At 62.8% G+C, this 107,374-nt stretch carries 106 protein-coding genes and 1 pseudogene (1 of these 107 cut by a window edge); 64 read left to right on the top strand and 43 right to left on the bottom strand.

Features of this window, described 5'->3' with window-relative positions:
* Positions 1-83 precede the first annotated feature (83 nt).
* On the bottom strand, positions 84-263 hold the full coding sequence (locus SPI01S_RS22265) for a hypothetical protein (protein ID WP_157084645.1): 180 nt from the start codon (positions 261-263) through the stop codon (positions 84-86).
* Positions 264-1,061: 798 nt separating this feature from the next.
* On the opposite strand from SPI01S_RS22265, the gene SPI01S_RS10845 reads away from it, so the two are divergent.
* The 4 genes from SPI01S_RS10845 (at position 1,062) to SPI01S_RS10830 (ending at position 3,538) form a co-directional block, all read left to right on the top strand.
* Complete coding sequence (locus SPI01S_RS10845; RefSeq protein ID WP_066722016.1) at positions 1,062-1,973, top strand: hypothetical protein; 912 nt, start codon at positions 1,062-1,064, stop codon at positions 1,971-1,973.
* 45 nt (positions 1,974-2,018) lie between these two features.
* Complete coding sequence (locus SPI01S_RS10840; protein ID WP_066722015.1) at positions 2,019-2,480, top strand: hypothetical protein; 462 nt, start codon at positions 2,019-2,021, stop codon at positions 2,478-2,480.
* 180 nt (positions 2,481-2,660) lie between these two features.
* Positions 2,661-3,185 (top strand): hypothetical protein, encoded by a 525-nt coding sequence (locus SPI01S_RS10835; RefSeq protein WP_066722014.1) that lies wholly within the window; start codon positions 2,661-2,663, stop codon positions 3,183-3,185.
* Positions 3,186-3,271: 86 nt separating this feature from the next.
* Positions 3,272-3,538 carry a DUF3768 domain-containing protein gene (locus SPI01S_RS10830; protein WP_306305024.1) on the top strand — a complete coding sequence of 89 codons (267 nt, stop codon included), beginning with the start codon at positions 3,272-3,274 and terminating at the stop codon, positions 3,536-3,538.
* Between the two features lie 128 nt (positions 3,539-3,666).
* On the opposite strand, the gene SPI01S_RS10825 is transcribed toward SPI01S_RS10830, so the two are convergent.
* On the bottom strand, positions 3,667-3,942 hold the full coding sequence (locus tag SPI01S_RS10825; protein WP_066722011.1) for a hypothetical protein: 276 nt from the start codon (positions 3,940-3,942) through the stop codon (positions 3,667-3,669).
* A gap of 195 nt (positions 3,943-4,137) precedes the next feature.
* Between SPI01S_RS10825 and SPI01S_RS10820 the strand changes: the two genes are divergently transcribed.
* A complete protein-coding gene (locus SPI01S_RS10820) occupies positions 4,138-4,332 on the top strand; it encodes a hypothetical protein (protein ID WP_066722009.1) in 195 nt (64 codons plus the stop codon).
* 8 nt (positions 4,333-4,340) lie between these two features.
* Here SPI01S_RS10820 and SPI01S_RS10815 read toward each other — a convergent pair whose 3' ends face one another.
* Positions 4,341-4,799, bottom strand: coding sequence for a hypothetical protein (locus SPI01S_RS10815; protein ID WP_066722008.1), 459 nt, complete (start codon positions 4,797-4,799; stop codon positions 4,341-4,343).
* Between the two features lie 142 nt (positions 4,800-4,941).
* Here SPI01S_RS10815 and SPI01S_RS22260 point away from each other — a divergent pair, with 142 nt between their 5' ends.
* The 8 genes from SPI01S_RS22260 (at position 4,942) to SPI01S_RS10780 (ending at position 10,624) form a co-directional block, all read left to right on the top strand.
* On the top strand, positions 4,942-5,112 hold the full coding sequence (locus SPI01S_RS22260; protein WP_157084644.1) for a hypothetical protein: 171 nt from the start codon (positions 4,942-4,944) through the stop codon (positions 5,110-5,112).
* Positions 5,113-5,123: 11 nt separating this feature from the next.
* On the top strand, positions 5,124-5,459 hold the full coding sequence (locus SPI01S_RS10810) for a hypothetical protein (RefSeq protein ID WP_066722006.1): 336 nt from the start codon (positions 5,124-5,126) through the stop codon (positions 5,457-5,459).
* Positions 5,460-6,289: 830 nt separating this feature from the next.
* Positions 6,290-6,823 carry a DUF736 domain-containing protein gene (locus SPI01S_RS10805; protein WP_084253408.1) on the top strand — a complete coding sequence of 178 codons (534 nt, stop codon included), beginning with the start codon at positions 6,290-6,292 and terminating at the stop codon, positions 6,821-6,823.
* A gap of 79 nt (positions 6,824-6,902) precedes the next feature.
* Complete coding sequence (locus SPI01S_RS10800; protein ID WP_084253401.1) at positions 6,903-7,934, top strand: DUF2493 domain-containing protein; 1,032 nt, start codon at positions 6,903-6,905, stop codon at positions 7,932-7,934.
* A 592-nt stretch (positions 7,935-8,526) separates the two neighbouring features.
* The gene (locus SPI01S_RS22255; protein WP_157084643.1) at positions 8,527-8,712 is read left to right on the top strand and encodes a hypothetical protein; all 186 of its coding nucleotides are present in this window, start codon (positions 8,527-8,529) and stop codon (positions 8,710-8,712) included.
* Between the two features lie 26 nt (positions 8,713-8,738).
* A complete protein-coding gene (locus SPI01S_RS10790; RefSeq protein WP_066722000.1) occupies positions 8,739-9,230 on the top strand; it encodes a hypothetical protein in 492 nt (163 codons plus the stop codon).
* Positions 9,231-9,534: 304 nt separating this feature from the next.
* Complete coding sequence (locus SPI01S_RS10785; protein WP_066721998.1) at positions 9,535-9,810, top strand: hypothetical protein; 276 nt, start codon at positions 9,535-9,537, stop codon at positions 9,808-9,810.
* Between the two features lie 232 nt (positions 9,811-10,042).
* Positions 10,043-10,624 carry a hypothetical protein gene (locus SPI01S_RS10780; protein ID WP_066721997.1) on the top strand — a complete coding sequence of 194 codons (582 nt, stop codon included), beginning with the start codon at positions 10,043-10,045 and terminating at the stop codon, positions 10,622-10,624.
* Between the two features lie 228 nt (positions 10,625-10,852).
* On the opposite strand, the gene SPI01S_RS10775 is transcribed toward SPI01S_RS10780, so the two are convergent.
* Positions 10,853-11,077, bottom strand: coding sequence for a hypothetical protein (locus SPI01S_RS10775; RefSeq protein WP_066722041.1), 225 nt, complete (start codon positions 11,075-11,077; stop codon positions 10,853-10,855).
* Between the two features lie 575 nt (positions 11,078-11,652).
* Between SPI01S_RS10775 and SPI01S_RS21820 the strand changes: the two genes are divergently transcribed.
* The 8 genes from SPI01S_RS21820 to SPI01S_RS10730 all read left to right on the top strand — a co-directional run bounded on the left by SPI01S_RS21820 (position 11,653) and on the right by SPI01S_RS10730 (position 20,954).
* The gene (locus SPI01S_RS21820) at positions 11,653-11,898 is read left to right on the top strand and encodes a hypothetical protein (protein WP_218017598.1); all 246 of its coding nucleotides are present in this window, start codon (positions 11,653-11,655) and stop codon (positions 11,896-11,898) included.
* Positions 11,885-14,176, top strand: coding sequence for a type IV secretion system DNA-binding domain-containing protein (locus SPI01S_RS10765; RefSeq protein ID WP_066721995.1), 2,292 nt, complete (start codon positions 11,885-11,887; stop codon positions 14,174-14,176). Before SPI01S_RS21820 ends, SPI01S_RS10765 begins: the two co-directional genes overlap by 14 nt.
* Before the next feature lie 3 nt (positions 14,177-14,179).
* Positions 14,180-17,470: a MobF family relaxase gene (gene mobF, locus SPI01S_RS10760; protein ID WP_066721993.1), complete on the top strand. Its 3,291-nt coding sequence runs from the start codon at positions 14,180-14,182 to the stop codon at positions 17,468-17,470.
* Between the two features lie 29 nt (positions 17,471-17,499).
* Positions 17,500-18,690 (top strand): nuclease-related domain-containing protein, encoded by a 1,191-nt coding sequence (locus tag SPI01S_RS10755; RefSeq protein ID WP_157084642.1) that lies wholly within the window; start codon positions 17,500-17,502, stop codon positions 18,688-18,690.
* 500 nt (positions 18,691-19,190) lie between these two features.
* Positions 19,191-19,973 carry a CsgG/HfaB family protein gene (locus SPI01S_RS10745; RefSeq protein WP_245653553.1) on the top strand — a complete coding sequence of 261 codons (783 nt, stop codon included), beginning with the start codon at positions 19,191-19,193 and terminating at the stop codon, positions 19,971-19,973.
* 69 nt (positions 19,974-20,042) lie between these two features.
* A complete protein-coding gene (locus SPI01S_RS10740; protein WP_066721986.1) occupies positions 20,043-20,312 on the top strand; it encodes a hypothetical protein in 270 nt (89 codons plus the stop codon).
* A complete protein-coding gene (locus SPI01S_RS10735) occupies positions 20,302-20,508 on the top strand; it encodes a DUF5818 domain-containing protein (RefSeq protein WP_157084641.1) in 207 nt (68 codons plus the stop codon). Before SPI01S_RS10740 ends, SPI01S_RS10735 begins: the two co-directional genes overlap by 11 nt.
* Positions 20,509-20,516: 8 nt before the next feature.
* Positions 20,517-20,954: a hypothetical protein gene (locus SPI01S_RS10730; RefSeq protein WP_066721982.1), complete on the top strand. Its 438-nt coding sequence runs from the start codon at positions 20,517-20,519 to the stop codon at positions 20,952-20,954.
* Between the two features lie 425 nt (positions 20,955-21,379).
* On the opposite strand, the gene SPI01S_RS10720 is transcribed toward SPI01S_RS10730, so the two are convergent.
* The gene (locus SPI01S_RS10720) at positions 21,380-21,748 is read right to left on the bottom strand and encodes a hypothetical protein (RefSeq protein WP_066721979.1); all 369 of its coding nucleotides are present in this window, start codon (positions 21,746-21,748) and stop codon (positions 21,380-21,382) included.
* Positions 21,749-22,075: 327 nt separating this feature from the next.
* Between SPI01S_RS10720 and SPI01S_RS21815 the strand changes: the two genes are divergently transcribed.
* Positions 22,076-22,252, top strand: a complete 177-nt coding sequence (locus tag SPI01S_RS21815; RefSeq protein ID WP_084253398.1) for a DUF3606 domain-containing protein — start codon at positions 22,076-22,078, stop codon at positions 22,250-22,252.
* A gap of 62 nt (positions 22,253-22,314) precedes the next feature.
* Here the strand turns inward: SPI01S_RS21815 and SPI01S_RS10715 are convergent, their stop codons facing one another.
* From SPI01S_RS10715 to SPI01S_RS10690, 5 genes are all read right to left on the bottom strand, one after another.
* Positions 22,315-22,584 (bottom strand): hypothetical protein, encoded by a 270-nt coding sequence (locus tag SPI01S_RS10715; RefSeq protein ID WP_066721977.1) that lies wholly within the window; start codon positions 22,582-22,584, stop codon positions 22,315-22,317.
* A 14-nt stretch (positions 22,585-22,598) separates the two neighbouring features.
* Positions 22,599-22,832 (bottom strand): hypothetical protein, encoded by a 234-nt coding sequence (locus SPI01S_RS10710; RefSeq protein ID WP_066721975.1) that lies wholly within the window; start codon positions 22,830-22,832, stop codon positions 22,599-22,601.
* A gap of 308 nt (positions 22,833-23,140) precedes the next feature.
* The gene (locus SPI01S_RS10700; RefSeq protein ID WP_066721971.1) at positions 23,141-26,404 is read right to left on the bottom strand and encodes an error-prone DNA polymerase; all 3,264 of its coding nucleotides are present in this window, start codon (positions 26,402-26,404) and stop codon (positions 23,141-23,143) included.
* Positions 26,401-28,191: a Y-family DNA polymerase gene (locus SPI01S_RS10695; RefSeq protein WP_306305023.1), complete on the bottom strand. Its 1,791-nt coding sequence runs from the start codon at positions 28,189-28,191 to the stop codon at positions 26,401-26,403. The genes SPI01S_RS10700 and SPI01S_RS10695 overlap by 4 nt, the downstream gene beginning before the upstream one ends.
* The gene (locus SPI01S_RS10690; protein ID WP_174539095.1) at positions 28,106-28,867 is read right to left on the bottom strand and encodes an ImuA family protein; all 762 of its coding nucleotides are present in this window, start codon (positions 28,865-28,867) and stop codon (positions 28,106-28,108) included. Before SPI01S_RS10690 ends, SPI01S_RS10695 begins: the two co-directional genes overlap by 86 nt.
* Before the next feature lie 160 nt (positions 28,868-29,027).
* On the opposite strand from SPI01S_RS10690, the gene SPI01S_RS10685 reads away from it, so the two are divergent.
* Positions 29,028-29,657, top strand: coding sequence for an SOS response-associated peptidase family protein (locus SPI01S_RS10685; RefSeq protein ID WP_066721969.1), 630 nt, complete (start codon positions 29,028-29,030; stop codon positions 29,655-29,657).
* 493 nt (positions 29,658-30,150) lie between these two features.
* Here the strand turns inward: SPI01S_RS10685 and SPI01S_RS10680 are convergent, their stop codons facing one another.
* From SPI01S_RS10680 to copC, 8 genes are all read right to left on the bottom strand, one after another.
* Entirely contained in the window at positions 30,151-30,975 is an 825-nt protein-coding gene (locus SPI01S_RS10680; RefSeq protein WP_066721967.1) for a GIY-YIG nuclease family protein, read from the bottom strand.
* Between the two features lie 694 nt (positions 30,976-31,669).
* Positions 31,670-33,361, bottom strand: coding sequence for an ATP-binding protein (locus SPI01S_RS10675; RefSeq protein ID WP_066721965.1), 1,692 nt, complete (start codon positions 33,359-33,361; stop codon positions 31,670-31,672).
* Between the two features lie 51 nt (positions 33,362-33,412).
* Positions 33,413-34,468, bottom strand: coding sequence for a dsDNA nuclease domain-containing protein (locus SPI01S_RS21810; RefSeq protein ID WP_169804497.1), 1,056 nt, complete (start codon positions 34,466-34,468; stop codon positions 33,413-33,415).
* 144 nt (positions 34,469-34,612) lie between these two features.
* Positions 34,613-35,188, bottom strand: a complete 576-nt coding sequence (locus tag SPI01S_RS10670; protein WP_066721963.1) for a recombinase family protein — start codon at positions 35,186-35,188, stop codon at positions 34,613-34,615.
* A 301-nt stretch (positions 35,189-35,489) separates the two neighbouring features.
* Positions 35,490-35,873 (bottom strand): MerR family DNA-binding protein, encoded by a 384-nt coding sequence (locus SPI01S_RS10665; RefSeq protein WP_066721961.1) that lies wholly within the window; start codon positions 35,871-35,873, stop codon positions 35,490-35,492.
* Positions 35,870-38,344 carry a heavy metal translocating P-type ATPase gene (locus SPI01S_RS10660; RefSeq protein WP_169804496.1) on the bottom strand — a complete coding sequence of 825 codons (2,475 nt, stop codon included), beginning with the start codon at positions 38,342-38,344 and terminating at the stop codon, positions 35,870-35,872. Before SPI01S_RS10660 ends, SPI01S_RS10665 begins: the two co-directional genes overlap by 4 nt.
* Positions 38,345-38,469: 125 nt before the next feature.
* Positions 38,470-39,399, bottom strand: a complete 930-nt coding sequence (copD, locus tag SPI01S_RS10655) for a copper homeostasis membrane protein CopD (RefSeq protein WP_066721960.1) — start codon at positions 39,397-39,399, stop codon at positions 38,470-38,472.
* A gap of 1 nt (position 39,400) precedes the next feature.
* Positions 39,401-39,772, bottom strand: coding sequence for a copper homeostasis periplasmic binding protein CopC (copC, locus tag SPI01S_RS10650; RefSeq protein ID WP_066721958.1), 372 nt, complete (start codon positions 39,770-39,772; stop codon positions 39,401-39,403).
* Positions 39,773-39,896: 124 nt separating this feature from the next.
* Here copC and SPI01S_RS21805 point away from each other — a divergent pair, with 124 nt between their 5' ends.
* Genes SPI01S_RS21805 through SPI01S_RS10615 form a run of 8 tightly spaced genes read left to right on the top strand, consistent with a single transcriptional unit; the run spans position 39,897 to position 46,061 of the window.
* Entirely contained in the window at positions 39,897-40,169 is a 273-nt protein-coding gene (locus SPI01S_RS21805; protein WP_084253406.1) for a hypothetical protein, read from the top strand.
* Positions 40,166-40,606: a periplasmic heavy metal sensor gene (locus SPI01S_RS10645; protein ID WP_066721956.1), complete on the top strand. Its 441-nt coding sequence runs from the start codon at positions 40,166-40,168 to the stop codon at positions 40,604-40,606. The genes SPI01S_RS21805 and SPI01S_RS10645 overlap by 4 nt, the downstream gene beginning before the upstream one ends.
* Complete coding sequence (locus tag SPI01S_RS10640; protein ID WP_066721955.1) at positions 40,603-41,196, top strand: RNA polymerase sigma factor; 594 nt, start codon at positions 40,603-40,605, stop codon at positions 41,194-41,196. Before SPI01S_RS10645 ends, SPI01S_RS10640 begins: the two co-directional genes overlap by 4 nt.
* Positions 41,197-41,239: 43 nt before the next feature.
* Positions 41,240-43,186, top strand: coding sequence for a copper resistance system multicopper oxidase (locus SPI01S_RS10635; RefSeq protein WP_066721953.1), 1,947 nt, complete (start codon positions 41,240-41,242; stop codon positions 43,184-43,186).
* Positions 43,183-44,394: a copper resistance protein B gene (locus tag SPI01S_RS10630; protein ID WP_066721952.1), complete on the top strand. Its 1,212-nt coding sequence runs from the start codon at positions 43,183-43,185 to the stop codon at positions 44,392-44,394. Before SPI01S_RS10635 ends, SPI01S_RS10630 begins: the two co-directional genes overlap by 4 nt.
* Complete coding sequence (locus SPI01S_RS10625; protein ID WP_066721951.1) at positions 44,385-45,137, top strand: PepSY domain-containing protein; 753 nt, start codon at positions 44,385-44,387, stop codon at positions 45,135-45,137. Before SPI01S_RS10630 ends, SPI01S_RS10625 begins: the two co-directional genes overlap by 10 nt.
* A 36-nt stretch (positions 45,138-45,173) precedes the next feature.
* Positions 45,174-45,563 (top strand): DUF305 domain-containing protein, encoded by a 390-nt coding sequence (locus SPI01S_RS10620; protein ID WP_066721949.1) that lies wholly within the window; start codon positions 45,174-45,176, stop codon positions 45,561-45,563.
* A gap of 54 nt (positions 45,564-45,617) precedes the next feature.
* On the top strand, positions 45,618-46,061 hold the full coding sequence (locus SPI01S_RS10615) for a DUF411 domain-containing protein (protein ID WP_066721948.1): 444 nt from the start codon (positions 45,618-45,620) through the stop codon (positions 46,059-46,061).
* A gap of 31 nt (positions 46,062-46,092) precedes the next feature.
* Here the strand turns inward: SPI01S_RS10615 and SPI01S_RS10610 are convergent, their stop codons facing one another.
* Together SPI01S_RS10610 and SPI01S_RS10605 are read right to left on the bottom strand one after the other, a co-directional pair.
* The gene (locus tag SPI01S_RS10610; protein ID WP_066721947.1) at positions 46,093-46,302 is read right to left on the bottom strand and encodes a hypothetical protein; all 210 of its coding nucleotides are present in this window, start codon (positions 46,300-46,302) and stop codon (positions 46,093-46,095) included.
* Between the two features lie 584 nt (positions 46,303-46,886).
* Positions 46,887-47,291: a MerR family transcriptional regulator gene (locus SPI01S_RS10605; RefSeq protein ID WP_066721946.1), complete on the bottom strand. Its 405-nt coding sequence runs from the start codon at positions 47,289-47,291 to the stop codon at positions 46,887-46,889.
* A gap of 65 nt (positions 47,292-47,356) precedes the next feature.
* Here SPI01S_RS10605 and SPI01S_RS21800 point away from each other — a divergent pair, with 65 nt between their 5' ends.
* Complete coding sequence (locus SPI01S_RS21800; protein ID WP_084253396.1) at positions 47,357-48,046, top strand: cation efflux transmembrane domain-containing protein; 690 nt, start codon at positions 47,357-47,359, stop codon at positions 48,044-48,046.
* Here the strand turns inward: SPI01S_RS21800 and SPI01S_RS10600 are convergent.
* On the bottom strand, positions 47,974-49,950 hold the full coding sequence (locus SPI01S_RS10600; RefSeq protein ID WP_066721945.1) for a TonB-dependent receptor plug domain-containing protein: 1,977 nt from the start codon (positions 49,948-49,950) through the stop codon (positions 47,974-47,976). The genes SPI01S_RS21800 and SPI01S_RS10600 overlap by 73 nt on opposite strands.
* Before the next feature lie 231 nt (positions 49,951-50,181).
* Here SPI01S_RS10600 and SPI01S_RS10595 point away from each other — a divergent pair, with 231 nt between their 5' ends.
* From SPI01S_RS10595 to SPI01S_RS10580, 3 genes are all read left to right on the top strand, one after another.
* On the top strand, positions 50,182-50,760 hold the full coding sequence (locus tag SPI01S_RS10595; protein ID WP_066721943.1) for a recombinase family protein: 579 nt from the start codon (positions 50,182-50,184) through the stop codon (positions 50,758-50,760).
* 953 nt (positions 50,761-51,713) lie between these two features.
* Positions 51,714-52,394 carry an AAA family ATPase gene (locus SPI01S_RS10590; protein WP_066721942.1) on the top strand — a complete coding sequence of 227 codons (681 nt, stop codon included), beginning with the start codon at positions 51,714-51,716 and terminating at the stop codon, positions 52,392-52,394.
* 1,390 nt (positions 52,395-53,784) lie between these two features.
* Entirely contained in the window at positions 53,785-54,069 is a 285-nt protein-coding gene (locus tag SPI01S_RS10580; RefSeq protein ID WP_066721935.1) for a hypothetical protein, read from the top strand.
* Here SPI01S_RS10580 and SPI01S_RS10575 read toward each other — a convergent pair.
* The 4 genes from SPI01S_RS10575 to SPI01S_RS10560 all read right to left on the bottom strand — a co-directional run bounded on the left by SPI01S_RS10575 (position 54,066) and on the right by SPI01S_RS10560 (position 58,834).
* Positions 54,066-56,840: a conjugal transfer protein TraG N-terminal domain-containing protein gene (locus SPI01S_RS10575; RefSeq protein WP_066721933.1), complete on the bottom strand. Its 2,775-nt coding sequence runs from the start codon at positions 56,838-56,840 to the stop codon at positions 54,066-54,068. The genes SPI01S_RS10580 and SPI01S_RS10575 overlap by 4 nt on opposite strands.
* A 16-nt stretch (positions 56,841-56,856) precedes the next feature.
* Entirely contained in the window at positions 56,857-57,609 is a 753-nt protein-coding gene (locus SPI01S_RS10570; protein WP_084253393.1) for a conjugal transfer protein TraH, read from the bottom strand.
* A 71-nt stretch (positions 57,610-57,680) separates the two neighbouring features.
* The gene (locus SPI01S_RS10565; protein WP_004213255.1) at positions 57,681-58,241 is read right to left on the bottom strand and encodes a recombinase family protein; all 561 of its coding nucleotides are present in this window, start codon (positions 58,239-58,241) and stop codon (positions 57,681-57,683) included.
* A gap of 170 nt (positions 58,242-58,411) precedes the next feature.
* Positions 58,412-58,834 carry a MerR family transcriptional regulator gene (locus SPI01S_RS10560; RefSeq protein ID WP_014072603.1) on the bottom strand — a complete coding sequence of 141 codons (423 nt, stop codon included), beginning with the start codon at positions 58,832-58,834 and terminating at the stop codon, positions 58,412-58,414.
* A 76-nt stretch (positions 58,835-58,910) separates the two neighbouring features.
* On the opposite strand from SPI01S_RS10560, the gene SPI01S_RS10555 reads away from it, so the two are divergent.
* The 4 genes from SPI01S_RS10555 (at position 58,911) to SPI01S_RS10540 (ending at position 64,165) form a co-directional block, all read left to right on the top strand.
* Positions 58,911-59,306: a mercuric transporter MerT family protein gene (locus SPI01S_RS10555; RefSeq protein WP_014072602.1), complete on the top strand. Its 396-nt coding sequence runs from the start codon at positions 58,911-58,913 to the stop codon at positions 59,304-59,306.
* Between the two features lie 12 nt (positions 59,307-59,318).
* Positions 59,319-59,648: a heavy-metal-associated domain-containing protein gene (locus SPI01S_RS21780; RefSeq protein ID WP_004213249.1), complete on the top strand. Its 330-nt coding sequence runs from the start codon at positions 59,319-59,321 to the stop codon at positions 59,646-59,648.
* Positions 59,649-59,727: 79 nt separating this feature from the next.
* Entirely contained in the window at positions 59,728-61,104 is a 1,377-nt protein-coding gene (merA, locus tag SPI01S_RS10545) for a mercury(II) reductase (protein ID WP_017503488.1), read from the top strand.
* Between the two features lie 91 nt (positions 61,105-61,195).
* Positions 61,196-64,165: a Tn3 family transposase gene (locus tag SPI01S_RS10540; protein ID WP_014072601.1), complete on the top strand. Its 2,970-nt coding sequence runs from the start codon at positions 61,196-61,198 to the stop codon at positions 64,163-64,165.
* A 60-nt stretch (positions 64,166-64,225) separates the two neighbouring features.
* Here SPI01S_RS10540 and SPI01S_RS10535 read toward each other — a convergent pair.
* A pseudogene (locus SPI01S_RS10535) lies at positions 64,226-65,109 on the bottom strand (IS3 family transposase); the annotation flags it as partial.
* Between the two features lie 59 nt (positions 65,110-65,168).
* Between SPI01S_RS10535 and SPI01S_RS10525 the strand changes: the two are divergent.
* From SPI01S_RS10525 to SPI01S_RS10490, 8 genes are all read left to right on the top strand, one after another.
* The gene (locus tag SPI01S_RS10525; RefSeq protein WP_260401587.1) at positions 65,169-65,819 is read left to right on the top strand and encodes an SDR family NAD(P)-dependent oxidoreductase; all 651 of its coding nucleotides are present in this window, start codon (positions 65,169-65,171) and stop codon (positions 65,817-65,819) included.
* Between the two features lie 133 nt (positions 65,820-65,952).
* Positions 65,953-66,552: a thermonuclease family protein gene (locus SPI01S_RS10520; protein ID WP_245653551.1), complete on the top strand. Its 600-nt coding sequence runs from the start codon at positions 65,953-65,955 to the stop codon at positions 66,550-66,552.
* A gap of 204 nt (positions 66,553-66,756) precedes the next feature.
* Positions 66,757-67,038 carry a hypothetical protein gene (locus SPI01S_RS10515; protein WP_066721929.1) on the top strand — a complete coding sequence of 94 codons (282 nt, stop codon included), beginning with the start codon at positions 66,757-66,759 and terminating at the stop codon, positions 67,036-67,038.
* Between the two features lie 23 nt (positions 67,039-67,061).
* Positions 67,062-67,472 carry a hypothetical protein gene (locus tag SPI01S_RS10510; RefSeq protein ID WP_157084640.1) on the top strand — a complete coding sequence of 137 codons (411 nt, stop codon included), beginning with the start codon at positions 67,062-67,064 and terminating at the stop codon, positions 67,470-67,472.
* A gap of 270 nt (positions 67,473-67,742) precedes the next feature.
* The gene (locus tag SPI01S_RS10505; RefSeq protein ID WP_066721925.1) at positions 67,743-68,678 is read left to right on the top strand and encodes an ArdC family protein; all 936 of its coding nucleotides are present in this window, start codon (positions 67,743-67,745) and stop codon (positions 68,676-68,678) included.
* A complete protein-coding gene (locus SPI01S_RS10500; protein WP_066721923.1) occupies positions 68,675-69,328 on the top strand; it encodes a hypothetical protein in 654 nt (217 codons plus the stop codon). Before SPI01S_RS10505 ends, SPI01S_RS10500 begins: the two co-directional genes overlap by 4 nt.
* A 21-nt stretch (positions 69,329-69,349) precedes the next feature.
* The gene (locus SPI01S_RS10495) at positions 69,350-69,667 is read left to right on the top strand and encodes a DUF7673 family protein (protein WP_066721922.1); all 318 of its coding nucleotides are present in this window, start codon (positions 69,350-69,352) and stop codon (positions 69,665-69,667) included.
* Complete coding sequence (locus tag SPI01S_RS10490; RefSeq protein ID WP_066722031.1) at positions 69,664-69,867, top strand: hypothetical protein; 204 nt, start codon at positions 69,664-69,666, stop codon at positions 69,865-69,867. The genes SPI01S_RS10495 and SPI01S_RS10490 overlap by 4 nt, the downstream gene beginning before the upstream one ends.
* Positions 69,868-69,934: 67 nt before the next feature.
* Here SPI01S_RS10490 and SPI01S_RS10485 read toward each other — a convergent pair whose 3' ends face one another.
* From SPI01S_RS10485 to SPI01S_RS10460, 6 genes are all read right to left on the bottom strand, one after another.
* Positions 69,935-71,143, bottom strand: coding sequence for a (R)-mandelonitrile lyase (locus SPI01S_RS10485; RefSeq protein WP_066721920.1), 1,209 nt, complete (start codon positions 71,141-71,143; stop codon positions 69,935-69,937).
* Complete coding sequence (locus SPI01S_RS10480) at positions 71,140-71,874, bottom strand: energy transducer TonB (RefSeq protein ID WP_169804495.1); 735 nt, start codon at positions 71,872-71,874, stop codon at positions 71,140-71,142. Before SPI01S_RS10480 ends, SPI01S_RS10485 begins: the two co-directional genes overlap by 4 nt.
* Before the next feature lie 4 nt (positions 71,875-71,878).
* Entirely contained in the window at positions 71,879-72,493 is a 615-nt protein-coding gene (locus SPI01S_RS22660) for a type IV toxin-antitoxin system AbiEi family antitoxin domain-containing protein (RefSeq protein WP_066721916.1), read from the bottom strand.
* Between the two features lie 9 nt (positions 72,494-72,502).
* Entirely contained in the window at positions 72,503-74,728 is a 2,226-nt protein-coding gene (locus SPI01S_RS10470) for a TonB-dependent receptor (RefSeq protein ID WP_066721914.1), read from the bottom strand.
* A gap of 162 nt (positions 74,729-74,890) precedes the next feature.
* Complete coding sequence (locus SPI01S_RS10465; protein WP_066721912.1) at positions 74,891-75,568, bottom strand: phosphatase PAP2 family protein; 678 nt, start codon at positions 75,566-75,568, stop codon at positions 74,891-74,893.
* The gene (locus SPI01S_RS10460; protein ID WP_066721910.1) at positions 75,558-76,166 is read right to left on the bottom strand and encodes a DedA family protein; all 609 of its coding nucleotides are present in this window, start codon (positions 76,164-76,166) and stop codon (positions 75,558-75,560) included. The genes SPI01S_RS10465 and SPI01S_RS10460 overlap by 11 nt, the downstream gene beginning before the upstream one ends.
* 142 nt (positions 76,167-76,308) lie before the next feature.
* Here SPI01S_RS10460 and SPI01S_RS10455 point away from each other — a divergent pair, with 142 nt between their 5' ends.
* The 5 genes from SPI01S_RS10455 to SPI01S_RS10435 are packed head-to-tail and all read left to right on the top strand — an operon-like array spanning position 76,309 to position 83,883.
* Complete coding sequence (locus SPI01S_RS10455) at positions 76,309-77,289, top strand: efflux RND transporter periplasmic adaptor subunit (RefSeq protein ID WP_066721908.1); 981 nt, start codon at positions 76,309-76,311, stop codon at positions 77,287-77,289.
* Positions 77,289-80,471, top strand: a complete 3,183-nt coding sequence (locus tag SPI01S_RS10450) for an efflux RND transporter permease subunit (protein ID WP_066721906.1) — start codon at positions 77,289-77,291, stop codon at positions 80,469-80,471. The genes SPI01S_RS10455 and SPI01S_RS10450 overlap by 1 nt, the downstream gene beginning before the upstream one ends.
* Complete coding sequence (locus tag SPI01S_RS10445; RefSeq protein WP_066721904.1) at positions 80,468-81,853, top strand: efflux transporter outer membrane subunit; 1,386 nt, start codon at positions 80,468-80,470, stop codon at positions 81,851-81,853. Before SPI01S_RS10450 ends, SPI01S_RS10445 begins: the two co-directional genes overlap by 4 nt.
* A gap of 8 nt (positions 81,854-81,861) precedes the next feature.
* Positions 81,862-82,536 carry a response regulator transcription factor gene (locus tag SPI01S_RS10440; protein ID WP_066721902.1) on the top strand — a complete coding sequence of 225 codons (675 nt, stop codon included), beginning with the start codon at positions 81,862-81,864 and terminating at the stop codon, positions 82,534-82,536.
* On the top strand, positions 82,537-83,883 hold the full coding sequence (locus SPI01S_RS10435; RefSeq protein ID WP_066721900.1) for a sensor histidine kinase: 1,347 nt from the start codon (positions 82,537-82,539) through the stop codon (positions 83,881-83,883).
* 7 nt (positions 83,884-83,890) lie between these two features.
* Here the strand turns inward: SPI01S_RS10435 and SPI01S_RS10430 are convergent, their stop codons facing one another.
* On the bottom strand, positions 83,891-84,937 hold the full coding sequence (locus tag SPI01S_RS10430; protein ID WP_066721898.1) for a sulfite exporter TauE/SafE family protein: 1,047 nt from the start codon (positions 84,935-84,937) through the stop codon (positions 83,891-83,893).
* Positions 84,938-85,486: 549 nt separating this feature from the next.
* Here SPI01S_RS10430 and SPI01S_RS10425 point away from each other — a divergent pair.
* Both SPI01S_RS10425 and SPI01S_RS10420 read left to right on the top strand, forming a co-directional pair.
* Positions 85,487-85,678: a hypothetical protein gene (locus tag SPI01S_RS10425; RefSeq protein ID WP_066721896.1), complete on the top strand. Its 192-nt coding sequence runs from the start codon at positions 85,487-85,489 to the stop codon at positions 85,676-85,678.
* Entirely contained in the window at positions 85,650-87,557 is a 1,908-nt protein-coding gene (locus SPI01S_RS10420; protein ID WP_245653550.1) for a ParB/RepB/Spo0J family partition protein, read from the top strand. Before SPI01S_RS10425 ends, SPI01S_RS10420 begins: the two co-directional genes overlap by 29 nt.
* A 592-nt stretch (positions 87,558-88,149) precedes the next feature.
* Here the strand turns inward: SPI01S_RS10420 and SPI01S_RS10415 are convergent.
* Both SPI01S_RS10415 and SPI01S_RS10410 read right to left on the bottom strand, forming a co-directional pair.
* Positions 88,150-88,629 (bottom strand): hypothetical protein, encoded by a 480-nt coding sequence (locus SPI01S_RS10415; protein WP_066721893.1) that lies wholly within the window; start codon positions 88,627-88,629, stop codon positions 88,150-88,152.
* A 73-nt stretch (positions 88,630-88,702) separates the two neighbouring features.
* On the bottom strand, positions 88,703-88,966 hold the full coding sequence (locus SPI01S_RS10410; protein ID WP_066721892.1) for a helix-turn-helix domain-containing protein: 264 nt from the start codon (positions 88,964-88,966) through the stop codon (positions 88,703-88,705).
* A 222-nt stretch (positions 88,967-89,188) separates the two neighbouring features.
* Between SPI01S_RS10410 and SPI01S_RS10405 the strand changes: the two genes are divergently transcribed.
* The 5 genes from SPI01S_RS10405 to SPI01S_RS10385 all read left to right on the top strand — a co-directional run bounded on the left by SPI01S_RS10405 (position 89,189) and on the right by SPI01S_RS10385 (position 92,653).
* Positions 89,189-89,599, top strand: coding sequence for a hypothetical protein (locus SPI01S_RS10405; RefSeq protein WP_157084639.1), 411 nt, complete (start codon positions 89,189-89,191; stop codon positions 89,597-89,599).
* 301 nt (positions 89,600-89,900) lie between these two features.
* Positions 89,901-90,287, top strand: coding sequence for a DUF3768 domain-containing protein (locus SPI01S_RS10400; RefSeq protein WP_066721888.1), 387 nt, complete (start codon positions 89,901-89,903; stop codon positions 90,285-90,287).
* A 126-nt stretch (positions 90,288-90,413) separates the two neighbouring features.
* Positions 90,414-90,671: a hypothetical protein gene (locus SPI01S_RS10395; protein ID WP_066721886.1), complete on the top strand. Its 258-nt coding sequence runs from the start codon at positions 90,414-90,416 to the stop codon at positions 90,669-90,671.
* A gap of 2 nt (positions 90,672-90,673) precedes the next feature.
* Positions 90,674-91,963: a Fic/DOC family protein gene (locus SPI01S_RS10390; RefSeq protein ID WP_066721884.1), complete on the top strand. Its 1,290-nt coding sequence runs from the start codon at positions 90,674-90,676 to the stop codon at positions 91,961-91,963.
* 21 nt (positions 91,964-91,984) lie between these two features.
* Positions 91,985-92,653 (top strand): SOS response-associated peptidase family protein, encoded by a 669-nt coding sequence (locus SPI01S_RS10385; protein WP_084253389.1) that lies wholly within the window; start codon positions 91,985-91,987, stop codon positions 92,651-92,653.
* Position 92,654: 1 nt separating this feature from the next.
* Here the strand turns inward: SPI01S_RS10385 and SPI01S_RS10380 are convergent, their stop codons facing one another.
* The 3 genes from SPI01S_RS10380 to SPI01S_RS10370 all read right to left on the bottom strand — a co-directional run bounded on the left by SPI01S_RS10380 (position 92,655) and on the right by SPI01S_RS10370 (position 95,076).
* On the bottom strand, positions 92,655-93,917 hold the full coding sequence (locus SPI01S_RS10380; protein ID WP_174539093.1) for a Y-family DNA polymerase: 1,263 nt from the start codon (positions 93,915-93,917) through the stop codon (positions 92,655-92,657).
* A gap of 3 nt (positions 93,918-93,920) precedes the next feature.
* Entirely contained in the window at positions 93,921-94,352 is a 432-nt protein-coding gene (locus tag SPI01S_RS10375) for a LexA family protein (RefSeq protein WP_066721881.1), read from the bottom strand.
* Positions 94,353-94,485: 133 nt separating this feature from the next.
* Complete coding sequence (locus SPI01S_RS10370; RefSeq protein ID WP_066721879.1) at positions 94,486-95,076, bottom strand: recombinase family protein; 591 nt, start codon at positions 95,074-95,076, stop codon at positions 94,486-94,488.
* A 340-nt stretch (positions 95,077-95,416) separates the two neighbouring features.
* On the opposite strand from SPI01S_RS10370, the gene SPI01S_RS21775 reads away from it, so the two are divergent.
* From SPI01S_RS21775 to SPI01S_RS10355, 4 genes are all read left to right on the top strand, one after another.
* The gene (locus SPI01S_RS21775; RefSeq protein ID WP_084253388.1) at positions 95,417-95,710 is read left to right on the top strand and encodes an AbrB/MazE/SpoVT family DNA-binding domain-containing protein; all 294 of its coding nucleotides are present in this window, start codon (positions 95,417-95,419) and stop codon (positions 95,708-95,710) included.
* Entirely contained in the window at positions 95,707-96,093 is a 387-nt protein-coding gene (locus SPI01S_RS21770; RefSeq protein WP_084253387.1) for a type II toxin-antitoxin system VapC family toxin, read from the top strand. Before SPI01S_RS21775 ends, SPI01S_RS21770 begins: the two co-directional genes overlap by 4 nt.
* Before the next feature lie 99 nt (positions 96,094-96,192).
* On the top strand, positions 96,193-97,146 hold the full coding sequence (locus SPI01S_RS10360; protein ID WP_066721875.1) for an aminotransferase: 954 nt from the start codon (positions 96,193-96,195) through the stop codon (positions 97,144-97,146).
* A 3-nt stretch (positions 97,147-97,149) separates the two neighbouring features.
* Entirely contained in the window at positions 97,150-100,788 is a 3,639-nt protein-coding gene (locus tag SPI01S_RS10355) for a DEAD/DEAH box helicase (RefSeq protein ID WP_066721872.1), read from the top strand.
* Positions 100,789-101,087: 299 nt separating this feature from the next.
* On the opposite strand, the gene SPI01S_RS22250 is transcribed toward SPI01S_RS10355, so the two are convergent.
* Positions 101,088-101,357, bottom strand: coding sequence for a hypothetical protein (locus tag SPI01S_RS22250; RefSeq protein ID WP_157084638.1), 270 nt, complete (start codon positions 101,355-101,357; stop codon positions 101,088-101,090).
* Complete coding sequence (locus SPI01S_RS10350; protein ID WP_066721870.1) at positions 101,357-102,046, bottom strand: AAA family ATPase; 690 nt, start codon at positions 102,044-102,046, stop codon at positions 101,357-101,359. The genes SPI01S_RS22250 and SPI01S_RS10350 overlap by 1 nt, the downstream gene beginning before the upstream one ends.
* A 235-nt stretch (positions 102,047-102,281) precedes the next feature.
* Between SPI01S_RS10350 and SPI01S_RS22835 the strand changes: the two genes are divergently transcribed.
* Positions 102,282-102,632: a hypothetical protein gene (locus SPI01S_RS22835; protein WP_157084637.1), complete on the top strand. Its 351-nt coding sequence runs from the start codon at positions 102,282-102,284 to the stop codon at positions 102,630-102,632.
* Between the two features lie 328 nt (positions 102,633-102,960).
* Here the strand turns inward: SPI01S_RS22835 and SPI01S_RS22240 are convergent, their stop codons facing one another.
* The 3 genes from SPI01S_RS22240 to SPI01S_RS10335 all read right to left on the bottom strand — a co-directional run.
* On the bottom strand, positions 102,961-103,248 hold the full coding sequence (locus SPI01S_RS22240; protein WP_157084636.1) for a hypothetical protein: 288 nt from the start codon (positions 103,246-103,248) through the stop codon (positions 102,961-102,963).
* A 792-nt stretch (positions 103,249-104,040) separates the two neighbouring features.
* Positions 104,041-106,815 carry a conjugal transfer protein TraG N-terminal domain-containing protein gene (locus tag SPI01S_RS10340; RefSeq protein ID WP_066721866.1) on the bottom strand — a complete coding sequence of 925 codons (2,775 nt, stop codon included), beginning with the start codon at positions 106,813-106,815 and terminating at the stop codon, positions 104,041-104,043.
* A gap of 16 nt (positions 106,816-106,831) precedes the next feature.
* A protein-coding gene (locus SPI01S_RS10335) for a conjugal transfer protein TraH (RefSeq protein ID WP_066721865.1) crosses the window boundary here: on the bottom strand, positions 106,832-107,374 show its final stretch. The gene runs 840 nt beyond the window's last position; the window shows 543 of its 1,383 coding nt (coding positions 841-1,383); the start codon falls outside the window, past its right edge; it ends in the stop codon at positions 106,832-106,834.

Raw genomic sequence — 107,374 nt, 5'->3', positions numbered from 1 at the left:
CGAGCAAACGCCGCTAGGATTGCGAGCGCCTACAGCTAGGGCTGACTGTCGTCGTGTTCCGAGACGGGGGGTGGGCAACCCCATCAGGCAAGCAAATTGCTGTGGAAGACCTGCGAGCACACCTTCGATCCAAGGACATTACGGACGTCCTCGCGACAGTAACCGGAGAACAGCTTGAGAAGCTCGACCAAGCCGCCGCGGTCCTCCCGATCGCCGCAATATGCGAGCGAGCCCAAAACTCGCCGCTGCAGAAGCGCGTGCATGTTCGCACCTGGCTATCTCGCGGTCTATCCGCTGGGCAAAACGCCGGCGCCGGCCATATCCGCTGGGGCAAGATCGCGCAGGGGCTCAAGGCCTCTCTGGGGGAGTTCACAGCCGTCGACCGGGGGAGTTTGAGCCGAGGATGCCATGAGATCCATGTGGTGCTCGCTGACGGCTCCATCGCGGATGGTTTTGTAGATGCCGGCGGACAATCACTTAGTCCAAAAATTCAAATACCTAACAGGTCAAAGCTGAGATACGAGATGACTAAGGCTCTCCGGATGTTCTGTGGTGGGACACGCCTTGGATCGGTTGGATTAAATTAGGGTGCTATATGAATTCCACCATTGTCATGTTGCAATCTAACCCGATGGCAGTGACCGCGATCGTGTCGTTTGCGGTGGTCGTAATCACTCGACGCGTCTGGGCAGGACTACTGGTTGGCTTAATCTCAATGATTATTCTGGTCAGTGCAAACGGCCATCTGAGGGACGCGACCTTCCCTATCGCAGGGATGGCTGCTGCGACAATGACTGCCTACGCTTGGCGCCAGCGAACCATTCAAGCGCGATAAGGGCGAGCTCGAAGTTATAGCATGGCTTAGGAGAACGTAATGAACGCTCAGTCAAAGGTCGAGGCGTAAGCGCTACCTGAGGGTCCGGATCACTCCAAATAGTTCGACCTTCGCACGCAAGTAACGGCCAGCACTGGGATATGCTGGCGAAATTGCTCAACCAGCAAAGAAGAGAAAAGAGGGGGGGGTGGGGCAGGCATGTTGCCGTGCAAGCTGGAGCCTCCTCATGATCTCGAACCGTCGTCCGACCGTGCTAGCCTATGGTGTCGGCGTGGACAGCACCGCGATGCTGGTCGAACTTGTCTCGCGCGGCGAGAAGCCCGACCTGGTGCTCACAGCGGACACTCGCGTCGAAAAGCCGCTGACCTACGCTTATCTCGACATGATCAAGCCGTGGATGGAGGCACACGGGATCCACTTCGAGCTGGTCACCTACGAGACCAAGCGGTTCAAGCATTGGCCGCCCTATCGCGGCCTGGCCGAGATGGCGCTGACCAACGGGACGCTGCCAAGCAAAAGCCTCGGCGGATCCAGCTGCAGCCTGAAGTACAAGAAGGCACCGCAAGACGCATACCTCCGCACCTGGCAGCCTGCAGTCGATACATGGGCGCGCGGCGAGAAGGTGGTGCGTCTCATCGGCCTCGATGCAGGCAAGCAGGACAGTCGCCGCTATGCGCATGCAGCGGGGATCGAGGATCCTCTATACGAGTATCAATACCCTCTCCGCGTTTGGGGTTGGGATCGAGCCCGCTGCATCGAGCGCATTCGGGAGGCGGGATTGCCCGTGCCACCGAAGTCATCATGCTTTTTCTGCATCGGGATGACCCCGGAAGAGGTGCGCGAGCTGCCGCGCTGGTGCTTGCGCACCATCGTACTGGTGGAAGCGCGCGCTGCACCACGACTTCACACAGCGGAAGGCCTCTGGCGGCGCGGCACAAAGATGCGCCCCGGATCGATGACCGCCTTTATCCGGCACGAAGGGCTGCTGCCGGGATACGAGATCGACGCGATCGTTCGCGACGCGCCGACCGAACTGATCAAGTTCCAGGACGGCGCTGCACAGCTGCCGCTCGCCCAGCGGCCAACACTCACCGATTGGCTGACCAGGTTCAATGCCGGCGCGAAGCGCGCCGCGTGACGCCGCCATCACAAGTACATCCGTCCCGATCGCGCAGGAGCTTCCATGAGCCGCTATAAGCTGATCCCGAGAGCAGACCGTCCCGACATCGATCACGCTGTGGTCGGTTGGGATCGTCCGCTCGAGACGTTCTTCGCCCAGGTCTTCACCAAGGCGTCGCCGGAGGAAGGCGCGATCGTGTGGGTCGGTACGGACTATCGAGAGATCCGGACACCGGAGGCTGCAATCGCCGCCATCAACCAATATGCCATCGTGCCGGAAGACATCAGGGCCAAACTGCTGAGCGATTTCGCAGACAAGCCGGCACGTCATCCGGACCCGAGCCTCACGGAGATCAGAGTCCGTGTGCAAAACGTAGAGGATGTTGATCCAGATTTAGTCGGGCGGGAGGGAAGCCTTGTTCGCTCACACCTCAGTGGCTACATCGTAAAGCTGGACCCCATCAGTGGTGAAGCAGCCCCGCGGAGCGAGTTTTTCGCCGCGAAATCCCTGGCTAGGCTCCGCTGACCATACAAGATTAGCAGGCAGACCCTCACCGTGGCCCCCCCGCGTGAGCATCGCTCTCCTGCTAAAGGACCCCGCTTCGCCACCCCCCCCTTTCGGCGGAGCGGGGTCCGCCTTTTGAGCCGTGCGACCAGAGAGGAGGGGAAGGAGGAGATCGGATCTTGGTGATCCGGGAGAACTCCGATGCCTCACATCATCGATATCGGCGGCACGCCGGCAAACGAGAACTGCGCCCAGCTCGGCCAGACCGAGGACTTCGAGCGCCTCAACCGCCTCGAAGTCGCGGCCTACAAAGCGGCCCTGATCGGCCGTTTCGGGCCGCCTCCGGAGGGTTGCGAGCTCGTCGAGCTGCGCAATCCGCATGACTTCGGACGCTATTTCACCCTCGGCATTCGCATCGCGGACGAGGACGCGGCGATCGCCGCGGCGGCAAGCTATATCGAGCAGGTGGAGAACGGCCTCGGTACTTGGCTTGAGGCGGGCTTCACAGCCCCGGTCAGCTACGACGACGCCGGCAACGCGGTGCAGGTGCGGGAGCTGAGCGATGTCATCGTGTCGGCCCTTCTGATCACGCGGCCGACCACCGACGGGGTGTTCGCTATTCCAGAGAACGCCGTCGTCTACCAGAACCTGGTGGACGCCTATCCTGCGGTAGCGGCGATCGCCGCGTCCCAGCTCGCCTTCGCATGCGAAGGGGCTGCGCAATGACGGTCGAACCAATCTCTCGAACCGAGCGCATCGCTCAGTTGAATGATCGGTGCCGCCAAGGTCTGGATCGAACAGCGCGTCATCACATGACACGGACCCTACGAGCCACGCTGGAGGAGCCGGGTCCGGTGCATGGCCTGGTCGCGACCTCTCGGCTCATGACGGCTATCCGGGAGTACCATTTTACGCCCGATGATCCTGAACGCGATTTCGGTGCCTTCGATTTCGACGGCCATCGCGTGTGCTTCAAGATCGACTATTACGAGCCCTCGATGCAGCTCGGCGCCGAGGATCCGAGCGACGCCTCGGCGACGATCCGCGTCATGACGGTCATGCTGACCAGCGACTATTGAGCGCCTTCTGGCCTTCGCCGACGCCGGTCAGGCGCCACATCAGCTGACCAAAGCCGCGCGCATGCACAAGTCGAAACGCAGACGAAACGATAATGGAAATTATGTAAAATCAGACATTTAGCGCGGCGTTATGGACATTGGCCGAACACGTAACAGCCGACGAAGATCGCGTTCACCGGGGCGCTGACCAGGCAGACAATGCTGATCCCGGTGACTGCGCATGCCACGCTCGGTCGGGTGAACGACCAGGTTGACCAGTTGGCGACCGCAAACCAGCCCAGAACTAGCGCCATGAAGCCGATGAAGTTGAGCTGCGCGCCGAGGATCTGCGCCGCGACCAGCAGCAGCGCATAGCTCGAGACAATCAGAAACGGTGTGATCCATCCCAGCATGCCCAGCAGCATATTGTGAGCCGGTACTGCGCGCCAGCCTAACGGCTCAACGCTCTGAACGGAAACGGGGCTACGAACCGGCAGTGTCCGCAGCCCCGCATTCCAAGGAGATCACTTGCGTAGAGACTGATCCAAACGCTCACCACTAGGATCAGGATCCAGTGCCTACCACGCTCTTCCTTTCCACTCCATTGACGGAAACCGCGTATGTGCAGCCACAATCTCTCGCCGCTCCGCGGCAAGCTCGCCTCCCCCGAAAACGCCTACGCTGTCGCCGTGCAGCTCCGCGCCGCGAGCGGCACCGAGCAGTTCGTCGTCTCCACCGGCAACCCGATGCAGCCATTCCGCGTCAGCGACGAGCCTCCGATCGGCCAGGAGCGGTTCCTCGCGCTCGTCGCTTGAGGAACCACTCAGCGGAAAGCGTCCACCTTCATCAGCTCAGCGGCCGTCGGGCTCTCCACCGTATCGGCATCGGTGAAATACCGCACCTGCACGTGCTTCGATGCCGCCTTCGCCATGCTGCCGCGAGCATACAGGATCGCCTTGAGCCAGCTCAGATCTACCACCGCCTGCGAAAGGTGCAGGTCGCACACCAGATGCCAGATCCGCTTCTGGAACGGCCCTCCATCCTTCAGGATGTCCTCGATCGCGAGATAGCCGGCGCGGAACCGCAACCCCTTGCGGTGATCAATCTCCAGATCGGCGATACCTTCGAGCAGCTGCGCGACCGAGTAATAGGCCGCCGCGAGATCGATTCCGATCGACGCGCCCGCGAGCATCCGACGCGAGTGGCTTAGCTTCGTATCTTCGAACGCATCGCGGAGCGCGATATCATAGTCGAAGTCACGCAGAGCATCGTTGACGTCCATGGGTACTCTCCTTTGCAGGTGCGCCGTATAGAACATATTAGGAACACAGGCCAGCATTATTTGCTGTTGCTTGCGCAGGAGCTTGCAACGCTCGCAGGTACAACCGATGCTTGTTTACCGACTTCTTGAATAGGATTGCTGCATGAACCCCGTTGACGATGCTGAGCGCCTTGCACTCTGTCTGCCTGAAAGGATCGCGGCACTCTCCGACGAGGAGCTGCGGCAAGAATATCTGAGCAACACTGCTGAAGCTGGCGATCCGCTCCAGGATGCACTGGCGGCGGAGCTGGAAATTCGGAACATCGACCTCTGAAAGGGCCGGATATGTCTCGACGTCTGAACGATACGGAGGTTGAGTGGCTCGCCATGACAGCGCGCGCGATGAAGGCGATCCGCAATGTGGCCGGGAGCGGCGGAGCCGGCCTGTCGCAGGAAGTCGCACAGACGATCCGCCTAATCGCCAATGACCTGCATAATGTGAGCGCTATGGGCCTCGGGGATCGGACCTTCGAGATCCTGCACCCCCCCGAGCGGTTGGCGGAACTCAAGACGCTCCTCGACCAGCTGGAAGAACAGTTCATCCGGACAATGGTGCGCCCGCGCAGCACGATGCGGCGGCCCAGCATGATCAGTCGCTTGCGTGCCTCGCTGTCGCGCTGAAGCAGGAAGAGATTCTGGCGATTGCCGGCGTGAGAATTGGCCTTTGGCCAATGCTTTTGTTCGTTTGGCCGGCACCGGTGCCCTATCTCCGCGCCTGAGGGCGCTCCGACCGAGCCCGCGAGCGGTCTCGGCCCTGTCGGGTAACGACCACCTATCGTGGCATCCGCGGAGATCACACTCCCCTGCCCCGCACCAGGTCGCCCGCTGACCATGCATCCCTAGCAGCCTTCGGCTGTCGAATGACGCGCATCGGCGCGTCATGGGCTGCTTGTGAGCCCATGATCTCATCGCACCCTTCGCCGCCTCTCAGTGTCTCGGCGTTGCAGCCCTGCCCGCCGCGGTCGGGGGCAAGCAGGTATCGGCCTACGGCCGATGCTTTTGTTTGTTTGAAGCCCCCTCAACAGAAATACCGGGCCGCTTCTGAATTGGCCTGCGGCCAATGCTTTTTGTTTGTTGGCCCTACGGTTTCCAACACGCAAGCGCGTCGGAGCCTCCGTCATTTATTTTGCCCGCGCCGAACAGGCCTGCCCCTTGAGCCCCTGCGAGGACGGCTCCGGGTGCGATGAGATCAAGGGCGGGCTGCGCTCAACGCAGCAATAGAGACAGAATTGGCCGCATGAGCGGCCAATGCGTTATTTGCTTTTTTCTTTGCGCCCCTAGTCGGGGCTTTTTCTTTGCTCGGACTCACCAGGTACGATGAGTTTCTGTCAAGAAATCAATGCGCTTCAATACTTAGAGGGGAGGGAGTAAAAGAAAGATGCCGGAAGGGAAAGGGGAGAGGCCCCGCCCAGGCACAGGGGGAGAAGCCCCCGACTATAGGAGTAATGATCATGAACATCGGTCAGTTCAAGCGCGCCCAGAACGGTGATCTTCTTGGTTCGATCGCTTCGGTTACTATCGATCTCCCGCGCCTCGGCCTCCGCCCCGTTCGCAGCGAAAATGATCGTGCGCCCGCTTTCGAGATCATGGCCCTGAACGTCGGCAACCGCTGGGTTGTCGTGGGTGCCCTGTGGGAGCAGGTGAGCAATACCAGCGGCGAAACCTTCTATCAGGGCAAGCTCGAGGACCCGAGCTTCAAGAACCCGCTGCCCATCCTCCTTTTCGGTGACGATATCGACGGCTTCCGCGTCGTGTGGAACCGCGAAGAGCGCGGCAACCGCGACATGGACGGCAACCGCCGCCGCCGCAATCGGTCGGACGAAACCACCGAGGAAGCAGGCGAGCCCGCGATCCCGCCGCTGTCCGATATGGCTGGCGAGGAAGCCGCCCCCCGTCGCCAGCGCAGTCCGCGCGGCCAGCGTAGCGACACTTTCGAGGGCAACGCGACCGAAACCGGCAAGTTGATCGACGCCGCCGCCGAATAACCAACCGTCAGACGGGCGGGGAGAGCGCAGCAACGCTCCCCCGACCCTGATCGCAACCGACTGCCAAGGATTGCATGCCATGACGAAGGAAACGACTTCCGCCCGCCTTACCAGCTTTGCCCAGCTTGGCGAAGCGCTCCGCACCGAACGGGAACAGGCCATTGCCGCCGCGTTCGCCGAAGAAACCGCCGCCCCTCAATTTGTCGAAGCGTTCGGCGACGTCGGTGCGCTTTCCATCGTGGAAGCTGGCGCGCCCGTGCAAGAGCTGGACATGCCCGAGCCTGCCGAGGCGCAGCACGATTGCCATGCAATCATGGTCACCCTTTTCGACCTGTTCCGCGATACCCGCCTAGAGACGAGCGCGCAGGCGATTGCGTGGGGTTTCGTGAACAGCTTCCACTTTGAGGCCGCCAAGCTGGCCCGGGAGGAAGACGCCCTTTCGCTCGAACTCGGCGAATTGATCCGGCACCCGGACCCGTCCGAAATCTATGCGGCCGAGTTGGAGGAACTGCAGCTCCGAACCCAAACGAAGATGGAGCAGCGAGCCGCAATCGAGTGCATGCGCGACTATGCCGCCGAATGCTACCGCAGCGAGACAGGCCGCCCGTGGAGCAGCGCGCGCGGAACTCGCGTTTCCAGCGCTACCACCGCAAGCCAGATCGCCGCCGCCGACTTCCTCAAGGCCCGCGCAACCGCCCTTCGCGAACAGCGCGCGCCGAGCGGCCCGCTTGTCGTCTTTTCGGGCGGGCAGGAATGGCACGACGATAAACAAATCTGGACCCGGCTCGACCAGATCAAGGAGCGCGTGCCCAACATGACGCTTTGCACCACCGCCCAGCGCAAGGGAGCCGACGCGATCGCCACGGCATGGGCCGCAAGCCGCAAGGTTCCGGTTGTGGCGTTCGCGCCGAATACCGCGCGCCATGGCAACCGCGCGGGCTTTGTCCGCAACGACCAGCTGGCAGGTCTCCGCGCCGTTGAGGCAATCGTCTGTGAAGGTTCGGGCATTCAGGCAAACTTGCTCGACAGCCTGAAAAAGGCTGGCGTCCCCACCCACGCGTTCCGCCATTCCAGTCAGGCCCCCGCCCCGCAGCGTAGCATGTGGGGATGAGGCAAAGGGCGGCGCCCCTCGCGCCGCCCTCCCCCGTTTCCTTGGCAGGAAAGAGACTGGCCAGCCCCGGGGCGATCCCTCCCCGGCGCTGGCCCTTTGTCGTGCTTTCGGGAGTGGGGGAAACCCTACAGGTTCCCCCCACGCCAGGTCGCCGCGCGCGCCACCACCAGCCTCGCCCCCGCCGGGGCTCGCTGGCGGCGTCGCGCGCGGCGACCTTCCCCCCTCCGGTAAGGGGCTGCCGCAGACTTACATCATAGATCAACCGCGCATTCCGTAGCGGCCCACCCGGCAATTCTTGCCGCCTTTTGCGACGAACCGGGAAATCCTTGCCGCCCCACCCGGCTCGCTCGCAACGCGGCCAAGCCCTTCGGCTTGGGCGCGCTGGCTACGCCTCGCCGGCGGCCACGCTTCGCGAGCCCGATCGGCCTGCGGCCGAGAGTGGAGAGGGAGAGAAAAGGGCGGTTTCAACCGCGTGAAAGGCAGCATCATGCTCCTCTCAACCTGCATCGCTATCGTCGCCTCGGATTATGCTCGGATCGTCCGATATGCGGAGCGGCGATCGCGCTTCCTCGACGCTTTGGATTGGTCGCAAATGACCCCGGAGTTCTGCCGTCGAACCTCGATGGCGGACGAATGGGTAAACGACGAGACCGTCGAGGCGTGGCTCTACCTCCAGCACCTCGATTCCCGCCTCGCGCGCGAGGGCGACGGCCCGATCGAGATGTTCGCCCGCTTCGTCATCCCGCCGCATCTCCTGCTCGCCGCCGTGCCTGCCTGACCTAACCACGTAGGGAGGATTCCACCATGAAAATCACGATCAAGAAGCTGCGCCACTGTGCTTCGCTGTCGCAGGAAACACATGCCTTCACCGCAATCATTTGCGTAGACGGCGTAGCGGCGTTCGAAGCCAGCAATGCGGGCTGCGGCGGCCCGGATAAGTACCACGAATTGCGCGGCTACTCAGGGCCGAGCACCGCCGAAATCGATGCGTGGCTCGCAGCGAATGCCCCACCCTCGAAAGGGGAAGGCGACGAGCTTCAGAACTGCCTCGAATTCGTCGTATGCGATCTGATCAATGCCGAGCTGGCACGCAAGCGGCTCGACCACCTGCTGAAGGCTAAGGTGATCGTACTCGACACGGACGAGGGCGCACCGGTGCTGTTCGCCTACAAGCTCAAACCCACTGCTGAAGCGCTGGCCGCGATCCGAGGCAGGATCGCCAGCGGCCAGATCCGCGGCGAGCTGGTTAACGGCGCAGATGCGCCCGTCATTGCCCGCGCCCTGGCGCTGGTATGATCCGGCTCGCTCGCGTCGGTACGGCCCCTTCGGGCCTCCCCTAGCTACGCATTGCCGCGGATAGGCGTGAACCGGGGCATCGAGCCCCGGCCCACGCCATGGGGGCGCGTGGGGATCTCTTTCTCAAAGATGTCCCAGTGTGTTGGGCGCGGCGACGAGCCTCAAGGACGGCGGGGCCCCACCATTTTCCCTGCGGGAAAATCGTTGCCCCCACCGCCGCTTACGCGGTCGCTGCGCGATCCTTGACCCTCGCCGCCGCACCCAACGCGAGGGACCGTCTTTTCGACGATCTAGGAGGATCATCATGGAGGTTCTGTTGTTTCGTGCTCTGAAGAGCGCTAATATCGAAGAGGAAACTGCCGCCAAAGTGGTGGAAGCGCTCGAGGAGCACATCGACGTGGCTATCGGTCAGGCAAACAAGGCGCTGGAAGCGAAGCTCGACGGCATCAAGATGAGCGTCGACGCGGTGAAGGCTGGCAACGAGCAGATGCGCGTGTGGATGGTTATCATCACGAGCATTCTTGCAATCATCGCGCTGCTTGGCAGCGTCGCGAGCGTGGTGGTGCAGGTGCTGAAGTAACATCGGGGGAGCGCTCTGCTCCTCCTTTTTCAGGGCTGCGAGGGCAACCTCGTGGCCCTTTTTCATGCCTGCTGCCCAACCGCCCAGGCCGGCTCGCTCGGCCTCTGGCGTCGGCCCTGGCGGGCCTTGCGAGGCACTACGCATCGCCGGCTGAACCGCGACGATCAGGGGCGTCCATGAGCGCAAGAGAGGAGGGGGAGAGAAAAGGGCGGTTCAACCTAAGGAGGTGGCGATGTCCATCAGGTTCCGCGTCGACGACGGCTTCAATCCCCTCACCATCACGCCCGCGATCATCAACCCAGATCAGCTGGTCGAACTCTGCCGATTGCTTAAGCGAGAGAGCGTCCGTCTCGATATGCAGCTCCTTATCCCGGAGCACGGCACAATCGTTGATCGTAGCTTCTCTTTCAGTGCCCGCGTCTGCCCCCTTGCCCTCGCCTCCGTCTCGGCCTGCTTCGACCACTATCCCGGCGTGATCTCGGTGCTTGAAGAGGCGCAATTTCGCGGCCGCAGGATCCGCCTTTGGCGCTCCGACGACCGCGACATCTGGCTCGGCCTGTCGTCCGATCCCGACGCCGCGCCAGCGCTGGAGGTATCGAGCGAGAACGGCTCCGCTATCCTAGAAATGCTCGGGCTCGACGGTTCCGAGACAATCGGAGCGATCCCACTCGACGAGCTTCGCCGTCGCCTTTCCGACCCATGCATTCACCGCCGCATATCGAGTGAGCCGGGACTTCAGACCTACCTGCCCCACCTGAACGAAATGGCCCGGGTGAGACCGCTCGACGGGTCTCCGCATCTGGCTTGGGCCTGATCCTTCTACCTACCGAGAATCGGCAATGGGAAGCGCTGGCCTGACGGCCACGCTTCCCATTTTTTTGCCTGATACCGTTGAGCCGGCGATGCCACGCCCCTGGCCTGCTCGCTCGACTTCCGGCATCGCGCCCAGGCGCTCGCCGTCGCCTCACATCGCCGGACAGGCAAACGGCCGCACGCGCTTTTCCTCGCGTGCGGCCGTCGCATTGCTTGGACCTCGAAGAGACTAGGCTGAAGCCTCCAGCCTCTTCTCCACGGTGTCCAAGCCCAGCTTCTTCACCGCCTTCATCAGGCCTTCGAGACGGTCGATCGGCATCCGCAGCAAACCGGCCTTCTCGATCGCTGCGATCGCTGCCTCCCGCTGCTTTGCCTGAAGCGCCTTTCGGCGCTCAGCCAGCTTGCGTTCGTCGGCCTCGATCGCGGCCTGTTCAGCATCCAGTGATTTCGCCATTTCCATGCCTTTTCGGTCAGGCTGATCGGGCTCTGAACAGGCCCATCTTACCCCTTCCCGGATCGGCGGAAAAGACCCCCTACCCCCCTACAGGATCGACACCAATGCAGACCAGTTTGCAGCGGGCCGTGACCCCGCGCGAAGCGCTTTCCAACAACCAGTTTCGCCGTCCGGCGAGCCGGTGCCCCGCGGAATCCGCGACGGATTCCCATCGATCTGAATCGATCAGCAGCAGGATCAACTCCACCCATGATATGGGACTACAGAGAGCACACCGTACGCACCAAGGTGCCAAGGTTATCCTTTAGTCTCAATGGGTTAGCGAGCATAAACCGTGTATGCGGGGCGCATACAAAAGCGCAGCGGGGCGCATACACGTATATTATCCAGTCTTTACAGCACCTTAGGTGTATTCGCCCCGCATACACCTCCCGGCACGCTGCCGGGTTTAACGTTGCAACCGCACCTCGTAGCAAGTATGAGGGCATCTATTCCGCAGTGCCCATCAGCCTCCTTTGCCCGGAGGCTGATCAATGAAGTCAAAGCCAAGCACGACCCGCTTAAGTGCGGATCAAGTGGCTCAGGTCGAAGCCATTGCGCAACGTCTAGGTTGCTCAACCGGCGAAGTCATTCGGCGCGCCGTCGATCAGTTCCTGCGCGGTCAAAAACTCATATCCGATAGCGACGCGCGGTTGCGCCGGGTTTGCGAGTACGCGCAGCTCGCTCTCGACGTGATGATCCAGGAAGACCTTCCTGAGCGCCGCGATGGTATTCTCCTCGAAGTAAACAACCGGATGGAGCGCTATCATGGCGCGCGCTGACATCCGCAGTGACGGCCGTCCAGTCACCGTTCAGCACCACTCCGCACGCGGCGAAGTGAAGCGCAATTCGGGCAACTTCACGCGCGGCAGCCAGCTCCTCAGCCACGAGGTTCTGATGTGGCTGTCGGGCGCGAAAATGCCCGTTCTGATGTGGCTGGTGATCTTCGCTCTGGCGTACACGATCGTGCTGTCGATCACGCTGGACGAGAACAACATCCAGCTCATCTGCATGCGCATTCTGTCGGCGCTTTGGGGCTGGGTCTCGCTTGACCCGATGAAGCAGGTGAACCTCCTCCTGCCCGACGGCTCCGTGCGCCAAACCTACATGGGGTACGTGCCGTATGTGCCAGAGGTCGCTCTCGCGTGGCACAAGGCAGTCCGCGGCCTGATTGGCTGCCTCTTCATCGCCAGCTTCATCACCGTGCCCACAGCTGTCTGGTACGTCGATTTCTCCCGTCGTCGCGGCAAGAACATCCTTGAGGAGCGGCACGAGCGTGGCGCAATGCTGGTGACCCGGGAAGTGCTCTATGCCGAGATCGTTCAGCACAACCAGGTCGAGTTCGAGAAGGAGGCTGCCAACCTCTTCCCCGGCCACACGCCGCAGCAGGTTCTTCGCATGCCGTTCGGGGCTCGGAAGGCCGCTGGTATCCACCACCCCTACACCCTTGCCGGCATCCCCTATCCGCACCGCCTAGAGCAGTCTCACACGATGCTGATCGGCACCACTGGTGCTGGTAAAACGACGGCGCTGCGCAAGCTGATCAAACAGATGCAGGAGCGCCAGGACAACGCGGTCGTGTTCGATCTGACCGGTGCCTATGTCGAGGCATTCTACGATCCCGAACGCGACACGATCCTGAACCCGCTGGACGCCCGCTGCCCTGCCTGGTCGATCTTCAACGACTGCGTGACCTACTCGGAATTTACCGCCGCTGCGGCCGCGCTGATCCCGTCCGACGGCGGCTCGGCGGAGCCCTTTTGGGCCATGGCCGCGCGCACCCTTTTTATCGAAATGTGCATGAAGCTGATCGAGAAGAAGCAGACCAGCAACCGTGCGCTCGCTGAGAACCTGATGACGGCCGATCTGAAGGCGGTCCACAAGTACCTGGCCAAGACGATCGCGGACCCACTGACGGCACCGGAAGCCGCCCGAATGGCAGAGTCCATCCGCGCGGTTTTCAACACCAATGCGCAGGTGCTCCGCTTCCTCCCTGACGACGGCGAACCGTTTTCGATCAAGGACTGGATCACGCGGGACAAAAAGCCGGGTTCGATCCTCTTTATCACCTCGAATTACACCGATCTCGAGATGAACCGCGCGCTGCTCACGCTGTGGAGCAACCTCGCCATTTACGCCCTGATGGAGATGCCGCGCACGCGGTCGCTCCGCACCTGGTTCATGTTCGACGAGCTCGGCGCTTTGCACCGTCTGCCGGCAATCGAAAGCGGCCTGCAAACCGCCAGAAATTTCGGCGGCGCGATGATCCTCGGCCTGCACTCCTTCGACAAGCTGGTGCATGTCTACGGCGAGGAAAATGCCCGCAACCTTTCCTCCCTCGCCCGCACCAAACTGATCCTCGCCGCGGCGGACCTGGAGACCGCCGAACAGTGCAGCCGCTACATCGGCAGCCGCGAGGTTCGGCAGATGGATGAAGCCTATAGCTACGGCTACAACAACACCCGCGATGCCTCGACGCTCACGCCACGTAAGCAGGTCGAGCCGCTCGTCATTCCTGACGACATCACAAACCTCCCCTCGATGCACGGCTTCGTCAAATTCCCTGACGGATTTCCTGCCGCGCGCATCCAGCTGCAGTGGGAGAATTACCCCACCATCGCACCCGGCTTCGTGAAGCGTCCGCCGGCGTCGCCGGCGGCTAGTGTTCGCGGAAAGAGTGGTGGAGGTGCAGACGGAGAAGTGGCGGGCGGTAGGGACGGCTCGCCCGAACTGGTGGAGGAGGTAGGGACTTCCCCCAGCGCTGCAGCCGCACTTGCCGCAGGGATCCTCGCGCAACCCTCAGAGGCGTCCGAGGAGGAGGCACAAATCCATCGCGAGGCGCAGGATCGGATGGATCCGTCAGCGCCTCGGCCCGACGCTGAAAAGGGCGATGACGACACCAACGCCGAAATTACCCGGCAAGGCGATGCTGAACGCGGAGCGGCCTCCCTCAGCCAACGCGACGATCTCGCTGCCCCGCCCGCAGCAGAGGTAGAAGATCAGACGTCCATCGAGCTGCGCCAGGACTTCGGTCCGAGCGATGACGGGATGGGGATGTAGGTCATGCACTCCATTGCCTCAATCGGGTCAGCAGGGGGCGCCGCTGACTATTACGGCAAGGACGATTTCGCCTCGGCGGACTACTACGCCGGGGAGAATGCGGCCGACTATAGCGAGTGGGGCGGCGCCTCGGCCGAGGAGGCCGGCGTCTCCGGCGAGGTCACCAGATCGGACCTGGGCAAGATCCTGAACGGCCAGCTCGCATCCGGGGAGAAGGTCGCCGACTATCAGGGGCGACGTCCCGGCTATGACTTGACCTTCTCAGCGCCAAAGTCCGTATCGATCATGGCCCTGGTTGCCGGCGACAAGCGGATCCTCGGCGAGGACGGCGCACACACGAAAGCGGTGCGCGCCACGATGGCGTGGGTTGAGAAGAACCTTGCCGAAACCCGGAAGGATATCGACGGCAAGAAGGTGCCGGTGAAGACCGGCAACCTGGTCTACGCGCTCGTCCAGCACGACACATCTCGCGCGCTCGATCCGCAGCTCCACATCCACGCGCTTGTTGCGAATCTGACCAAGGGTCCTGACGGAAAGTGGCAGGCGCTGCACGCCGACAAGATCTGGTCCAACAACACCGTGATCGGCTCGATCTATCATGCCTTCCTGCGCGCCGAGATGGAGAAGCTTGGCTATCAGATCGAGACCAAGGGGAAGCACGGCACCTTTGAGGTTGTCGGGGTGCCCAAAGACGTGATGGAGGTGAACAGCCAGCGTCGCGCAGAGATCCTGAAGGTTGCCGACGAGCTGGGCATCAAGAGCACTCAGGGCATCCGTGCCATCACCGCTCGCACCCGCGATCCTAAGCTGTCTCTTGAGGATCGCGACAAGATGATCGCGGATTGGCGGGAGAAAGCTGCCACCTACGGGTTCGACGGCAAGGAGCTGATCGCAGCCGCGCTGCGAGCCTCGGCCGCACCGGAGAACGCAAGCACGCTGCGGCGAGGCTATGCCTTCATGGCCGAGGTTGTGCGCGGAGCTCGGGAGTTTGTCAGCAACCTCACCCGCACGCCCGATCCGCTCGTCGACAAAGGTGTCGCCCGCTTCGCCTCCTCGCCGGAGGCGGCGCGGGCGCAGTTCGCCGTTGCCTCAGCGATCAGGATACACGCGCAGCGTGAGGCAGCCTTCGACGTCAACCGACTGTCCAAGACGGCGCTCGATCTCGGGCTGAAGGGCGTGACCATCCAGCACGTCACTGAGCGGATCGAGAAGCTGGTCGAGCAAGGTCGCATTCTACCTGGCGTCACGCGCGAGGGAGAGACGAGCTGGACGATGGTGACCACCCGAGAGGCGATGCAAGCCGAACAGCACATCCTGGACCGCATCGAAGCCACAAAGGGGCAGGCAACGCCGATCCTGAGCGCAGATCTTGCCCCTGATCGCGTACAGGCTGCGTCCAAGCACGAACTGAACCCAGGGCAGCTCGCCGCTGCCACCCTGATCGTCTCCAGCGCTGACAAGATCGTGGCGATCCAGGGGGTCGCCGGCTCCGGCAAGTCTACCATGCTGCAGGGTGTCGCACAGACCTTAGAGGGCGTCGCGCGCGTCGCGGAGAGCGGGGGCAAGCGGCTGCATGGCCTGGCCTTCCAGAACAAAATGGTCGGCGACCTAAAGGAAGGGGCTGGCATCGACGCGCAGACGATCGCGTCCTTCATTTGGCAGAACGAGCGGTTCCTCACCGACAGGACCAGTCCCGCCGCGATCGAGAAACAGGCCGAGATGAAGAACACCATCCTCGCCGTCGACGAGGCGTCGATGGTCTCGACCGACGACATGGTGAAGCTGATCAACATCGCGGAGGCGCTCGGCGCCGACAAGCTCGTCCTGGTCGGCGACCGCAAGCAGCTCGGGTCGATCGATTGGGGCAAGGCATTTTCGGTCGCGCAAGCCGGCGGGATCACCATCACCTGGATGAAGGAGAACCTTCGGCAGCAGACCGATCAGCTAAAGACCGTGGCGGCTTTGGCAGAAACGGGGAAGGCAAGCACTGCCTTGCGGGTATTGGGCGACAAGGTTGTGACCGACGCCAGCCCAGCAAACAATGCGGCTGAGCGCTGGCTCGCGCTTTCCCCGGAGGAGAGGGCGGCAACCGCCGTTTTCGCATCGGGGCGCGAGGCTCGCGCGACGATCAACAATCGGATTCAGGAGGGCCTAGCCGCCGAGGGCGTCATCAAAGGCGAAGGCCTGTCGCTGCAGGTGCGGGAGAAGGTGAACCTCACCCGAGAGGAGAAGCGCTACGCTCACACCTACGAGAAGGGGCAGGTCATCGACGTCACTGGCGCCATCAAGGAGCTGGGGATCGAAAGAGGCACCTTCACGGTCACTGGCGTCACCTCGAGGGGGAAGGTCGAGCTGGAGCACAACGGTCGCCGGCTGAAGATCGACCCGCAGAAGATAGACCCGACGATCAAGAGGGAGCGGATCGAGGTCTCGGTCCTGAAGACCATCAAGATCCACGAAGGCGATACCGTTCGCTGGACGGAAGCCGATAAAAAGCGGGGTCTGGAGAAGTCAGCGACTGCCCGCGTGGTGTCGATCGACGGCAAGGGTGTTACGGTCGAGACGGCCAGCAAGCAGGTGCTGACACTCAAGCACGGCGATGCGATGCTCACGCGCCTCGACCTCGGCTACTCGCTGAACATGCACATGGCGCAGGGCGTGACGGCCGACAAGGGCATCTTGGCGCTCTCGAGCCGTGAGACCAACCTCACGAACCAGCAGCTCTTCTATGTCGGCGTGAGCCGCGTCCGCTACGATCTGACGGTTGTCGTCGACAACAAGCAGAAGGTCGAACGCCAGCTGGACCGAAACACCGGCATGAAGACCTCATCGCTGGAAACCTTGGGCAAGCTGAACGTGGATGGGCCGAACAGCAGCATCAACACGCCAGGAGGGCCCCTCCAGCCAGGTCAGGGGCTTGGTGGCAACACGCCGCCGCTGAGCGGAAGGGTAGAGAACCGCGATCTCAGTTCCCTGCCCCCCCTCCCCCGCTCCGATGAGGGCGCAGAGCCAAGGCGATCGCCGGAGACTGGGGCGGGCGCCGGTGCAGAAGGCGGCCGCCGTGGCGGCTCCGAGCAAGCCGCAGGCCCCTCTATGCGCTTCAGCCTTAGCGATGCTGGCGGAGGCTCGCTGCCGCCCATGCCCCGGTTCGATGAGAAGGATGCGGCACGCTACGCCAAAGGCGGCGACGACATGGGGCTCAGCAAGAAGACCGACGACATGGGGCTTGGGGACGCGGGCAAGGGCGCGAAGGGGCCGCCGGTGCCGGAGAAGAACCTCGGTCTGGAACTCTAACAACTCGCGATACGAATAGGGGGAACAGGGTGATTTCCAAGGTATCTACACGAGCTGACGAGCTGCTGGAGGCCAATGAACTGATTGCTCGCGCCATGGCGCGCGGTCCATCAGATCGTCTCCGCAAGAAGATGCTCGCGCACAGGCGCGGCATCATCGGCGAGAAGGAAACGGCGCACATTCTTGATCGCCTCTTCTTCGATTCAAAAGATCATGTGGTTGTCCACGACCTGCGCATTCCCGATGGGATCGGAAGCTTTGCTCAGTTCGATCACGTCATCCTGTCACGGTTGTCGCGTAAGGCCTCTGTGGTTGAGGTGAAGAACTATTCAGGGCGCATGTCGCGCAACAAACACGACGAATGGGTTGTCTGGTATGAGGGCCGCCGCAGGCCGGTTCAGATCCCCAACCCCGTTGCCCAAGCGCGCCGGCAGCGCGATGTGTTGCGTGCCTGGCTGAAAGCGCACGATCACGACAAAGCTTTCAGCGAAGTCGGCACCTTCGTCGTCATCCCCGCGGATGGGCAGATCGATCGCACAAAGATCACTGAGGCGCTTCCGGTCTACAAAATCGACAACTTCCATCGGGCCTGGGTGGAGTTTGCCGGCGTCAGCCCGATCGGCAAGCTCTTCTCGAGCGGTGTACCCAGCGGCACCCTTGCAGCCATCGGCGCGCAGCTCGCGGCCGCGCACGTCTCGGACGAGCAGACCATGGCGCAGCGCCTCGGCATAGAAGCGCGATCCTATGCCCAGAGGAACGATGGCGCTGCCGAGCATGTGGATGAACCTGCCGACGAGGAGCAGCTGGCGGCTGAAGCAGCAGAAGACGCCTTGGACCCCGATCCATCCTCATTGGTGAGAGAGGAAGAGGGGGAGGAAGAGGTTGTGGTCACGTCGGCCGAGGCGGAAGAGGCTGATGCTCCATCCCCGCCCCTACCCGAACAGGCGGACGAGGAAGCGGTGCCAGTGGCCAAGCGCAAAGCGTCGCCGGCAGTAGTGATTTCGCCGGGGATCGCAGAGCGGGAGCTGCCCGATGGTCGGATCGCCTTCCTCGCTGCCCGTGACAACGAAGCTGCGAAGGCGCGCCTGAGTGCGGCCTGCCACGGGCGCGCGAGGTGGCAGCCCCTCTTCCAAAACTGGATCTGCAACGACGATGCAGCGGCGCTGGAGATCCGCACGATCGTCGCAAAAGAGCCGAACAGTGTCGAAGGAGAAATGTGATGGCGAGAGCACAATTTTCGACAGCGAAATCAATGCAGCCAAGCTCGATGGATTGCCCACGGTACAAGCGGCTTACTCGTGACGTCCGAAAGGTGTGCAGTCAGGTTGGCATCGACTTGCCACCTGAGTCCCGCGACCAGCTGATCGGTACCCTTTACGCAGAAGGCTACATCGGCGGCAGAGACACCCGTAGGGAGATCCGTCCCACGCTCGCGGAGCTCGCCGGTGCTGGCCCGATCGCCGCTGGCGACCTGGACCCATATCTATTGGTCGTTCTCTGTGAGGCAGTGCTTCTGCCTCTGCTTTGGTTAGCCGCTGCGCCAGCGGGCGCGTCGCTCCGTGACCCGGCAATCGCGATCGTCGTGGCAGGCGCGATAACCACGCCCTTTCTCATAGTCCGTCTCCGCCAGATCTGGAGCCGCTGACGCCGATCCGTGTCGATGAAATGCAAACACCACAGGAGGAACAATATGCGTAAGGTTCTACTGACTGCGGCCGCGTTGGCGCTCTCGATCAGCACCGCAAATGCTCAGAAGATGGGCAAGGGCGGCACCGGGGTCGATGAGACTTCCGAGGTGCCCAAGTGCGTTCAACCCTTCGGCACGATGGCGATCGTCGAGAAACGCAGCGCAGCGTCGCCGACGGACGGCCTCCCTCCTCAGATCGCGGCTATGATGCGAATGGCAGAGGCCCAGCAAAACGGCGGCCAGGCCCGAGTTGACCCGATCCCGCTCCTCAAGCTGCTCGCCGCCAACTCGAACTGCTTCCTGATCGTGGATCGCGGCGATGGCTTCGACGCTCTGCAGCGGGAGCGCGAGATGGCTGGCTCGACCACTGCCGGCGCAAAGACGAACACGCTCCGCGCGGCCGACTATCTGCTCACCGCAACCGTGGTCTACTCGGACGGCGATGCGGGCGGCTATGGCGGCGGCGCCGGCGGGATGTTCGGCGGCGGTTTAGGCTTCAAGAGCAAGAAGCTGGAAGCCCAGGTGATGCTGGCGCTCGTGGAAGTCTCCACCGGCATTCAGCGCGCGATCGCCAGCGGCCAGGTCCGCAAGAAGGATCTCTCGATCATCGGCGGCGGGGTGCTCCTGAATGCCGGCATCGGCGCTCTCGGCGGCGGCTACACTAGCACCGACATGGGGAAGATCACCTCGCTGGCGCTACTCGACGCCTATCGCAAGCTGACCACCGACGCGAAGGTCCGCCTTGCTCCGCCGGCGGCCGCCGCAGCGCCGACCCCGGCGCCTGCTGGCGCCAGCGCGACGCCAGGGCAGCAATGAGGAGAGGGGGAGAGGAAGGGCGAGAGTGTCAGGTCGGCGCCCTCCCCTTCCTTCCTCAAGAGGTGCGCGATGAAGCTGCAGGCAGATCTCTTCTCGGAAAACGAGCCATCGATTGATCCCGAGGATCTCGAGGCGCAATATGTCGAGATCGCTCCAGAGCCGCTGGCGGTGCCCTGTGGATGGCGGGACAGGACCAACAGTCCGTGCCGTCGCCTCGGGCACAAGCCGGTGATGATGGACGGATTGCAGGCGGTGTGCAGGGGGCGCCGGCTCGTCCACTGTGCGCCCGAGTGCTTCAGCGTGTTCAACAAACCCGTGGAGATTGACGATGGCGTCTGATCCCCCGATGCGGCTCTCCGGCAAGATGATGACGACATCTAGGGGGCGCATGATCTGCGACGATGGCGGCATGCGCTGGCGCCTGACCGGAGAAGCTCTTTCAGAATGCGACGACGCCGAGGAGGTCACGATCGAAGGTGTCCGACGCGGCCTTTCCGTGATCGACGTCTACTACGTCGGAAGGGCCGGCGCATGAACGCTCCTATGCAGATCCAGGCAGCGCACTGCCCCTATTGCAAGAACATCCTGTTCCAGAACCTGAAGCGGCATAAGGTTCGAGGCTGCCTCACCTGCAAGCGGCCGATCGTGATCGCGCGCAGTCCTGTCGGGCGCCCGCGGCTCTACCGGATCTACAGCGTCCTGGACGTCGGTATGATGCTCTATGCACTCCTCACCATTGCACTGATCGCGTTCTTTCTGATGACCGGCCACGGCGTCACGGGCTTCGTCAAAGCCTTCAGCATCGCCCTTTTCATCGTCGGATCGGTCCTCTGTGTGGATGGCGTGCTCGCCCTTCGAACAGCGCGGGACAAGACCTGGAACAGGCAAAGGCGCGGAGTAGCAGCAAGGACGATCGGGGCCGGCAAGATAGCAACCGGTATCCTTGCCTTTTTCATGGTACTCGTAGGCGTCACGCTCTGAAAATTTGTAATGTATTGTCGCAAGCCGTTGATCATCGGAAGCGAGATGGTATTCACGCCGCACGACCCAAACTTCGTAGGCGCTCCGTGGTGGAGCGCCATTTTTTTGCATAGGTTATTCGGCTCCGTTTCGCTTGTAATAGATGAAGGTTATCGCTTCTATTCGCAACGATCGGCTCTTCTTCACGTTCTAGACGCCCAGATGGGGAGCGGTATGAGCGAGAGTCCGACCTATTGTCTCGAAAGAGCCCGCGAGCACCGTGAAGCCGCAGAAGCGACGCCGTTGATCAATGTGCGGCGAAAGCACAGCGAGAGCGCAGAGATGTGGGAGAAGATGGCAGCGCGAAACTCCGTCCTCAGCCGCTATGTCGAAACGCCCTCGGAAGACGGCTCAGCGGAGTAGGTGACGCATTCCAGCGCGCCGGCTTAGCTCTGGTCGGCGGCCTGTGCCTCGATCTCGGCCAGCTCGGCACGATACTTGTCGATCGATTTGGCGAGGAAACTCGGGCCGTCGGGCGAGGAGCGTCCGTCCCGGAGCCGGCGGGCCCAGCGGTTCACGAACGTCTCAACGCTTTGCATCGCGGCCTCGGTATCTTCCGGCGTCCTGATGTGGGTGTCGTTCTCGAGCATCGTGGCGATGCCAAGGGACAAGGTGTCGATCACGTCGTCTGCCGTCACCACACCCTCAGCGGACATGGCTCGGAAGCTCTCCATGATTGCTGGCACAACGTGGCTGGCGATCGCGAGCTTGTCGGCGTCCGAAACGGTGAAGTCGGGGGTGGGCGAAGCTGCCAATGATCCTCTCCACAACAGAAAGCCGCTTTCCAGAAAAGACAACGCTAGCGCGATGCCTGCAACGGACAATGTGAGCAACTAGTGGGCGGCACAACGGTTCAGCCCGCATGACGAAGAAGCCCAATAAGAAAGCCCGCTCCGCGAAAGCGAAGTCCAAACGACCCTCGAAAGGATTTTTCAGGAGGAACCGCGGCCTGATTGCAGGTGCGGCGGTTGTGCTGGCCCTCGTTGGGGCTGCGTACCTCCAAACGCGGAAGCAGGCCGATGAGCCGGAAGGCCCTTCAGCCAAATAATCAAAGGCTTGGCATCGCTCCAGGAGGTGAAGGCATGGCAGACGATAAGACGCAGGTTGGTGGTCAAGATCGCCAGCGGATTTCGCTGAGCGAGGAATATGAGGTCCGAGACTGGATGGAGTCCTTCGGTGTGTCGAAGGAGAAGCTGGTCGAGGCAGTGAACGCCGTAGGCGATCGTGCCGATGACGTTCGCGAGTATCTGAAGCGCTAACCCGACGAGTGGTACGCAGCGCGCCGAGCAGAGCTGAGGCTCGCTCGGCGCATTTCCGCGCATCAGCGAGCGGCGCCTCCCGCGCGAGGAGAAGGCACATACGGGTAGGCCAAGCGCACCACCTCTGCGGCTTTCTCAATCGCCTCCACTTCCCCAGGCTTACCCTTCGGCTCGATCCGCCAATTAGACCTGGGAGCATCGATGATCGGCAGAGCGGTCACCGGTCCAATCAGCTTCAGCCAGTGCGCTTCATCTTCACCCGCCGCGCCGGCTAGAAGGTGCGCAAGCAAGTTGCGGATATCGTCGGTCGTTGTGGGCTTCGTCTCCGGCATCGTGCCAACCCTTCCTAGCGCTTCAACACCGAAATGGGAGAAATGGTAGCATGCCCGCGGCGCCGGCATGTACTGCAACGCAAGCGGATCACGGCTTGCTGGACGCTGCTGTCCCTGCCGAACCGCGAGAGGATCTTGTCGGCCGGCACGTTGATCGTGCGTCCGCATTCGCAGACGATCCGCATGTCGGCGCGCTCGACAGCCCACTCGCCCAGGGTCTTGTACGGGCCTTCGACCTTAGCCGGCATGTCGCGCTCTATCGAAGATCATGCGGCGTCACCTCCTCGTAGCAGCCGGCGCGCCGCAGCTGCCGCACGATCCCGTTGAACGCAGCAGTCACCCCTTGGGATCGCCCGATCTCATTCTCTTGGCCCGCAGCGTCCCAATAGCAGGTGAGCGGCCACTTCTCCGGGCAGTGGGGCAGCAGGCAGCGCAGCGCCAAGCGAATCTCGGGCAGATCGACACGGGATTGCGCGCACCTGGTCACCCCGCTTCTCAGAATATGCACCGAGAGCGCGATAACGACGCGCTGGTGCCTCGGCAATTTGGCCATGGCTCAATGGAAGTCGTGCGACTTGAACCGCACGACGTCCTCCGGATCCATGCCGTCGGCGTGCGGCGGCCAGTACTGGTTGCGCGCCTCGGGCTTCCAGGCTTCGTCGCCGCGATCAGGCGAGCCTGCATGCCGCGCCCCGTCGCCGCGGCCAGTCTTGTGCGGGAACGACATTTCACCCACCCGATGCAGCAGATCACCGTGGTCGATGATGCGGTCGCAGATGACGTGGATGACCTCGCCCTCCTTCTGCACCCGCCCCTTCAGGCCCACCATCGACGCTGACATGATGGTCCGGCGCTGCGCCTCGAAACGGTCGGGCCAGAGGATCCCATTGGCGATTCCGGTCTCGTCCTCGATCGTGATGAACAAGACCCCCTTAGCCGAACCCGGCTTCTGGCGGACCAGGACGATGCCGGCGACCTCGACGTGTCGGCCGTCGCGGATGTTCGCGAGATCGGCGCATTTGGTAACGCCCCGCCGCCGCAAATCGTCTCGAATGAAGGACAGCGGATGTGCGCGGAGAGACAGCTGCAGCGAGCGGTAATCCTCGATCACCTCGCGCCCATCGGTAAGCGGCCGCAGCGCTACCTCCGGCTCCATCCCTTCCGCGCTGAAGCGCTCGGCCGCGCGGTCGGCGGCGGCGAAGAGCGGGAGCGGCGCTTCGCCGAGCCCCCTTACCTTCCAGAGCCCTTGCCGGCGATCGGCACCGAAGCTGTGGAAGGCGTCGCCGTCAGCAAGCTTCTCGATCGACGCGCGCGGAACGCCCGATCGACGCCAGACCTCCTCAACGGAGGTGAAGGGCGCGGTGCCCCGCGCCGCCGCGATCTTGGCGCCGTCAGCATTGGACAGCCCGCGGATCTGCCGCAGCCCAAGCCGCACGGCCAGGTAGCGGCCGCCAGTCTTCTCGAGTGTGCAGTCCCACCGGCTCGCGTTGATGCAAGGCGGCCGAACCTCGACGCCGTGCTCGCGCGCGTCGCGGACGATCTGCGCCGGCGCGTAGAACCCCATGGGCTGCGCGTTCATCAGCGCCGCGCAGAACACATCCGGGTGGTGGTGCTTCATCCAGCACGAGGCGTAGGAGATCTTCGCAAAGGAGGCGGCGTGGCTCTCGGGAAAGCCGTAGGAGCCAAAGCCCTCGAGCTGGCGGAAGGTGCGCTCGGCAAACTCGCGCGGGTAGCCACGCTCGACCATCCCCTCGATCAGCTTCTCGCTGAAATGGGAGACGCCGCCCGTGAACTTGAAGGTGGCCATCGCGCGGCGGAGCTGGTCGGCCTCGGCCGCGGTGAAGCCGGCGCCGACGATCGCCACCCGCATCGCCTGTTCCTGGAACAACGGCACGCCAAGCGTCTTCTCGAGCACCGCGCGCAGCTCAGGGCGTGGGTACTCGGGCTTCTCCAGCCCTTCGCGCCGGCGCAGATAGGGATGCACCATGTCGCCCTGGATCGGGCCTGGCCGCACAATCGCGACCTGAATAACCAGATCGTAGAAGCGCTGCGGCTTCATGCGTGGGAGCATCGACATCTGCGCGCGGGATTCGATCTGGAAGGTGCCGAGGGTGTCGGCCTTCTGGATCATGCCGAAAACCGCAGGATCATCGTCCTGCAGATCCTTCATTTCGACATGCAAACCCTTCTCCGCCTCGAGCAGGTTGAAGGCGCGGTTCATGCAGCCGAGCATGCCCAACCCCAGGATGTCGACCTTCATGAATTTGAGCGAGTCGATGTCGTCCTTGTCCCACTCGATGATCTGGCGATCCTCCATCGCCGCGGGTTCGATGGGCACCAGATCGTCGAGGCGATCATGGGTGAGGACGAAGCCCCCCGGGTGCTGGCTCATGTGCCGGGGCACCCCAATCAGCTTGCGGGCAAGCTCGAGCGTCAGCCGCAGCCGGCGATCGCCAATATCGAGGTTCAGCTCCTCGACCTGCTTGTCCCCTACCCCTTCGGCCGACCAGCCCCAGACCAGGCCAGCGAGCGAGGAGGTCAGATCCTCGGGCAGGCCCAGCGCCTTGCCGACGTCACGCACCGCGCCGCGCGCGCGGTAGCGCGTCACGACGGCGGTCAGCGCCGAGCGATCGCGCCCATAGGTCTCGTAGATCCACTGGATGATCTCTTCGCGGCGCTCATGCTCGAAGTCGACGTCGATATCCGGCGGCTCGCGGCGCTCGCCGGAGACGAAGCGCTCGAACAGCAGCTCGTGCTTGATCGGATCGATCGAGGTGACGCCGAGAACGAAGCATACGCAGGAGTTGGCCGCCGAGCCTCGGCCCTGGCAGAGGATCCCGCGCCGGCGGGCCTCCCGCACGATTGCGTAGACGGTGAGGAAGTAGGGCGCATAGCCAAGCTCCTCGATCAGCTTCAGCTCGTGCGCGATCTGGTTCATGTAGGCAGCCGGCACGTCGCCGTCGAACATCTGGTTCACGGCTTCGGTCGCCAGCTGTTGGAGCGCCTCCTGTGCCGTCAGCCCGTCGATCAGCCGCTCATGCGGGTATTGGTAGGCCAGCTCGCCCAGGTCGAAGGTGCAGGCGTTGGCGATGTCGACACTCGCCTGCAGCGCATCGGGATAAGCGCGGAAGCGCCGGATCATCTCGTCGGGTGACTTGAGCGCGCGATCGGCATTCACCTCGCGGCGATAGCCGAGCTCGTCCACCGTGCATTTCTCGCGCACAGCCGTCACCACGTCCTGCAACAGGCGGGCATCGGGGGCATGGTAGAGCACGTCGCCGGTCACCACCGCGCGAACTCCGGCACCGCCCGCCTGCCTCGCCAGCGCGTCGATCCGCACGGCGTCCCCGGGGCGACGGCGCTGGAACAGCGCCATGTAGCCGCGGCGGCCGTAGACCTTCTTCAGATCGCGGAGGGCGGCCAGGTTCTCCTCGTCGGCCTCATGGGGCAGCAGGATGGCGATGACGCCCTTCGACCAGGGTTCCAGATCGTGCCAGTGGAGCAGGCATCCCCCCTTCCCTGCCCGTTTCTTGCCGACGGTCAGCAGCCGCGTGATCCGGGACCAAGCAGGGCGGTCGGTCGGGTAGAGCAGCAGCCGGCGGCCGCAGGACAGATCCACGCGCGTGCCCGCGATCGAGCGAACCCCCGTCGCCTTCTGTGCTTCCCATGCTCGCACGACGCCGGCAACGGTGCCTATGTCGCTTATGCCGATCGCCGGGTAGCCGAGCAGCGCCGCGGCGGCGAACAGCTCGTCAGGGCTCGAGGCACCGCGCAGCAGCGAGAAATGGGTGAGCACCTGCAGCTCAACATAGCGGCTCATCCGAACACACCATGGATCCACCAGGAAAGATCTCCGGTGTTGTCCTGAAAGCCGTCGCCGCGGCGAAACACCCAGTAGCGGCCGCCCTCCTCGTCCTCGACCCGGTAGTAGTCGCGGATCGCCCAGGTCTCGGCATCGCGTCGCCACCACTCGCCGTGGACGCGCTCAGGTCCGTCGCCACCGACGATCGTGTAGCGCTTGCCGCGCCACTCGAACCGGCGCGGAGGTTGGTCAGGCAGCAGCGCGAGAACATTGAAGAGCGGCTCGGGCCGCGCGAACAGCCGGATCGGGCGCTGCCAACCCGGCCACTCTCCGGGTTGCTCATTGGGATCGACCTGCGCGATGGCGCGCTCGGGCACATGGCTCTCGACAGGCGCGATGCGGAAAACGGCGCTGGGGCCGATCCTGCCTGCGATGACGTCGACGAGGCGCGACGGATCGCGGACCATCGTGTCGCCGGCGAGCACCGCGCCCAGGTCCACGGCATCGAGTGGCTCGGTATGCGGGGCAACGAGCCAGAACTGCTCGAGCCCCATTCCAGGGTCGATGCGATCGATGCGGAGCTTCAGCAGGCGCAGGAGGTGCGACACCTCTCGCGTCGGCCGAGATGTGCCGATCGCCACCACCTGCTCGCCGCCGTCGACGCGCAGACCCGTCAATCGAAGTGATCGAGCGCCGAGACCCCTCTCCTGCAGCACTTGGGCCAGGTCGCCCAGCAGATCGCCCATGACCTGCTCGATCGCCTCTGCGGTGCCGATCGGCTCCAGCAGCCGACGCTCGACGAACGGCACCTCCGCATCCTCTCGCGGCGTAATGGGCTCGGCTACCGCGCCCAACGCCTGATCGAGGCGCTCGATCGCCGGCAGACCAAGGCGTCGGGCGAGCGGGCCGCGCGCGACAGGCAAGAGATCCGCAATGCGCTCGAACCCAAACTTCCGAGCTGCAGCTTGTGCAGTCGCGGATAGGCGAAGGGCGGCGATCGGCAGCGGTGCGAGCGCGTCGGCCGTCCTGCCCGACTCGACGCGGATCAGATCATCTCGGCCATAACGGGCGAGAGCATGTGCCGCGCCGGGAGTATCGGCGACGGCGACGCGCGCGGTGAGGCCAGCGCGCCGGCAGAACTGCCGGAGCCGCCTACAGAAACGCTCCTCGCCGCCATGCAGGTGTTCGCAGCCGGTCAGGTCGATCCAAAGCCCGTCGTTCGGCGTCACCGCGGCCGTGGGCGACCAGCGGCGCACGGCCAGCAGGGCTAGGCGATCGAGAAGCGCAGCATCCGCCTCGGGCTCTGCGGGACGGAAGTCCAGGTCCGACACCAGGGCGCGGGCGTGCGTGGCGGCCATGCCGGGGCGGATGCCGAGCGCTTGCGCACCGAGGCACGCGGCCACGACTTCCTCGCGGCGGCCCACCTTCCCCACCAGCGCCAGCGGCGCCTCTGATGTGGTTTCAATATGAAAACGCGATGCTTCCGCAGTGCTTACGCCGTGAATTGCCTTGTATGGATTGCTGGCGGGCTCCGAGCGTCGGCCGAGTTCGCGCATCGGCGGCTTCGCGTGCGAAGGCAGCGCCGCGATCTGCGCCTCGACGTCGGCGCGTGGATCCGCACCTTGCCGCGCCCAGCGGGCACCAGGTCGCCAGCCTCCATTCCTCGGCACCGAGCAAGCGCCGGGATCATCGTCCACGGGGAGCTGAAGCGCGGGCCGCTCAGGCGGCCGCGCTGCGGGCCGTTCCAACCGTCTCAGCCGCTCGATGGCCAAGTTCGGCAGGAACAGCGAGACGACCCGTCTCATCGCTACCCTCCACAATCAGGGAGAAGGATGCCCCACCACGCTGGCGCGCCAGCTCAACCGACCATCGCGGCCGCCCCACGCCGGCAACACTCAGCCGCTCGGACGGCGCAGCGCCGATCCGCCACCGCGTCCATGCGGCCGATGGCTCGCCCAGCGGATCCTGTTCGCGCCCGCGACGGCGCCGCAGCAGCAGCACTGGCATGTCTGCCTCGGCGGCCACCAGCTGCAGGCGCCGCGTGGCGACCATCGAAACCCGGGTTGCCTCAGCGACGACCACAGACGGCGTGCCGTCGCGAACCGCATCCTCGATGACGGCCAGGAGCGCGGCATCGTCGCGGGGCTGCGCGTAGATCACGCTGGAGGATGGTAGACCAGCTTGAGCCAGGCCTGGCGCGTACAGGTCGCTGCGGCAGCTCGCCCACAGAACCGGTGCATTCGCTTCTGCGGCTTCGCGCGCGGCGATACCGGCTAGGAAGAGCGTCGTGGCGGCATCGTCGACCATGGCGACGCTGCGCGCCGATGCCTCATGAAGCGCGCCGGCGCGAAGCCCCCCTGCCCCGAGACGGCTGTCGATTGCGTCCACACCAAAGGGCAGCACCCGGTAGTCGGTCGCGGGCGTCGCGATCGTGCGGAGGTGCGCTATGCTGGGCGCGAGGGACTCGAGGGCGGCAGTCATCGTGTTCTAAGACTCTACTCGTTCCCTTTATGTTCCCTTAAGAGGCTCGATCGGTCAAGACGGGGCAACCACGGACCTGTGGATTGACGGAACGGACGTGGAACAGCCCGCGGCCTTCGAGGTTCGTTGCAGATAAGGATCCGGATGCTAGCTTGCCCCCATGTGCAATAGAGCGCGCTATAGCGGTGAACCCGAAACGCTGTTTGGATCTGCGGCCGAGCTGTTTGAAGAGCGGCCTCGAGACAACCGGTTCAACCCGGTCGAGCTGCGGCCGAAGTCGCGGAACTATGTCATCCGCGAGCAGGACGGAAAGCGGGCATGGGACGTGATGACCTGGGACGTCCTCGGTGGGCAAGCCGCTTACCCGATGACGAACGTGAGGAACCTCAAGCTCCCGCAGTGGCGCCGGCTCGCTGAGAAGCCGGAGAACCGGTGCATCATCCCCCTGACCGAGTTCGCTGAGTTCACCCCAGAGAAACACGATCTGGGTGACGGCAAGCCGCCGCTGAAGGGCGAGATGTGGTTCAGCGTCATCGATCAGCCGACCTTCGCCGTCGCGGGATTCTGGCAGCGAACCGCCGAAGGTCCGGGGTTCACAATGGTGACGTGTGACGCGAATGAGTTGGTTGAGCCCATCCATCCCAAGGCTATGATCACGATCCTAGAGCCTGACGAAATCGACATCTGGCTTACCGGCACATACGCCGAGATCGTGGCGCTGCAGCGTCCTTACGACGCTGCCAAGATGACCGTCAGAGGACCCGCATTCCCCACTCGAGGACGCGGATAGTGGCGGGCATCGCAGGGGCCGGGGGACGGCGGCTCGTCGAGGCCATATGACGGGGGTTCAGACGATAACCTGCGTTATTGAACTCGCAACCGATTCAACCTATTGTTGATCATGCGAATGCCAGTGCGGAAACACACTTGGTAGATAAAGAGGCCCCGGGGTTGCCGCCCCGGGGCCTCAATCGTTTGGGGGGGCGGTTGCCGCCACCCCCCCGCCCGTGTGCTACTTCTGGCGCGCTACCTCGATGACCTTCAAAAGAAGGGTACCGAAGGCAAACAACACAAGAAGCAAGGTGCACAGGTCTGCGAATGCCATTGTGCTCGTACTCCTGATAAGGGGCGACGGGATGCCGCCCCCACGCCGGATATATGCCAAAGGCGACGATTTGTTACCGCCGTCAGTGGCCACCACCGGCAACCGGCGCGATCGACAGGCGCACCGCACTCAGATCAAAAAGGCTCGTCCAATCCTCTGCGAGACCGCCAGGATGAACTCAATTGCCATTCAGACCCATTTCGCGCGTCTGAAGCTTGGCCTTCCAAAGCCCCTCGACGCCTATAACCTCCTCCGGTGAAGCGGCCGACCCACAGACCTCCAGGATAGAGACCTGATAATCGGACCTATCGCGGCTCTTAAGTACGACATTGCCGCCGTGACCATCGCGCGCGTAGGCGAGCCATCGGCCCAGGAAGCCGTCTTCACCATAAGCTGAGCCGACATACTGCTCCTTCGTGTCAGGGCACGTGAGGAGATAAACACCCTTCGCGGCTCGCAACGCCGTGAGCCAAGATGGGGGAAGCGCCCCCAACCCCGAAAGCCTGGCGATAAAGCGCGTGTAACCAGGGAATTCCTCTTCCTTGAAAACGCGAGTGATTTCGACAATCGGCTTGGGCTGATCGGCAGCCTTCTGAGCCCAGGTGCGTGTCCCCGGCCCCCAATCAATGAAGATGCGGCCGACATCCGCCTCTGAGGCTTTGAACAATTCCGAACGGTAGAGGTCTGAACCCGCGACGTCGTGCAGCTTGAATGGGTCTACGGCGCCAATCGGGCACTCACCGATTCTCTCTACCTCGTACAGGCCGACGAAGAGATTTGACTGCGCCGGAGTCACCACAAAAGCAGCCCAGAAGGGAGAGGCTAGTCGCGATCGGTTCTGGCTAGTTTGGATGTTCTGGTATGCCACAAAGCTGGCATGGTCATCTCGCCACAAGGAGTAGAGGGTACGACCTTTAACAGCGCCGTTCTGGTGCCGAAGCAACCGGACTTGGCGCGGGTCTATACGATAGCTCTCAAGAACGGCGTTAAACGTCAGACTCATACCGATGACAATAGGGCGATCAAGGGACGGTCGTCGACCCGCCTTTCAGAAACATTATGCCGGTCTCGCGGGAGATCCGGTTCATCCACGCTGCCGGTAGGAACTAACGCTCCAACCTGGCCCAGAGCCGGCGGTGCCAAGGCTGACCGAGCCCTAGGCCTCGCATCGCGGCAGGAACAACATCATTGAGAAGCCGGTCTTGATTGTTTTGAGCGTGTTCTAGTTGTTCATCATGCGTGTCGAAGCAACTAGGAGGATTTAAGTAGTCAACATCACGAAAATATAGGTGCAAGAGGTGGGCGACTTCACTTGGTAACGCCAGCTCGCCAAGGTCGGCGTATCGCCTTAACGTTCGGACGGCCTCTACCGACTTCTCGCTGGCCTGACGCATAAACTCTTCTGGAAACGATCTGTGAAGGTTCACTCGGTCCCATTCAAGATCCGTATGTCGCTTCAAATCGTGAATAGCCTCGATTACAGCGGAGCAACCGTCAAATTGGCGCTGCCACCATCTTTCTCGGTAGAACCGCCGAAGGGTGAGCCACATCGTGGTAAGGCTCGCAAAAGCGCCACCCGCAACTGCGACGAAAAGGGATTCATACCACGTCATCGGGACCCGTCGTTCGCCCGCGCATCCCCATTTCACCAACACGTCGGAATTTAATGACTCCGGTACCGCTCAGGACAAAGTTTCTCATGAGCGGAGTGCAGCCAAAAAGGGAGCCATGGACGCATTCACCGCGGCGAACTGGTCCGCTTGCAAAACAGAGTATTTTTCGTCGAACTCTATGACTGATCCCACCTTCACTGCACGTCCATGCATGGACACCGTTCCGAGAATGAGCTGCGAATTTGGAGGAGGCTGCTCAATCAAAAGGTCAATCATATTAGCTACATTTTTTTCGTCCTGGTCTTGCTGGTTCGGACTGTCCACAACCATCGGGGCGAAAAGGGCAGACGAGTGTTCCTGAACCGTGTGCAAAACAGCAAGGTAGTAGGCCAGGATGGCACATGGAAGATCGCTGCCCGTTTCATTGATCTTAGCCGGAAGGCGCAGCATGTCTTCATCACTGAAGTCGACATTTAGCATGATAAGAAATGTAAGCATTTTGCCGCGGAAGAATGTTTCTATTTTTGCACGGCGTTCCTTATCCTTCAATTCTTTAATGCGCTTAGCTATATCCTTCATTGCGACCGCCAAGGCGCCGATCTTTGTTTCAAGGTCGAAGATCTGTTTTTCGAACATTTCCGAGGCTATACCGCGTCCTCGATTCTCGATGACTTCGGCTAAGCTCACCTGGCTTCGTTTTGCGTTGATGGCTTCATCGATCTCGCGCAGAGCCTGATCGGCAGCCCTCAGCTCTCCTTCTGCTCTCCCCGCCTGATCGATCAACTCGATGACGCGGTTACGAGCAGAGGAAATGAACTCGAAGCAGGCTTCTCGATCTTCTACAATGCCAAATTGGTTGGCGAAGTCGTTAGTGTGCTCTGTGCCACACGTTGGGCAGAATAATGACATCGGAAGGTCCGTGGCGAACTGCGCATCCCTTTCGAGTTCGCGAATTGTGCCCTTAACGACCTGGACCTGCTGCTCGACGAGCATTCTCTCGTCCTGGAGCTCGGCAAGCTTCTTCGCACGGCCTTGGCGGATTTGCCTTAGAACTTGTAGGCGGAGCAGCAGCTTTTCGATGGCGACCTCGTGGCCCTGGATCGACAGTTCGAGGCCATCGAAGCTTACCTCGAGTCTGAATCGCTCGACTGCTTTACGCACTACCGTTCGATCAGCTTCAAGCACCTTCTGGTCTGCTCGAAGACGTCGCTTTTCGGCCTCAAGTTGCCAGTACTCGTTCGGAAGGATGCCCGTATGGAATTCGAGCAGCGGCTTACGGAAGTTGGGGTACTGCGTAAGGTTTGCGAATGACGCGAACGGCTTGTTCCAACCGTGATCCTGATCGATATAGAACGGGAGGAAGGCGTATGCAGGTGGTGGGATCTCAGGGGTGCCGCCGCGGTTGTTGAGTACGATGCCGAAATCGATCAACTTTGCGATGTACGGGGCAAGCTCCTTTGTGATCTGAGATGTTACGATCAGTGGCGACCCAGCGGCGTCGAATATGCCTATCGTATTTTGGTCCCGAACAGCGGCATATGGGACCCCATCAACCGAAAAGCGAAGGCACGCCTTAACGTTAGCGGATACCCACTTTGTGTGAAGCTTCTCCGGTTCCGCGCCCAGCGCCCAGTAGATGCTCTTTATGACTGAGGATTTACCGACGTCATTCTCGCCCTTGATCACTGTCAGTGTTTGGTGGAAACGTATTTGCCGCGCGCTCCGTTCTTTCAGCGACAACAATTCCAAGCTTTCGAAGCTCAGTCGTTTCATCATTATGCTTTCTTAGGTTTCTGACCAGGAGTGCGTAGCGCTCGTGTCCATCGCTCATCGTTCGAACTCGTATAAGATCACCGCATGCACAAAGTCCTCCGTAGCGTTTTCTCGCCATTCGGTAACAAGGCTGCGCACGACAGGAGTTGCGCGGGAGAGAACATCCTCATAGCTCGATGCACCCTCAGTAAGTTCATTGACGAGAGATCGAACACGTTTGGAAAATGCAATCGTTGCTGCATTTGGCCTGGACCTCAGCTGAACCTCATAATCTTGCCAAGCTTTCCTGATCCGATGCCTTTGATCAAAGGGCAGACTAAGTTCCGATGAAACGTTGCTCCATTCGGGCCGCCGAATGTGATCGGACTTCAAGTCAACGAGCCATGTTAGCATCTGGTCGCGGGTTATAAATTTAGAGGCTTTGAGGTCCTTAAAATCACCTAGGTCGGTAAGTCTCCGTGCTCGCTTACGACAGTGGTCGTTTAGCAAAAGTGCAAACGGGCGCGGAGGCACCTCTGGGCCGACCTCGTCCTGCAAGAACTCCGATATTTTTCCATGAATCGTCGAGTCAAAGCTTGTTAGGGTCAAATCCGAGTAAACGAAATAAAATAGCGATATGTGTGACAAAGGGTCAAAAGTTGCCGCCTCCGCCTTCAATGCTTTCAAAAATGATTCCAGCTTCGTCGAGTTCACCTTGGAGAAGGACGCTTCACCGTGGGTTTCAGTAGCAATGGAGAGGGGCTGGTTGCTTACAAGGGAAAGCTTCGTTACTGCAGTGCCAAACCGCCCGACATTATCAAACATTCGGCCAGCAAAGGACGGCTTGAAGCCGTCTTTAGCTTTGTCGCGTCGACTGAGTTCAGCGAGTGTCCAGTTGCCTTTATCCTTTGTCTTAACCTGGTAGAAGGTTGCAGAAGTAGGATTGTTGGCGTCGTCTAGGGCGACAATGTCGTCGTGAAATTCAAAGGCAACCGCGTAGTTTTCGCCCTTGCTGTGGAGCTCGAGTAGGCGAGCAAGCCCCCATGCGGTCTGGTAGTCGAAGCGGTCGTAGGCCGTTCGCCCGCCGTCCTCGCGCTCGGGAACGGTCAGTAGGTCCTTTATAAGCGACAAGGTACCCTCCCCCCGAATGGCGTCCCTAGATATGGCAGGGTACACCGTTTCATTCGCCTTTCAATCGCTGCGTGCCTTTGGCGGATCGGCACCACCGTCATGCTGACGGTCCGTTGACCTAAAGGTGGCGCCTATATGGTCGCGCTATTTGTCGTCCGCCGATGGCGCCCGCCCGCTAGCAGGGAAGTGCCGATAGAAGGTGGACACGGATACGCCGATCGCCTCTGCGACCTCCTGCGGCCGATCGCCAGCGGCAAGAAGCTTGAGCGCCATGTCCCTCTTGCGAGGCGTCAGCACGGATTTTCGCCCACCACCCCCGCCGACCTTTCGGCGCGCTGCTAGTCCCGCCATGGTCCGCTCCCGGATCAATTCACGCTCCATTTCTGCAATTGACCCTAGAATGTGAAAGAGCAGGCGACCTGTATGCGTGGCGGTGTCAATTCCGTCTGTGAGGGAGCGCAATTCGACCCCACGCGCGGACAAGTCCGCCGCCAAATCCACCAAGCCCTTCATGTTACGGCCGAGGCGGTCGAGCTTCCAGATCACCAATGTATCGCCCTTGCGGGCGATCCCGAGCGCTTCAGCCAGGCCTGGCCGGTTGATGCTGGCTCCACTTACCTTATCGGTGGAGATGTGCTCGCACCCGGCGGCGTTTAGGGCGTCGAGTTGCAAAGCCAGGTCCTGATCCGGGGTAGACACCCGAGCATAGCCGATGAGCATGGCGCTCCCTTCTCACAACTCCGTCAAAAATGCATCTTTTGAGAAATGGATATCGGGAACGAGTTTTGAGAATCTGACAACGACGGTTTTCCGGGGTTCGCATATTGTAGATATCAGCGCTAATTGGCACGGTCTGTCAGCGATAAATGGCACGTTGCGGAGCGGTGCGGGATTCTCGGAATCGATCGAGTTTCGGGAAAGCCAATCCTTTCCCAAAACCGGCATCTCACAGAATTTGAGAATCTCTGTACGACGATACAAACGGCGACTAGGACGTTGGCAAGTGCCCCGTCCGATCAAGCTATTCAGCAAGACTTTCGATAATCGGGCACTGCGGTCGATCATCGCCGTGGCAGCGCTCAACCAAGTCAACCAGTGCCGATTGCATAGCCTTCAACGCGCGTGCCTTGCGGCCTAGCTCAGCCGCGCGAGCTTTCGCCAGCGCCTTCACCTCGGCACTTGACCGATCCCGATCCGACCACAAGCTGAGTAGCGTGCGAATCTCCTCGATTGGAAACCCCAGGTCTCTCGCATTGGCGATGAACCGCAGCCGGTGAACGTCCGCGTCCGCGTAATCACGGTAGCTCCCGCGCCGGAGCGGCGCGGGCACGAGGTCGATCTTCTCATAGTGGCGGATCATGCGTTGCGAGACGCCGCTGGCCTCCGACGCCGCTCCGATGTTCATAATTTCACCGCGTTCAGACGCAGCGCGTTGAGGACTACGGTGAAAGAGGAGAGCGCCATCGCCGCGCCGGCCAGCATCGGCGACAGAAGGATGCCGGCAACAGGGTAGAGGACGCCTGCCGCGACGGGGACGCCGACCCCGTTGAACAGGAACGAGAAGAACAGGTTCTGCCGAATATTCCGCATCGTCGCACGGGCGAGCTTGCGGGCACGCACAATCGCCGAGAGATCGCCTCGTGTAAGTGTCATGCCCGCGCTTTCGATCGCTACGTCCGTCCCTGTCCCCATTGCGAGGCCGACGTCGGCAGCAGCAAGCGCAGGTGCGTCGTTGATGCCATCCCCGGCCATCGCGACCTTGGCGCCACCCGCTTTCAACTCGCCGATGATACGCGCCTTGTCTTCCGGCCGCAGATCGGCGCGTACATCGTCCAGACCGCCCACGGCGCGCGCAACCGCATCGGCAGTCCCGCGATTGTCACCCGTCAACATGATAACCCGCAAACCCTCCTTGCGGAGGGCCGCAATAGCGTCGCCCGCCGAAGGGCGCACCGGGTCAGCAACCGCGAGCAAGCCCGCGAGCGCCCCGTCGATGGCGATCAGGATGACGCCGGCCCCTTCGCTTCGATGACGATCGGCTGAAGCGTCGAGTGGCTTGGGATCGGCGCCGACCCTGTTCATTTGTGCGGCATTGCCGATCACCACCGACCGACCGCCCACTGTGGCACTGACACCCATGCCAGTCTGCGAGGCGAAGTCCTCGACCGTGCCGAGTTGAAGTCCGCGTTCCTTGGCAGCGACGACGATCGCATGAGCGAGCGGGTGTTCGGACTGACCTTCGACCGCGGCGGCAAGAGCGAGCATGTCGTTCTCCCCGGTCGTGCCGGTTGCCTCGATCGCGATCAGCGACGGCTTGCCTTCCGTCAGCGTGCCTGTCTTGTCGATGACCAGCGTATCAACCTTATCGAGGGCCTGTAGGCTCTCGGCGTTCTTGACCAGAACGCCGGCCTGCGCACCGCGCCCGGTGCCGACCATGATGGACATGGGCGTAGCAAGCCCAAGCGCACATGGGCAGGCGATTACCAGCACGGCGATAGCATTGAGGAGGGCATGACCCATACGTGGCTCGGGGCCGACCAGCGACCACACGACGAAGGTTGCGACCGAGATCAGTACGACCAAGGGTACGAACCAGCCTGACACGCGGTCGGCAACCGCTTGGATCGGGGCACGGCTGCGCTGCGCTTCCGCAACCATGCGGACGATGCGCGCGAGCATCGTGTCAGAACCGACGGCGCGGGCCTCCATGACCAGGCTACCCGTGCCGTTCACCGTTCCCCCGGTAACCCCAGCACTCACTTCTTTGAGGACGGGAGCCGGCTCGCCGGTGAGCATGGATTCATCGACTGAGGAGCGACCTTCGACCACTACACCGTCGACCGGGATCGCTTCGCCAGGGCGAACTCGCAGCCGGTCTCCGGTCGCCACGTCGGCAAGGCCGACTTCTTCCTCCGAGCCGTCAGACCGCAACCGTCGTGCTGTCTTGGGAGCAAGGTCCATGAGGGCGCGGATCGCGCGCCCCGTCGCCGCTCGGGCGCGCAATTCGAGCACCTGTCCGAGCAGCACCAGCGTCACCACAACGCCGGCAGCTTCGTAATAGACCGGGACCATGCCCCCGTGCATCCGGAACGTTGCAGGGAAGATGCCGGGCGCGAGTGTCGCGACCAGACTGTAGAGGAATGCCGCACCCACTCCGATCGCGATCAGCGTAAACATATTTAGATGGCGGGTACGAAGCGACGTCCACCCCCGCTCGAAGAACGGCCATCCCGCCCACAGCACGATGGGCGCAGTAAGTACGAGCTGGACCCAAGGCGAAGCGGTAGGGCTGACGACGTGAATCCCCGACATCTCGGCGAACATCGAGACAATAAGCAACGGGATGGTGAGCGCGCCCGCCACCCATAGGCGGCGAGTAAAATCGACCAGTTCAGGGTTGGGGCCGTCGTCGAGAGACGGTTCTTCCGGTTCGAGGGCCATGCCGCAGAGCGGGCACGTGCCCGGCCCTTCTTGGCGGATTTCCGGGTGCATGGGACACGTCCACATCGCTCCGGGCGTCGCTTTTGGCTTGGGCTTGGGCTTGTCGCCGAGATAGGCGTCAGGGTCGGCGACGAACTTGGTCCGGCACCCGGCGCTGCAAAAATGATAATTGTGCCCGGCATGCTCGGCATGGTGGGCTGTCTTCGCCGGATCGACCGTCATGCCGCATACCGGGTCGGTCACTGTGACCGAGGGTTCGCCGCCCGCTTTCCCCGAACAACAACCTTCTTTGGCCGTTTGCGGGACAGCCGGCGGTCCGGAGGACGAGCAGCAGGAAGCACTAGCTTCGCGCCCGATCGTAGCCGGTTTGCCGTCTTGCTTGCCCGAGCCGCCGCAGCCTCCGGCAGAATGGGCGTGGGAATGAGGGTCGTTCATACAAGAAACTCCTTCGACCCAAGAGCATGTAGGGTCTGACACCGTGTCAGGGTCAAGCCCCATTCCGACGCCGCACGGTACGCAATGGTTCTACGTCGCCGAGCCCGATTGCCCTCACACTATCGCTACATGGCCGATGCAGGGGGTTCGAGCGTTCCGAGCCAACTGACCAACGCCAGAATCGTGACTACGCACACAGTCTCCATGGCAAGGCTCTTCCGTAAGGTCCGCAGCGTCCCCCTATGATCGCCTGCGGCGACCGAGCGTTCGAATGCGGGCGTGAGGCGAAAACGGTTGAGCGAAGCAAGTCCGAGCATCGCGCCGAACAACGCGAGCTTGGCGATTAAAAGCCGACCATAGGTTGTCGCACCGAGACTTGGCAGGTTGCCGAGGCCGACCAACAGCCACGAATTGATGAGGCCGGTGACAACGATCGTACCGACGACCACCGTGCCGACCAGACCGAACTCGTGCAGAGCCCGATGCGTCAGCGTGAGGTGAGCGGCATCAATGCGCCGCGCCGGTCGCATGACCAGCAGCCCAAGCCCGAGCAGCGCCCCCATCCAAGCACCAGCGCTCAGGAGATGGAGGATATCGGCTACCAGATGCACCCACCCGGTCGAGCCTTCGTCCATCGCCCCGTGCCCTGTCCAGGCGAGCGTTGCGAGGGCGACGCCGGAAGAGATGGCGACCACGCCGAGGGGCACCGTGCGCCACGCTGCTATGAGGGCCGCGATCGACGCCACCACCAGCGCGATCATGCGTATTTTCCATGCCGTGCCCGTTGCGGAGTCAGAGAGCAGCATTCCGACCGCTTCCTGATCGATCGGCCATGGGGGTGTGCCTGCCATCGCAGCGGCGAGCAGCGCGATAGCTATGCCTGAGAGTAGAAGGGCCAGAAGCCCGGTCCCGAGCAGCCAAGGGCGGAAGGCAAGCGCGTTGCCGCGCTCACCGACCTTCAACCCGTAGAGGCCGAATGCCGAGAGGCCGAACAGCCCGCTCAGCGTCACGTAAAGCGCGAAGCGAACCGCAATCAGCGGCCAGTCGGCTTCCACCTCACTTCACCGCGAAGGCGTAGTTTCCGGTGATGCGATGTGTGTCGGTCGAGACCACATGCCAGGCAAGCTTATAGCTACCCGCGCCGAGCGGCGACTTGGGCGTGACGACGAGGGTGCGACCGTCTGAGCCGACAGTTGTAGTCCCGACGACTTTCATTGGCGCGTGCGTCATGCCGCCATGCCCGGTCATCATCAGATCCGCACCGGAAAACTTGGGCATCAGCTTCTCGCTGAAGCGGAGTGTGACATTCGCGGGCTTCGCGACCATCGCATTCGGTGCCGGCGATGCGGATACGAGTTTGGGATGGGCCTGGGCGGCTCCGGCAAAGCCGAGAAGAACGATAGCAGTAGGAAGAAAGACGCGACGCATGGGGGGATACTCCGATCAGGTTGGTTCCTGTTCTACGCGGCCCGGCCGCACGCCCCTCATGTCGGAAGTCGAGGGGTGACGGGCATTGCTGCGTAACAGGTGGTAGAGGCGCGGAGTGGACAGCATGGACGACCTAGACAGAGCATTGGCGAGGCTGGCGGGCGCACCCGTTCCGGCATCGCTGGACGGTATCGAAGCGCGGGTGCTCGCACGCATCGGCGCGCGGCCCGTCGCACGATTGACCGGATTGGGTGTCGGGGGCGTGATGGTCGCAGCGCTCGCTATTGGCATGGTTGGCGCGGAACTTCCGGGGACTGCCAGTCCTGCGGTGTCGCTTTTGCCGCTTGGGGGCGCATCGCCACTGGCGCCATCGGCCTTGCTGATTGGCGAGCCATGACGTCGACCAAGCGTCTTATCATCTGCGTTGTACTGGCCTTCCTCGCGGCTATCGCAGGCGTGTTTCTTGCGCGCGTTTTGCTGCCCCAACCCAAGCAACCAGGCACTGCCTTGCACGAGGTCCTGCATCATAAGCTCGCGCTCGATGCCAATCAGCAGGCACGGTTGAAGAGCCTAGAGGACCGGTTTGCGGTGCAACGCCGCGCACTGGAATTGGAAATGCGTGCAGACAATGCGCGGCTAGCCGAGGCGATTGAGAGCGAGCATGGCAACGGCCCCAAAGTGGCCGCTGCGGTCGATCAGAGTCATGCTGCAATGGGAGAATTACAGAAGGCAACGCTGGCGCATATCTTCGCCATGCGGCAGCTTTTGCGCCCGGATCAGACCCCACAATTCGATGCTGCGGTGGTGAAGGCGCTCACCGACGGACAGGGGTGAGCCTCGATTGGACCACCCTGTCGGACGGCGAACTGGCAACGCTCAGCATCGCCGGCCGACAGGCGGCATTCGCCGAAATTATGCGCCGCTATCGTCAGCCAATATTCCGGCTTGCGCGCGCCTTTGTCGGCGAGGCCGACGAAGCGCTCGACTTGGTTCAAGAGACGTTTGTCGCGGCGCATCAGGCGATGCCGCGCTACGATACGCAACGGGCGATGAAAGCATGGCTTTCTACGATCGCCGTCAACAAGTGCCGGGATTGGGCAAGGAAGCGCGCCGTTCGTCGGTTCTTCTCCTTTGCCGCACCCCTGGACGAACAGGCCGAGACGATTGCGGACGATCAGGTATCGATCGATGACGCAGCAGCCGATCGGCAGGAACTCGTTAAAGTAACGCGTGCCATCGCAACCTTGCCGATGAACCTTAGGGAGCCGTTGGTGCTCCGCACGATCGAGGGTTTGAGCCAGGCGGAAACAGCCGAGGTATTGGGGATCAGCCATAAGGCGGTCGAAACTAGGCTATATCGGGCTCGCGCGCGGCTCGCCGAAAAATTGGAAGAGAGTCGAGGGGTAGGCGCACGGGACGCGTAAGAGGTGAGACGGGCCGGCAGCGGCTCAATCCCAAGGAGCTACCATGTCGCGCGTTCTAGACCGCCGCCAACTGCTGCGCGGTGCAACTCTTGCAGGAAGCGGCGTCGCGCTGTCGGCATATATGCCGGCATGGGCGCAGCCCGTTTCCGCCGGTATCGTGAAGCCCCTGCCTACCGTCTCGGGCGATGAAATTCGGCTCCGGGTCGCACACCAGATGATGATGATCGACGGACGGCAGAGCCACGCCATTGGCATCAATGGCACTGTGCCCGCGCCGCTGATCCGATTGCGGGAAGGTCAGACCGTACGGCTGCATGTCGAGAACGGACTCGATGAGCAGACCTCGTTGCACTGGCACGGCCTGATCGTGCCGTTCCAGATGGACGGCGTGCCGGGCGTTGCCTTCCCCGGCATCGAGAAGCGCACGACCTTCACCTACGAGTTCCCGATCGTGCAGGCTGGCACCTATTGGTATCACAGCCATTCCGGCTTGCAGGAGCAGATGGGGCTTTACGGCCCGATTGTGATCGACCCCAAGGGCGTCGATCCGATCCAGTCGGATCGCGAGCACGTTATCGTGCTGTCCGACCATAGCCAGCTCCACCCGCATCGCATCTTCATGAAGCTCAAGAAGCAGTCGGGCTATTTCAATCGGCAACAGCAGACGCTCGCGGGCTTGCTCAAGGGCGAGGACCAGCCGCTCAAGGAGCGCCTCGATTGGGGCAAGATGCGGATGGACCCGACCGACGTCGCCGACGTGACGGGTTCAAACTACACCTATCTCGTCAACGGCCACGGGCCGCAGGACAATTGGACGGGGCTGTTCAGACCGGGCGAGCGGGTGCGGCTGCGTGTCATCAACGCGTCCGCGATGACGACCTTCAACGTCCGGATTCCGGGTTTGAAGCTGAGCGTCGTCCAGGCGGACGGCCTCAACGTCCGTCCGGTTGAGGTCGATGAGTTCCAGATCGGCGTGGCCGAGACCTACGATGTTATCGTTACTCCAACGGACGAGCGCGCCTACACGTTGGTCGGCGAGAGCGTCGACAGGTCCGGCATGGCGCGCGCGACGCTCGCACCACGCGAAGGCATGGCTGCGGAAGTCCCGCCACTCCGTAAACGTCCCGTTGCGACCATGAAAGACATGGGGATGGACATGAACATGGACATGTCGAGCGGCGGTTCGATGCAGGGCATGGACCATAGTGCCATGCCTGGGATGGATCATGGATCGATGGCCACGGCTGAAAAGCCCGCCGCTGCGATGGACCACTCGCAGATGGGCCACGGTGCTGCCGGTGCCGGTGCGGGCGGAATGGCCGGCATGACCGGTATGGATCATGGCGCGATGCAGTCGGGTGCTACGATGCCAGGCATGGCAGGCGCGCCGGACGCCGCAGGCAGTATGGCGATGGGCGGCATGGCAGGCATGGACATGAACATGCGCGACTTCTCGAAAGCGCCGGGCGTGAAGAAGGGGCCGGGTGTCCAGACCATCTCGCCGATGCCGATGGATCGTACCGGCGACCCCGGTCAGGGTCTGGAGAATGTCGGGCATCGTGTGCTGAATTACCGCGATCTGGTCGCGGTCGATCGCAATCCCGATCTGCGCTCGCCGGCGCGCGAGGTGCAGATCCACCTTACCGGCAACATGGAACGCTACATGTGGGCGCTCGACGGTGAAAAGCTGTCCGAGGTGAAGGCACCGATCCCGTTCCTTGCCGGCGAACGCGTCCGCGTCACGCTGGTCAACGACACAATGATGGGCCACCCTATCCACTTGCACGGCCACTTTTTCGAGTTGGTGACGGGCCACGGCGCGTACAGCCCGAGAAAGCATACTGTGATGGTCCAACCGGGGGGCAAGGTCAGTTGGGACGTGACCGCCAACGAGGGCGACTGGGCATTCCACTGCCACATGCTCTACCACATGCACGCGGGCATGATGCAGGTCGTCCAGGTTCGTTCGGCGAAGGGAGAAGCGGCATGAAGGCGCTGCTTCTCGCCGGGATCGGCGCGCTGGTCGCCACGGCACCTGCCATGGCACAGACGATGGACCATTCGATGATGCCGGGCATGAGTATGCCTGGCATGAAGATGCCGGCAAAAAAACCGGTCACGAAATCGAGGCCGACACCCAAGAAGGCTCCTGCCAAAAAAACCGTGACTAGGAAGGTGCCGGCAAAGCGTTCCTCCCGGCCTCCTGCCGATCCGCATGCCGGACACATGATGCCCGGCATGGACATGAGCGGTGCGAACGCGGCCAATCCGCACGCCGGCCACGACATGTCCCAAATGTCAGGCATGAACCCTGCTCCGGCTACTGCGACAGGCGAGCACACCGGCCATGATATGTCGGCGATGCCCGGCATGGAGATGGCATCGGGCCAGCCCATGCAGCATGACATGTCTTCAATGCCGGGAACGGCGACCGTGCCTGTCGGTACAGACCTGAAGCCGGGCAACGCTCCCGCGCCTGCCCCATCTCCGGTGCTGGCGGCGTCGCGCTATTATGGCGAGGCGACCATGACCGATGCCAATCGCGATCTGCGCCGTGAGCATGGCGGAATGACCTACTACCAGGTCCTGTTTAATCTTGCCGAGTATCAGGCACGCAAAGGCGGGGATGGCTATCGGTGGGATGGCGAGGCTTGGATTGGAGGCGACATCAATCGCCTCACCTTGAAGAGCGAGGGCGAAGGCACGTTCGGCAAACCGCTCGAAGCAGCCGAGGTACAAGCGCTCTATAGCCGCGCGCTTGATCCCTACTGGAACCTCCAAGCCGGCGTCCGCTATGACTTCAAGCCAAACCCGTCGCGCACCTATGCGACGATCGGGGTAGAAGGGCTTGCACCCTATTGGTTTGACGTAGAGGGGGCACTGTTCCTTTCCGATAAGGGCAATGTGCTTGGCCGAGCCGAGGCATGGTACGATGAGCGAGTGACGCAATTCTTCGTCCTTCAGCCCCGCGTGGAAGCCAACTTCGCGGCCCAGGACGTGCAACAGGATGGCATCGGATCGGGGCTTACGGACCTCGAACTAGGGCTTCGGCTGCGCTACGAAAAATCCCGCGAGTTCGCCCCCTACATCGGTGTGTCATGGGAACGGCAATTCGGCGACACGGCACGCTTCACGAGAGCACGCGGTGATGACACAGGCGGCTTCAGCTTCGTTGCGGGCGTGAGGACCTGGTTCTGAGGAGCGGCAGGCTCCGCCTTCATGTCGCTGCCAGCAAGCTCCATCGCTGGCTGGCGCTGATTATCGGGGTGCAGCTACTGCTCTGGTTCTGCAGCGGCTTGTTGATGAGTATCCTGCCGATCGAGCGGGTACGAGGAGAACATCTCGTTGCACGCGAAAGCACGGCGACGATCGGTCCGGCTCAGGAGTTCGCTTCCCCGGCATCGGTGTTGGGCGCTGCTCCCAGCCCGGTGCGCGAACTCCGCTATACGACCTTGCTCGGAAAACCCGTCGCTGAGTTGACGATGGCTAACGGCACGGTCCGGATGCACGACGCCCGGACCGGTTTGCCGATGCCGCGCATCGATGCGCCCTTTGCGCTGAGAGTTGCACGCGCAGCATATCGTGGCCCCAGTGTGTCTGTTGCATCCGTCGTGCTTGCTCGAAGAGCGAGCACCGAGTTTCATGGCAAGCTGCCGGTCTGGCGCGTGGAGTTCAAAGACGCCGAGGCGACCCGCGTGTTCGTATCACCGGAGAACGGCAGGATCGTCGGGGTCCGAACCGGCACGTGGCGGCTCTATGATTTTTTCTGGGGTCTCCACATCATGGACTGGAAAAACCATGAGAACTTCAACACCCCTTGGATGATGGCGTTCGCAGCCGGGGGGTTAGCTCTTGCCGTTGCAGGGGTGGTGCTACTCTACATGCGCTGGCCGCGACGCAGGCGAAGAAAAGTCCAAGGGGTGCGCGACGTGGCCGCGTAACTCTCTCTAGTGGGGGATTACCTCGGGAGAACGACCATGAAGACCATTACCACGATCAGCATTTTAGCTGCGGCGCTCGCCGCAAGTCCGCTCGCTGCACAGAGCAGCATGGCCGGTATGGATCATAGCCAGATGCAGGGTATGGACCATTCCAAGATGATGAATGATCCGGGCAATCCTTATGCCGCCTCCGAGATGGACATGCATCAGAAGATGATGGCTGCGAAGCAGGGAGACGCATCGGAGATGTGGACCCGCAAGATGATCGAACATCATCGCGGGGCCGTCACGATGTCGCGCGTGGCACTTCGGGACGCGAAGGATGCCGATACGAAGCGCATGGCACAAATGACCATCACGAAGCAGGAAAAGGACATTGCCGAGCTTCAGGGCTGGCTAAAGTCTCACGGCAAGCGCGCCCAGTAAGGCCGTTGGCAGAACCCCGCCCCTTGGGCGGGGCTTCACCACAGGAGTTTAGCGATGAGATTTTCGATCCGGAGCGCGATCATTGCCGCAGCGATGATGACCCCGGCTGTCGCCGTAGCGGCGAACAGCATCGCGATGCATCGCGATCCAGGTTGCGGCTGTTGCGAGCAGTGGGCGAAGCGGGTCCGTCAGCAGTTCGGCCGCAACGTGCAGATCATTGATGACGCCCGCCGCGATGTGCTTCAGCGCAAGATGGGCGTCCCCGTTGACCTCAGTTCATGTCACACTGCGATCATCGACGGCATGGCGTTCGAGGGCCACGTTCCGATCGCCGACATGAAGCGGGCACTCGCGCAGCATCCTAAAGGCGTGAGCGGGCTTGCCGTGGCGGGTATGCCGATGGGGTCACCCGGCATGGAAGTGCCGGGCATGAAAGCCCAGCCCTACGAGGTGATCGCGTTCGGACCAACCGGACGCAAGGTGTTCGCCCGTCATTAAAAGAGGGAGGCGCGAACGCCTCCCTCCCCAATTACTTCTTCGGCATGCCGGACATGTCGTGGCCGGCATGGTCTCCATGCTTGCCGCTTTTCATGTCGGCGCAGCAGTCGCCTTTCCCATCCTTGCAGCAGTCAGCACCTTCTTTGCAGCATACCATGTCGGCACAGCAGGAGCCGCCCGCGAACGCGGCGGTGGGAAGGGCAAGCGCCAATGCGGCACCGATCAGCTTGAGCTTGGTCATTAGAATCTCCGTCGATTGAATGTGTGAACTATCGGAAACGTCACACGGTTCGCGGAGGAGGCGTCGGTAGCGGCACGGACCAACCGTCCATGCTAGAGGCGCGTGATGCCCAATGTGCGATTGGCAGCATGGGGCCGAGGTCAACGGGCGCAAGGGCGTGACCGGGGACAGCCACGCAGGGCGTTGCACAGGCGGCCTGGGGGATCATTTTCTTGGGCGTTGGCGAGCCCTTCACGTCCCCGCAGTCGGTCATCGCTGACGCGATCGGCGTGGCTTGAGCAGCGGCCTCGCAAAACGGCCCAAGGCGCATGAGCAACAGACCCGCAAGCACGGTGAGACCCGCAATACGGAGTAGTTGCGAAAAAAGGCGCGAGGCGTATTCCACACTTCTCATCGGCACGTATCAGCTCGATTGTCAATCGGCGCTACCGGCATCTGGCGGCAGGCGCGTCAACTCGTGACCGATACTAGGCGCGCACGGATCGGGGAGAGTACGTCTGCCCCCCGCCTTCCCGCAAACGAACGAGAAACGTGAAACGCTAAGCCATCTCGAAACCCGTCCGGCAGAGAAGTTAGGGAAGATCCTAACCGTCCACAGATGGTCCTAAAGCTTCAATGATCCGGCATTCGGCAATGGTACCGCCATCGCATGAATCGATCACCGCCTTCAGTTCGCGACGGAGGGCACCCAGGTCAGCAAGCTTTCGATCAACCTCGCGCAAATGCTCGTTGGCAATGCGGTCGATGCCGGCGCAGTCACAGCTACGGTCGTCGGATAGACCTAGTAGCGCCCGCACCTGATCGAGCGAAAAGCCCAGATCGCGGGCGCGGCGGATGAACGACAGGCGACCTAGCTCCGCCTGCCCATAATCGCGGTAATTACCCGCCGTGCGTGGCGGTTTCGGCAACAGACCGATGCGCTCGTAATAGCGCACTGTCTCAACCTTCGTGTTCGTCGCCTTGCTCAGATCACCGATTGTCAGCGCCATGCCTTGACCCTGTAGCTACTACAGACCCTACATAGGGCGTCATCAAACATTTGTGAGGTGACGGCATGGCAGGAGGTTGTTGCGGCGGTTGCGCCGCCCCCGCCGCGAAGAATGAGGATCGGGCGTGGCGGCGAGCGCTTTGGATCGCGCTGGCGATCAACGCCGGCATGTTCGGCGTCGAGATCGCAGCCGGCGTTTCGGCGCAGTCGGCATCCCTCAAGGCCGATGCGCTCGACTTCCTTGGTGACACTGCAAACTATGCGATCAGCCTTGGCGTAGCCGGCTTTGCGCTCCGTTGGCGCGCGCGCGCCGCTCTGGTGAAAGGCGGTTCGCTGATCCTGCTTAGCGCGTGGGTAATCGGTAGCACCGTCTGGATGGCAACGAGAGGCACGCTCCCGGCCGCTGAAACGATGGGTGTTGTGGGCGGACTGGCGCTCACCGCAAACCTGATATGCGCCGTCATTCTCTGGCGTCATCGACATGGCGAAGCCAATCGGCGGTCTGTCTGGATATGTTCGCGCAACGACGCGATCGGCAACATCGCGGTCGTGGCGGCCGCGTTTGGAGTATTCGGCACGGGCACCGGCTGGCCGGATATCGCGGTTGCCGTGATCCTCGCGGGGCTTGGGCTGTCGGGAGGCTGGCAGATCATACGTCAGGCCCGCGCGGAATTGCACGAGGGTCAATCGGCACCAGCGCTGAACCGGAAGCGCACGCCCCCGTTGATCGTGCGGCCTTCCAGCGAAGCCCATTGATCCACAGTCCACGCGCCATCCGGCGCGCGGGATGGCAGCAGCAGCGGGTTATAGCGGGTCTGGCGGACGTTCAGCAGGTTCTCCGCGTTGACGAACAGGCTGACCGATCCCAGCACAAGCTCCCCCATCGCGCCCAGCTCGACATAAGGCCGGCTCCGCGATCGGTAGGGGTTGTCCTCCAAACCCTGCCGGCCCGTGTAATAGGCTTCCAGACCGAGCCGACCCCGGCCGCGCTTTTCCCAAACAGCCGTCAGGCCAGCGGTATCACGCGGGGTCAGTGGCACAGCGCGGCGTCCTAAGGCGTCCGGGTTCGGCTCCGTCGCATCGGTGTGGACGTAGCTGCCCGTGAAAGTGATCGCCTTTAAATGATAGCGCAGCAGCAGTTCGGCTCCCCGCGTGCGGGTTACGCCATCGGCGTTGGCAAGCGCGACCCGATCAGCGGCAATATCGCGAAGTTGCACGGCATGGTCGATGTTCGAGCCGAACAGCGTCAGGCTCGCCTCAACAGGGCCTCGCGCATAGCCGAAGTCGATCGACGCGCTGTCCGCCGTCTCGGCACGAAGCCCACGCAGCGGATCAAGCCGAGACAGTCCGGCCGCCTCGATTTCCTCAACGAACGGCGTGGGCGCGTAGAAGCCCCGGCCGAGTGACGCCCGCACCGTCCACGGTCCCGGCTTGAACAGCATCGACACACGCGGGCTTAGCCGGGAGCCATATTCGCTATGATCGTCCCAGCGCGCGCTTCCCGCAAGCGTCAGGTCCGGCAACAGCTTTTGCTCCAGTTGCGCGAACAGCGCCGGCACCCGGTAGGTGTAGTCAAACGCGGGAAAGGTGCGAGAGCGGTAGGTGTCCACCTGATAGGCTGCACCGGCAAGCCATGTGGTCGCACCCGTACCGCCGCCTAGCGATGTTTCGGTCAACAGCGTGCGGTGACGATCATTCTCCACGACGTTGCCGAAACGGTGAAGATGCGACTGGGTGACGCCCGACGCGCGGAGGTACAGCGTGCCCAGCCCCTCAATCGGGGTTTGAGCGTTTAACCCGGCATCGAGGCGACGGCTGCGCTGATTCTGAGGAAATGCCGTGTCATCGGGCACTACCCGCCCCGGCAGTGTTCCGCCGTTGCGCTGTTCGGTCATCGCGCCGACCGTCAGGAACGCTTTGGCCCCGTTCGCACCATCCCAGAACAGCCGGGGGCGAACGGTCCAGCGACGATAGCCGGGTATGTTCGCCCAGCCGTCACCATCCACGTCCTGCCGGTCCTGCCGGCTGAAACCACCCGTAAGCGAGTAGCTCAGATCGTCGGTGAGCGGCGCTGAATTGTAGGCGGTCACGTCCTGTCCGCCCCGGCTTGTCGCGTTCAACAGGAGTTCGCCCTGTTGTTCAGTTGCGGGCCGACGCGACACGAGGTTGATGACGCCGCCGAGCGCCGAGGGGCCATAGAGCGCCGACGCCGCACCCTTGATGATTTCGACCTGTCCAAGATCGGTAGGCGTAATTTGCAGCAGGCCGATCGAGGGCGTCTGTCCGCCATAGAGTGGCAGGCCGTCAGCAAGGATTTGCGTGTAGCGACCCTTGAGCCCCTGCACGCGGACGTTGGATGCGCCGGTAGCCGGTGACGTTACCTGTACCCGCACACCCGGCGTCTCGTTTACCAGCATGGCGATGTTGCCGGGCGACATGAGGATTTTTTCCTCGATTTCCTCCCGGTCCAGCGCCTCGACACGAATTGGTTCGTCCTGCACGCGGCGACCCGTCCGCGTCGCCTGCACAACGATATCCTCACCCTCCTCTGGTTCCTCACTGGCAGGGTGATCTTGTGCGAAGGCGGGCATAGCAGCGAACAAGGATGCCGCGATCGTAAAGGCTGTTGACGCGACAAGCCTGCGGGCATGTATCTTCATTGCAACTGCTATTCCCGAACTGCGCACCGCCTATGGATGCGTTCGGGTCATTCCATAAGGTCTGTAGCAGCTACAGGGTCAAGCGTATTTGCTCATTCCCGAAAAGGAACGTCTGGCGGGAATCTCGCCGCCTCGATCGCGCTGACGGACGCCTGTGGGTTTCGCTTTCCCAAAATCTGTTCCCGATTTAAGATTCTCGAAATTGCCAATTTCGATGGGAAAACGGGAAAGATGCTGATTGGCTATGCGCGCGTTTCAACGGCCGATCAGGACTTGGCGCTGCAAACCGACGCCCTGAACAAAGCCGGGTGCGAAAAGCTGTTCACCGATAAGGCGAGTGGTGCGAAAGCTGATCGGCCGGGGCTGATGGAAGCCCTGCGCTTCGCGCGTGCCGGCGATTGCATCGTAGTCTGGAAACTCGACCGCCTCGGCCGCTCGATCCAGGGCCTTATTACGCTGGCTGCGGACCTGTCGGCACGGAAGATCGACTTTCGATCACTCACAGACGGTTTCGACACGTCCACGGCCTCGGGACGGCTACTGTTCCATATTCTCGCCTCCGTAGCCGAAATGGAGCGCGAGTTGATAAAGGAGCGGACGATCGCCGGTTTGGCTGCGGCTCGGAAGAAGGGTGGTATCGGTAGTGGCCGGAAATCGGCGCTGACGCCGGACAAGGTAGATACGGCACGCAAGCTCCTGGCGGCGGGAGACAAGCCCGCCAAGGTCGCGAAGGTGCTACAAGTCGGCCTCTCAACCTTTTACCGTCATTTTCCTGCGAGTGAGAGGGCAGACGAAGCGGATGTAGGGTGACATTTACCCCTGACAGAACCGTGCCAATTAGCGCTGATATCTACACGCATATGTGGCGCTCGCGTTAGGTCTTTTTGCTCACCACACGTTCCTTTTCGAGAATGGCAGCTGTCGCCACCTGCCTCTCGAAACTTGCGTCCCCTTCCCCGCCGTCTTTCTCCCATTCGCAATCTCATGCCGGGGGCCTTTGAGAAACCCGCGCGGTCTCTCTGGACGATCGTCCTGTGCAATCGAGCGGGCAGCTACCTCGCCTTAGTTCGTAGACTATCCCAACTAGCAGGGGATCGCGGATTCCACCGGGCACAGCCAGCGCTCGTCGCTTCAATCGCGCGATCGCCGGCTGTACCCAGTCGCACTGAATCCGCCGCCAGCCCGGCTAAGCGCGACGATGTGTTCATGGGGTGGGCGCTAAGTCCCGGTTCGCCTTACGCACATGTTCACCGGGTGAACATGTGCGACATGCTCACATGTGGATGGGACTCCATTTTTCGGCTAACGGCCCGAGCTCGCTGCTAGGTGCCCAGCGGCACAGGCCCGCCAGGCCAACATTTGCTGTGTCACCTGCTACGAGTAAGGGACAGCCGATATGTGGGACGCGGACAGGCGAGGATGAGGCACATGTGCACTCTGCACACATGTTCACTCTGCGCACATGTTCACGCGTCCTGCTACTGCCGATTCAAACTGATGCCCTATGCAGAGGTTTAACCCTCGCACCTAAGTGAGCATGTGCACACGGGATGCAGGAGCGTGAGTGCACCAGTGATCATGCACACGTTGTGCGCAAGTGAGCATGTGAGCAAAGGCCACTCCGTGAACATGTGATCATGTTCCACACGTGACGCACGTCCGCCGTGTGGCACGTGCCCACTTGTCGCGCATGTGAACCGCGGCTACAACGATCACATGTTCCGCAAGTGCACGGTTCAAAACTACGTTCGTTGGAGTGGCAAATGCCCGTGATCACGATGCTATCCCCCAAGGGTGGGGTGGGGAAAACAACAACCGCGTTGATCCTAGCCGCCGAATTGGCGTCAAGCGGCCGCAGTGTTGTGATGATCGACGCTGACCCGAACTTCCCTCTGGCGAGGTGGGCAGGGAAAGAGGGCAGGCCCAGCAATATCGAGGTGATTCCGGAAGTGGATGAGGACGAAATCATCGGGACGATCGACGAGGCACGTAAACGTGCCGACTACGTGATCGTAGACCTGGAAGGGAAAGCAAGCGCGCGCGCCACGAACGCCCTCATGATGTCGAACCTAGCACTTATTCCCATTCAAGGCTCTGAGCTGGACGCTGTAGAGGCGGCGCGCGCCTTCAAAGTTGTACGAAATGCCGGCACCGCTAGGGAGCGCGCGCTTCCCTTCGCCGCTGTCCTCACCCGCGCGCCTGCATCGAAGCGCCTGTGGCCGCGCGACCTAAAAGCTGTCGTCGCCAACCTAAAGGAAGCTGGCATACCGATGATTCCAACCGCTCTTGCGGAGCGCGGTGCCTTTCGCGGTCTCTTCAGCATGGGTGGCACACTCGCGGAAATGACGTCGGCTGATGTTGGTTCACTGGAGAGTGCGCGTGAGAACGCTACCGCTTTTGCTGACGATGTGATCACTCTGCTTAAGGAAGGCGTGCAGGCATGACGGAGAAGCCAGGAGGAACCTCCCGGCGGAGCATCCCAAGCTTCGCCGACGACCTGGACCCTCCGATGCCAACCCCTCAGCAGCTCGCAGCGGCAAAATCAGCAGGGGAGGGGCTTGGCTTCAGGTCTGAAAAGGCGGCAGAGACGACCCGCCGAGCTCCCCGAACGAGGCAAGCTACGTTCACTGACGCGGTTCATGTGCGGGCACGGCCTGAGGATCGGCAGCGTTTCGAGGATTTCGCGTACCGTCATCGGCTATCGAAGGGCGATGCGATGACACGGCTGCTCGACTTCGCTGAGGCGGAAGAGCGGCGGCAAGCGAATGCGCCTAAGTAACGCTAGACACCGTCAGACGAAGCGGTCAGCGAGCATGATCTAGAGAGCAAATCCTTCGTTCTGAAAAAGATCTCTGCATGCACGGCGGCGGCGGGCATTGGCTATCCGCTGCCGCCGGTGCTCCCGGGCATCATGAATCATGTGGCAGCGCTGGCAAAGCGCAGCCAGGTTGGACAGTTTGTTATTGGTCGGGTCGTGATCGAGGTGTGCACAAGCTAAAACCACGCGGGTGCGCTCACACTTGGGAAGCTCTATTGCCTCAGGGGCCGCGATCGGGCGCCCCGAACCGCTGCGCCACACAAGAGCCCGCTCGTCATACCAGCGCCCGTCTCCGAGATGGGACACACAGGCAAGGTGAGGGCGCAAGCAGTGCTCGCAGCGCGAACGGGCTCGGCCGAATCTGACCAGCTTAGAGAGTTCGGGCCAATCAATGGGATACAGCCAGCGGTTTTCGGGTCGGATCGGCATCGCAATTCTATGAATCCAACCGAGCCGAATTCCAAGCATTTTGTACCGCGGCTGTTCTATACCTGATCACTCCATGTTCGTTGTTTTCACCTGAAAATGTAAAGGAAGGGTGAGCTGGATCTCTCGAGAGATGGGTTCAGCCGGGACCATCCACCCGCAGCGAGCGCACGGTTCTCCGTGACGGAGATCGAGATGGTTGCCCCAAGGCTGCTCAGGAGAACACTTGCCGCGGATTTGCGAAAACGACATGACTTAGCTCCGGGCTACGAACAGCACCGCAGCGATCGCAATGCAGCTGATAGACAGCCAAATCATGATTTGACCATAAATGTGCAGGACGAGCTTCACCCAGGGGTGTCGCTTTCGAAGCACTCCGGCAGAAGCTACGGCCACGAAAAACGTGATGCACCCAGGCAGGTACAACGACGACGATCGGCCGAGCAGGTGGTCCGCTATGGGCAAAAGCCCTAGGCAAATTACAAGAAACCACGAGAAGCCGGCGATGGCACTGTGGACCAGAGACCCGGGATGTGAAGACGTCGTGGTAGAGAAATGGACCATTGTCAGAGCCGCCTAAGAACCGGTTTATGATCCGCACGTTGCGTTTTCGGAAGCTTCATGAGAAATGGAATCCGGAGACGAAAATGCGCATTGATCCAAAGCAGCCAATCCATTGGAATCCGGATCCTTCCGCTGGCGGCCTGCCATTCTGGCAAGCCGACATCAACGGGTGGATGCGGGAGGATAAGAGCAGATCCGAACCGCCGACAAAGCAGGTGGGCTGGCGCACCTTCTGCTTGGTGGCGATTCCAGTGGTAATTCTCCTGTTGACCATCGGCATCCTCGGGGCCCTCCCACTGCTTCAGAATTAGTCCGTAGGCCGCCCGTTCGGGCGTCCGCTGGCGATATCCTCCTTCGCGGCTAATGCACGGCGGTGCTTCTCTCCAAGCAGACGGGCGCCCTCGTCCACGATTGCCGTATTTGGCTGTCCTACGGACGGGGACGAGACCGGAGCTGCGCCCCCGACACCGCCGCCATGGTAAAGTTTAGAGATGTCGCCGGCGTTGCCCGGTGTTGGAAGATCAATACCCTTTAGGGCGGGGTCATTCAGGGCCGATTGAAGTTCAGACTCAACCCGGTTGCTTCGAGAGGAAAGGAACTCTTGAACAACCGCGTTTCGCGCCTGCTCCTGAGCTGCACTGAGGTTTGTTGCATGAAGCGCCGGCAGGATGTTCGTTCCCGCGAGGTGAGCTTCTTTCTGGCTATAGAATTCCTGCAACTCGTTCGACAGGTTCTGGGACATGGCAAATCCGTGGGATTGCGCGTAGCTGACGTTTTGCTCGAGAGATCGACCAAGCTCCCGGTAGTGCCGAGCGGACTCAGAATATGCCTGAATTTTGCTAAGGGACTCTTCGATAGCTTTGGTTCGAGCATCAGACCTAGAGGATTGGGCAAACTGGCCCTGACGACTGTAAGTCCCGTCGGTCACACCAGAAGCGCCGGTGACTGACTGCTCGTCGGTGATGCTGTTGCCGATCGATGTGGTTTTATCATTGGAGTCATACGTACCGGAGGTATCCGTTTTCCCCTTCGCCGTAACGCGACTGCGATTCCAACCAACATCTCCAGTGACGCCTGCGCCAAGCTTACCGCTCAGTCCGGTGCCGCCACCTGCGCCAAGCGACGCGTCGGCGCTAACGTTGGCTCGAACGCCTCCAGAGATTTGGTCAGCGTCTGTGCGACTATCAGTCTGGTCCTTACCCCGGCGCCCGCCGGCAGAAACGGAGGCCTTGTCGTCCACCGTTTGACGGTCAGCCAGGTTATGTTGAGCCCGAAGATCGTTACTTGTTCCGCTGGTCACGCCTGATGCTGAATCAAAGCCGACGGTATTGGTTAGTGTGGTGCTGGAGCTGTTCCGGAGCGCGTGTAGATGAGACACTTCATCACGCTTAGCCTGCTCAAACCCGTCGGCAATGCGATAGGATGTCGCCGCCTGACGCGATTGAGTGGCGGTCGAGGCGATGGTCTCTTGAGGGGCAAAAGGCAGCCTGCTGATGGACGGAGTAGCGTCTATCACCTGGTTCCCGTCAGCGAAGGTCGTGAAGCCAACACCGCTGGTCCCCCTGACCGATTGGGAAAAAGCGCCCGTGCTATAGGTCTGCGCGTCAGACCACTGGTTGCTCTGACGCATGTTTGAAGTCGAGTTGGCGTAGCTGACGTTGCCGTAGGCGTAATTGCCTGTGGTCTGCTCGAGGGCGGATGCCTCGGCCGCGTTCTGCGCCGGCGCGAGCATGGATGTAGCCTGCGTCGAGACGCTCATGGCACCCTTGGCGAGCGCACCAGCCATGAACGGCACGCTCATCACCAGGAACCCGGCGATCGTCGCGGTCTCAGCGTTCACCGCGCCGATCCCGGCGAAGGTGCTCAGCGTGACGCCGCCCTCTGCGACGCCCTGGGCAGCGTACTCGCCCTTGGTCATGCAAATCATGTGGAGGATGACGTAGAGCGGCCCCCAGGATGCCAGATAGAAGAAGCCTGTCGCGTAGCCGCGGAGCGACCCGACACCGGTTTGGGGCAACAGAAAGAGCGGGAAGATCACCGGGAACATGGCGTAAAACACCACTGTCAGCACGATATTCAGGATCGGAACCCAGCTCATCGCCTGATAGGCGATCGAGTTGTACGTGTTACGGGCCTGGATGTCCGCGCGTGTCGTCGCGAAGGTGTCGATCGCAGCTGATCCAGTGCCACCGGCCATCGCATCGCGTGCTTGCATGAAGGCGTTGATGGCCGTCATCTGCCGCATCGTGCCGGTATAGTCCGAGCTGGCGTTCGTAAAGGCCGTGTTGGTGATCGGCACGTCCTCCTTAAGCTTCTGAGCTGCGAGCGCGGTCGAGAGGCGAGGGTAGGCTTCCTTGCCCCAAAGGCCTGCGTGCGCCTCGATAAGCGGCTGCCACCGGGCGCTAAGCATCTCATATGCCTGCTGGCAGGTGACGATCGCCGAATCTACGCCACCGCCGCTGGGGTCGCGCTCAAGCCAGGATTGGCCGCGCGCCTCCGAACCCGGGCCGAGATCCGCCCAAAGGTCCTTTGAGTTGGCAAGGTCAGTGAGCGATTTGTGATGCAGCATGATGTCGCCGAAGACGCACTGCTTAAAGTGCTGCTGCAGGTTGGTCGCGAACTCAGCATCGCGGATCTGGAAATTGCGCGTCGCATCGAACAGCCGCGCGCCATAAATCATGCCGTTGGTGGAATAGTTTAGCTGGGACGGCATCGTGAACACCGTCTCGGCCGTCCGCGTGAGATAGTCGCCCACCTGACTTGTGAAGCTGGCCATCACGCCGAGCCCGAGCGGCACGTTGGCAACCGTTGCCGGCGCGAGGGAGGGGTTGATCCGGTCCGTAACCTTAATTTGGACGGTCGGCACCATGAGGCAGAGGTAGATGCCTGTGGCGGTCAGGAACCAGTTGAGCCATGCCCGAACGTTCATCGAGAAGGCGACAGCCATGAGCGAGTAGATCAGGCCGATCACCATCACGACCTTGATCAGCGACTTGTAACCGCCACCGCCGGTCCAAGCCGCTACCGCATTGAAGACGTTGACGATGTACTCGCCGCCGCCGATCGTGAACACCTCGAGCATGGCGTGCCTTCCGATCCTATTTGAGGCCCTGGGCGTTGAGGCCGCGCGAGAAGTTGAGCGCGGCGGCCATGCCCGGGGAAAGCGTGTTCTGAAGAGTGGACTCGAGCATCACGGAGCGGTTGATGATCATCTCGGTCATCTGCACCGTGTCCTTGATCTTGAACTCGCGCTGCTCGTACTTCGCCCGAGCTTCACGAAGCTGCTGTCGCCAGGTTTCCGCCGTGGATTGATCCGCCGGTTGGAAATAGACCTGCGCCTGCGTCACGCGATCCAGCATATTATCGATCATGGCGGAGAGGAGGCTCACCGCGACGATCTCAGCCAGGGCATCTTCGGAGGACGGGTCGAGCCTGGCATGGGCGAAGGCTTGGACAGCAAGGATCTTGTAGAGGGGCAGGGGCGACATGTTGAGGAGCTGGATCTCCGCGGTGTCGAGCGCCTGATCCGAGCGGATCTTGGTGTTCATCGAGGCAATCATATTCCTCACGCGCTGCCGCAGCGCATCCGACTTCGGTAGATTCAGCTCCGCTTGGGTTGGGTTGAGGCACTTATCCTCGGTGTCACACGCTAGAACGTAGACCTTCGGCCCGCCCCCATCGGTGCCGTCGAGCAAGGCGGTCACCACGGCGTCCTCACCGGGGCCGAAGTAGCTGATCGCAGGTTTGCCGGTGCCCGTAGCCGCCGTGTTGACTACGATCGTCCCCACAACGGTCATCAGATATTCGGAGAACTTCTGATCGTAGCCACCGAACTTGTTCGAACGCTTGATCGCTTCCCAGGCGTCACCTCAAGCTTTGTACGCTGAACAACGATTTTCCGGACATAATGTGAACATTGGTGTCAGGCAGCGGCGCGAAGGTACTGGTAGAGGGTTTCGCGGCTGATGCCCATGTCGCGCGCGATGGTCGCCTTGCGTTCACCGGCGGCAACGCGGCGGTGCAGATCGGCAATCATCTCATCCGAGAGCGACCGTTTCCGCCCCCGATAGGCGCCGCGCTGCCGAGCGATCGCAATGCCTTCGCGTTGCCGTTCGCGGATCAGGGCGCGCTCGAACTCAGCAAACGCACCCATGACCGAGAGCATCAGATTGGCCATCGGGGAGTCCTCCCCCGAGAAGGACAGGCTTTCCTTCTCAAACTCGATCCGGATACCTCGCTTGGTGAGGCCCTGGACCAGCTTGCGCAGGTCATCCAGATTGCGGGCCAACCGATCCATGCTGTGGACGACGACGGTATCGCCTTCGCGGGCGAAAGTGAGCAGAGCCTCAAGCTGGGGGCGGTTGACGTCCTTGCCCGATGCCTTGTCGGTGAAGGTCCGATCGAGCGACTGACCTTCCAATTGGCGATCCACATTCTGATCGAACGTGCTGACCCGGACATAGCCGATCCGTTGCCCCTTCACTGCGCACTCTCTCCATCAAAATGTCAGGTTGAAATCTATGATACGCAACGACATTCGTCAACAAATTCCGTTTAGTACCCTAATCTGACAGAAACCGCGGTAGCGCCCTGACGTCCGGTTAGGCTATACTCCAAGCTGACATCACAAAATCAAATCCCTCAAAGATGGCGTCAATTGCCTTGATGGGGTAAAAACTGGAGTGCTTCCAGGATGGGACATTCGGCAACGTCATCTCCAGTGCATCTGGCTAACGTGGTCGCCAGCGTCACCTCTATCTTCTGCAAATCTGCAATGCGGCGGCGGACATCTTCAAGGTGGAGTTCGGTTCTCGCCATAACCTCCGCGCAGGTTTGTGCACCGGTATCGGTGAGCGACAACAATGACCGTATCTCATCCATTGCATAGCCAAGGTCGCGCGCGCGCAGGATGAACTGCAACCTTTGCACCAGTTCCGGCGAATAGACGCGGTAGCCGTTGGAACTGCGAGGCGGCCCCGGCAGCAATCCCACCTTCTCGTAATAGCGGATGGTTTCGAGATTGCAGCCTGTTTTCCGGGCAAGCTGGGCACGCAAGATGCCGACCTGTTGCTCCATGAAAATACCTCTTGAGTCTGTAGTGGCTACAGAGCCTACACTGCGAATCACTCAGTTGGAACAAGGGATTCAAGCCATGGTCTCAACGCCGGAAGCGGGACAGCCAGCCCTCACCGAAAACCACGAGCCGAAGCAGGCAAACTGGGTTGCGGCGGGCGCATTGATCGGCGCGGGGCTCGCCTCGGCTTGCTGCGTCGTCCCGCTACTGTTGGTTATGCTCGGAATTTCCGGCGCGTGGATCGCCAACCTGACGGCGCTCGAACCTTACAAGCCCTATGTCGCAGGCGTAACGCTCGCGCTGCTCGGCTACGGCTTCTGGCATGTCTATTTCAAGCCGAAACCGCCCTGTGAAGACGGTTCCTACTGCGCTCGTCCACAATCGGCTTGGACCACCAAGGCGGTGCTGTGGCTGGGCCTTGCCGTCGCCATCCTGGCGCTCACCATCGACTGGTGGGCACCCTGGTTCTATTGAAAGGAAATACCCATGAAAAAGACAGTATGTATCGCTATGGCCGTGCTGGCTATGGCTGGCGGCGGGGTCGCCTATGCAGTTAGTGGCACGGCGCAAGATCGCCCCGCGGCTACCGCAACCGCTCAGAAGCAAACCACCTTTGCCATAGAGAACATGACCTGCGCCACCTGCCCGATCACCGTGAAGAAGGCGATGGAAGGCGTCGCCGGGGTAACGGCGGTCACGGTCGATTTCGCAGCCAAGACCGCGCGCGCAACCTATAACCCGCGCCGCACCAATGCTGCTGCGATTGCCGCTGCATCAACCAACGCGGGTTATCCGGCGCGCGCTATTCAAAACTGAGCGGGGCGCCGCCAGCGCCTCAAGAAAGCGATAAGCAATGAACGACTGTTGCAACCGCCCCGGGCAGGAAGGATTTGACGTGGCCGTCATCGGCGCGGGTTCTGCCGGGTACTCCGCCGCGATCGCCGCTGCCGATCTGGGCGCGAAAGTGGCGCTCGTCGGTCACGGCACGATTGGCGGCACCTGTGTCAATGTTGGCTGCGTTCCTTCCAAGACGCTGATCCGCGCCGCCGAAGCGGTGCATGGTGGGCTTGCCGCCGCGCGCTTTCCCGGCCTTGGGGGCGCTGTCCAGATGGATGACTGGTCCGTATTGGCGGCGTCGAAGGACGATCTTGTCACGACGCTGCGCCAAAAAAAATATGTCGATCTGCTGCCCGCCTATGACGGTGTGAGCTATATCGAGGGCAAGGCACGCTTTGCCGATGGTGCGCTGATTGTCGGCGATGCGCCCATGAAGGTCGGCAAGGTCATATTGGCGATGGGTGCGCACGCCGCCGTGCCGCCGATTCCGGGGATGGACAGCGTGCCCTACCTAACCAGCACATCGGCGCTGGCGCTGGATCGCTTGCCCAAATCGCTGCTGGTGATCGGTGGCGGGGTGATCGGGGTAGAACTGGGACAGATGTTTTCGCGTCTGGGCGTTGATGTCACCATCTGCTGCCGAAGCCGCCTGCTCCCCGAAATGGACCCGGAAGTGAGTGCCGCGCTGAAAAACTATTTGGAAGCCGAGGGCGTGCGGGTTTGCGCAGGTGTCGGCTATCAGCGTATCGCCCAAACACAGAGCGGGGTCGAATTGACCTGCGAGGGGCATTGTGACACCGTCGCGGCGGAACAGGTGCTCATCGCCACCGGACGCCGACCCAATAGCGACGGGCTTGGGCTGGAGGAGCGCGGCATAGTGCTTGCCCGTAATGGTGGAATCGTCGTCGATGACCACCTCGAAACGTCGGTTCCAGGCATTTACGCGGCGGGCGATGTAACGGGACGGGACCAGTTCGTCTACATGGCCGCCTATGGCGCAAAACTGGCCGCGCGCAACGCGGTGACGGGCAACCAATACCGCTACGACAATTCCTCCATGCCATCCGTCGTCTTCACCGACCCGCAAGTCGCCAGCGCCGGCCTCACTGAAACGACAGCACGGGCGCAAGGCCTGGACATCAAGGTTTCGCTGCTCCCGCTCGATGCTGTGCCAAGGGCACTGGCAGCACGCGATACGCGGGGTCTCATCAAACTGATTGCCGACAAGGCGAACGACCGTTTGCTGGGCGGCCAGATCATGGCACCCGAAGGCGCGGATTCGATCCAGACACTGGTGCTGGCGATCAAACACGGCATGACCACCCTGGAATTGGGTGCAACGATATTTCCTTACCTGACCACTGTGGAAGGCCTCAAACTGGCGGCCCAAACGTTTGATAAGGATGTCGCCAAACTGTCTTGCTGCGCCGGGTGATTGCTCGGGGATCAACCGGCAACGAATGGCCTCCCTCCAGTGCAAGCCGCTTTGGTGTCAATTTTGTTATTCGCCTCAGCGGGAGAGCAAAATGGCACGACGCCGACTTCTGACCGGAGACGAGCGCCGGCGCCTGTTCGATCCTCCTGTCCAAGAAACCGCGATCATTGGGCATTATACCCTTTCTGCGGAAGATGTTGAATTGGTTGGGCGCCGCTATGGTCCAGCAAATCGCCTCGGTCTGGCTGCACAAATCGCTTTGATGCGACATCCCGGCTTTGGTCTGCAACCCGAGATCGGGCTTCCCGACGTCATTCTTCAGTACCTCGCGGCACAGTTATTCGTCGATCCTTCCTCCTTCTCTGCATATGGTCAGCGCGCGCAAACCCGTACCGATCATGCCGATCTCGTGGCGCGTTATCTTGGCATACGCCCGTTTCGACGCGGCGACCTGGCACTTGCCCTGAATCTTGCCGCGCAAGCCGCCGAGTATACAGACAGAGGTGAACCGATTGTTCGCGCCCTCATGGTTGGCCTGAAGGGTGAGCGGTTCATTCTTCCGTCAGGCGACACACTGGAACGCGCCGGTCTTGCTGGCCGGGCACGCGCACGCAAAGCTGCCGCAGCCGCAATCGTCGAAGGCCTCAGCTCTGCTGAACTGACACGGCTAGACGAACTCGTAATCAACAACCCGGATTTCGGCATGACACCGCTGGCGTGGTTGCGTAATTTCGAAGAAGCCCCGACTGCGGCCAATATCAATGGCTTGCTTGAGCGCCTGCGCTATGTTCGCGGCATAGGTATCCACCCGGTAGTTGGGGGCGCCATTCCGGAATTCCGCTTTGCCCAATTTGTCCGCGAGGGCGGCGTGGCACCGGCATTCCTGCTTTCGGATTACAGCGTCAATCGCAGGCGGGCGACGTTGACGGCCGCAGTGATCGACCTTGAGGCCAGACTTGCCGATGCCGCGATCCAAATGTTTGACCGACTTATCGGCGGCATGTTCACGCGCGCGCGGCGTGGGCGCGAGCGTCGCTACCAAGATAGTATTCAGTCGGTGGGGCAACTCATGCGGCTGTTTGGCGCCACGATTACAGCACTTGATGAGGCTGTCCAGAATGGCGGCGATCCGCTCGAATTGATTGACGAAGCGGTGGGCTGGCACCGGCTTGTTGCGGCAAAGGCCCAAGTAGATGCCCTTGCTGATCTTGCCGGCGAGGACGCACTGGTAACGGCAACCGAGCGTTACGCCACGCTACGGCGTTTCAGCCCGGCATTTCTGGACGCCTTCACCTTCAAGGCGTCTGGAACAGGGACGGCACTGATCAAAGCCATCGATGTCATTCGCGATGCGAACACACGAAAGTCGCGCGACCTTCCCGATGGCGTTCCACTGCCATTCCCCAATCGGCAGTGGAAGCGTCTCATCACCGAAAGCGGCCGTATCGACCGCCGACGTTATGAAATTGCGATCATGGCAACCTTGCGTGATCGTTTGCGCGCCGGTGATGTATGGATCGAGGGAACCCGCAACTATCAGCGCTTCGATGCCTATTTGCTGGGTCGGCGCGACGCCGCCAAAGTGGCGGATGTGCTTCCGTTCGATTCAAATGCTGCATCCTACCTCGCTGACCGGGCACGAAATCTTGACTGGCGGCTGCGCCGATTTGCCAAGCAGTTGAAAACAAACAAGCTTGAGGGAGTGTCGCTCGAACGAGACCGGCTCAAGCTTCAGCAAATGCCGCCTGTCACCCCACCGGAAGCTGAAGCCCTCGATCGCAAGCTCGATACCCTGCTTCCCCGCGTGCGCATCACCGAGCTGCTGCTTGAAGTCGCCGAACGCACTGGTTTTTTGAACGCATTCCGTGACCTGCGCTCAGGCAAGGAGCACGACAACCCCAGCACGGTACTCGCCGCAATTCTGGCTGATGGCACCAACCTCGGGCTGGAGCGGATGGCCAATGCCAGCGAAGGCGTCAGCTATGCCCAACTCGCATGGACGCACAACTGGTATCTTTCACCCGAGAACTATCAGGCCGCGCTGGCCATGATCATCTCAGCCCATCACGAATTACCCTTCGCGCGGCATTGGGGCGCTGGCACCAGTTCGTCGTCCGATGGCCAGTTCTTCCGGTCGGGGCGGAGCCGTTCAGGGGCGGCGGACGTCAATGCCAAATATGGCGCCGAACCTGGCGTGAAAATCTATTCTCACCTTTCCGATCACTTCGCATCATTCGGATCACGGATCATGTCCGCGACGGCAGGTGAAGCGCCTTACGTGCTCGACGGGCTTGTCCTGGGCGCCGGCAACCTTCCGTTGCATGAGCACTATACCGATACCGGCGGCGCCACCGATCATGTTTTCGCACTCTGCCACCTACTCGGGTTCCGCTTCGCGCCCCGGCTGCGCGATATTGGCGACCGCAAGCTGGGTTCGATCGCTGCGCCATCGACATACAAGGGCATCGAAAATCTGATGGGCCGCACCATCAAAACGGCAGCGATCGAGGCCGATTGGGATGACATCGTCAGGATTGTCGCCTCAATCAAGGATGGCACGGTGGCGCCGTCAGTAATCTTGCGAAAACTTGCCGCCTACAAACGCCAGAACAGGCTGGATTTTGCATTGGCTGAACTGGGCCGTATCGAGCGCACTTTGTTCACGCTCGATTGGCTTGAACAACCGGAACTGCGACGTGCCTGTCAGGCCGGTCTCAACAAAGGCGAGGCGAGGCACACGCTTGCCGCCGCCATCTATACCAACCGGCAGGGTCGGTTCACCGATCGCTCGCTGGAAAATCAGGAATTTCGCGCATCTGGGCTGAACCTGCTGATTGCGGCGATTTCCTACTGGAACACGGTCTATCTCGACCGGGCCGCCCAGCACCTCAACGCTGTCGGCACGACGTTCGATGCGGCACTGCTTGCGCACCTTTCTCCGATGGGCTGGGCGCACATCAGTCTGACCGGCGATTACCTCTGGGAGCAGGCCAGGCGACTTCCAGCAGGTGAATTCCACCCACTCAACGAGCCAATGGCGCGGTTGAAGCGTGTAGCGTAGCCCATGTTCCGCTTATGTCCGAGAAATCGTTGTCTGGCGAACAAACCTTGAGGTGACGCCATATTGGCTGCCGCGGTCCGAATGATGAATGAGCCCTTGGGGCGGACGCCGCAGGACGAGGGCCTTGCGCAGCGCCGCCAGCGCGAGATCGCGGTGCAGCCGGTCGCCGACAGCCCAGCCGACGACGCGACGGGAGAACAGGTCGATGACCACGGCCAGATAGAGCCACCCCTCTCTGGTCCAGACATACGAGATGTCGACGCCCCACTTCTGGTTGGGCGCGGTCACGGTGAAATCCTGGTCGATGATGTTCGGCGCGATCGGCCAGGCGTGTTCGCTGTCGGTCGTCCGTTTGAACCGGCGCTTCTGCCGGGCGCGCAGGCCGTTCTCGCGCATCAGCCGCGCCGTGCGACGCCGCCCGATGGCAAAGCCATCATCCTGCAACTCGCGCGTCATGCGTGGACTGCCGTACGTGCCGTTCGACAGCGCGAACCCCGAGCGGACATGCGCCAGCATCACCATGTCGTCGCGCTGGCGCCGACTGGCCGGGCGATCCTTCCAGGCGAAATAGCCGCTCTGGCTGACGCCGAGTACCTGGCAGAGGCGGTGGACCGGGAAATCCTTTCTCGCCCGATCGATGAGCGTGAACTTCATCGACTTCCCTCCCGGGCGAAAAAAGCGGTCGCCCGCTTCAGTATGTCACGCTCCTGCCGGAGGATCTCGTTCTCCCGCCGAAGCCGCTTCAACTCGGCAGCCATATCTGCCTGCGGCGCTTGACCGGGTGCCTCCACCAAACGATCCCGGCTGCGGCCGATCCAGCGCACCAGCGTCGATAGCCCGACACCCAGATCCTCCGCTATCTCCCGTTGCGTGCGTCCACTGGTCGCCACCAGTCGGACCGCTTCCTCCTCGAATTCCTTCGTGAAACGTCGCTGCTTCGTCATCGAGTTCGCCTTTCACCTCAAGGGAACTCTCCACTTTTCCGGGGCAAGTCCACGACAACTTGCGGGAGCTACAGACCGAAATTGACGAGCGGTTCAATGTGCCGTGCGAGATTATAGTGGCTGATCAACGTGAAATCGAGGGCAGGGAGAAAATCGCGGCTAAGGTTGCAGAATTGCAAGTAACAGCCGCTTTGTTGGTTGCCGGAATGACGAGCGTTGGTTCATTTGATGCAGGCCGTGCCGACACTTATGCCGAGGTAATTGAAACAAACATACTCGGTTTCACGGATTTGCTGGCTCGCCTGATTGCGATTTTCAGGGAGCAGCCGTTTGAATCCTCAGTAATCGCCGTGTCGAGCCTGGCGGGCGAAACATCCGTGCCCTTCCAAGCGGTCTACGGCGCGTCGAAAGCCTATGTGAGCACCCTCATGCGAGCGCTTTCCGTGGAGCTTGCCGGGACGGGAGTGAGTGTTGGGTCTTTTGCACCCGGTGGAATCGACACAGACATGGCTGCCCTCAGCGATTTGAAGTGGGGGAGGTTGGGTTTGATGGACGTTGACCGGTGCGCGGCCCATGCAGTCCACGTTCTGGTTTATCGGCAATCCTTCGCCATACCGGGGATGGGCAACCAGCTCACATATTTGGCGAGCAGGGTTCTACCTCGATCGTTGGTCAATCGGATTGCCGCCCTCCCATATCGGCGCCCGTAGGGCGGCACCACATAAAAGGGGCAGGAAAGCCTGCGAATAGCATCTGCTGGCATCGTACCGGATTTGTTCGCCCTTAGCGTGCAGATACGTCACTTTCGTGTAGTCACCCCCTCTTGCGCGAGATCCGTTCGCTATGAAGCTGTTTCCGGGAGCGACGCGGTTCCAGCGATGGACGATGGGCGCGACGTTCCTGATCGTCGCGAGCTACGCAATTTCACAGAACAAGCAGTCGTTGATCGACGTCTCGAAAACGCGGCTTTCATCGACGACGCCGAGAATCATCGATGGGGATACCGTCGATTTTGCCAACGGGCGGGTGCGTGTCGTCGGGATCGACGCGCCCGACGATGACTTGCCACAGCTCAAAGCCATGTCGACAGACGTGTTGCGGGGGTTGGCGACGCGAGACGGAGGGATGGATTGTTCCGTGTCGATGTTCGACTACGCGCTTCGTCGAGAGAACCAGTGCCGGACCGATCCGAAGAGTTACGGACGCTTGAATCTAGCATGTCGCTTTCCCGCGAATAAAGCGAGTGTCGGAGCTACAATGGTCGCTCAGGGCTATGCCGTCGATTACCGGGTGTTTTCAGGTGGAGCCTATGTCGATTTGATGCAGAAAGCCGCAGCGAGAAGGGCAGGACTTTGGGGCGTCGACTATGAGGCGATGCGTCAACTTGCTGTTCGCAGGGCACAGGTGCCGCAGGGATGCAACGTAGGGACGATCAAGCAGTAAGCCGGGCCTGCCTTCGGCCCGTGCTCTACTCCGCGGCGCGCTGCGCCGCTTCACGGAACCCCGTCACCGGGTTTCCGCCCATGCGGGTGACGATCGAACTAGGCCACAGCGGGCCGCCCTCCCGGGCGGGCGTAGCTTGTGCGGGAAACCGCTCCAATGCTTGAGCGCGGTTCTCCCGCCGCTGTCCTGATCGGCCGTTGGGGCATGGCACTGTCCCTCGTCACCGGCGCCGTCCTGACCGGTCGCGTCATACGCAATTTCCCCTACCTGCTCCCCAACCGCCTCCCCGGCCTGATTCTCTACGAGCTGGGGCCGGCGCTGATCCTCGCGCTCGGAATCGGGGCCGCCATCGCCATTACCGACACCGGCAGACCGCGCCCCAGCATCCCGGCGCGGCTCGCGCTGTTCGCGCTCGCCGCGTTGATCGCGGGTGCCGTCACCCTCGCCGTCGAGTTCGACGCGAGCCTTCGGGGGCGGTGGCTGTGACCGAGGGCAGTCAGGTGTGCCACGTGGCACAGCCTGACCTAGCCTTAGCGCGGACGCTGGCGGCGAACGCGCGCGGGTTCCTTCGGGCCACGCCGGAGGACGCCTATCATGACCGACTGCAGGACCGATACCATCGCCTCGCCATCGCGCTGGAGCTGGCGCTGAAAAGCTATCTCGCCTCCCGCGGCTACTCCGACGCCGCCAACCGCCGCATCGGTCATGACCTGCGCCGCGCCGCTGACACCGCGCGGGCCGAAGGGCTCGCGCTACAGACTGCAATCGAGCGGCTGATCGACGACGCGCATCCGTTCTTCATGGAAGGCGGGTTCCACCGCCAGCACCGCACCGATTGGAGCCGGGACCGCGCCGATCGTGCTGCGATCGAGCTGGAAGCACTGGTTGCTAACATTGCCGCGCCGATCGGCGCGAGGTGACTTCGCGGCGACCCAGAGCCGTCCCCCGGACGCCCCCGGTCGCGGGGAACACCAAGGGCGGCTGCCCTTTCGTTCCCGAACAACAATCGACCGCCCGTGTAATCCGCCAAGCGTGGCGCCCGACGCCCTGCAGGGCGCCGGCCACGCTAGGGCGGCTCGCCCGCGCCAGCGGCAGATTCTCGCTCTCCCTCCCCATCCCGTTCCTCGCCGGAAAGGCAGAGCCGGTTGCTGTTGCGACCGGCTTTCAGCCTCAAAGGAAAGGAAAATCTCATGGGACGGATCACCGAAAACCGCGCCGACATCTATCAGGAAATTACCGATCAGATGATTGCCATGATCGAGGCGGGCACCCGGCCTTGGTCGAAATCGTGGAACAGCAGCACCGCGCCGAACATCCCGCTTCGCTCGACGGGCGTTCCTTATCGCGGCATCAACGTCCTGTCGCTTTGGGTTGCGGCGATGACGAAGGGCTATGCCTCCCCGCATTGGCTGACCTTCAAGCAGGCGCTCGCGCTCGGCGGTTGCGTCCGCAAGGGCGAGAAGGGATCAACCGTCGTCTATGCCAACAAGATCGAGGTGGACGCCGACAGCAAATCACAGGGGGGCGGAGAGCGGGGCGAGGACGGCAAGCGTCAGGTGGCGTTCCTCAAGCGTTACACCGTCTTCAATGCCGAGCAGATCGACGGCATCGAGGCGAAATATCCGGCTCCCGCGCCGATCATCACCGCGACCAATCCCGACCAGCGCGACGCCGAACTGGACGCGCTCTTTGCCCGCGTGCCCGTCACGCTCAAGCATTTCGGTTCGCAGCCCTACTATCAGCCGAGCGGCGATCATGTCGTCATGCCGGAGTTTACCGACTTCCACACCAGCGACGATTATTATTCGACCCTAGCGCACGAGCTTTGCCACGCGACGGGACACGTCGACCGCCTAGCCCGTCCCTCCCTAATTTCCACGAAGCGCGAGGACTACGCCCGCGAGGAACTTGTCGCCGAGCTTGGGGCCGCGTTCGTCAGCGCCACCATCGGCATCAAGCTCCACGACCGCGAGGACCATGCCGCCTATCTGGCAAATTGGCTTCAAGCCCTCCGCAACGACAAGCGGTGCATCTTCACCGCCGCACGGCTCGCACAGGATGCCTCCGATTGGCTGTTGAGCCGCATGGCCGTCGAGACGGCGGCCGAGCTGGAGGAAGCGGCGTGACCGCGCCCCACGACCCCGGCCCAGGGGAGGGCCGGGGCGTGGCGGCGCGACTGGTCTATGACCCGAGCGTCGCCACCGTGAGCGAGGAGGAGTTTAACGAGCTGATCGCGATCATGCGCGACGGCCCGACCGCGAAGCCGCTGACCGCTGAGGCGCAATGGCGGCGCGACTATCACAAGGCGATGTTCAACCGCCGCCTCGTCGGCGTGCAGCCCGACCTGTTCGGCGGGAAGCCGGTGACGCACATGCACAAGGCCGCGCCCGGGCCAGTCATCGACTGGAAGCCTGAGCCGGTGGAAGAAAAGCTGGCCCGGATCGCGCGCGACCGCAACGCGACGTTCGGGATCGGCCGACGCGGCTTGAGCGAGGACGAAAAGGCGGCGCTGATCCGATCGGCCGCGAACTGGCTGCGCGTCGGGCAGCGCGTCCGCATCGCCGGATCGTCCGTGTCCTACGATGGCCGCTTTGAGCGCCGCGTCGGGCGCAGGGGCGTCGTGTGGCGCTTGTGCAGCCCTGTTTTTGCCGACCACCTTTATGTCTATCTCGATCCGATCGGCGCGGAGCGGGTCGAAAAGACGCCGATGGTGGAGCTGCGCGACGTCGAGCCGATCGACGACGCGCTGTTAGTCCCCGTCCCCTTCCCCGCGTGATCGCCAGCAGGAACTAACACCATGAACCCTCCCCAACGCCGCCCCGCGATCCGCGCCGTCAGCTTCGAGGAAGTCGGCGAGGCGATCGCCCGCCTGATCGCCGTCGCCGGGTCCGACACCGGCCAAGCCTCACGTGCGGCCGACTTCCTGTTGGCATGGTGGGACGGGGGCGAATGGGGCCACTTCCCCATCCTTCACCTCTCCAATTGCGATGCCGTCATTTCCGAGGATATGCTGATCGTCATGGCCTATCTGGCGGCCAAGCCGACCGTCTATGCCGATGCGTGGGGCTACCGCGACGCGATGGCAGCGCTGGTCGAGCAATGGCGGCCCGCATGACCCCGCTGCGCCACGCCATCGATATTAGGACCGGCGAGCCGATCGACCCCGACACGCGGCGCGCGCGGCTTCTCGCCGCGCGCCGTAAGCCGATCGGGAGCATCCCCCGGCTCGGCATTCTCTCCGGCCATTGGGATGGCGGGAACGTCGTCGGCGCGTTTCGGGGCGGACGCGGCAGCTTCTTCGCCGACCAACCTTGAGCCGCGCGCCGCTCCCCCGCTGAGCTGGCGCGGGGCGCCGTTAGCGTGAGGATGGGAGCGGTGCGCCTTACGGGTCAGTCGATCCACCTGCAGGAAGGACTGACGGGGACTGCCGGTAAACGTCATCGGTCACAGGCTCCAGCCAGCTCACGCCGTTGCCGCCTTCCGTCTCGCTGACAGCCACGTGCGTCATCGCCTTCGTCGGCGCGGCGCCATGCCAGTGCTTGACGCCAGGGCCAATCCACACGGTATCGCCCGGCCGGATCGCGCGCACGCCCTCACCGTCCGCCTGAACCCGACCCTCACCGGCGGTCACGACGAGGAGTTGGCCGAGCGGATGCCTATGCCAGTTGGTGCGCCCGCCGGGCCGGAACGTGACAGTGGCGCCGCCCACTCGCGCCGCTCCCGTCCCCTTGAACGGCGACGTGACGGAGACCGAGCCCATGAAGTTCTTTGCTGGCCCGGGCGTCGGGTTCGCCCCCGGCGGCACAACGCGGACCTTTGGTGCGCCAGCTCCGTCACCCGGTTGGGCGGTGTTCGCTAGGATGCCGATGGCGGCGCTTGCCTTGGGCCAACCGGCGTAAAAGGCGAGATGCGTGAACGCTTCGCTGATTTGCGGCTGCGTCAGGCCATTCTCGAGCGCTCGCTTGATGTGGAAGCCGAGCTGCTCGTCATCGCCGCCGGCAGCCAGCGCAGCAATTGTAACCAGGCTGCGGTCGCGCTGGTTGAGATCGGTGCGTCGCCACAGGTCGTTGAAGATTAGGCCGTTCGTCAATTCGGCGAACTTCGGCGCGATTGGCGCGACGTCCCGTCGGACCGTGGCGGCGCGTTCGCCGTCCGAAGCTGGCAGCGGCGCAGTTGTCGGCACCACCGCCTTCAGCGTAGCCGGATCGATCTTGCGGTCGGTGAAAACCTTGTCGACCTCGGTCAACGCCGACACCGCGTTCGGCCAGCCTGTGTAGAGAGCGAGATGCGTCACCACGCCGGCGACCTCGGTCGGTTTAAGACCGTTGGTCAGGCCGCGGTTGAGGTGCCCGCCGAGCTGTGCGGTCTTGCCGGTCGCGATCAGGACCGAGAGCGTGACGATACTGCGGTCGCGCGGCGACAGACCCGGCCGCAACCAAACGTCGCCGAACAGCACGTCGTCGGTGTAGCGCGTCAGGACGGGTGCGATCTTCTGCATCGCCTCGGGCGCGACCGACCGGCGCTCCTGCGCCTCCGTCACACCCGGCGTTGCCAGCGCCAGCGCGGCCGCCGCGGTCGCTCCATGCTTCATGGTTTCGTTTCCCTAAGCTCGAAAGGAATCCGCACCAGCCCGCGGACCTGGCTCGGTCGACCATCGATCACGGTCGGCGTCCATCGCCAACGTCGCACCGCGCTAAGTGCTGCCTTGTCGAGCCGCTCGAAGCCGCTGCTGTCTGAAATCGATATGGTCCCGACGCGCCCGTCTTCGTCGACGACGACCATCAGGACGACAGTTCCCACTTCGCGGCGACGTCGAGACTCCGCTGGATACCGTGGCGGCTCTGCCGACAGCAAACGGGTGTTGAGGTTTACGAGCGTGTCCGCCGCCCGTGGCGGCGCGGGTTTTGCTTCCCCGACCTTGGCAGGCGCTGGCGGGATCGGCTCGGGCTTGGTGATTGTCTGGATGGTGACGGCGGCCGTCGGGATTGCGATGATTGGCGGAGGAGCGACGACCCGCTTCGGCTCAGCGGGTCGCACGACCACCTTCTCCGTCGGCAGCACGACCGGCGCCGGCGGGGGCGGATCAAGCGGGAGAAGATTGACGACCAAGGGTGGCGCCGGGAGCTGTCGCACAATTCCGACGTCCAAATAGTCGAGCGCGAAGAAGCCTCCGACGTGGATCGCCACGATGAGGCCAAGTGAGAACCAGCGCGGCCGCCGGCTCGGTTGATACCGGGCCGGCGGCTGGCCGTCGCCCAACCCCGAGGAAGACAAGGATTTCTCTCTTGGGGCTTCGCCACGGGCGTATTCTAGGACCTTCATGCCTTCACCCACGCACGGTCTCGGGGGCGGCTTGATAAACGCCAATCCGGACGCGCACGAGCAGCCCTCGCTTGAACATGATGCTGACGACCTGGCGCGACACCCCGAAGCCGGCGAGATCGCGCGACGTGGTATTCCCCCGCTCCCGCACGAATTCGAGCGCCTTCCCCTGCAAAGTGCTGGTGAGTGGCGGATAGGCAGAGCGGACGGGCTGAGCCACGACGTTGATGACGGGCGAAATGGCGATCGACAGTTCGTCGCATGTCTCCCCCAAGCCGGCGAGCCTCGCCAAAGTCGCGTGGCCGAGCTGGACGCCATCCTTGGCGAGGCGGCGCGCGCACGCCTGCACGATCGGCTGCCAATCCCCTTTGATCGTCACCGCCAGGTCGGGATTGGCGCGCTGGAAACCGGCGAGTGCGCCGAGCAGGCATAGCTCCTGCCTTGTCGCGTAGGTGCTTGAGACCGGAGCCGGGCTAAATCCGCGCGCCGATCCTGCCGTTCGGAGACGGCCGAACAGTGCGTGCAGATCGCCGGCTGCAACGACAGGATCGGCCCCCCGAAGGAGGCCGATCACAAGGCGTTCGCGCGAGGCGAGCCGGTTGAGCCGGAATACACGCATCGCGAGCGTTCAGAAGCGCGCATTGACCCCGACGCGGAAGGCCGTCGGCGACCCTGGCGTGATGTTGGTATTGCTGTTGGAATACAGGAAATACCGCTCGTTGAAGATGTTCTCGACGTTGAGCTGAAGGTCGAGCTGGGGCGACAGCCGATAGTAGATCGCTCCGTCGACCCGCGTGTAGCCGGGCATCGAGACAAGATTGTCGGTCGCCGCGAAGCGCCGACCTTGCCGGATCACGCCGACCGCGGCGCCGAGCGCTTCCGTCGGGTCGAACCGCGTCCAGAGCGCCGCGGCGTGCTTCGGCACATTGGCGACCCGATTGCCGCGCAGCACCGTTCCCGACTGTGAATCAAGGAACTTGGCGTCGGAGTAGGTGTAGGAGCCGATCACGCTGAGCTGGTCGGTAATCTCCCCCTGCGCGCTCAGCTCGACGCCCTTGGTCCGCTGGCGGCCGATCGGGATCGTCGGCGAACTTGGATTGTTCGGATCGCTCAACGCCAGCACATTACTGCGATCGAGCTGGAACACCGCGCCCGCGACGTTGAAGGTGGGGAGAATGTCCCACTTCGCGCCGATCTCGTAATTCTCATACTTCTCGGGCGCGAGGCTTTGGTTGGTCAGGTTGAGGCCGGCGAGCTGGTCGCCGCCGCGCGGCAGGTAGGTCCGTGAATAGGCGGCGTAGATCGACGCCTGCTCGATCGGCTTGAAGATCAGGCCGGCACGAGGGGACCACAAATTGTTGGTCACATCGAAACCGCGCTGCTGGTTGACCGGGAAACCCACGGTCCGCTGGTCGCGAACGTGCGTATCGAAATGCTCGTAGCGGATGCCGACCACGACATCGAACACCGGCGACAGCGCAATCTGGTCCTGAATGTAGCCGGCCGCGACCTTAGCGACGCTGTGGTTGTCGCCGCTGCTCGCGATCGGCCGCCACAGCACGTCGGGACGACGGATGCGCGGCGCCCCGATCGTCGCGAAGATGGTCTGGACCCCTTGCGCATTGGTCGCAGTCGGGAAGAAACCTTCGAGGCGGAGATTGTCCGTCTCCTGACGGCCGAACTCGGCGCCGATCAGCAGCGTGTGTTCGATCGCGCCCGTGGTGAAGGTCGCGTTGAAGTCGGTCTGATTGAACAGGTTCTGACGCTGCGTCGCGTTGTCGTAAGCCTGAATCGCGACGATCGTGCCGGGAGCATAGGTGCCCGCCGGGAGTCCGGCGGGGTTGACCTGGGCAGCGGTGTTCACGGCGCCGGGGAAGACGTTGCGGTAGAACTTGTCATATTCCGCGTAGCGCGTGCGGTTGCGGATCACCACGTCATCGCTGAAACGATGCTCGACGAAAAGGGTGCCGGCGTCGGTGTCGGTCCACGTCGGGCTGTTGTCGGGATCGCCGAAGAACTCGCCGCGCCGCGTGCGCAGCGGCTGACCCAGGTAGGAGGAGACGCCGCGGTCGGCGACGCGATCGTCCTCGAAATGCTCGTAGCCGACAGAAATCGTCGTGTCGGGGCCGAGCGCCAGCGTGGCGGTGGGATTGAGGCCCCAGCGCTCGTAGTCGACGCCATCGCGGTAGCTGCCGCTGTTCTGATAGACGCCGGTCAGGCGCAGCGACAGCATCTCGCTCACCGGCGCGCCGACGTCGACCTGCCCGCGATAATGGTCGAAGCTGCCCGCTTCGAGACGACCGCCGATGTGCTGGCGACCATCGGCGACCTTCGTGACGCGGTTGATGAGGCCGCCGATGCCGCCGCGGCCGAAGATCATCGCGTTCGGCCCCTTGAAGACCTCAAGGCGCTCGATGTTGTAGAGATCGCGGTAGGTCTGAACATCGTCGCGGATGCCGTCGACGAAGAAATCGCCGGTGGTCGAATTGCCGCGGAACGACAGGGTTTCGCGGTTGCCCTCCCCTTGCGACGAGAAGACGCCGGGCACGTAGCGGATCGCGTCGCCGATGCTGTTCGCGGCCTGGTCGAGGATTTGCTTGACGGGAACGACGGTGACGCTCTGCGGAACATCGATGAGCGGTGTGTCGGTGCGCGTGGCGCTGATGCTGCGCGACACCTTATAGGACGTCTCGGCTTCCTGTTCGTCGATCGCCGTGTCGGTGACGGTCACGGTCCCGAGTTCGGCCGGCTTGGTCTGTGCTTGCGCCTGCGCCCAGGCCGGCGAAGCGGCGGCGATCAGCATCGCGGTCGACAGGGCGGCCAGCGAAGTGCGTGCCAGTGTAACGGTGTTCATGATCCCCCAACTGTAGCTAATGCGAACGATTTGCAGGTGGGGGCTTGTCTTTTCAGAGGGGGCTGAGCAACCAGATTGAGGTTACATTGGGGCTTTGTATCCTCCCGGTAATCTTACCCCAATGTGATCGGCGGGGCAGATTGGCTCGTCTACGTGCTTCGGTCAGGTTCTGCGGCGTCCGACAAGGGCGCTGCCTAGCGCGCCGCATAGCAGCGCCCATGCCCCGCCGATCGCCCAGCCGGCGAGGACGTCGGTTGGATAATGGACGCCCAGGTAGATGCGCGAGAACCCGATCAGGATGACGAGCAGACTGGCGGTCGCCATGAGATAGGCCCGACCCGGCCGGCTCGGCGCCGCCCGTGCTGCGATCATCGCAATGGAGAGATAGACGACGGCCGAGTTCGCCGCGTGGCCGCTTGGGAAGCTCGCGCTGGCGACTTCCGTCCAGTGCGGCACGACGTCGGGACGGACCCGACCGAACCAAGGCTTCACGAGCGACGCCAAGGAGGTGCCGACCGCGGCCTGCACGATCAGGAACGCAGCGAGCCGCCCGGAGCGGACGACCGCGAGATAGCCCCCTACGACAAGCACGACCAGCGTGAGCGTCGCACGGTCGCCCAGCGCGGTCGCATCCAGCATGATCGCGCGCAGGGCGGGCAAGCCGCCCAGGTGCTGACGAACCCACAGCAGCGCGCCGCGATCGAAGGCGAGCGTCTCGCCTTCCGCGATCTCGCTTCCGAGCTTGGCAATCAGGAACGCCAACGCCGCAGCCAGCGCCAGTCCGCCGGCGATCAGCGTCTCGGGGCGGCGAGTGAGCCCGCGCGCGCGCTCACTCGCCACGATGCGTTTTCCGCCAGGTCGCGACCCGCCACGCATACCAGACGGCAATCGCCACGATAATCGCCAGCGAGAACGGGCCGATCACGCGCGACACCGCGTCATGGCGCGCGCCGAGGCTTGCTCCCGCTCCAGCGAGGAGCGCCGTCCAGCCGAGAGTTCCGGCAAGGGACCAGGCGAAGAACCGCGGAAACGGCATGGCAAGCAGCCCGGCCGGGACGGAGACGATGGAGCGGACGGTAGGCACCATCCGCCCGAAGCAAACGAAAAGCGAGCCGCCCCGCGAGAATAGATGTCGGCCGCGATCGACATCCGACCAGTCGAGCGTCAACCATCGGCCATGTCGATCGATGAAGCCGTGAAGCCGATCAACGCCCACTCTGCGCGCTACCGCATACCAGAACACGTTGCCGGCCATTGCGCCCGCGGTGCCGGCCGCAATGACCCCGGCGAGCGACAGCGAACCACGCCCGGCCTGCATCCCTGCGAGCGGCATGATGACTTCCGAAGGTATCGGTGGGAACACCGTCTCGGCGAGCATCAGGAGCGCGATGCCTACATAGCCCAGACCATCCATGAGCTGCTGAATCCAATTCGCCATGATCGGCCGCTAACGGCTCGCGCTGGATCGAGGATGGCGCCTGGATTGCAAACTCCCAATCCGCGTCGCTTGCAGCCGCGATGTTGGAGTTTCGTATAGAACCCGAAAGCATCGGCCAACCGCGCGCGCCTAGACTGCCCCGATGCGCCCTCCCCTGATCCTGCTCCTCCCCGTCATCCTCGCAGCGTGCGGCGGCGAACCGTCGAAGCCCGCTGCGCCTCCATCGCACGCCGAGACCATCGCGCACGAAACCGAGTTGCTGAAGCTCACGTTGACGCCGCAAGCGCAACAGCGGCTCGGGATCGGCCTTGCCCGAGTCGGTGACGGCTCAGCCAGCGCGCAGCGCCAGGTCGCCGGCGAGATCGTCGTGCCGCCGACCAGCGCCAACGGCGTGCCGGTCAACTCGCTCACCAACCTGCAACAGGTCGGCGCCCAACAGGCCGCCGCCGACGCGGAGCTGGCGCGGGCGACCGCGCAAGCCCGGCTTGCCCGCATCGCGCTCAACCGGGCGGAGAGCCTGGTGCGTGAGGAGGCCGGCAGCGTGCGCGCGCGGGACGAGGCCGCCGCGGCGCTGGCGGCGGCACAGGCCGCGCTCGGCGCCGCGCGCCAGCAACGGCAGTTGCTGGGTCCGTCGGTCTCGTCGCTGGGTTCGCAGGCGACGCTTTGGGTGCGAGCCGCAGTCTTCGGGAGCGACGTCGGTAACGTCCGGCGCGACGGCGCCGCCACCATCACGATGCTCGGCGCTGGCGGCGCGCCACGCCTTGCCCGCCCCGTGCAGGCTCCGCCATCGGCGAACAGCGCCGCCGGCACGGTCGACCTGTATTATGCGATCGACAATCGCGACCGGGCGTTCCGGGTCGGGCAAAGGGTGTCGGTCGGGTTGCCGATCGCCGGGCAGACCGAGGGGTTGTCGGTGCCCTCCACGGCGATCCTTCGCGACATCTACGGTGGCGAATGGATCTATCAGAAGACCGCTAAGGACACTTTCGTCCGCCAGCGCGTCGAAGTCGCGTCCGAGTCAGGTGGACGCGCATTGCTCGCGCGGGGCCTGTCGTCGGGGGCGGAAGTCGTCACCACCGGCGCGGCCGAGCTGTTCGGGACCGAGTTCGGGGCGGCACACTGATGCTCGCCCGGCTCGTCCACTTCGCGCTCGCGCAGCGCGTCCTCGTTCTCGCGTTGGCGGCGCTGCTCGTCGTTCTGGGCGTCCGCGCCGGTCGCGACATCCCGCTCGACGTGTTCCCCGAGTTCGCCCCGCCGATGGTCGAGATTCAGACCGAGGCGCCGGGCTTGTCCACCGAGGAGGTGGAGAGCCTGGTGACGGTGCCGATCGAGACCGCGGTCAACGGCGTGCCCGGCTTGATGACGCTGCGGTCCAAGTCGGTGCTGGGGCTCTCGTCGGTCCAGATCCTCTTCGAGCGCGGGTCGGACGTGCTGCGCGCGCGCCAGATGGTCGGCGAGCGCATCGCCCAGGTGCAACCGCGCCTGCCGATCGCCGCGCGCCAGCCGGTGCTGATGCCGCCGCTCTCGTCGACAAGCCGCGCGATGAAGATCGGGCTATCGTCGGCAAAACTCGATCAGATGCAGCTTTCCGAGCTGGTGCGCTGGACGATCCGGCCGCGGCTGATGGCGGTGCAGGGCGTCGCCAACGTCGCAGTGTGGGGGCAACGCGACCGTCAGCTCCAAGTGCTGGTCGACCCCGACCGGCTGCGCGCCGCGGGCGTGACGCTGGCGGAGGTGCGCGCAGCGGCAGGAGACGCGGTGCTGGTCGGCGGTGGCGGCTTCGTCGATACCCCCAATCAGCGGTTGGCGGTGCAGCAGGCCGGGACGGTGCAGACCGCCGCCGACCTCGCCCAAGCGATCGTCAAGCAGGCGGGCGAGGCCCCGGTGCGGATCGGCGACGTCGCTCGCGTCGTCGACGGCTTCAATGCGCCGATCGGCAACGCCATCATCGACGACGGCCCGGGCATCATGCTGATCGTCGAGAAGCAGCCGACCGCCAACACGCTGGAGCTGACCCGCGCCGTCGAGTCCGCGCTTGGCGAGCTGAAGCCAGGCTTGCGGGACGTGAAGGTCGACACAACCATCTTCCGCCCCGCGACCTTCATCGAGCGATCGATCGACAACCTGACCCGGGCGCTGTTGATCGGCTGCGCGCTGGTGGCGATCGTGCTGTTCCTGTTCACCCGCGATTGGCGGCAAGCGACAATCAGCCTCGTCGCCATTCCGCTGTCGCTGCTCGGCGCCGGCCTGGTGCTGCTCTGGTCGGGCGCCACGATCAACGTGATGGTGATCGCGGGCCTCGTCATCGCGCTCGGCGAAGTGGTCGACGACGCGATCATTGACGTCGAGAACATCGCGCGGCGTCTCCGGTTGAACCGCGAGCTGGCGGAACCCCGGCCCGCCTTCGAGGTGGTGCTTGCCGCCTCGCTGGAGGTGCGCTCGGCGGTAGTGTTCGCCTCGCTGATCGTGATGCTTGTGTTCCTACCGATCTTTTTCCTGGGCGGGCTCGCAGGCACCTTCTTCCAGCCGCTAGCGGTCGCTTACGTCCTCGCCATCGGCACGTCGCTGCTCGTGGCGCTGACGGTGACGCCGGCGATGTGCCTGTTGCTCCTTCCGAACGCACCCCTCACCACCGAGCGCGACACCCGCTTCGTCGCCGGGCTGAAGCGCCGCTACGTCGGCTTCCTGCCCCGTGTCGTCGGTCGACCGACGCTGGCGGTCGGCATCGTTGCCGGCGGACTGCTGCTGGCGGGCGTCGGCTATGCGACCTTCAAGGACCAGTTCCTCCCCGACTTCCGCGAAACCGACTTCCTGATGCACTTCGTCGAGAAGCCCGGCACGTCGATCGAGGCAATGGACCGGATCACCATTCGCGCGTCGAAGGAGCTGCGCGCGATTCCAGGCGTCCGTAACTTCGGCGCGCATATCGGCCGCGCCGAAGCGGCCGACGAGGTGGTCGGACCCAACTTCACCGAGCTGTGGATCAGCCTCGACGAGAGCGTCGACTACGATGCGTCGGTCAAGCGGATCAAGGAAGTGGTCGAGGGGTATCCCGGCCTCTACCGCGACGTGCTGACCTATCTGCGCGAGCGCATCAAGGAGGTGCTGACCGGCGCCGGCGCCACCATCGTCGTTCGCATTTATGGCCCCGACCAAGACGAGCTGCGCGCGGCCGGCGCCAGGGTTCGCGACGCGCTTGGCGGCGTTCAGGGTCTCTCGGACCTGAAGCTGGAGAGCCAGGTGCTTGTGCCGCAGATCAGGGTCAGGCCGCGCCCTGACGAGTTGGCGCGGCTTGGCCTCACCGCCGGCGAGGTCCGCCGCCAGGCGCAGACTCTCGTCGCGCAACAGAAGGTCGGCGAGATCTATCGCGAGCAGAGGGCGTTCGACGTCGCGGTGTGGGGCGAACCCGCCGTCCGCAACAACATCCACGCGCTGCGCGATTTGATGATCCAGGCTCCGACCGCCGGAAGCATGGCACCCGGCGCAGGCAGCGCGCTTCCCGCTACCGGGGGAGCTTCAAGCGGCAGCGCCGCAGGATTGGGAGCGCCGGTACGGCTCGGCGACATCGCCGATATCGAGATCGTCCCCGCTCCCAATGAGGTGAAACGGGAGAACGGCCAGCGCCGTTTGGACGTGACGATGAACGTCGCCGGCGCCGACCTCGGCACGGTCGCGCGCAGCGTCGAGGCCGCGGTGGCGAAGGTGCCCTTCGCCACCGGCTACCATCCGCACGTGCTGGGGGAATATGCCGCTTTGAAGGAATCGCGCCAGCGGCTTTGGACGACGGGGGCGCTCTGCCTCGTCGGCATCCTGCTGCTGGTCTGGATCGAGTTCCGCTCGCGCCGGATCACGGCACTGGTGGGCGTTAGCCTTCCCTTTGCGCTGGTCGGCGGCGTCGTTGCGGTCGCGCTTACCGGAGGGGTGCTGTCGCTCGGCTCGCTGGTCGGCTTCGTCACCGTCATCGGCATCGCCGCGCGCAACGGCATCATGCTCCTGTCGCACTACCAGCATCTTGAACGGCACGAGGGCATGGTGTTCGGCCGCGAGCTGGTGATGCGCGGCGCCGAGGAGCGATTGGTGCCGATTCTAATGACCGCAGCCTGCGCCGGCCTCGCGCTGGTCCCGCTGATCGTCGCCGGCAACGCTCCGGGCCACGAGATCGAACATCCGATGGCGATCGTGATCCTTGGCGGCCTCATTTCGTCGACCGCACTCAATCTGCTGCTGCTGCCCGCACTCTACGCGCGCTACGGCGAGGAGCGGCCCGCCCCGCCCGCCCCGGCCCACCGGGAGGCGCTGGCATGAGCGTCCTCTTCCGGGGTGCCGCGCCGGCGCTCGCCCTTTTCGCTTCCGCGTGCATGAGCGTGCCCAAGCCGCCAGCCACCGTCGCGCCGGCGAGCGCCGCCGGGGCGTTCGCATCTCTGCCCGTCGCCTCGATCGCGCCGGTCCCGGACGATTGGTGGCGGCTCTACGACGATCCCGCGCTCGACGAGCTGGTGCGGGCCGCGCTTGCCGCCAACGCGGACCTGCGCGTCGCCTATGCCAATCTCGACGGCGCGCGGGCCGCACTCCGCCAGGCGCAGGCGGCGCGGCTGCCGCAGACCACCATCGAGAGTTCGCTTGGCGTCGACAATCCCGCCGCGCAGCCGAGCGCGTCGGGCAACGTGCCCACCACCGACTACGACGTGGCGGCGACCGCGAGCTGGGACGTCGACCTGTTCGGGCGGCTGCGTTCCGCCGCGACCGCCGCCCGCGCCGACGCCGAGGCGCAGACCGCGGTGCTGGATGGCCTTCGCGTCGCGGTCGTTGCCGACACGGTGCTGGCCTATATCGATTTGTGCGGCTCCACCCGTGCGATTGCCGTCGCGCGCGAGGTCGCGACGGTGCAGGACCGCTCAGTTGCGCTGGTGCGTGAGCAGCTCCGCGCCGGCGAGGTGTCGCCGCTAGAGGTGTCGCAGGTCGCGACGATCGCCGCGTCGACCCGCGCGGCCATCGCGCCGTTCGAGGCGCAGCGGGCCAACGCTCTCTACCGGCTCGCGACGTTACAGGGGCGGCCGCCGGCCGAAGCGCGGTCCTATGCCTTCGCCTGCGCGGCGCCGCCGCGGCTGCGCGCTGCCGCGCCGGTTGGCGACGGGACTGCCCTGCTCCTTCGCCGTCCCGACGTCCGCGAGGCCGAACGCCGGCTCGCCGCGGCCGCCGCACGGATCGGCGTCGCGCGCGCCGACCTCTACCCCCGCGTCAATCTCGGCGGGGCGATCGGGTTGTTGTCTGGTGGCTTCAAGGCAGTCGCCTCGCCGCTTGTCACCTGGGCGTTCCCCAACCAGGCGCCCGCGCGTGCGCGGCTCGAACAGGCACGAGCGACGGAACGCGCCGCGCTCGCCGGATGGGACGTAGCTGTGCTACGATCCCTGCGCGAAGTGGAAACGGCGCTCGCCGCCTATGACGCGGAGACGCGGCGCAACCGCGAGCTGGGCTTGGCCTCCACGGAGGCCCAAGCCTACGTCCGCAGAGCGGGCGCGCGGGTGCGCCTCGGCGACGCGCCGGGGCTGCTTCAGCTCGATGCGCAACGCTCGCTCGCCGCCGCCACGCTCCAGAAGGTCCAATCCGACCTTCTGGTATCGCAAAGCGAGGTGGCGCTGTTCCGGGCGCTGGGCGGCGGTTGGCGCACAGCGGAGCCGGCGAGATAGGGTGTGAGATGCGTATATTGATCGTGGAGGATGACGCCGAAACCAGGGCCTTTGTCGCGCAGGGGCTCGGGCAGGCCGGCCATCAGGTCGCGACGAGCTTGGACGGCCGCGACGGGCTGTTCCAGGCAACCGGCGGTGAGTTCGAGGCGATCGTGGTCGATCGGATGCTTCCGGGGCTAGACGGGCTGGCGTTGGTCAAGGCACTGCGTGCCGCGGGCGACACCACGCCGGTTCTCATGCTGACCGCGGTCGGTGGGATCGCCGATCGGGTCGAGGGCCTGGAGAACGGCGCCGACGACTATCTCGTCAAGCCGTTCGCCTTCTCCGAGCTGGCCGCCCGCCTCAACGCGCTTGCCCGCCGCCCCGCGCCGCGGAATGAGCCGCACCAGCTTAAGGTCGCCGACATCGTTCTCGACCTCGATCGCCGCTCCGTCGAGCGGGGCGGCCAGCGCGTCCACCTTCAGCCGCGCGAGTTCGCGCTGCTCGCCGAGCTGATGCGCAATCCGCGCCGTGTGATGACCCGCACCATGCTCCTCGAGCGGGTCTGGGATTTCGATTTCGATCCCAAGACCAACATCGTCGAGACGCACCTGAGCCGGCTACGCTCGAAGCTCAACGCCGGATTCGACGAGGATGCGATCGAGACCGTGCGCGGCGCCGGCTACATGATCCGCGGCGAGTAGATGCTACGTCGGCTGTGGCGTTCGACCTTCGGCGTCGTCGCGCTGGTCGCGATCGGCTTCGCGGCCGCGACACTCGCGATCGGCGCCATCGCCTATATCGTGACCCACGAGGCGTTGGAAAAGCAGCTCGATCACCGCGTTTCCGTCGAAACGGACGCCCTGCTGCAAGAGGTGAAAGAGGGCGGTATCGCGAGCGTGGCGGAATCAATCCGCTTGCGAGAGGCAACCCGAACGACGTCGAGCCTCGATTATCTCTTGGTCGACAAAGCCGGTCGCTCGATCGCCGCAACCGTCACGCCCCTTGTGCCCGTAAGGGCGGGCTATGAGGAGTTCTTCCGCTTCCGGCGTGACGGCTATACCGGCATCGGGCAATCGCTGACCACGGCGCTTCCTGGCGGAATGCTGGTCGTCATCGCCGATCGCCGCGACCTGAAAGAGATCGACCGCACCCTCGAAATCCTGTTCGCCGGCGCGCTCGGTGCAATGCTGGCGCTCGGTGTGGGGGCCGCGGCACTGATCGGATGGCTGACCCGGCGCCGCCTTGCACGGATCGACGCCACCGCCAAGGCGATCATCGCCGGCGACCTGGCGCAGCGCGTCGCCCGCGACGGGTCGGAAAGCGAGTTCGACCAGCTTGCCGCGACGCTCAACCAGATGCTCGACCGCATGGCCGCGCTGATGGACAATCTGCGGCAGGTATCCAGCGACGTGGCCCACGACCTGCGCACGCCGCTCACGCGCCTCTGCAACCAGCTCGAACGCGCCTCCACGGGCCAGGACGATGACGAGCGCGTCGACGCTATCCATGCTGCCCGCGATCAGGCCAACGAGCTGCTGGAGATCTTCGCCGCGCTTCTTCGTATCGCCGAGGTCGAGGGGCTGGCCGAGCGCCGCGCGCTCGCTCCAGTCGATCTATCCGCGCTTCTCGACGAGATGGTTGACACCTACCGCCCCGACTTCGAGGCGGCCGACCGCCGCTTGGTCGCGGCTATATCGACCGGGTTGCAGGTTCGCGGCGATCGGCGCCTCCTGGCGCAGGCCGTTTCCAACCTGCTCGAAAACGCGCTGCGTCATACCCCCGCCGGCACGACGGCCACCTTGTCGGCCAGCGGCAGCGGAGAGGCGATCGACGTCGAGCTGGCTGACGATGGTCCTGGCGTTCCCTCCCATGAGGCCGATCGGCTCTTTCAACGCTTCGCCCGTGCCGAGGCGTCACGGACAACCGCTGGACACGGGCTGGGGTTGGCGCTCGTCCGCGCAGTCGCGGTCGGTCATGGCGGCGACGCCATCCTCTCGCGTTCGACGGGGGGCTTTGCCGTCAGTCTCCGCTTGACCCGGTCACACTGATCGGGGGTCAATCCGCGTCTGCCCGCGGCAGGTTGAACTCATAGACACGGCCATCCCGCCGGAACTCGATTTCCCACTGACGGCCTGCCAGGCTCAGCGCCTTCTCTACGGACACGATGCTTCCTTGCCCGACCTTCCGGGCGATTTCCGCGCGGGTTTCAGCCGGTATTTCGGTCAGCCGCGACGGCACCTCGATCACAGGCCCTTCGATCGTATCGATTTCCACCGTGAGCTGTCGCCCGCGCGCGCGCGTCGTCAGCTCGACTTCACGGGGCGCGACGCTGACCGCCGCGCCGAGCCTGTTCTGCGCAATGACCTGCGCCGAGCTGGTCGTGGTCATCGTCACGCCGGCAATCGCCATCGCGGCCAATCCGATCCTTCGGAAGAACACCTCGTTGAGCCGGCGCAACGTGAATGGGGTAATGACGGAGGCCCCGATCGCCCCAATCGCGACGACCGCTCCGGCGAACAAAGCCCGCTCGGTCAGAAGGCCGAAACTGGCGTAGAGCACCAGCTTGATCAAATGCAAAAGCACTTCGTTCGCCGCACGCGTCGCGACGATTTCCTCCTTGTCCATTTCAAGCCGGTAGTAGAAGCGGTTGAACAACAGTCCCACAGCTCCGGTGAAGCCGGACAGGACACCCGCAGCGGCTCCCACCATAAGCAGTTGGCGCGGACGACTCTCGACGGGCAATGGTGCCGGGCGCGCGATCGTCTTGCGGAATACCGCTGGCAGGTTCCCCATCAGGAACAGTCCGATCAGGACTTGAATGTAGATCGGTGGGAAGAAGGTCAGCAGCCAGGCGCCGACGAATACCGCGGGAACCGCCGCCGGAACGAACCAGCGAACGACATCCCACCGAATGCGCTTCCTCAGCACGATCAGGCGCGATGCCGAACTCGTCGCGGTTCCGATCGACAGTGCAGCGGGCGCGGACGCGGCCGGGAGCAACAGCACCAGAACCGGCATCAGGAGCAGCCCCGCACCACCTCCCGCGACACTACTCAGGAGGAATGCGGCAATGCTGCCGAGCAGGAGAAAGGCGAGAAGCATCGGTGTATGCTCTTTTCCCGAACAGATCACCCAGGCTGCGGGTGCAACATCGTTGCCTCCATCTCGGCGCTGACGCGCCTCATGTCCAATTACGATTTCCCAAGGTTGATCCATTCGAGGGAGAGCCGGGCGCGACCCTGCCGGGCACGGCTCTATCGGCGTTGGCGCGCCGACCAAGCCACCGTGCCGGCGTCTCGGCCCTATCGGGTCACGATCCTCGCGTGAGGTGTGCCACGTGGCACACCTATAGCCGCGCCGAATGGCGCGGCGTCGCTCCGTAGTGCGGCGCGGCCCTCCCCTGGAGGCCCGCTTGCCAAGGGGAACGCCAAGGGCTGCTGCCCTTTCGTTCCCGAAGGAAAATAGACGGCCCCGTGTGGTCCGCCAAGCGCGGCACCCGACGCCCTAAGGGGCGTCGGCCGCGCTAGGGCGGCCTGCCCGCGCCAAGGCCATCGATTTTCCTCCTCCCTCCCCATCCCGCTCCTCGCCGGAGAGGCAGACCCGGTTGCTGCGGCAACCGGCTTTCAGCCGCAGGAAGAAGGAGGAAAGAGAATGGCTTACACCCGATACAAGGGCGATCCCTACTGGAAACGGGCCAAGGTGGACGGCACCAGCGCGGACGGCACCCCCTACCGCCGTGGCGAGCGCGTGTTCTTCTACCCGCGTTCCGGCGCGACCTACGCGGGCGACGGCGCGGCGCGCGCATCGGCCGAGTTTGACGAACTCGCGAGCCTCGAAGGCTGACCCCTCCCCCATCGACAACATTACATATCGAAGGAGTATCATCATGGGTATCATCACCGTTAAGCTGTCGCAGCTTCGCCTTTCCCCGCTCAATCAGCGGCGCGTGAAGCCTTCCGCCGTCGAGAGCATGGCCGACGACATTGCCGCGCACGGCCTGTTGCAGAACCTTGTCGCCTACGAGGACGAGGGCCTGTTCTATGTGTTCGCCGGAGGGCGGCGCTATCGCGGCCTAAAAGAACTGGCGAAGCGCAAGCAGATCAAAAACAGCGATGCGTTTCCCGTCGAGGTCCGCACCAAGGAAGAGGCCATCGAACTATCGCTGGCGGAGAACTTCCAGCGCGAGGATATGCACCCGGCAGACAGCATCCGCGCCTTTGCGGCGCTTCGCGACACCGGCATGGACGCCGAGGAAATCGCGGCCCGGTTCGGTCAGGCGGTCAGCTTCGTCTATAAGATGCTTCGCCTTTCCGCGCTGGCACCGGCGCTGATCGACCTGATCGCCAAGGATCAGTTGTCGCTTGAGGCCGCGCGCGCGCTCACCCTCACCGACGATCACGACCAACAGGTGAAGGTCTGCAAGGCCGCGAACGGCCACGCCCACACCATCCGGCGGATGCTCACGACCGAGAAGGTGGATACCACCAGCGGCGCGTTCATCTTCGTCGGGCGCGATGCCTATGAGGCGAAGGGGGGGACGATCACGGTGGACCTGTTCAGCCAAGGGGCCGAGGGCTTTGCCGACCAGCCCGAGCTTGTGCAGGAACTGGCAGAGGACAAGCTGGACGCCATCGCCGACGAATATCGCGCGATCGGTTGGCATGAGGTTCGCGCCACGCTGGACCGACCCTACGACCTTTACATGAAAGGCAGCTTGTATCCGGCCACCCGCGAGCCGTTCGAGGACGAGGCAGCACGGATCGAGGCGATTGACGCCGCTATCGAGCGGATCGCCGAGGCAGAGGGCGAGGACAGCGTGGCGCTCGCGCCGTTGTCCGACGAGCGCGACGCGATCACCGAGGGGTTGCGGGGGTTCAACGCCGAGCAGGTCGCAGTCGGGGGCGTGGCGCTATGGGTTTCGCATGACGGATCGCTCGGCAAGAGCTTCTATCGCGCGAAGGCCGAGCCGAAGCCCAAGACAGGGAGTGGCGAGCCGCAACCGCTCTACAGCAACAGCCTTGTCGCTGACCTGTCGCGGATCAAGACCCGCATCGTGCAGGAGGCGGTCGCGGCCGACCCTGCGCTGGCGCTGGACGTGCTGCTGGACAGCCTCGCGGGGCAGCTACTCCACGGCGCGCACAGCTATCAGATGGCGATCGACGTGCAGGGCAAGACCATCGCGACCGATGTTGCCGACGACCTTATGGCGACCAGCGACGTGCGGGAGGTCGAAGAGACGATGGCCGACCGCTTCGCATCGATCCCCGCCGAGGACCGGTTCGAGGTCATTCGCGCTATGAGCCACGACGACAAGATGGCGCTACTCGCCGGGTTGGTGGCGATGACGGTGGACGGCACCTTGTTCGCGGGCGGTGCCCCCGGTGCGCGTCACCATCACTTCGAGCAGGTGGCCCGGGCGACCGGCGTGGACATTGCGACCCGCTGGCAGGCCCCCATCGCCCTGTTCGACAAGATGCGCCGTGCGGCCCTGATCGATCTACTCCGCGCCGAGTGCGGCGATGCCAGCGCCGACAACTGCGCGACCATCAAGAAGAAGGCGGACTTGGCGGTCAACGTGTCGGGACGGCTCGCTTCGCATTGGCTTCCCGCGCCCATGCAGATCGGGGCGTTCGACCAGCCCGAGCGCGACGAGCGGGACGGTCCCGAAGCCGATGCCTTCGATGGTGAGGGCGAGGATATGGAGGCCGACGAAATGGCGTGAACGGATGCGGGGGGCGGTGATAATCGCCCCCCTTCCCCCGACCGACCCGCCCACCAGCAGCCCCGTCGCCGGCGCGACAGCCATGCCCCGCATGGCCATCGCGCCCGCTGCCCTTTCAGGCCCGCGCGCGCCGCCCGCCCCCAAGGGACAGGCGGCGCTGAGGCGACTTCACGACAATGTGATGAGAGAAGCGCACGAGAATATCGCGCGAAGCGAGCAGCCTGCGCTACAATGGCCTCGATCGGCAGCGGAAGGATGTAGCAGCTCCCCCGCAATCTCGCTGGTCAAAGGAGGTGACGCACATTGACGATTTATGAAACAGCAATGGTTGTGATCGCGGGCTTTTCGCTCGTAGTCGCGATCGTAAAGTTGGGCCGCCACAAGTAGCCTGACGGGGGGCGGGGGCCTAGCAGGGTTCCCGTCCCTTTCCTTTCAGGATGGCCCATAAAGTTTGAGCCCGCCAAGTAGCAGCTCGGCGGGCTCAGGTAGGTTCCGCAATCGACAATCACGAAACAGCAGGGCCTATATACGCCTTCGAGCCTTAACATCCAATAGCCAGGTTGCGACCCATCCTGAAAATCCGGCGGCGGATCTAGCCCGCTAGAGCTGCCGCAAGTGTGCCACGTGGCACACCCCCTCTCGATATCACCGGGGTGTCAAGCGGCGCCAGCAGATCGCCGATTGCGCGCCGTCGATAGGCGTTCAGCCAGCGCCGGCGCCGATGCTCGGCCGCGTCATGGATCATATGGCACCGCTGGCAGAGCGCGGCCAGGTTGCGCGGCGCGTTGTCGGTCGGGTCATGGTTCAGGTGCGCGCACGCGATATAGACCCGCGTGACACGAACGATCGCCGCCACCCCGTCGCCGGGCACGCGCACCCGGCGACCGCGGCCGTCACGCCACTGGCGGCGATCGGCGTCCCACCAGCGGCCATCGCCCAAGTGGAACACCCGCCGACCGTGCGGACGCCGGCAATGCTCGCACCGCCCCTTGGCGCGGCCGAAGCGGATCAGCTTCGACAGTTCCGGCCAGTCGATCGGGTAGAGCCAGCGATGTTCGGCCATGATCGGCATGACGATTCTATGAGTCAGCCGAGGCGAGAACGAAAGCAGAAAATCTCGCTGAAATGCGCGATGCCACACGCCGTCAGTCAGTCACAACTTCCGCATCGTCGTCGGGCGTTGTGGGATCGAGTAGGAGCAAATGGGGGCTGATCTTCAACCCCTTCGCAATGCGCTCGATATTGTCGATCGCGACATTGCGCTCTCCGCGCTCAATCCCGCCGAAATAAGTGCGATCCATCTCGATATCATAGGCGAAGTCCTGTTGGCTGACGCCAAGAGACTTCCGGTATCGGCGGATATTGGCGGCGACGATAGCGCGTAAGCATCCGGGATGGGTGCGTTTCACCCTTCATTGTTCGCCTGTATGATGGTTATAAGGCGACGGGTTTTAAGTATCATTCTACTAGCCGATGTTAATGTGAGGAAACCGCGAAGCCCGGGAAGCGCGCATGAACAGCCATTTGCCGGTTGGCCGACCGACCGGGTATCTTGAAGCTCTTCCCAGAGAGCAGATTTGGATCGCGACCGCGGCCGTCGCTCCGGCGCGGGGCCTGCGCAAGGGCCGGACGTGAAAGACTTGGCCTCAATACGGCGACGTGCCCTCGCCCTCATGCGCGAGGCCATCGCCATGCTCGACGAAGCCGGCGAAGACCGTGCTGCAATCCATCTGCAGGCGGCGATCGATACCGCCGAACGGAAAGCACCGCTCAAACCGGGTGAGGAAATTGCGGACGAGACTTCCGCCGTGCCCCCGCGCACTGATTTGCCCGCCGATCCGGCGCTTGTGCGCGCGATGGGCGGCGCGCTTGCGGTGATCGCCTCGGTGATGGCGCGACAGGGCGATGTGTCGCTCGATGAGATCGCCAACCTGTTGGGAATATATGCCGCCGCGACACATGAGACGTCGGCTAACGAAGGGCTGATTATCGCGTGCTGGGGAGCGATCCTCCGCGATGTGGCGGAAGCACAGCGTCCATAGCTCAACCGGTCGGGCAATGGCCGCGCCGCAGGCGCGATGCCCGTGAGCGGCCTCGCTCCGCTCAGGCGAAACCTCGGCCGAGGGGAACGCCAAGGGCGCTGCCCTTTCGTTCCCGAACGACAATCAGCCGCCCGTGTAATCCGCCAAGCGCGGCACCCGCCGCCGAAGGCGACGGCCACGCTAGGCGGCTCGCCCGCGCCAGCGGCAGATTCTCGCTCCCCCTCCCCATCCCGTCCTCGCCGGACAGGCAGGGCCGTGAGGCCGAGCGGCCTTGCGGCCATGCCAGAAGGAGTTTCCAGCCATGCGCAGCCCCGAACATCTCGACGCCATCCGTCGCCTGAATGACGCGGCCCGGAGCAATCCGGGAACCGCCTCCATCGCCAATGTCACGCGGGGGTTTCAGTCCCTTCCCGATGCCGACCGTTTCGCCGCGCTGGCGGCCGTTGTCGGCTTCTCGCAGTTCGATGGGGCCAACGACCCCTATGGTGAACATGATTTCGGGGCGGTCTATCGGCTCGCGATAGGCAAGTGGACGCAGGAGCGGCCGAGCGAGGAAAAGGCCATTACCCAAACGGTTTTCTGGAAAGTGGATTATTACGACAACACGCTCACCTATGGCAGTGAAGTGCCGTGGGACGAGCGGCAGACCAAGCGTGTGCTGACGGTCATGCTGGCGAACGAGTATTGATCGCCCCCGCCCGTCGATCCGCGTTCAGCCGAGCGCGGATCACGACGCGCATCCGCCTCGCTCACACGTGATTTGTTGAGGAATCGCCTTGGAAGGCGTAGGGTTAAGAGCAGAAAGGATGATGCGATGGCCCAGATCGATCTTGAGACGCTGCGCGAGCGCATCCGCCAGATGGATTTCGCGCGCGGCACCCCCGAGCAGATCGCGCTTTGGCGCGAGGACGTGGCGGAGTCGCGCGCCAATCTCGTCATCGAGGACATGACGCCGACCATCGATGAAGACGCGATGTTCGCGATGATGCTCGACGAGGGCGTTCCGCCCGCGCTCATGCCCTCGATTATCCTCAGTCTCTATCAGCCCGGAACACGCCAGATCGCCGCCTGACCTTGGCGAGCGATCCCTACACGTATCCCGGCACCGAGACGCTTCGGAACCGGCTCGGAATCACCGACGACAAGACGCTTACAGAGGCCGAACGAAGACTGACGCAGGCGCGCGGCGCGGAGGCCGCGCGCCTGACCTTTCCAGCCACCGCCGACGGCTATCGGGCGCTCCATAAGCACCTGTTCCAGGACCTCTATGATTGGGCGGGCCAGGACCGCACCGTCAACATCGCCAAGGGCGGATCGAGCTTCGCGGCTGTCCCCTATCTGGCGCGCGAACTCGACAAGCGGTTCGCCGAGGTAGGAGCGCAGGGCGGCTTCCGGGGATTTCCTCGCGACGAGTTTTTCGATCGGCTCGGCAACCACATCAACGAGATCAACGCCATTCATCCCTTCCGCGAAGGGAATGGGCGCACCATGCGCCACCATGCCGCCCAGCTCGCCCGCGAAGCCGGCCACCCGATCCGGATTGCCGCGATCGACAAGGATCGCTGGATGGAGGCGTCCCGCCACGGCTTTCTGACCGGCGATCATCGCGGCATGGCCGCAGTCTTTTCCGCAGCGGCGATCAAGCGCGACCTCGCGCCCGAGGCGCGCATCGGCCCCGCAGGGATCGCCATGCTTCCCAAGCGTGCCCCGCCCGAGGGGCAACGCTACCGGGTGACGCTGACCAAGGCGCGCGAGGAACTGGAACGCTATCTGCCGGCCGCCCGCCAACAGGCGGCCGACCGGCTGCGCGGGCTGATTAAGGAGGGTGCCCCCTCCCCCGTCATCGCCAACGCGCGCACCGAACTCGCCTATGTCCGCCACGCCAAGGGACCGATCTACCAATCGCACCTTCTCACCTATTTAGGCGTCCGTCAGGTCGATGCCGTCGTGTCGCCCCAGCAGACGCCGTTGGAGCGCGTGCGCGAGATCGGCGCGGCGCTTGGCGTCCAGATCAACAACCAGCAGCCGGCGCAGCTCCAGCGCGCCGTGCGGTCGCTGGAGCGGCCGATCCTGCCCCCCGGCCATTCGCCGGGGCAGGAGCGGCTTGCCGAGCTGTTCCTGAAGAACACGCCGGAGAAGAACCAAGCCGATCCGCGCCTCGCGCCCGCCCAGGCGATCGTTGACGCGGCCATGAAGACCGCGCGCGATCGGGGCGAGAGCGCGCGCATGGTCGGGACCATCGGGGAGTCGACGCGCCAGCTCGTCGCGGATCGGATCAAGGCAGGCGGATCGCTGGACGGCGAAATCGGCCGCGCGACCTCGGCGCAAGCGCCGGCGCCGCGCGATAAGGACCGGAGCCGCTGACGGCGTTGGGAGGACGGGGAAATGTGCAATCGGTATCGACTATCGGCCAAGCAGGCGGCCGTCATGCGGGCGTGCGGGTTCGAGCCGCCCTATCCCGAGGATGAGACCTACCCGGTGCCGCGTGAGATCTTCCCTACCGGGAAGAGGACAGCGCGACACGGCCTGGTCGTGCGGCGATCGTCGCAGGGCAACCGGCCACTGGAGCCGGTCGCGATGGAATGGGGCTTCCCGACCCAGGTGCCGAGCAAGCGCGACCCGGCCGTGAAGCTGGACAAGTATGTCACCAACGCCCGCAACCTCGCTTCCTCGATGTGGAAGCCGTCGCTCGCCAACCCGGAGCGGCGCTGCCTTGTCCCCTTCACCCACTTCGCCGAGCCCCACCCTGAGGGCGGCACCGGCGATGATGGCAAGCCCCGGCAGATATGGTTCTCGATCCCTGATGAGCCGATCGCGTTCTTCGCCGGCCTATGGCGGCCGACTGCGCGTGGCGAAGCCTACGCCTTCGCCACGACTTCGCCGAACGCGATCGTCTCGCCTTGGCATCCCAAAGCAATGCCGGCGATCCTCCACCCACACGACTTCACCACTTGGCTCGACGGCTCGCATGACGAGGCGCTGGCGCTGGTCAAACCCTATGATGGGGCGATGACAGAGCAGGTAGCGACGCCGGCCGACGAGCTGGCGATCTAACCTATCGCGCGACCGGAATCTCCGCGATCCGCGTGGTCCATGCCGGGCTTTTATGCGACCGTTTGGTGTCGAACGACCGTAACCCACATCCTTGCGCGGCTAAGACGACGGTGTTGCGGCCAAATCGGCTGTTGAGGCCGTCCATTGCCGCCAGAAGTGCTGGTGCCTTGGGATCGGCCGTCGCGAACAGGTCCGCTTGCCCTTCCCCTTCCGGCACCAGGTCCTCCAGCAGCACGCCGCATTTGGTATAGACGCCCCCCGGCTCGAACATGGCGTCCATCATCTTTCCCGCGATCCCGACGATGACGCGGGGATCGTTCGTCGGGGGAGAGAGACGCGCCGATCGCGATGCCGAGGGCGGGTTCGGGCGATAGCGCGAGCCATGCGCGAAGGCGATCAGCCGGCTTGCCGCCAGCCCTTGCGCGCGTAACTTCTCGGCCGCGCGCGCCGCGCGCCTCGCCATCGCCTCGCGCAGCTCAATGGGATCGGAGACAGGTGTGCCGAACTGGCGCGTCACCGCCGTCGCCTTGAGCGGTTCGGGCGCTACCTTGAAGTCGTCGCACTCGATCCCGCCCAGCTCGCGCACGAGCCGTTCCAGCACCACCGTCCCCACGTCGCGCGCGACCGTCGGAGGCAGCGCAGCCAGGTCCGCAGTCGTCTTTACGCCGAGGGGCCGGAGTCGCGCTTCCAGCGCACCCCCGATGCCCCACACTTCCCCGATCGGCCATTGATCGAACAGACGCCGGCGCAGCTCGACGTCGTGGAGGTCGACCACCCCGCCCCACACCTTTTCGGTGGCCTTCGCCAAGGCGTTCGCAACCTTGGACAGCGTGCGCGTCGGACCCAGGCCGATCCGGGTCGGCAGCCCGACTGATTGAGCAATGTCCTCGCGGACCGCGTGCGCGGTCGCGACGTCGCCGAGACCGGTGGGAAGCACCGGCAGACGGAAGAAACTCTCGTCAATCGAGTAGATTTCGACCGTCTCGGAATGGTCGGCGATCACCGCATTGAAGCGGCGGTTCAGGTCAGCATACAGCTCATAGTTGCTCGATCGGAGCTGGATACCGTGCCGCTTGATGCGGTCGCGTATCTTGAAGACCGGCTCGCCCATGCGAACGTGCAGCGCCTTCGCCTCTTCGGAGCGGGCGACCGCACAGCCGTCATTGTTCGACAGGACGATGACCGGCACGCCTCGCAGGCTCGGATCGAACAGGCGTTCGGCCGAGACATAGAAATTGGCGATGTCGACGATCGCCCAGGACACCGCCTAGCGCCGATAATCGCGCACGCCGGTCCGAACGACGCCCCAAATCTCGACGCCATCGGCGGAGGTGGCTTCGTAGCATTGCTGGCTATTGCGCGCTTCGAGGAAGGCGGCGCCCCGGCGCCGGACGAGCTGGCGGCAGACGAAGCCGCCATCGACGATCGCGATCACGATATGCCCTTCTGCAGGGCGCGTGTCGCGATCGACCACCACCACGTCGTTGTCGTAGATGCCCGCTTCGATCATGCTGTTGCCGCTGATCCGAAACACGAACGACGCGGCTCGATCGAGACGCAGCAGCTCGATCAGGCTGATCGCGTCGTCTTCCCAATCTTGGGCCGGGCTTGGAAAGCCGGCGCCGGCCGCGCCGACGATGCGAAGGACAGTTCCCCGTGGCACCTCGGCGACCGGGACCGGCTGCATCAGAGGCAGCATGTTGATTCCCTTCGCTCCCTTGTAACTCGCGAGAGAACGAAATGGGAACAGGGCATGTGATCGGTTCGACGCATTAGATGTCGCGTCCGAAGCGGAGACATTCGATTGGCGCTTCAAGGAAAGGGCCAGACGTTCAAGCGGACGCTCCTTCCCCTTCCGCGCTGATCGCATCCTGCACCGGCGCCGGAAAGTGCCGATAGAGTGTGGGGACTGAAACGCCGATCGCCGGCGCCACTTCGCGGACCGTCATACCGCCCGCGAGCAGCTTGCGGGCCGCCTCGATCCGCTTGGGCGTCATTACCGTCTTTCGGCCGCCTACCCTGCCCTCGCGCTTCGCCACCATTAGGGCGGCAGTCGTGCGCTCGCGAATGAGATCGCGTTCCATTTCCGCCAGCGCAGCGAGGATGCGGAAGACGAACTTGCCCGCGGTCCCCGATGTGTCGATCCCGTCAGTTATCGAGCGCAGGCCGATGTTGCGGGCTTCCAGCTCGGTCGCGAGATCGATCAGGCCTTTGGACGTCCGGCCGAGCCGATCCAGCTTCCAGATCACCAGCACGTCACCGGCGCGAGCGTGCGACAGAGCTTCAGCCAGGCCGGCGCGGTTCGCCTTGGCGCCGCTCGCCTTGTCGGTGAAGGACCGCTCGCAGCCCACCTCGCGCAGCGCGTCGAGCTGAGGCGTCAAATCCTGTTCGGGCGTCGACACCCGCGCGTAACCGATCAGCATGAACCGTTCTCAAAACTCACCTTCCACGCCTATCACGAGCCACCCCAATCGAGAAAGTGTTTTGATACGCGCCACGCGCCTGCTACACGTTCTCACATGGTCGCGCTTCATAATCGATCGTTTGTGAGAGCCAGTGACTCCCGGTGACCGTCACATCTGGGTGGTACCAATGTGACATGTTCACTAGTCGTACTAAGCTGCCAAAAACGGCGTTGTCAGTCAGGGTATACCCAGATGGACGACTATGTGCCGTGCCACCAGCGCTCGTGACGTACGCCGGTCTTGTGCCATTTGCCGCCAAATGGCATAAAGGTCGGAAGGGCATCGGAAGGATAGGACAGTGGCGTCACGAAGCATAGATGTTAAGGTGGCTGGAAATGGTCGCATGATCCTTCCTGCATCAGTTCGGAAGGCGATGGGGTTGCACGGCGACGCAAAAGTCATCCTTACGATTGAAGACGATCAAGTCCGCCTGACACCGATCGGTCATGGTGTATCACGCGCGAAAGCGCTCTATCGCGAACATGCCAAGCATCTGCGTACGACCGACGACTTCCTTAGCGACCGGAAGGCAGAAGCTGCAGCTGATCTCGGCGATGCGGCCGCCGGCGAACAGGAACGACACGTACAATGACCTCCGCTGTGCTCGATGCATCCGCAGTGCTGGCCCTAGTTCGCGATGAAGCCGGTGCCGACATGGTCGCTCCGCATATCGGCCGTGCCGCAATCTCGGCGGTCAACCTCCAGGAGGTCATTAAGGAGCTGCTGCTCAGCGGCCTCGATGAGGCGACTACCCGCGAGCTGCTTGACGAGCTTCGCCTGGACGTGCGCGCCCACGATACCGAAGCGGCCTACGCCGCTGCTGCTCTGCATTCTCAGACGCGCCAATATGGCCGTGGGTTAGGTGATCGATCGTGTCTTGCACTTGCTGCGCAGCTTGGCGTGCCTGCCCTGACAGCTGATCGTGAGTGGAAGAACGTGAAGGTCGACAACCTCAAGCTTGAGCATATACGATAGTCAAATTCATCGGCGCTTTTGCATAGCGCCGGTGAGTCTACTGGCACCGGTGCCGATGCGGGCGCTACAAAGATCGTGATGATCCGCTAGGCTATAGACGTGCATACTGAACCGCCCCCTACCTCCGCCCTTCAGGCATGGCTTGATGCCCATGGCACGGTCGAGGATCGCTATGGGCATCTGCTTCTTGAGCAGGTTCAACCGATCGACCAGTCGCTGATCGATGCGCTGCGCCCTTATTTCGAATCCGCACATCTCGACGCGCGTGAGCATTTTCATAACCAGGTTGGGATTGACCTTCATCCAGACGCCGGCGCACCCGGGGAACACGCCTGCTATCCTGATTGCCTCCCCTCGGTAGCCCGCCGCGGCCTCTTTGGCGAAGTAATCGCTGGGCTCGTCACCCAAGCGTATGCCGATGAGCTCGTGGGCGAACATCCTTGGTCGGTCCCAATTTTCCTCTTTCGCTTCCACTCAGATGTCGAAAGCTACTTGTGGGACCTCCGCTACGACCCGACGCGCAAGCGGCAAGTGTTCGGTCGGTTCGGGTCTGACTTCGTTGGCATCCGACTTGATGCAAGCGGACGCGTGGTGCGCGTGATTGTCGGCGAAGCGAAATGGCGGACGTCGTTGACGGACTCGGCCGTCGCAGCGCTACTTCACGGCGACAAGGACGTCACTTGCCCTACGTCAGGCAAGAAGATTCACAACGGAAAGGGCATCTGGTTTGAGGTCAACCGCGACAGCGTCGTGCCCAAGGGCCTCCGACAGCTACAGCGCCTTCTTGAGCTACGTGACCCGGTCAACCATGCGAACGCGATTGCGTCGATGGACGCGGCGATCACCGCCGCAACGCCTACGCTCGCGCGCACCAACCTCGTCCTCATCGCCGGCAACGGCGCCAAGACACGCAAGAAGCTCAGTGTGCTGGTGCCCTGGGAGCAGGCGCCTAGCGAATATAAGTCTGCGCATGACCTGCAGGTTGTTGAGCTCATTCTCGATGGCGGCGAGGCCCTGATCGACGGGCTCTACTCCTCACTTTGGAAGGCCTAAGCGATGGCGAATGAAGATCGCCGTGAGGTAGCTGAGCAGGTTCGCGACCGCCTCGCAATTGAGAACGAGCTGTCCCGGCCTCAGGCACGTGCCTTCGTACGATGCCTTCAAGCGACCTGGCAGGTCCCAACGATCCAATGGATGACAGAGGAGTCGGATCGCCAACTAAGCGATGCGCGTCGCCTGCTGCATGCCGCACACATCTTCCGCACCCTTGATGGTCCGACGTCACCTGGCGCGATCGACTGCTACCGCCGTACCGGGGAGCTGCTCGAATGGCTTGCACGCGCTGACGATGGGCTCCGAGCGATTGTGCCGATTGAGCTGCTGGCGGCCGGCGCGTACCAGCTAGGCGGCCTGCCGGCGATGGCGAGCGGGTTGCTCGCGCAGGTTACTTCAGATCAGAATGGCGTACGCCTCCTAGCGGCGTTCCTGCGGGCAGACTTCGACGATGTCATGTCGCAGGTTACCGACTTTTGGCACGATCACGCTCATTTGACTGGCGCTGATCAAGGCACACTGCTCGCCTCTGCCCTCTCGGAGCCTGAGGAAGAAGACGGCGACCGGGTCACATGGTATTTCACAATCGAGCTCGTCCGTTGCGTTGGGCTTGTTGCCGACTGCCTCCGACGTGGCGACGACGGCCGTCTCGAGCGGGCGCTTGCCAAGCTGCATGCGCTTGACGAGATGGCGGCACGCACCTTCAGCGACGACGCTTCGCTTGTCCTCTCGCTTATCCGCGACGTGGCTGATCGATACGCTGCCTCTTCGATCTACAATCCCCTCCGCGCCCTAGCCTCCTTGCGTCCCGAACGCCTAGGTATGCTCAGCGCTTATGCGCGTGACCAGTTTAGTCGCGGGCGAGGCATATTGTGGACTTCGCAAATGCATGGCTTGGAGCGTTTGCTGAAGGATGACTCCTTCGCGCTCTGCACGCCTACGGGCTCTGGCAAGACGCTAGTTGCCAATCTAGCGATCGTCAAAGAGCTGCTGCTGCGGGCAGAGCCTTCGCTGATCGGTCCGCTCGCGCTTTACATCGTGCCCTCGCGAGCGCTCGCCAACGAGGTCGAGGCGAAACTCACATCCGAACTCGGCCGTGAATGCCTGATTACCGGGCTGTACGGTGGCGCGGACTGGGGCGTTACCGATGCGTGGCTGACTACAGAGCGACCCGTTGTGCTGATCGCGACCGTCGAGAAGGCCGAGGCATTGATGCGCTATCTCGGCTCTCTCTTACTAGCGCGCCTCAAACTTCTGATCATCGACGAAGCCCATCAGGTCGTCCCCGACGCCGACGAGACGACCCGCCTCAGCTTCGCCGAACATAGCAACCGATCGATCCGACTTGAGGCAATGGTGGCGCGGATCATCGCCATGCGGCCCGATCTTATTCGGATCGCTCTCACAGCTGTAGCCGGTGGCGCTGCTCAACCCGTTGCCAGGTGGATCGAAGGGCGAGCCGGCGCTCAGGCGGTTGGTGTTCGGTACCGCAGTACTCGGCAGGTGATCGGCGTCCTTGAGACCGCACCAAATCGATCCGGCCGCGTGCTGCTCGACCTGATGAACGGTCGTCCGCTTTATCTGCGCGGACAAGATGAGCCGGTTTATCTCCCCCTTCGCGTTGCTCCTATGCCGCAGCTGCCATCAGCGTGGCGCAATAGCTTGAATCGCTTCAACACCTTGAGCGTCCTTTGGACCGCTCTGCACCTGGTCGAGGAAGATCAGCGCATTCTCATCTCGGTTGCGCAGGAACCCGAGCAGACGATGCGCTGGTACAAGGAAGCGCTGGGAGTTGTCGCTTGGCAGGCGATCCTCCGATTTCAGCCACCCGAAGGCCCACAACGGGCCCGGTACGATGAGGCATGCGCCGCGTGCGTCGATTATTGCGGAAGCGACAGCTTCGAGCTGTTCCTGCTGCAAAGGGGGATAGCTACTAGCCACGGCCAGATGCCACAGCGGCTCCGCCGTTTGATGGTGGAGATGATCGATCGACGCATCTGCTCTATTACGGTAGCGACTGCCACGCTGACCGAAGGCGTCAACCTCCCTTTCGATCTCATCTTCTTGACCTCCCTAAAGCGACGTTCGTGGGATCCGGTGGCCGAGCAGCCTATCATCGCGCCACTTGCGACGGCCGAGTTTCGCAATTTGGCGGGACGGGCGGGACGCCCTGGTGCCTCAAGAGGGATCGAAGGGCTGACGCTCGTCGCGCTCCCAAGCCAGATATCCACCACTGCCGCTGCCGGACAACGGACCCAACGTCGCCAGCAGGCTGAGCTGACCGCCGATTACGAACGGTTGCGCGACGCCCTCGTGATCGAGGAGCGCGACGCCGACGAGGTGCCGTCTCCGTTGGTGATGTTGCTGAACATGATCTGGGATCGCGCCTATCGCGTGCTCGGCGTCTCTCCAGAAAACTTCCTAACCTGGCTCGAGGCAACCGCTCCGGTAGCGGTAAGCGAAGCCGCTGGCACGGGAGCGACGGATCCACTGGCACGCCTTGCAGACGCTATGGATGAACTCGACGGTCTTGCCTTGGCCATAGTCGAGCAATTTCAGCAGTCCGGCGACGTCGACATGCCTCGGGCAGTCGTTGAGGCCCATCTCGTCAGCGTGTGGCAGCGGACCTTCAGCGCTGCAGCGACCGCACAAGAAGCATGGCTCGAGCAGGCGTTCGTGCGACGGGGCGCGGGGATCGTGACCCACCTATACCCTGATCGCGCAGAGCGCTCCCGTCTTTACCAGTTTGGCTTTACGCCCGTGATTGGGCGTCGGTTCGCCGCGATCGCATCCGCGATCCAGGCTGAGATCGCGGGGGCGGTCGACTATGGCGTCCTTAGCCCGGCGAAGCGCCTCGACGTGTTTAAGCGGATCGGCGGGTTGCTCGAAGGCGATCGGGGTTTTGGCTTTCGCGTACGACGCACCGACACCGACGAGCGCCTGCTCGAGCGCTGGAACGATGTTCTCGGCTGGTGGATGAACGAGCCTGAAGTCGCCCAGCCGGCGCCTGACCAGTTACGTACCTGGCAGCGTTTCGTAGCGGACAATCTTGAGTATCGGCTCGGGATGGCCCTTGGCGCGGTTGTGGCACAGGCTTGGTCGAGCGGGTCAGTGGACGCACTGACCGCTCCCACCTTGAGCGACTGGAAGGAAACGACTGGCCTGCCATGGTTTGGCTTCTGGGCGCGTGAACTGCTGCGTTGGGGCACACATGATCCCTTTGTCGCCTTCTCTCTCTCGCAGGGACTAGCAAAGACTCGGGAGGAGGCGGCCAACCGGAGGCCCGAATTCGATCGATGGCTTCGTTCCATGAATCCGTCGCCGGAACCTGACGACCATATCGACCCGCAGCGCTTCCTTGATTGGCAGGCGACACTTGCCCGCGCCGCGACAGAGCAGAGCGCCGCTGCCCGGTTCAACGCGGAGCTGACCGGGACCAACGGCCAGCGAGGGCGCTATGCTGTTCACCCAATCATTCGGGACGGGGCTGTAGCTTGGATCGACGCAGCCGGCTTCGAACTCGCCGTTACCCGGGCCAATTCCGTTGCACCCAAGCTAAGTCGCAAAGCCCGTAGCAGCGATTACATGCTCGAGACGATCGGACAATCGCCCAGCGTCGTCCGATCCTTCCGCCCAAGCTAGGGTCGTCGGCTGCCCGATGAGCATTGGCATCCTTTCTCACAACTCTGTGTAGAACGCACTTTTTGAGAACGCCAAATCGAGAGCGGTTTCGACAATCCGGCGCTGGCGGTACCGCGGGCTTCTCACGCGTCGAGACCGCCCTCCCCTCCCCGGGTCAGCAAGCGTTCGTTTTTGAGAAGGCCCCCTTGTCCGCTCATGCGCTAGGAGACGTCGTTTGGAAGTCGCGCGTCGCGCCTCGCAGCTGCCGCCCTCTGTCAGATGTCGGGACGCTTCGTAGCCGCTAAATCAGCCAGACTGCCTCACTTACCGGCTTCAAAGCGGTCCATCAGGATCTCCAGAAACGCGCCGTAGGTGTACCGGTCCTTCTTCGCCATGGCTTTGAACCGGTCCAGAACATCCGCCGGAGCGCGAATGTTGATTTGGGACTCGTCGGCACGCTCTCGGCTAGGAAAGCCAGAATGCCTGTCCACAGCCACCTGCGCCTGTTCATGTTCAGGTGCTGGTTGGCGGGGTTTAGGCGCGAAGTCCGACAACGCTCCAAAGTCGAGGGTGCTACGACGGTCAGACATTAGGCGACCTCTCTGGCAGCGTCGGCGTTCTGGCGTAGGGTGCGGATGACCTCCTCAGCGAAATCTCGCGCGTTTCCTACGGCTGCCTCAAGGTTGTTGACCTCTCGCGGATTCAGGGATCGAACACCCCCGCCTACTGCGAAGATCGCGGAAAAGGCATCTCGTTCGTTGATCTCAGTGTTGAAGATCTGAAGGCTTTCATTAGCACGAAATTGTGTCGCAATAAGGCGTGCCGTCCTGGACTTCGCTACCACCTTGGTTTGAGTGAACAATACACTGAACGGGATCGTTCGACGTACTGCTTTCATGTCCCGATATATTTCCTGAGCTACGTCGATTGCGGCGAGCGCATCTTGCTGTTGCTCTTTCATCGGAATGATAACGAGATCGGACTGGCTGATCGCATAGCTGCTTAGACGCGAAGCGGTGCCCTCGAGATCGACGATCACAAAAGGATCTGCCGTCGCTGCAGATTCGATCTCGTCCAGGATCGTCTTCTCAGATTGATTTGTAACCACTGTGAGACGGTCAGGCTTGTTCGGTAGCCGCGACCATGTCGATATTGGGTGGCGCGGGTCGGCATCGATGATGGTGACAGGAGCGCCTTCCGCTAGCTCGCACGCCAGGAGCAGCGCAGCTGTGGTTTTCCCGGACCCGCCTTTAGAGTTCGCGAAGGTGATCGTTGGCATCTCAGGACCCCGAAGGTTTTAGACTACATTTTTCTAGCGTTTGCTAGCAGAGGCTACGCTATGACAGCCTGGCCGTCGATATACAAGGCTAGGGTCGCCTAGGATAGCATAGGGAAGGTTACAATAGCATAGGGAAGGGTAGGATAACATAGGGAAGGGCAGGATAGCATAGGGAAGGGTAGGATAGCATAGGGAGGGGTAGGATAGCATATGGTGCGCTAGGATAGCATATCCAATGCTACCGGCCTATATCTGGAGGTGGCGCCTGCTAGCAAAAGGTAGCAAGGATTTGAGGAGCGTCAAAGAGATCCCGCATTGCCTTCTGGCGGCGCCGATTGAGCCACCTCTGCCGGCGATGCTCGGCTGCATCATGAATCATATGGCACCGTTGGCAAAGCGCGGCCAAGTTCGATGGATCGCTGTTCCATGGCTTATGGTCGAGGTGCGCGCACGCGAGCACCACCTTCGTGTGGAGAACGGCCGCGCTTTCACCTGCCAACGTAATGCGACGACCGAGCCCATCACGCCAAAACCCATCGCCGGCATCGAACCAGCGTCCGTCGCCCAGATGGCGAACGATTTCTAAATGAGGCCTCCTGCAGCGATCGCAACGGCCGCGAGCTCGTTCGAACCTGACGAAGCGCGATATCTCCCGCCAATCGATAGGGTAGAGCCAGCGGTTCTGCGGTGCGATTGGCATCCCGATCCTATGAATCGGAAGCGACGAAAACCCAAGAACTAAGTTCGCTTTCTGTTCCCGGCTGAGCACGGGCAGCGCGAAGAACGCTAGCGCAACGATCGTTGAACGGCATCCGCAGCCAACCGGCGGCAGCGCTCAATTCCCCAACCTTCTTCTGAGGCAGCTACCATCGACCGACGCTTCTCAACGGCTGACGCCACGGAGAGCCAGGTGTTCAATCTGAAGACGGCGAATGGCTGCGATTCAGACGAGCCGGCGTGAGCCCTAATAAATGATCGACCCTATCGGAGAAGCTGGCGAGGTGAACGGCCATTACCTTAGAATACTCCGATGATTCCACACCGGTCTTATCGGAGGAGTATACCTTGACCCAGCACGCTTGGTGCTCGCCGACGACCTGGGCAGATGTCACGAGGTCGTCTAAAGTTTCCAGCGGCGCTGATCTGCCGAATGAAGAAGCGGGTGTAACTTGCAACGACAAGGCTAGCAGCAGGATCGACATACGCGCCTCCTTCCCCGACAAACCGTTAACCGAGAAGGGCGCTCTGTCCAATCACGTCGTCGAGGCTGTGAGCCTCAGCCTTGGGTTCGCATGGTGCTGATGCCGTGGGGGGGCAGGAGCTATCCAGCCAGAGCGCGGGCAGGGAGCGCCACTGCGCAGCGGAAGTTGACAACCTATGGGCGTTCTATCGAGCAATGGTCCGTGCGGGCGAGGTGGACGACCATCAGACGCCCCAGCAAATCACAGCTGCGATGAGAAGGACGGTGAGAGAAAGCCAGATCATAACCTGACTGTAAATATGAAGAACCAACCTCAGCCAAGGTTGGCGACGGCGGAGGAACGCGCACGATATCAGCGAAGTTACAAGAGCAATCACCCCATTTACGTAAATCAAGCTCGTGAAGCCGACGGTTGGCTCAATCAGTGGAGCGAGAGCCAGTGCGCTGACGACGACCCATGAGGCGAATAGGGACAAATCGCTTGCCCGATTCCGAGCGCAAACGTGATTCGAACGTTGGGCCTCCTGTGTTGTCATCAGCGGCATCCTGTGCGAAGACCATGGCGGAGACCCGCCATGCGCATCGATCCTCGACAGCCAATCATTTGGAACTCTGACTCATCACGACATGGCCCGCCGTTTTGGCAAATGGATTCGGCCGGTTGGATGAGAGAGGAAGAGACGCGCTCGAACACTCGCCAGGTAAGCGCTAAAACTTTCCTGCTCATCGCCATCCCGGTCATCTCTGCCCTCCTTCTAATCGGTGTCTTTGGGGCACTCAGCGTCCTGACGCGCTAATCCGGTTTCGGCCTTGGGAGAGGCGCCTCAAGCTTGGCTCGAGAGTCCTGCTTCCGATCGTCTTGCTCGCTGAGGAGGTAATTGGACGCGGACGAGATCGCGTCTTCCTGACCCGACCTGTCAGGGGCGGGTACGGAGACTGGCCTTGCGGATCCTGTGCCACCGCCATGGTACATCTTTGCTACGTCCTCAGCAGTACCCACCCCCGGTATTGCTTGTGCTTTTAGGGCCGGATCGTTGAGGGCGGACTGTATGTCGGCTTCGACCGCTTCGCTCCGGGAGGACATAAACTTCTGGATGACGGCGTTTCGCGCCTGCTCCTGCGCGGGCGAAAGGTTAGTAGCGTATAGGGGCGGTATAACGCCGGTGGCGGCGTTGTTCGCGACTTCTTTGTCGTAGAAGGTCTGCAGCTCGTTGCTAAGGTTCTGGGACATCGCAAAGCCATGACTCTGTGCGTAATTTACATTCTGCTCGAGTGAATGGCCCAGCTCGCGGTAGTGTCTAGCCATTTCCGAATAAGACTTGATGCGGCTCAATGACTCTTCAATAGCCCTGGTGCGCGTGTCGCTTTGGGTGGAGCGAGCGAAACTACCGTTCTCGTAGTACGTGCCATCGTTTACGGACTGGCCGCCGCTAGCCGTAACGTCGGTGCTGATACTAGACGTAGCCGAATGCGATCTATCACGCGAGGCGTACCGGCTCTGGTTTTCAGCTGTGGTGTCCGCTTTCGTGAGGCTACGGTTCCAGCCCAGATCACCAGTCACCCCGGCGTTAATGTCGGCACCAGTGCCGCCGCCTCCGATCCCCAGAGATCCTTTAGCGCCGACCGTACCTCGCACGCCTCCGGAAAATTGGTCCGCATAGTTGGTCGTCTTGCCCACTTCGGCCTGATTGCGGTTTCCAGAGGAGATTCCGTCGCGGTCTTCAACGGAAGCTCTATCAGAGATAGCCCGCTGGGTGCGGAGTTCGTCACTTGCCCCACCTCGAGCCCCAGCACCCGATGTGAAACCACTCGCATTCTCGGTCGACAGTGTGTGTCCGTTTCGCAAGGCATTCAGGTGTGACGTCTCCTCGCGGACAACCTGTTCCGCGCCCTCCGCAATTCGGAAAGATGTTGCTGCCTGCCGCGATTGGGTGGCAGTCGACGCGAGGGTTTCTTGCGGGGCAAAAGGCAGCCTGCTGATGGACGGAGTGGCATCAATCACTCGGTGGCCGTCGGCCGTAGAGGTAAAACCGACCCCCCCTTCGCCCCGATAGGCCTGTGAGAACGCTCCGGTGCTGAAGGTAGGGGCGTCGGACCACTGATTGCTCTGGCGCATGTTCGAGGTCGAATTCGCGTAGCTGACGTTGCCGTAGGCGTAATTGCCCGTGGTCTGCTCGAGGGCAGATGCTTCAGCTGCGTTCTGAGCCGGGGCGAGCATGGACGTCGCCTGCGTCGAGACACTCATGGCACCCTTGGCGAGGGCACCCGCCATGAACGGCACGCTCATCACCAGGAAGCCGGCGATCGTCGCCGTCTCCGCATTAACCGCGCCAATCCCGGCGAAGGTGCTCAGCGTCACGCCGCCGTCTGCCACGCCTTGGGCGGCATACTCGCCCTTGGTCATGCAGATCATGTGGAGGATAACGTAGAGCGGGCCCCAGGACGCCAGATAGAAGAAGCCGGTTGCATAACCGCGGAGAGATCCCACGCCGGTCTGCGGCAGCAGGAACAGCGGGAAGATGACCGGGAACATGGCATAGAACACGACGGTCAACACGATATTGAGGATCGGCACCCAGCTCATCGCTTGGTAGGCGATCGAGTTATAGGTGTTCCGGGCCTGAATGTCCGCGCGGGTGGTAGCGAATGTGTCGATCGCCGCCGAGCCCGATCCACCCGCCATCGCGTCGCGCGCCTGCATGAACGCGTTGATTGCCGTCATCTGCCGCATCGTGCCCGTGTAGTCGGAGCTGGCGCTGGTGAAGGCCGTGTTGGTGATGGGCACGTCCTCCTTAAGCTTCTGGGCTGCGAGGGCGGTGGAGAGGCGAGGGTAGGCTTCCTTCCCCCAAAGGCCGGCGTGCGCCTCGATAAGCGGCTGCCACCGTGCGCTCAGCATCTCATATGCCTGCTGGCAGGTGACGATGGCCGAATCTACGCCGCCGCCGCTGGGATCGCGCTCAAGCCAAGACTGGCCGCGCGCCTCCGAACCCGGGCCGAGATCCGCCCACAGGTCCTTCGAGTTAGCCAGGTCAGTGAGCGATTTGTGATGCAGCATGATGTCGCCGAATACGCACTGTTTGAAGTGCTGCTGCAGGTTGGTCGCGAACTCGGCGTCGCGGATCTGGAAATTGCGCGTCGCATCGAACAGGCGTGCGCCATAGATCATGCCGTTTGTCGCGTAATTGAGCTGGGACGGCATCGTGAACACGGTCTCGGCCGTGCGGGTGAGGTAGTCGCCGACCTGGCTCGTGAAGCTGGCCATCACGCCGAGCCCCAGGGGCACGTTGGCGACCGTTGCCGGCGCGAGAGACGGGTTGATCCGATCGGTCACCTTGATCTGGACGGTAGGCACCATGAGGCAGAGGTAGATGCCGGTGGCGGTTAGGAACCAGTTGAGCCAGGCACGCACATTCATCGAAAAGGCGACGGCCATGAGCGAGTAGATCAGGCCGATCACCATCACGACCTTGATCAGCGACTTATAGCCGCCCCCGCCGGTCCAAGCCGCTACCGCATTGAAGACGTTGACGATGTACTCGCCGCCGCCGATCGTGAACACCTCGAGCATGGCGTGCCTTCCGATCCTATTTGAGGCCCTGGGCGTTGAGGCCGCGCGAGAAGTTGAGCGCGGCGGCCATGCCCGGCGAAAGCGTGTTCTGAAGGGTGGACTCGAGCATTACGGAGCGGTTGATGATCATCTCGGTCATCTGAACCGTATCCTTGATCTTGTACTCGCGCTGCTCGTACTTGCCGCGCGCCTCGCGGAGCTGCTGGCGCCAGGTCTCAGCCGTCGCCTGATCTGCAGGCTGGAAATACACCTGCGCCTGCGTGACCCGATCCAGCATGTTGTCGATCATGGCCGAGAGGAGGCTCACCGCCACTATCTCGGCCAAGGCATCCTCGGAGGACGGATCAAGCCTGGCATGCGCGAAGGCTTGCACGGCGAGGATCTTGTAGAGGGGCAGGGGAGACATGTTGAGGAGCTGGATCTCGGCCGTATCGAGCGCCTGATCCGACCGGATTTTGGTGTTCATGGACGCGATCATGTCTTTCACGCGCTGACGTAGCGCGGACGCCTTCGGAATGGTGAGGTTCTGCTCGGTCGGCTTGAGGCACTTCACGTCCTC

The organism is Sphingomonas pituitosa NBRC 102491 (assembly GCF_001598435.1).
Classification (GTDB): domain Bacteria; phylum Pseudomonadota; class Alphaproteobacteria; order Sphingomonadales; family Sphingomonadaceae; genus Sphingomonas; species Sphingomonas pituitosa.
This window is presented reverse-complemented; position numbering and strand designations above follow the sequence as displayed.

Coding starts and splice junctions, on each gene's coding strand:
- SPI01S_RS22660 (WP_066721916.1), bottom strand. CDS start 72,493: ATGCGTGTATTCCGGCTCAACCGGCTCGCCTCGCGCGAACGCCTTGTG.
- SPI01S_RS10370 (WP_066721879.1), bottom strand. CDS start 95,076: ATGCTGATCGGTTACGCGCGGGTGTCGACGCCCGAACAGGATTTGACG.
- SPI01S_RS10540 (WP_014072601.1), top strand. CDS start 61,196: ATGGCACGACGCCGACTTCTGACCGGAGACGAGCGCCGGCGCCTGTTC.
- SPI01S_RS10590 (WP_066721942.1), top strand. CDS start 51,714: ATGCCCGTGATCACGATGCTATCCCCCAAGGGTGGGGTGGGGAAAACA.
- mobF (WP_066721993.1), top strand. CDS start 14,180: ATGCACTCCATTGCCTCAATCGGGTCAGCAGGGGGCGCCGCTGACTAT.
- SPI01S_RS10620 (WP_066721949.1), top strand. CDS start 45,174: ATGAAGACCATTACCACGATCAGCATTTTAGCTGCGGCGCTCGCCGCA.
- SPI01S_RS10385 (WP_084253389.1), top strand. CDS start 91,985: ATGTGCAATCGGTATCGACTATCGGCCAAGCAGGCGGCCGTCATGCGG.
- SPI01S_RS10775 (WP_066722041.1), bottom strand. CDS start 11,077: ATGGCGAAATCACTGGATGCTGAACAGGCCGCGATCGAGGCCGACGAA.
- SPI01S_RS10690 (WP_174539095.1), bottom strand. CDS start 28,867: ATGACTGCCGCCCTCGAGTCCCTCGCGCCCAGCATAGCGCACCTCCGC.
- SPI01S_RS10830 (WP_306305024.1), top strand. CDS start 3,272: ATGACACGGACCCTACGAGCCACGCTGGAGGAGCCGGGTCCGGTGCAT.
- SPI01S_RS10710 (WP_066721975.1), bottom strand. CDS start 22,832: ATGCCGGCTAAGGTCGAAGGCCCGTACAAGACCCTGGGCGAGTGGGCT.
- SPI01S_RS10845 (WP_066722016.1), top strand. CDS start 1,062: ATGATCTCGAACCGTCGTCCGACCGTGCTAGCCTATGGTGTCGGCGTG.
- SPI01S_RS10735 (WP_157084641.1), top strand. CDS start 20,302: ATGGCGTCTGATCCCCCGATGCGGCTCTCCGGCAAGATGATGACGACA.
- SPI01S_RS10555 (WP_014072602.1), top strand. CDS start 58,911: ATGGTCTCAACGCCGGAAGCGGGACAGCCAGCCCTCACCGAAAACCAC.
- SPI01S_RS10815 (WP_066722008.1), bottom strand. CDS start 4,799: ATGGACGTCAACGATGCTCTGCGTGACTTCGACTATGATATCGCGCTC.
- SPI01S_RS10580 (WP_066721935.1), top strand. CDS start 53,785: ATGATCCGCACGTTGCGTTTTCGGAAGCTTCATGAGAAATGGAATCCG.
- SPI01S_RS22240 (WP_157084636.1), bottom strand. CDS start 103,248: ATGTCGATCCTGCTGCTAGCCTTGTCGTTGCAAGTTACACCCGCTTCT.
- SPI01S_RS10395 (WP_066721886.1), top strand. CDS start 90,414: ATGGCCCAGATCGATCTTGAGACGCTGCGCGAGCGCATCCGCCAGATG.
- SPI01S_RS10490 (WP_066722031.1), top strand. CDS start 69,664: ATGACCCCGCTGCGCCACGCCATCGATATTAGGACCGGCGAGCCGATC.
- SPI01S_RS10440 (WP_066721902.1), top strand. CDS start 81,862: ATGCGTATATTGATCGTGGAGGATGACGCCGAAACCAGGGCCTTTGTC.
- SPI01S_RS10805 (WP_084253408.1), top strand. CDS start 6,290: ATGAACATCGGTCAGTTCAAGCGCGCCCAGAACGGTGATCTTCTTGGT.
- SPI01S_RS10645 (WP_066721956.1), top strand. CDS start 40,166: ATGACGTCGACCAAGCGTCTTATCATCTGCGTTGTACTGGCCTTCCTC.
- SPI01S_RS10415 (WP_066721893.1), bottom strand. CDS start 88,629: ATGCCGATCATGGCCGAACATCGCTGGCTCTACCCGATCGACTGGCCG.
- SPI01S_RS10400 (WP_066721888.1), top strand. CDS start 89,901: ATGCGCAGCCCCGAACATCTCGACGCCATCCGTCGCCTGAATGACGCG.
- SPI01S_RS10520 (WP_245653551.1), top strand. CDS start 65,953: ATGAAGCTGTTTCCGGGAGCGACGCGGTTCCAGCGATGGACGATGGGC.
- SPI01S_RS10790 (WP_066722000.1), top strand. CDS start 8,739: ATGAAAATCACGATCAAGAAGCTGCGCCACTGTGCTTCGCTGTCGCAG.
- SPI01S_RS10480 (WP_169804495.1), bottom strand. CDS start 71,874: ATGAAGGTCCTAGAATACGCCCGTGGCGAAGCCCCAAGAGAGAAATCC.
- SPI01S_RS10665 (WP_066721961.1), bottom strand. CDS start 35,873: ATGAACATCGGAGCGGCGTCGGAGGCCAGCGGCGTCTCGCAACGCATG.
- SPI01S_RS10485 (WP_066721920.1), bottom strand. CDS start 71,143: ATGAAGCATGGAGCGACCGCGGCGGCCGCGCTGGCGCTGGCAACGCCG.
- SPI01S_RS10375 (WP_066721881.1), bottom strand. CDS start 94,352: ATGCTGCCTCTGATGCAGCCGGTCCCGGTCGCCGAGGTGCCACGGGGA.
- SPI01S_RS10355 (WP_066721872.1), top strand. CDS start 97,150: ATGGCGAATGAAGATCGCCGTGAGGTAGCTGAGCAGGTTCGCGACCGC.
- SPI01S_RS10495 (WP_066721922.1), top strand. CDS start 69,350: ATGAACCCTCCCCAACGCCGCCCCGCGATCCGCGCCGTCAGCTTCGAG.
- SPI01S_RS10610 (WP_066721947.1), bottom strand. CDS start 46,302: ATGACCAAGCTCAAGCTGATCGGTGCCGCATTGGCGCTTGCCCTTCCC.
- SPI01S_RS22265 (WP_157084645.1), bottom strand. CDS start 263: ATGCACGCGCTTCTGCAGCGGCGAGTTTTGGGCTCGCTCGCATATTGC.
- SPI01S_RS22260 (WP_157084644.1), top strand. CDS start 4,942: ATGAACCCCGTTGACGATGCTGAGCGCCTTGCACTCTGTCTGCCTGAA.
- SPI01S_RS10840 (WP_066722015.1), top strand. CDS start 2,019: ATGAGCCGCTATAAGCTGATCCCGAGAGCAGACCGTCCCGACATCGAT.
- SPI01S_RS10560 (WP_014072603.1), bottom strand. CDS start 58,834: ATGGAGCAACAGGTCGGCATCTTGCGTGCCCAGCTTGCCCGGAAAACA.
- copC (WP_066721958.1), bottom strand. CDS start 39,772: ATGCGTCGCGTCTTTCTTCCTACTGCTATCGTTCTTCTCGGCTTTGCC.
- SPI01S_RS21805 (WP_084253406.1), top strand. CDS start 39,897: ATGGACGACCTAGACAGAGCATTGGCGAGGCTGGCGGGCGCACCCGTT.
- SPI01S_RS10820 (WP_066722009.1), top strand. CDS start 4,138: ATGTGCAGCCACAATCTCTCGCCGCTCCGCGGCAAGCTCGCCTCCCCC.
- SPI01S_RS10780 (WP_066721997.1), top strand. CDS start 10,043: ATGTCCATCAGGTTCCGCGTCGACGACGGCTTCAATCCCCTCACCATC.
- SPI01S_RS21780 (WP_004213249.1), top strand. CDS start 59,319: ATGAAAAAGACAGTATGTATCGCTATGGCCGTGCTGGCTATGGCTGGC.
- SPI01S_RS22250 (WP_157084638.1), bottom strand. CDS start 101,357: ATGTCTGACCGTCGTAGCACCCTCGACTTTGGAGCGTTGTCGGACTTC.
- SPI01S_RS10810 (WP_066722006.1), top strand. CDS start 5,124: ATGTCTCGACGTCTGAACGATACGGAGGTTGAGTGGCTCGCCATGACA.
- SPI01S_RS10595 (WP_066721943.1), top strand. CDS start 50,182: ATGCTGATTGGCTATGCGCGCGTTTCAACGGCCGATCAGGACTTGGCG.
- SPI01S_RS21800 (WP_084253396.1), top strand. CDS start 47,357: ATGGCAGGAGGTTGTTGCGGCGGTTGCGCCGCCCCCGCCGCGAAGAAT.
- SPI01S_RS22835 (WP_157084637.1), top strand. CDS start 102,282: ATGCTACCGGCCTATATCTGGAGGTGGCGCCTGCTAGCAAAAGGTAGC.
- SPI01S_RS10445 (WP_066721904.1), top strand. CDS start 80,468: ATGAGCGTCCTCTTCCGGGGTGCCGCGCCGGCGCTCGCCCTTTTCGCT.
- SPI01S_RS10470 (WP_066721914.1), bottom strand. CDS start 74,728: ATGAACACCGTTACACTGGCACGCACTTCGCTGGCCGCCCTGTCGACC.
- SPI01S_RS10730 (WP_066721982.1), top strand. CDS start 20,517: ATGCAGATCCAGGCAGCGCACTGCCCCTATTGCAAGAACATCCTGTTC.
- SPI01S_RS10455 (WP_066721908.1), top strand. CDS start 76,309: ATGCGCCCTCCCCTGATCCTGCTCCTCCCCGTCATCCTCGCAGCGTGC.
- SPI01S_RS10605 (WP_066721946.1), bottom strand. CDS start 47,291: ATGGCGCTGACAATCGGTGATCTGAGCAAGGCGACGAACACGAAGGTT.
- SPI01S_RS10425 (WP_066721896.1), top strand. CDS start 85,487: ATGGCTTACACCCGATACAAGGGCGATCCCTACTGGAAACGGGCCAAG.
- SPI01S_RS10505 (WP_066721925.1), top strand. CDS start 67,743: ATGGGACGGATCACCGAAAACCGCGCCGACATCTATCAGGAAATTACC.
- SPI01S_RS10715 (WP_066721977.1), bottom strand. CDS start 22,584: ATGCCGGAGACGAAGCCCACAACGACCGACGATATCCGCAACTTGCTT.
- SPI01S_RS10765 (WP_066721995.1), top strand. CDS start 11,885: ATGGCGCGCGCTGACATCCGCAGTGACGGCCGTCCAGTCACCGTTCAG.
- SPI01S_RS10785 (WP_066721998.1), top strand. CDS start 9,535: ATGGAGGTTCTGTTGTTTCGTGCTCTGAAGAGCGCTAATATCGAAGAG.
- SPI01S_RS22255 (WP_157084643.1), top strand. CDS start 8,527: ATGACCCCGGAGTTCTGCCGTCGAACCTCGATGGCGGACGAATGGGTA.
- SPI01S_RS10630 (WP_066721952.1), top strand. CDS start 43,183: ATGAAGGCGCTGCTTCTCGCCGGGATCGGCGCGCTGGTCGCCACGGCA.
- SPI01S_RS10675 (WP_066721965.1), bottom strand. CDS start 33,361: ATGATGAAACGACTGAGCTTCGAAAGCTTGGAATTGTTGTCGCTGAAA.
- SPI01S_RS10600 (WP_066721945.1), bottom strand. CDS start 49,950: ATGAAGATACATGCCCGCAGGCTTGTCGCGTCAACAGCCTTTACGATC.
- SPI01S_RS10825 (WP_066722011.1), bottom strand. CDS start 3,942: ATGCTGCTGGGCATGCTGGGATGGATCACACCGTTTCTGATTGTCTCG.
- SPI01S_RS10515 (WP_066721929.1), top strand. CDS start 66,757: ATGGCACTGTCCCTCGTCACCGGCGCCGTCCTGACCGGTCGCGTCATA.
- SPI01S_RS10340 (WP_066721866.1), bottom strand. CDS start 106,815: ATGCTCGAGGTGTTCACGATCGGCGGCGGCGAGTACATCGTCAACGTC.
- SPI01S_RS10700 (WP_066721971.1), bottom strand. CDS start 26,404: ATGAGCCGCTATGTTGAGCTGCAGGTGCTCACCCATTTCTCGCTGCTG.
- SPI01S_RS10435 (WP_066721900.1), top strand. CDS start 82,537: ATGCTACGTCGGCTGTGGCGTTCGACCTTCGGCGTCGTCGCGCTGGTC.
- SPI01S_RS10680 (WP_066721967.1), bottom strand. CDS start 30,975: ATGAGTCTGACGTTTAACGCCGTTCTTGAGAGCTATCGTATAGACCCG.
- SPI01S_RS10430 (WP_066721898.1), bottom strand. CDS start 84,937: ATGCTTCTCGCCTTTCTCCTGCTCGGCAGCATTGCCGCATTCCTCCTG.
- SPI01S_RS21770 (WP_084253387.1), top strand. CDS start 95,707: ATGACCTCCGCTGTGCTCGATGCATCCGCAGTGCTGGCCCTAGTTCGC.
- SPI01S_RS10740 (WP_066721986.1), top strand. CDS start 20,043: ATGAAGCTGCAGGCAGATCTCTTCTCGGAAAACGAGCCATCGATTGAT.
- SPI01S_RS10670 (WP_066721963.1), bottom strand. CDS start 35,188: ATGCTCATCGGCTATGCTCGGGTGTCTACCCCGGATCAGGACCTGGCT.
- SPI01S_RS10635 (WP_066721953.1), top strand. CDS start 41,240: ATGTCGCGCGTTCTAGACCGCCGCCAACTGCTGCGCGGTGCAACTCTT.
- SPI01S_RS21815 (WP_084253398.1), top strand. CDS start 22,076: ATGGCAGACGATAAGACGCAGGTTGGTGGTCAAGATCGCCAGCGGATT.
- SPI01S_RS10660 (WP_169804496.1), bottom strand. CDS start 38,344: ATGAACGACCCTCATTCCCACGCCCATTCTGCCGGAGGCTGCGGCGGC.
- SPI01S_RS10460 (WP_066721910.1), bottom strand. CDS start 76,166: ATGGCGAATTGGATTCAGCAGCTCATGGATGGTCTGGGCTATGTAGGC.
- SPI01S_RS10835 (WP_066722014.1), top strand. CDS start 2,661: ATGCCTCACATCATCGATATCGGCGGCACGCCGGCAAACGAGAACTGC.
- SPI01S_RS10695 (WP_306305023.1), bottom strand. CDS start 28,191: ATGAGACGGGTCGTCTCGCTGTTCCTGCCGAACTTGGCCATCGAGCGG.
- SPI01S_RS10350 (WP_066721870.1), bottom strand. CDS start 102,046: ATGCCAACGATCACCTTCGCGAACTCTAAAGGCGGGTCCGGGAAAACC.
- SPI01S_RS10575 (WP_066721933.1), bottom strand. CDS start 56,840: ATGCTCGAGGTGTTCACGATCGGCGGCGGCGAGTACATCGTCAACGTC.
- SPI01S_RS10450 (WP_066721906.1), top strand. CDS start 77,289: ATGCTCGCCCGGCTCGTCCACTTCGCGCTCGCGCAGCGCGTCCTCGTT.
- SPI01S_RS10800 (WP_084253401.1), top strand. CDS start 6,903: ATGACGAAGGAAACGACTTCCGCCCGCCTTACCAGCTTTGCCCAGCTT.
- SPI01S_RS10685 (WP_066721969.1), top strand. CDS start 29,028: ATGTGCAATAGAGCGCGCTATAGCGGTGAACCCGAAACGCTGTTTGGA.
- SPI01S_RS10615 (WP_066721948.1), top strand. CDS start 45,618: ATGAGATTTTCGATCCGGAGCGCGATCATTGCCGCAGCGATGATGACC.